The sequence below is a fragment of the Paraburkholderia caledonica NBRC 102488 genome (assembly GCF_000685095.1).
GTDB classification, from domain to species: domain Bacteria; phylum Pseudomonadota; class Gammaproteobacteria; order Burkholderiales; family Burkholderiaceae; genus Paraburkholderia; species Paraburkholderia caledonica.
In genome coordinates this window covers 1-114072 of the sequence record NZ_BAYE01000010.1, presented here as the reverse complement: position 1 = coordinate 114072, position 114072 = coordinate 1, and the positions used below count along the sequence as shown (strand labels likewise).

Here is a 114072-nt window from a genome sequence, read left to right as displayed (position 1 = left end):
CGTGGTGTGTGTGTGCATCACGCAATGCGCGTCGGGCACGCCTTCGTGGATCGCCGCGTGCACGACGAAGCCGGCCGGATTGACCGGATAACGCGAGTCGTCCAGCACGCGGCCCTGCGCGTCGATCTTCACGAGATTGCTCGCCGTGACTTCGCTGTAGTGCAAGCCGAACGGATTGATCAGGAACTGCCGCTCGCCGCCGCTCACGCTTTCCGGCACACGCAATGTGATGTGGTTGTAGATCATCTCGGTCCACCCGAGCATGTCGAAAATTCTGTAGCACGCAGCCAGCTGAACGCGCGACTGCCATTCGTCGGGGTGCATTCCGATGCTCTTCGGCGCACTCGCCGCTGGCATCTCAAGTGTCGTCATCGATGTCTCCATGGTTATGTGCTGGCTGCAAATAGTGCGTATCCGCCGTTATGCGCCGCCGTTATGCGCCGGACACGACGGCGGCAATGGACGACGCGACGTAATCCGCATTGCGCGCATTCAAGCCCGCTACGCACATGCGCCCTGAGCGCAAAACGTACACCGCGTGTTCGTTGCGCAAACGCTCGACCTGGCTTGCGGTCAAGCCCGTGTAGGTGAACATGCCGCGTTGCGCGACGTAACGCGCACGCATCACTTCATCGACGCGGCCGGCGAGCCCCGCGTGGATCGTGCCGCGCATCGCAAGAATGCGTTCGCGCATGGTGGCGAGTTCCGCTTCCCACGAAGCGCGCAACGACACATCGGACAGCACGTTGGCGACGAGGCGCGCGCCGTGCGTCGGCGGATTGCTGTAGTTCGCCCGCACGGCCGACATCAGCTGCCCGAGCACGCGGCTCGCTTCGTCGGCGTTCTTGCAGACAACGCTCAGTGCGCCGCACCGCTCGCCGTACAGCGAAAAATTCTTCGAGAACGAATTGGCTGCGATCAGCGGTACGCCGGCCTCGGCCAGCATACGAACACAAGCGGCGTCTTCTTCGAGGCCCGCGCCAAAGCCCTGGTAAGCCATATCGACAAACGCGATCAGCTTGCGACGCTGCAGGACCGGCACGAGTTCGGTCCATTGCTCGACGCTGAGATCGACGCCGGTGGGGTTGTGGCAGCACGCATGCAGCAACACGACGCTGCGCTCGGGCAAACGGCCGATGGTGTCGATCATATCGGCGAAACGCAGGCCGCCCGTCTGTTCGTCGTAATACGGATAGGTGTTGACCGTTAGACCCGCGCCCTCGAATACGACGCGGTGATTCTCCCAGCTCGGGTCGCTGATCCACATTTGCGAACCCGGAAAATAGCGTCGCAGGAAATCGGCACCGACTTTGAGCGCGCCGGAGCCGCCTATGGTCTGCAACGTCGCGATGCGGCCTGCGGCGCGTGCTTCGCTGTCTTCGCCGAACACCAGCGCCTGTGCGGTCTCGCGATAGAGCGGCAAGCCCGCCATGGGCAGATAGGAACGCGGGCCGATTGCGTCGAGCAACGCGGTTTCCGCGCGGCGCACCGCGTCCATGACGGGCAGCTTGCCGGCGTCGTCGAAATAGATGCCGATGCTTAGATTGACTTTGTTCTGGCGTGGATCGAGCTGGAAGTCTTCGTTGAGACTCAGAATCGGATCGCCGGGATAGGCGGGGATATGTTCGAACATGGCATTTCCTTGAAAGGAGCCCTGACGTGTTGTGCCGACATTGCGTCGACGGCCGGGCGAGACTGAAAGTCTAAGCGTCTTTACGTGCTCCCGTCGATTGGGACAAGTGTCGACTAACGCGCCCTGATCCACAATCAACGGATTTTTCACGATTCGTAAGTTTTTCTTTAGAATTGGGGCAATGGCACTTACCCGCATCACCATCCGTCAATTCGAGGCGTTTCTCGCCATTGTCGATCTTCAAAGCATCGGTGCGGCGGGGCAGCGGCTCGGCCTCACTTCGTCGGCAGTCAGTCAGCTGCTCGCCGAGCTTGAAACGGAACTGGGCTTTCGCCTGTTCGACCGGACCACGCGGCGTGTGAATCTGTCGAGCGCGGGTCAAGACTTCCTCGCGTCGGCGGAGTCGGTGTTGCGTCACGTGCGCGCCGCCGCCCAATCCGCCGACGATATCCGCAACCGTGCTGCCGGCATTGTCCGGATCGGCGCGCCGCTGGTGCTGGCGTCCACTGCGTTGCCGGAGGCGATCGCCGAATACGCGCGCGACAAGCCGAAGGTGGTCGTGCGCATTTGCGACACGGTGGTCGAGCAACTCGTCGAGCGTGTGGAGAGCGCGGACGTGGATCTCGCGGTCGGCCCCGACAGGCCAAGCGGTGCACGCGTGCGCCGCGACTCCGCGTTCGCAAGTCCGTGGGTGATGTGGTGCGCGCCGTCGCATCCGCTCGGCACGCGGCGGCGTGTGCAATGGCAGCAGCTGCGCGATATCCCTATCGTCGCTACAGGCCGCGATCACGAACGCGCAGTCGATCAAATGCTCGCAAACCTGCCGGTCGAGGCGCGCATCGTTCCAGTCGATGTGGTGGACAACGTCACGACCGCTTTCGGCATCGCTTCGCGCGGACTCGCCGTGACGCTCGCGCCGGCCTACGTCGCACCGCTTGCGCGCACTTTCCGGCTGATCATGAAGCGGATCGTCGAGCCGGAGACCATCCGCGAGGTTTGCGTGTATCGCTCGACCGAACGCGCGCTGTCACCGCCCGCGGCCGGCTTTGCTGATTTCCTGTTGCCGTGGCTCAAGCGCTGGGATCGCGAGACGCAGGCCGATGCGCGCGCTAGACGCGGTTGAAAAAGCGTGACTACGGCGCGGCGAGATAACAATTTCAGCCACGTTGTGGAGCCACGCACAGCGCGAACAGTTGCCTCTGACTGGAAATGCCGAGCCGCGCGTACGCGCGCTTCTGATAAGTGATAACGCTCGTGGGCTTGACGCCCATTTGCGCGGCGATTTCGACCGCTGTCGCGCCTTCGAGCGTGCCGCGAAGCACGTCGAGCTCACGTGGCGTAAGCGCGGGACAGATTCGTCTGATGCGTGCAAGCATGGCCGCTGCCGGGCCTTCCTGATGCTGCCCATGAAGCGCGTAATGGCCTTTCGCTGCATGCGCGAACAGATGCGCGAGGCTCTCGACCCGTTCCAGCTCGCCCGCGCTGAACGTGCCGTACGCGCGGTCACGGTATAGATTGATGGACAGCCACACGCTTTCCACGGGTTGCATGAGCAGCGACAAGCGGTCCGATACGTTGGGCTGCAAGTAGCACGCTGCGCGATACGCTTCGTTCGGGATTTCTTCGCTTTGCTGCTGATGCAGAACTAGCGCGTCGTTCGATCGCGCACCGCGCGCGTTTCCGATGATCGCCCTATTGCCGTCCAGTGCATAAAAGTGCGTCGCATACCGGTCAGCAACGTCACGCAGAAAACGTCCGCCCCGATGATCGGCGGCGGAAATAGTGCGCGGCCGCGCGTCGAATTCGTACGCAAACACGGTGCACTGCGAAACCGGCAGCATGTCGCCCACCGTTTTGAGCATGCTGGCGGCGAGCGAGTCGGCGTTGTTGTGCGAAATCGACATGACGAGCTCGGCCGCACGCGCGGCACTGATCTGTTCGCTTCGATGCGGCGGGGAAATGCGCCATGAACGCATGATGGCTTCGTGCTCGCGCGGCGTGGATTGTGTTCCGCCAAGCGTAGCACAGCGCGGCGCTGGTATCGACGACAGCATCCGGAGCGCCGTTGCCGCCTACGCGCTGCTTTATCTTCGCGCTTATTTCCCCGAAAACGAGCCGCGCTGCAACGTTACCATTCGCGGGAGTTCAATCGTGAAGACCGTGCCGTCCGCTTCGTCAGACTTCACGCTGACACCACCGCCGTGCATCCGCGCAATTTCCTGCACGATATGCAAACCGAGCCCGAGGCCCTCGCGTGAGCGGGAGCCGCTATTGTTCGGGCCGAATGCCTTGAACAGATGCGGGAAAACTTCAGGCGGAATGACGCCGCGGTTGGCCACCTTCAGGCGCACGCAGTCGGCGGATTCGCCGTCCACCTCGACGCTGACGTCGCCGCCGGCCGCGCCGTGATGCAGCGCGTTGCTCACCAGGTTCGACACTGCCTGCCAGACGAGATCCGTATCCCACGCGCCCGCCGTATTGCCGCGGCTCGCGAACACGATACGCTTGCCGTTCTCGCGCGACGTAAACTCGTCGATTACCGATCTGCATAGCGTCGCGAGTTCGATCGAACGAGGTTGCAACGGCAGGCGTCCGCCTTGCAGACGCGCGAGATTCAGCAACTGCTCGACCATGCGCGCCATGCGCAGCGAACTGTTTTTGACGCGCGCGGCAACCGTTGCCGATTGCGGATCGGCGGCGGTGCGCATCAGATATTCCGCAGACGCGAGCACGGCGCCGAGCGGCGTACGCAAATCATGGCTAAGCACCGCCATCAGCATCTCATTCGCTTCGAGCATCTGACGCGTGGTCACGAGCTGCGCGGCGAGCTGGCGCTTCTGCTGTTCGAGCTGAACGAACACGTCCACCTTCGATTGCAGAATGCGCGGGTCGAAGGGCTTGTAGAGAAAATCTACCGCGCCTGCTTCATAGCCGCGAAACGTGCGCGACGCGTCGTGCGCGGTTGCCGTCAGAAAGATGATCGGCACATGCGTCGTGCGAGGACTGCCGCGCATCAGCGCCGCCAGTTCGAAACCGTTCATGCCGGGCATGTTGACGTCGAGAATCGCGAGCGCGACTTCGTGCTTGAGCAGCAGATCGAGCGCGGCGGTGCCGGAATCGGCCACGAGCACGGCGACGTCTGGCCGTGTCAGCAACGCCTTGAGCGCAGTAATGTTGTGAGCGATGTCGTCGACAATCAGAATGTTCACGGGTGGGTTCGACATGGCATCGGGTCAGAGAGAGGCCGGCAAAGCTGCAAGCTGCCGGGCCATTGTTTCGGGAGAGAAGATGTAATCGGCCGCACCGCGTTCAATTGCGGTACGCGGCATTTCCGGCGAACTGGCGGTGTCCGGCGCCTGCACCCACGTATGGCCGCCAAATGCGCGCACTCGCTGCAAACCACGCGCGCCGTCGTCGTTGGCGCCCGAGAGCAGCATGGCCAGCAATTGATCGCGATAGACGGTCGCCGCGGACTCGAACAACACGTCGATGGAAGGCCGGGAGAAGCGCACTGCTGCATCCGTTGAAAGTGCAATCGTCCGGTCCACTTCCACCAGCATGTGGTAACCGGGCGGCGCGACATGCACGCGGCCCGGCATGATCTGTTCGCCCGCGTCGGGCTCGACCACGGGAAGCAGGCAGCGGTGCGTCAACGCGTGAACGAGATAGCTCGGCGGGTCGGGCGGCAGATGCATGACGACCATCACGGCGGGCGCAAAGCTCGCTGGCAGCGCGGCAAGCAGCAGGTTGAGGACTTCCATGCCGCCTGCCGAGCCGCCGATCAGAACGAGCTCGCAGGTGCGCCCTTTTCGCGCGCCTCGCGGGGCGTCTTCGGCTGACTGGATCGTTGTGCGTGGGATCACGGTGGTTTCAGCGTTTCTGGTAAATACGCTCCCCCGGACGAAATTCGTCGAAGGCTTCATAATGGCGGGAAAAACGCAGCGTCTCCTTGCTGCCCAGGCCGAGAAAACCGCGCCGTACCAGCGCATTCTCGAAGAGCCCCAACGCGCGGTCCTGCAAACCGCGATCGAAATAGATCAGCACGTTCCGGCACGACACGAGATGCGCTTCGAGAAAGACCTCGTCGGTCGAGAGGCTATGGTCGGCGAACACCACGCGGCCTTTAAGCGAACCGGCAAAGCGCGCACCGCTATAGGCCGCGTGATAATAGTCCGACAGCGAGCGTTTGCCGCCGGCCGCGAGGTAGTTCTGGGTGAAGCCCTGAATGCGATCCAGCGCGTAGATCCCGGCTTCGGCGCGCGCGAGCGCGTCCGGGCTGATATCGGTCGCGTAAAACAGCGTGCGCTCGGTCAAGCCCTCTTCGTCGAAGAGAATTTTTAGCGACCATAACTCCTCGCCCGTGCTGCAACCGGCCACCCACACCTTGATGGACGGATACGTGCGAAGACGCGGCAACACATGCTCGCGCAGTGCGAGAAAATACGCAGGATCGCGAAACATATCGCTGACCTGTACAGTGAGGTATTGGAACAGCCGCGAAAACTGATCGCTATCGCGCATGATGCGGTCCTGCAATTGGGACAGCGTGCTGAGTCCAAATTCATCCAGTGCCTGAGACAGACGGCGACGCAGCGACGACATCGCATAGTGACGGAAATCGTGCTGGTATTTGAGGTAGATAGCCTCCAGCAGCAATTTCAACTCTATGTCGAAATCGCTCATGCGTTGCCGTGCGTCTAGTTCGAACTGGCTCATTGCTTTTTCCGTGTCTGGACCGTTGTCTCAGCCTGTCTCGGCCTGTCAGCCGCTAGCGTTGGCGCAGCCAGACACGGCAGAGCGCAACGAGCTTGTCCACGTCGATTGGCTTGGACACGTAATCGTCGGCGCCAGCTTCGAGACAACGCAGGCGATCGTTCGCCATCGCCTTTGCCGTCAACGCGATAATCGGCAGATGCGCAAAGCGCGGATTGCGCCGAATCTCGCCCATTGCCGTTAAACCGTCCATCTCCGGCATCATGATGTCCATCAGTATGAGATGCACTTCGGGGCCGTTTTCCAGCGCTTCGAGCGCTTCGCGGCCATTACGCGCAATCTGCAATTTCGCACCGAGTGGTTCGATTACATGCGAGAGCGCGAAGATATTGCGCACGTCGTCTTCTGCAAGCAGGATCGTGCGGCCCTCGAAGGCGTTGTCGCGTTGCCGCACGGTGCGCAACATGCGCTGCTGTTCCGGCGCGAGCGACGACTCCACGCTGTGCAGGAACAGCGTCACTTCGTCGAGCAGGCGCTCCGGCGACTTTGCACCTTTGATAATGATCGATTTCGAATAGCGGCGCAGGCGGTGTTCGTCTTCATCGGAGAGCATGCGCCCCGTGTAGACGATCACCGGCAATGACGCATGCTCGGCATTTCCGGCCAGGCGCTCCAGCAGATCGTAGCCGGTGCCGTCGGGCAGCGCGAGATCGGTTACCACGCAATCGAACGAGAAATTTTCGATGTGTTCCAACGCTTCGGCCAACGTGGCGACCGCCACGATCTCCGTGTTTTCGCTTTGCAGCAACGCGCGGATGCTTTCGCGCATCGCTGCGTCGTCTTCGATCACCAGTACGCGCTTAAGATGCTGCTGCAAGCGCGCTTCGAGCCGGCGGATCGCGGCTTCCATCGTGGAGCGCGCGGTCGGCTTGAGCGTATAGCCGATTGCGCCGAGATGCAGAGCCTTGTCCGCGTGGTCGGTGGCGGACACGATGTGAATTGGAATATGACGCGTGAGCGGATCGTTCTTCAGCCATTCGAGCACGGTGAGGCCCGAACGATCCGGCAAGCCCACGTCGAGCAGCACCGCCGCCGGACGCATGTCGCGCACGAGAGCGAGACCGCTCGCCGCGCTGCTCGCATGCACGAAGTCGAAGTCGAGTTCATGCACGAGATCGCGAAGGATTTCGGCGAACGCGAGGTCGTCTTCCACCGCGACAATCAGACGGCCGGCACGCGTGCGGTTGTTGCGGTCGTCGGCAATCGAAGCCGCGGCCGTATCCGGCGCGCTCACCGCGTCGCCCGCATTGCCCGCATAGGCCACGCTTGCTCCGTTGTGACGCGCTTCCGTCATCAATCCGTTGGCCGGAGTGATGACTGTCGACGCAGCGCCGTTCCATGAAGTGGGAGAAAGCAGCGGCTCGCCCCGCGTGTCACCGGCGGTCTCAGCGTTGCCTGCCGCCCGAGCCTGCGCCGTGGCGGTTGCCGTAGCCGTACCGGCCGCGGCGGCTGTGTTCTCGCCGTCGTCCGCTAGCGCTGCACGCGCGTCGAGCGGCAACCACAGCGTGAAGACGCTACCCTTGCCCACTTCGCTGACAACGGTGATCCGGCCGCCCATCAGTCGCGCAAATTCCCGCGAAATGGACAGGCCGAGTCCGCTGCCGCCGTACTGACGACTGGTGGATCCGTCAGCCTGCTGGAACGCTTCGAAAATCATCTCCAGCTTGTCGGCCGCGATGCCGATGCCGGAATCGCGCACATCGATACGCAGCATGTCGCCGTCCGCAGGCGCGACCGATAGCGCAACCTCGCCGCGCTGCGTGAACTTCACCGCGTTGGACAGCAGATTGCGCAGTATCTGCGTGACACGCTGGCCGTCGCCGATGAACGTATCCGGCACCCCAGGCGAGCGGTCGAACGCGAGGCTCAGGTGCTTCGCATCCGCCATCGGCTTGAACATCTCTTCAAGCGATTGCAGCGTTGCGTCGAGCGACACGGTTTCGAGTTCGACAGTCACCTGACCCGCCTCGACCTTCGACAGATCGAGAATGTCGTTGATCAGCACCAGCAGGTCGCTGTTGGATGCGTGGATGGTTTCCGCATAGCGCACCTGCTCCTCGGTCAGATTGCCGCTGCGGTTCTGTTGCAGCAGCTTCGCGAGAATCAGCGAACTGTTCAGCGGCGTGCGCAACTCGTGCGACATGTTGGCGAGGAACTCGGACTTGTAGCGGCTCGATTGCTCGAGGCGCTCGGCGTTCGCCGCAAGGTTGCCCTGCGCGCGCAGCAGATCGGCTTTCTGCCGCTCGAGGCGCTGCGCATACTCCTCGAGTTGCACGTTCGTCTGTTCGAGCTCGGCCTGCTGCGCTTCCAGGCGCGTTTGCGATTCGAGCAGCGCGCGGCCGCGCTCTTCGAGCCCTTCGTTCGAAACACGCAACTCCTCCTGCTGAACCTGAAGCTCCTCATTCAACTGCTGCGTTTCGATCAGCGCATCTTGCAGGCGCTCGCGATAAAGCGCCGCTTCGATGAAATCGCCCATGCTGTCGCTCACGAGTTCGATGAACTCTTCGTCACGCGGCGCGAGTGCGCGGATAAAGCCCAGTTCCACGACGCCGTTGACTTCGCCTTCGCTCCTGATCGGCATGATGATCAGGTTTTTCGGCGCAGCTTTTCCGGTTGCAGAAACCACTTGGACGTAGTTTTCCGGCACCTCGCGCATCACGACCATACGGCGCGAGAGTGCGACCTCGCCGACCAGCGTGTCGGCGTCGCTGAGATCGCGCCCGGTGGCCTGCTCGCTCTCGCGGCTGAAGCCGTAAGTCGCGATGCGGCGCAGTGTGCCGTGCCGCTTGTCGCGCACATAAACGGCGCCGACGGCAGCCTCCATGTACTGCGCAAGGCAGTCGAGCATCGCGCGGCCGACGAGGTGCGGCGTGGCCGCGCCAACCACTCTCTCGGCCAGCATGCGCTGACCGGAGCGCAACCACGCCTGTTTTTCCAGCGCTTCCGTCTGTTCGGCTTGCTGGCGTATCGCTCTGTCGTAGGTCCCCGCCAGGTTGAGCAGTTCGCGCCGGCCCATCCATGCAAGCAGACCATTCACGCCGATGCTGAAGATCAGGAACACGCTGACCAATATTCCGGAGACGCGTCGCGACGCCTCGCCGCGCTCCTGTCGCAAGCGCAATTCGACTTCGAGAAAATCGCCGAACTCCTTCCGGGTCTCGTCGAATTCCATCTTGCCGCGGCCGCTCGCCACGGCACTCGTGACGTCCTGCATTCTGCGGCGCGCATCGATCATGCTTTCGGCGAAGCGAGTCCAGCGGTCCTGGATTGCCTGAATCTGCCTGAGCTTCTCGACTTGCGGCGGATTGTCGGCAACTAGGCGCTGCAGGTCTTCCATTTGCGCCTTGAACTGCGGTCCGCCGTTTTCGTACTGCGCGAGAAAACTTTCGTCTCCGGTGATCAGAAAGCCGCGCATCGACGATTCGCGATCGACTGCGAGTCGCAACATTTCGTTGGCCTTGCCGACCACGCGCTCGGAATGCTCGGCCCAATTCGTGGTGGAAACCAGGTACCCGATCAGACCGACGAACACGGCTATCGTGATCAGGCCGACAAAGAGAGGTAAGGCGATGTTGCGGCGGACAATGCCGCGAAAGTAACGTTCGTCGACAACCTGGGATGCGGTCATTTTTTCTATATTCAGCAAAACGGATCATTGCGATCCGGAATATTTTTCGGGTTTTCCGCGTGGCGTTTTCGGGTTCTTACACAGCCGCATAATCATACAGGACGGGCTTTGCATTTTGCGTGCGCCACCGCGCTCCGCCTTGCTGGACAAGGCCGAGCAGATACACGCAACTTTGCCGGGGCGCGCGCGGTCAATGATGCGAACAATGTCCGCATCTTTGACCTATTCATGCTTCGACGTCTTTTCTCCTGCCGATGACAGTTCACGCTTTCGCCGCTGTTGCCCGTCTCTATGTGCGTCGCGCGCTGGGCGCCCTGCATGTCGGCTGGTCTGGTGCCACGCGTGTGAACGCGCATGTCGCCGCACTCGCCGCCGCACTCGCGCTGCATGCGTCGCTCGCGGCCGCGGTCCCGGCTGCCGATGCAGCGCCGCGAGCAAGCGGCATCACGCGTGTCGCACTGCATGTGGAGCCCCCCGTGCAGGCGTCGCCGGTGGTGCCGGTGCCGCCCTCCGAGCAATATCCCGACCTCTATCGGGACGTGCAACTGGCTCACCTCTATCCCGACAGCAAGACCTTCGCCGACATGGTGCCGCTCGCGCCGCCTGCACAGATTGCCGCGGCGTACGAAACCGCCAGGCAGCAACCGGGTTTCAACCTCGGCGACTTCGTGAAGCGCAATTTCACGCTGCCCGTTCGTATGTCGAAGAGCTATGTGTCCGATCCGAACGAGGACGTGGTGAGTCATATCGATACGCTGTGGAACGTGCTGCGCCGTGAGCCGGATGCCGCGGCGAGTCCATGGTCGTCGCTGCTGCCGCTGCCCGATGCCTACATCGTGCCGGGCGACCGCTTCGACGAGATTTACTACTGGGACTCGTACTTCATCATGCTGGGTCTGGAAGCAAGCGGACACCATGCGTGGGTCGTCGACGAACTGAAGAACTTTGCGACGCTGATCAATCGCTACGGCCACATACCGAACGGCAATCGCACTTACTACCTGAGCCGCTCACAACCGCCGTTCTTCGCGCAGATGGTGCGGCTCGTGGCCGAGAAAGACGGCGACGCGGTCTACGCGCAATATCTGCCGGAACTGCAACGCGAATACGCTTACTGGATGGACGGCAGCGAGGGGCTGCCCGCCGGTCACGCAAACCGGCATGTGGTGCGCCTCGCGGACGGCTCGCTCCTCAACCGCTATTGGGACGAACGCGCGGCGCCGCGCGACGAGTCGTATCGTGAAGACATTGCGACCTCGCAGCAAACGCCGCAACGCAACGCGGACGATCTGTGGCGCAATCTCCGCGCAGGCGGTGAAACGGGTTGGGATTTCAGTTCGCGCTGGTTCGCCGACGGCAAGACGCTTGCCACGGTCGACGTGACGTCGCTCGCGCCGATCGATCTGAATTGCCTGATCGTCGATCTCGAACGCGCACTCGCGAAGGCGTACCGCGTGCGCGGCGACGTCACGCATGCGGAGAACATGTCGCAACGCGCCGCCACACGAGCCGACACGATTCGACGCGTACTGTGGGACCCGCAATTGCAGGCATTCGGCGACTACGACTTCGTACATCGCACGCTCACGCACAGGCTTACCGCGGCCACTGTTTATCCGTTGTACACGGGGGTTGCGAGCCGTCAGCAGGCGAAGGCCGTCGCCGCGACCTTGCAGCGCGAGCTGCTGCGCCCCGGCGGCCTTGCAACCACCAAGGTCGCCACCGGTCAGCAATGGGACGCGCCGAATGGCTGGGCGCCGTTGCAGTACCTCGCGGTAATCGGGCTGCGTCGTTATAGCGAACCGGCGCTGGCGCAAACCATCGCGACGCGCTGGATCAGAACCAACGTCTCGTACTATCAGCACACGGGTAAGCTCGTCGAAAAATACGATGTGGATGCAGCGTCGCCCGGCGTGTCCGCGGGCGGCGGCGAGTATCCGTTGCAGGACGGCTTCGGCTGGACAAACGGCGTCTTGCGCACATTGCTCGCGCTGTATCCGCAAGCCGCGGGCACTTCACGCCCAAGCGATATTCCAGCGGGTCCGGCGGGCGTATCGGCTGCGGCAGCGTCCGCCGCTGCTGCGTCCAAAAACACGCACCGGCTGCAGGGCACGCGCGTGAATCCGTAACCGTGACGGTTGCGCAACCGCCACGGTTGCGCTTCGCTCAGAACCGGTAGTTGATCGAAACGTCCGCCACGCCGTTGGCCTTGCGGTGCGTGATCGGACTATTCCCGGCACTGCCGACGAGTTGCTGGAACGCGCCGTCGGCAGTAGCGAACCAGTGCTTGTCGAATAGCCATACAGCGCTAACGCCGAAGCCGACCGACTTGAAACCCGCACTCGCGTGGTACTGCGAGTAGTTGGAATGGGCGGCCTGGTTCTGGTTCACGCCGAACCAGCTGTTCATATAGGTGGAGTCCGCGAGCGTCACATTGGGGCCGGCAAACCAGAAGAATTTCTTCGAACTGCCCGGCATCGGCATATACGCACCGAGATCGCCGATCCACCCGTTTGACCCGCCGAAATAGCGGCGCACGGCTGCGCGCAGCACGAGCGGAAAGTCTCTCGATACGACATATTCGCCCGAGAGCTTCAAACCCGGCGCGGGATTGATGTTGCCGAGACCATTCAGTTCCTGCGGATCGTCGTGAGCGCGACGACCGAGGTCGTATACCGCTGCGAGGCTTGCGCGCCAGTTCTCGCCTTGTGCGAAGTTCACCCCGAAACCTTCGCCGCTCGACAGGAAGAACAGGTCTTTATAGCGGACGTCGATGCTCGGCCCCGCCATCAGGTGATACCGGTCCGAGCCTTCATAGCGCGGCTGGAAAGACGTAGCAGCGCCAACGCGCACCTGCCAGTCGGGAATGTTCGGCTGCCACATCTTTTGCAGCGGAATACCGACCGAGTATTGCCACTCGCCCAACGGCGAAGGCGTCTGCGCAGACGCGACCCCCGGTAGCGCGGCAAAGCCGCCAATAGTCATGGCCACCATGGAAGTAGCCGCGATGCCTGTTTGTTTATTGCGGACCTTGCCGATCCGCTTTCTACGGCTGTTCAACACCAATGCCTCCAATCTCGCGTATCGCGAAGAGGGTTTATCTTTCCCGGCCCGGCTCACCAGCGCAGCGCAAGAGCCCGGCCGACCGCCGCGTTGCAACGCGCAGCATGTAAGTTTTTCAGCAACCGACACGCATTGCACGGCAAAACACGCACATTGAAGATCTGCCGATAGGAGGAACAAGCTTCCTGCCAAGGTATTCGTCATAACAGACCATGCGAAAGTTTTGCCGACCGACGAGCTAGTGCAAGATGTGGGCCCAGACCATCGAAGCATGCCTCCATTGCCTTGCAGATGGTGTTTGGCGGGTCAAGGTTGATGGCTGCCGACCGCGAGCGCCGATAGTCAGCGGAAAGCTATCAGATGAAAAAGCGCCGCCTCAGCGGCGGCGCTCCTGCACACGAAAACAGTCACGACCTCAGCGTTGCCGGAGTTTCTATTGCGCTGCCTGAACCAGCACCGGCGTGTCGCGATACAGATTGGGGAACATACGTTTCAGATTGGCCACCTTCGGCATGTCGTATAGCGCGATGTAACCCGAGTTCGGATGCTGCGTCAGGTAGTTCTGGTGATAGAACTCTGCGGGGTAGAAACCTTTGAACGGCTCCGCCTTCGTCACGATGGGCGCTGCAAATGCATGCGCCTTCTGTAGTTGCGCAATGTAGCCCTGTGCGACGCGCCGCTGCATATCGTTCAGCGGAAACACCGCTGAGCGATATTGCGTGCCGCTGTCGGGCCCCTGGCGATCAAGTTGCGTCGGGTCGTGAATCACTGAGAAATACACCTGCAACAACTGGCCGTAGGTCACCTGGGCGGGGTCGAACGTGACCTGCACGGATTCTGCGTGCCCGGTCGCGCCGCCGCTGACCGTTTCATAGTTGGCGGTGTCGCGCTGGCCGCCCGAATAGCCCGACACGGCCTGCTTCACGCCCCGCACATGCTGGAATACGCCCTGCACGCCCCAGAAGCAGCCGCCTGCGAACACGGCGGTTTCTTCGTGAACCGTGGCCGCGGCGACCGGCTCATCGAGCGCGGGGGGCGCGATCGCCACCGCGCCCTCGGATGAAAACGCCATTCGTTGCGCAAGCAGCAGCGCGAGTGCACCGAAGCCAACAGAGAGTGAAAGCCTGGCCGCGCGCGAGCGGACGCTCTTGCGGTCGATATGTTTGTCCATGTTCATGATGTCCTGTCCTGATTCCGCCTTCGCAAAGGCACGCGGTTCACTCTTGCCGGCGCGGATTGCGTATGACCCGAGTGTCCACAGTGTTAGTCGCACATGCGGCGCGTTAATGACAGCATGCACCCGGACAGCATGCGCCCGTTTGCGGCTTCGTGCCCGATGACCACGGGCGTCAGAGCGGGAAGCGGGTGGTCGACAGGATCTCTTTGAGCACCATAAACGAGCGAATCTGCCGCACGCCCGGCAAATACAGCAGTTGTTCGGCGTGAAGACGGTTGAAGCTGTCGCTGTCACGCGTGCGAATCGTCATGAAGTAATCGAATTCGCCGGTCACGACGTGGCACTCCATGCAACCGGCCACCTTCTGCGCGGCTTTCTCGAACTCGGCGAACGATTCGGGCGTTGAGCGATCGAGCACCACGCCGATGATGACGAGCATGCCGGCGCCCGCTGCCTTCGGGTCGATCAACGCGACAACGCCGCGAATCAATCCCGATTCCTTGAGCCGCTCGACTCGCCGCAAGCAGGCCGGCGCGCTCAGTTTCACCTTCGCAGCCAGCGCGACGTTCGAGATCGACGCGTCCGTTTGCAATTGACGCAGGATCGCCCGGTCGATGCGATCGAGCGATTGCAGCGGATCGGCTTCGGCGCTTGCCGTGGCGCGGGTTGCGGCAAGGCCGCGAACTTTAGTTTTGTTCATCTCGTTCCATGCACAATTTCGATAGGCCTATCTCATTGTCGCATTACCAAAATTTGGCGTGAGCGATTTTCTTCGCAAGCTCATTTCCCGGCGTTTTTTCTACCATATGTTGAACGCGGCTGCCACTCACCGCGCCGAACCAACCGACACCGGAGATACCATGAACTTGCAACGATTTCCCCGCTATCCGCTCACCTTCGGGCCAACACCCATCCAGCCGCTCAAGCGGCTGAGCGATCATCTGGGCGGCAAGGTGCATCTCTATGCCAAGCGCGAGGACTGCAACAGCGGCTTCGCGTTCGGCGGCAACAAGACGCGCAAGCTCGAATACCTGATTCCCGAAGCACTCGCGCAAGGCTGCGATACGCTCGTGTCGATCGGCGGCATCCAGTCGAACCAGACGCGCCAGGTCGCGGCGGTTGCCGCGCATCTCGGCATGAAGTGCGTACTCGTGCAGGAAAACTGGGTCAACTATTCGGACGCCGTGTACGACCGCGTCGGCAACATTCAGATGTCGCGCATTCTGGGCGCGGACGTCCGCCTCGTGCCGGACGGCTTCGACATTGGCTTTCGTAAGAGCTGGGAAGACGCGCTCGAAAGCGTGCGCGCCGCGGGCGGCAAGCCATACGCGATTCCGGCAGGCTGCTCCGACCATCCGCTGGGCGGTCTCGGCTTTGTCGGTTTCGCCGAAGAAGTGCGCCAGCAGGAAGCGGAACTCGGCTTCAAGTTCGACTACATCGTGGTGTGCTCGGTGACGGGCAGCACGCAGGCAGGCATGGTGGTGGGTTTCGCCGCCGACGGCCGCGCAGATCGCGTGATCGGCATCGACGCGTCCGCGAAACCGGCGCAGACCCGCGAGCAGATCACGCGAATCGCGAGTCGCACCGCAGAGAAAGTGGGCCTCGGACGAGATATCATGGCTAAGGACGTCGTGCTCGACGAACGCTTCGGCGGCCCCGAATACGGCCTGCCGAACGACGGCACGCTACAGGCGATCCGCCTGTGCGCCCGCCTGGAAGGCGTGCTCACCGATCCGGTGTACGAAGGCAAGTCGATGCACGGAATGATCGACATGGTGCGCAACGGCGAATTTCCCGAGGGCTCGCGCGTGCTCTATGCGCACCTCGGCGGCGTGCCTGCCCTGAACGGCTATAGCTTTATCTTCCGCGACGGCTGATCATCGCAAGACCGTGCAGCGGCCCGTATCCGTTTTCCAACGTGGGGCCGTTGTCGCCGATCACTACGCTGCAAGACGCTTTTTCAGATGTTTGTGCAGAAAGTCGACGAAAGCCCGAATGGTCAGCGAGCTTTGCCGATGCTGCGGGTAGACCGCATAGACACCTGTCGCGCTCGACAGGAAGTCATCGAGCACGGTGACGAGCTGGCCGCTTCGCAGCGCGTCAGCGACAATAAAATCAGGAAGCCGAACTATTCCGAGGCCGGCCACCGCTGCATCGCGGATCAGGTCGCCATTGTTGGCGCGCAGCGGCCCGTGTACTTCAAAGCCCTTCAACACGCCGTCTACTGCAAAATCCCACGTCACCACGCCGCCGTGCCCGTACAGCAGGCATGAATGGCGCGCGAGGTCGGCAGGCCTGGCGGGCGCGCCGCGACGGCGCACATAGCCTGGGCTGCAACACGCGACGAGGTTCACATCCACCAGTTTTTGCGCGATGAGCGTGGAGTCAGGCAGCACGCCGATTCGCACAGCCATGTCGAAGCCCTCGCCGACGACGTCGACGGTGCGGTCGCTCAACTCCATGTCGAAGCGCACGTCGCCATGCTCGCGCAGGAAGTCGGCGACGAGCGGCGACAGATGCATCATGCCGAACGACATTGGCGCGCTCACCCTGAGCAGCCCACGCGGCCCGGCTCGCTGCAGCGACATGGCCTGCTCCGCTTCCTCCACCTCGCCCAAGATGCGTTTGGCGCGCTCGTAGAACTCCTGCCCCAGTTCCGTCACGGCCAGCTTGCGCGTGTTGCGGACGAGGAGCGGCACGCCGAGCGCTTCTTCGAGCGCCATGACCCGGCGGCTGACGAACTGCTTCGATAGCGAGAGGCGCTTGGCGGCAGCGGTGAAATTATGAGCGTCGACCGCAGCGACGAAGATCCGCATGTCATCGAGTTGCATTGCCATTGTCCACTGATATGAGACGGTGTTTCTGATTTTAACCTGATTAAAGCCTTTCAAGTTGACCTAAACTGTCGTTCATGGATCGCGGACAAGCAGTTACCCGGATCGCCCGCAACGAAAGTTGCATGGACCCAGAACATGCGCGTCGCGCAACCTCTGGTCGACAGGAGAAAGAGATGCTTGAAATCAGACACGCCAATCAACGCGGCCGCGCGGAACACGGCTGGCTCAGCTCGCGTCATACGTTTTCGTTCGCGAACTATCACGATCCGAAGCAAAACGGCTTCTCCGATCTGCTCGTGATCAACGACGACCGTGTCGCGCCGGCTCAAGGCTTCGGCAAGCACCCGCATCGCGATATGGAAATTTTCTCGTACGTGCTGGAAGGCGCGCTCGAGCATAAGGACACCATGGGAACCGGTTCCGTGATCGTGCCCGGCGACGCCCAGTTGATGAGCGCAGGAACCGGCGTGGCGCACAGCGAATACAACCATTCGAAGAGCGAGCCGGTGCACTTTCTGCAGATCTGGATAGCGCCGGCGCAAAAGGGAACCGAGCCACGCTATCAGCAACAGCACTTCGGCGCGGACGACAAGCGCGGTGTGCTGCGCCTCGTTCTGTCGCCGGACGGCGCGAACGGTTCGCTGGTGTTGCAACAGGACGCACGCGTCTATGCCGGACTCTTCGACGGCGACGAAACGGCGGCGCTGCAACTGGCGAGCAACCGTTATGCATACGTGCATGTGGCGCGCGGCAGCGTGACGGTGAACGGCGTGAAACTCGGCGAAGGCGACGGCGCCCGTGTGCGCGGTGAAGAAGCACTGACCTTCGCCCAAGGCCGCGACGCAGAAGTCCTGGTGTTCGACCTGCGCGATAACGAAGTGTCGGACTTGTGGGCCTAAGCCGTTCGTCTTCACAGGCTTACGCTTGAGCAAGAGCCGCCCGGTTTCATAACCGGGCGGCTTTTTTTGCTCCTTGACGCTGGCTGTCAGCGCAACCTGGCGGGATGTCCAATACACATCCGCGTCCACAAAAGAAAACGGCGGCCCGCGGGCCGCCGTCGTTCATTACCAGCTCAGTCTTATCGTCAAACCGCAGCTTCTGCTTCGACTTCGCTAACGGTTTCCGTTTCCTCGCTGTTACGGATCAGGTGGTCGAACGCGGAGAGCGATGCTTTCGCGCCCTCGCCGACTGCAATCACGATCTGCTTGAACGGCACCGTGGTCACGTCGCCGGCCGCGAACACGCCCGGCACCGACGTCGCACCGCGTGCGTCGACGACAATCTCGCCGTGCTTCGACAACTCCACCGTGCCCTTCAGCCATTCGGTGTTCGGCACCAGACCGATCTGCACGAATACGCCTTCCAGTTCGACGTTCTTCACTTCGCCCGAACGCAGGTCCTTGTAGACGAGACCGTTGACCTTCTTGCCGTCGCCGGTGATTTCGGTAGTCTGCGCCTGCGTGACGATGGTCACGTTAGCGAGGCTGCGCAACTTGCGCTGCAGCACTTCGTCGGCACGCAGCGTCGCGCCGAATTCGAACAGCGTGACTTCACGCACGATACCCGCGAGGTCGATTGCCGCTTCCACGCCCGAGTTGCCGCCGCCGATCACCGCGACGCGCTTGCCCTTGAAGAGCGGACCGTCGCAGTGCGGGCAATACGCCACGCCGTGATTGCGGTACTCGCGCTCGCCCGGCACGTTGATTTCGCGCCAGCGGGCGCCCGTGGCGAGAATGATCGTTTTGGCCTTCAGCACCGCGCCGTTTGCGAGGCGCACTTCGTTGATGCGGCCGGGAATCAGCGCTTCGGCGCGCTGCACGTCCATGATGTCGACTTCATACGTTTTCACGTGCTGTTCGAGCGCTGTGGCGAACTTCGGCCCTTCGGTTTCCGTGACGGAGACGAAGTTCTCGATCGCCAGTGTGTCGAGTACCTGACCGCCGAAGCGTTCCGCGACAACGCCGGTCGCAATTCCCTTGCGCGCCGAATAAATCGCGGCAGCCGCGCCGGCGGGACCGCCGCCGACGATCAGCGTGTCGAACACCGGCTTAGTTTCAAGTTCCTTCGCGGCACGAGCACCGGCGTTGGTATCGAGCTTTGCGAGAATTTCCTTCACGCCGCTACGACCCTGGCCAAACACTTCGCCATTGAGAAACATGGTCGGCACAGCCATGATCTGGCGTGCGTCGACTTCGTTCTGGAACAGCGCGCCGTCGATCGCCACGTGACGAATGCGCGGGTTGATGAGCGCCATGACGTTCAGCGCCTGCACGACTTCCGGGCAGTTCTGGCACGACAGCGAGAAATACGTTTCGAACTGGTAGTCGCCGTCGAGACTGCGGATCTGTTCGATCACCGCGTCGTCGAGTTTGACCGGATGGCCGCCGACCTGCAGCAATGCGAGGACGAGCGACGTGAATTCATGCCCCATCGGAATGCCCGCAAAGCGGATGCCGATGTCCTTGCCGGGCTCCCCGATCGAAAACGACGGCTTGCGTTCGCTGTCGTCGCGACGTTCGATCACGGTGACACGTTCCGACAACGTCGCGATATCGTTCAGCAATGCCAGCAGCTCTTGCGATTTCGCGCTGTCGTCGAGCGAGGCGACGATCTCGATAGGCCTGCTAACCTTTCCGAGGTACGTTTTCAACTGAGTCTTGAGATTGGCATCAAGCATGGCTATTCGATTCCGTGACGATGGGGTGTTGGGTTCCCGGCCGCGCTTGTGTCCGATAGGACACAGGCCAGCCGGGGACGCGCGAACCGCTGTATCAAGCGGCCCGCACGCCGATGCGCCGCTAAGGCGCTAGTACTGCCTGAGGCTTTGAAGCCGCCGAACCTTAGATCTTGCCGATCAGGTCGAGCGACGGGGTCAGCGTTTCAGCGCCCGGCGTCCACTTGGCGGGGCAGACTTCACCCGGATGTGCTGCGATGTATTGCGCAGCTTGCACCTTGCGCAGCAGTTCGCCAGCGTCACGGCCGATGCCGTTGTCGTGGACTTCGCACAGCTTGATCTCGCCTTCCGGGTTGATCACGAACGTGCCGCGCAGCGCCAGACCTTCTTCTTCGATCAGCACGTCGAAATTGCGCGAGATCGCGAGGGTCGGGTCAGCGATCATCGGGTACTTGATCTTCTGGATCGTGTCCGACGTGTCGTGCCATGCCTTGTGCGTGAAGTGGGTGTCGGTCGACACGCTGTAGATTTCAACGCCGAGCTTCTGGAAATCGGCGTAGCGATCGGCCAGGTCACCCAGTTCGGTCGGGCAAACGAACGTGAAGTCGGCCGGATAGAAAACGAAAACCGACCACTTGCCCTTCAGGCTTTCTTCAGTGACGGTCACGAAATCGCCATTGTGATAAGCCTGTGCCTTGAACGGTTTGACTTGACTATTGATGATCGGCATTTACTGAGTCCTCTTTCGGAGTGGTTGGAAAGTGGAGTCAGTATGTCAGACAGCGCTTAATAGGTAAAGTGGATTGTTTTAATTATATTGATAGATTTCCACTATCTGATCCGGCCCCGTCGGCTATCGGGCGCCATCCGTCTTCAGCAGCCGCCAGAGCGTAGTGCGGCCGATGCCCAGCGCCCGGCTTGCCGCTGCACGGTTGCCGCCGCAGCGTGCCAGTGCTTCCAATGCGTCGCCGCGGCTCGGCGCGACGCGGGCAGCGCCAGGCGTGGCGGCGTCCGCGGAGGTTCTGGTAAGCCTTCCGTTCCCGCCTGCATGCCCCATACGGGTGAATTCGGGAAACAGCGCCAGCAGCTCGGGCTGAACGTTGCCGTCAGGATCGATGCGCTGATCGCTCGCTGTATCGCCGAGATAGATCGCTGCGCGCGCCAGCAGATTTTCCAGTTCCCGCACGTTGCCTGGCCACGCGTAGCGCTCGAAGAGCGGCGTCAGAAATTGCAGAACCCGGTCGCTTGCCGTTTCAGACAATCCATATTGGAGCGCACTGCGGCTTAACAAGTGCCGCGCCAGCAAAGCAACATCGGCACGCCGCTCACGCAGCGGCGGCAATTCTATCTGAAGCAGATTCAGACGAAAATACAGATCCGCGCGAAACCCGCCCTCGTCGACGAGCGCGTGCAGGTCGCGGTGCGTGGCGGCTATCACCCGCACGTCGATCGGCGTCGCGCGGCCCGAGCCGAGCTTCATCACCTCGCGTTCCTGGAGCACGCGCAGCAGCCGGCTTTGCAGCGCGGGCGGCATTTCGCCGATTTCATCGAGAAAAATAGTTCCGGTGTGGGCCATTTCAAAGAGTCCCGGCTTGCCGCCGCGCCGCGCGCCGGTAAACGCGCCTTCCTCGTGACCGAACAGTTCGCTTTCGATCAGCCCCTCGGGAAGCGCCGCGCAATTGAACGCGACGAACGGATTGCCGCGCCGCGGGCTCGCGTTATGGATGCCCTGCGCGACCAGTTCCTTGCCGGTGCCGCTCTCGCCGGTCAATAAGACGGTGACGTCGTGCGCCGCGCCGGCGCGCGCGAGCCGGCGCACGCGTTCGAGCGCCGCCGATTCGCCGATCAGATCGTCCAGCCGATGCCGCGCAACCAGATGCCTCGGCCGCTGACTGGTGCGCAGCGACCGGTCGATCCGCTGCGCGACCAGCGCGTCCTGCACCGTCACGACAACGCCCGAGCGCGCGCCCTGCTCGACAATCGGCACACAATTGACGATCAGCGAACGCTCGCCGATCTGCTCGATGCGCTCATCGAGCGGGCCGTCGCCTTGCAGCGCCTTGCGCAGCCACGGGCCGACCGTCCGCGCGAGTTGCGCCGAAAGGTCCTGGTCGCGGTGGAGGCCCAGTAGCTCGAGCATTGCGGGGTTGACGGCTTCGAGCTGGCCTGCGTCGTCGAATGCGGCCACGCCGTCGCGCAGATGCGCGACGATCGTGTTCAGGCGCACGCGCTTGGACTCCTTCTGCCGGCTCACGCGCGCGAGTTCGACCGAGCGCTCGAATGCTTCTTCGACGGCGCCAAGCGAGTACAGGAACACGCTCTCCAAACCTTCCTGCTGCGCGAGATCGCAAGCCATGCCCGGCCCGATGATCACGCGGCAGCCTTCGGCGGCGAGATCCCTCACTGCGGTTCTGACTTCATCGACCGAGCGGTACGCGCGCTGTTTCAGGCCGACGCTCAGCCAGCCGCTGAGATCGGCCAGTTCATGCGAGATCGTTTCGTGCAGCACGAGCCCGATCGGCCCGCTGGGCCAAAGGGTGGTGGCGCGGGTGATCGCGCTCAATACGTCGAAGCCGTTCACCTTCACCATGACGACCGGCACACTCAGGTGATCGCGCAGATACGCGCCGTTCGAGCCCGCCGCGAGGACGACGTCGACGGAGCCCGCGTCGACGTACGCCTGTAGCGCGGTGACAGCCGAGCCATAGCCTTCGCGAATCGAGAAAAATCTCGCGCGGCCGGCGTAGCGCGGCGCAATCGTCTCACAAAGCGATTCGAGGCGGCTGATACTTACCAGTGCAATACCCGGGCGGCCCGAATCTGCGTTGACAAGAGACGGCGAAAAGGTCGACATGGGAAACGCTCCAGAAAAGGCCGTTGAAACGTTCCATCAATCGTTTCAGGAAACGTTTCACGGAACGGCCTTCCATTCTGCCACGAACCCCCGACTACTAGCCGCGCTTCCCTAAGCGATTGATTTCACTAGGTTAGGTCTCAGCGCCGACGTATTGGCATAGTTTCTGCACTTTGAGCCCACCCTTACTCAGCATTCCTCCGGAGACAACCGTCATGACAACTTCCGCCGCGCGCCGCGCCGCCTTTCGCGCCAAGGTCAACGAACGCCAGGGCCTGCTCGTGCCAGGCGCCTTCAACGCGATGAGCGCTCGTGTTATCGAGGACGCCGGTTTCGAGGCGATCTACATCACCGGCGCGGGCGTCACCAACATGTCGCTCGGCTTGCCCGATCTCGGCTTCATTGGTCTTGCCGAGGTCGCCGAGCACACCGCGCGCATTCGCGATGCGGTTGCGCTACCGCTGATCGTCGACGCCGACACCGGCTTTGGCAACGCGCTGAACGTACGCCAGACCGTGCGCGTGCTCGAACGCAGCGGGGCCGACGTGATCCAGTTCGAAGATCAGGTTATGCCGAAGAAGTGCGGACACTTTTCCGGCAAGGAAGTGATCGGCGCCAGCGAAATGGCAGGCAAGATCCGCGCGGCGGTCGACGCCCGCGAGGACGGAAACCTGCAGATCATGGCGCGCACCGACGCCGCGGCAGTCCACGGTATCGAAGACGCGATCGAGCGCGGTCATCGCTTCATCGAGGCGGGCGCCGACATTCTCTTCATCGAAGCGACGGAGTCGCTGGCGGACATCGAGCGTTTGCCGTCGCTGTTCGACAAGCCGCAGTTGATCAACATCGTGATCGGCGGCAAGACACCGGTGCAATCGCGTGAAGCGCTCGCGAAGCTCGGCTACGGCATCGTGCTGTATGCGAACGCCGCCTTGCAAGGTGCGGTGCTCGGCATGCAACGCGCGCTCGGCAGCCTGAAGAGCAACGGCCGCCTCGACGAGGACGCGGCGCTCGTCGCTCCGTTCAGCGAGCGCCAGCGGCTCGTGAACAAGCCGTTGTATGACCGGCTGGATCGCGAATACGCGGCGAAGGACTGAACCGCGGGTCGCATCGAAACGTGTTTGCTGACGGCCGGGCACGGCACGCGACGTGCTCGGCATGAGCCATGCGTAAGTCAGCACGAATCAGCGCGCTTTTTGGACCGGACGCTTTGTTCTGTGCCACGCATCACCTATGCGGCGCGCGTGATTGCGATAGGATTCAGAGCCGGCGATATATCACCGCGGCACGCGTCCAAGTGCCGATCATTCTGCTAGCAGCATGACCGACGCGTTCCCCCGGCCCCGCTCCTGTCGCTCGTCCGCTTTGCAGGGACGGCGGAAACACGTATCCGAGAGATAGTCAAAAACATGAAGTGCATAGCATTGCGTATTTCGCGTGGAATTCGCCCGTGCATTCGCGGCCTTAGCGACGTACACACGCGCGCGCTGTCGGGGGCCGTGCAATGAACGGGAGCAGCACGCCTCTGAAGCATGCCGGCTGGTTGCCGTATATCGTCGCGGCGACGTTTTTCATGGAATATCTCGACACCACGGTGATCGCGACTGCGCTGCCGCAGATGGCGCACTCGTTCGGCGTCGGGCCCAACAGCATCAGTCTCGGCATGACGGCCTACATGCTGGCGCTGGCGATTTTCATCCCGGCGAGCGGCTGGGTCGCCGACCGCTGCGGCTCGCGCACCGTGTTTTTCAGCGCCATCGGCGTGTTTACGGTCGCCTCGGTGCTGTGCGGGCTGTCGCAGAACGTCGCGGAATTCACCGCCGCGCGTTTGTTGCAAGGCATCGGAGGCGCGATGATGGTGCCGGTCGGCCGGCTGATTGTGGTTCGCAGCACCGAAAAAAGCCGCATGATGCAGGCCATTTCAACGATAACGTGGCCCGCAATCGCCGCGCCGGTGATCGGCCCGCCCGTCGGCGGCTTCATCACCACTTATGCGTCGTGGCGCTGGATTTTCCTGCTCAATGTGCCGTTCGGTCTCGCGGCAATGGCCGTGGCGCTCGCGCTAGTGCCCAACCTGCGCGGCAGCGAACGCAAGCCGCTCGACGTCGTCGGTTTGCTGCTGAGCGGCACCGCGCTCACCGCGATTCTGTACGGCGCGGAACTGGCGAGCCAGCCCGCCGAGAACCCGTGGATCGGCGGAGCGGTCATCGTCCTGGGCTTGGTGGTGGGCGCAGTCGCGTTCCAGCATGCCAAGCGGCATCCGCATCCGTTGATCGACGTTTCCACGCTGAAAATCCCCACGTTTTCGGTGACGGTGATAACGGGCTCCTTCACGCGCATTGGCATCGGCGCCGTACCTTATCTGATGCCGCTGCTGTTCCAGGTCGGCTTCGGCCTGTCGGCGTTCAAGTCCGGGCTGCTGCTGCTCGCCAGCGCGCTGGGCAATCTCGGCATGAAGGCGCTGACCACGCGAATCCTGCAGCGTTTCGGCTTTCGCATGGTGTCGATCGTCGATGTGACGGTAGCCGGCATCTTCATCATCGCGTGCGGGTTGCTGACGCCGGACGTTCCGCTTGCGCTCGTGCTGATCATTGTGTTCGTGTATGGCGTAGCGCGCTCGATGCAGTTTTCGACACTCGCCACACTCGCCTACGCCGACGTCGCGCAGCCGCAAATGAGCGCGGCCAGCACGCTATGGAGCGCGGCGGCTCAAATGACGATAGGCCTCGGCATCGCGTTCGGCGCGGTTTCACTGCGGGCTGCGGCGTTCTTCAACGGCGAAACGACGGGCCGCGTGTTCACGCTCGACGATTTCCGCCTCGCGTTTTTGCTTGCGGGCGTCTTGACGCTCGTGTCAGTGATCGGCTACATGGGTCTTTCACGCGATGCGGGCCAGAGCATCGGCGGTGGTTCGCGCGGCGCAGAAGGCCCCGCCAAGGGTTAACAGATTTGAGGAGGCGGTGTGGCGACCCCTAATGAACTGAGCGAACTGAAAATTTCCAGCGACAAGGACGAACTCGACGTCGCAATGGTGCACGCGTTTCTGTCGCAGGAAACGCCGTGGGCGAAGGGCATGCCACGCGAAACGCTCGAACGCGCCATTGCCGGGTCGCTGTGTTTTGGCGGCTATGTCGGGGGCAAGCAGGTCGCCTTTGCGCGCGTGGTCACGGATCACGCGACGTTCGCGTACCTGTGCGATGTGTTCGTGCTGCCCGAGTATCGCGGCAACGGATACGCACACGCGTTGCTCACGCAACTCTTCGCGAGCGAGTCGCTGCAGGGCTTGAGGAGAATCATGCTGGCAACGACAGACGCGCACCATGTCTATCGGCCACACGGGTTCAAGGCTTTGTCTAACCCGGCGCTGTTCATGGAAGTACACGACCCGGATGTCTACGGCAGCACCTGAGCACGAAGTTCAAATGCGCCAACGCGCGCCCTGCTGTGGAAATCAGACGTACGCGCGCTCACGAACCCACTTGGTCATGATCCACTTTTCGCCAGCAACCACTGGTGCGCCGCCGTGCAAGGTCAGCGGATCGAGTTGGCGCTGGCCGTTCATGTAGCGGAAATACACGGCACCGCCCCGGTTCGCCGCCACAGACAAGCCCGCTTCAGGGAAAATCGTTTCGCCGCCTTCAGGCACGTCGTTCAGATAGATGACGAGCGTCGCCACGCGCTGGCCGCCGCGCGCCGTATGGACCGCACTGCCCGGTTGATCGGGCGGGAAATAGTCGTAATGCGGCCGGTATTCGCCGGTAGGGCCATAGTGCAGAACCTGCAGACCTTCGCCGTTCTCGACCGGCCAGTTCATCAGGCTCGCAATGCGCTGTTCCAACCGTTCGATCAACGGGTCTTCGCCGCGTTGATACCAGATGCCCTCACTCGTCCGGTTGCGGATCACGTCTTCCTGTCCGGTCGCGGGATTGACGGTGGTCGATCGTTTCAACCGATGCCGCGAGCGCTCGATCATCTCGCTGCACTCCTGCGCGGCCAGCACGTTCGCGAACACGATCACCTGCGGCCGCTCGCAGCGCGCCAACACCTGCACGTCCCGGTCATGGGCGTGGATCGTATTACCCTGCGCGACCGGCGCGTCGTCGTACCGGTATGTGTGTGGCGCCTTTTGCGGCAACGCCGCCTCGGTGCCGCCCGCCGCTGGGGCCGCTGCCGTGGCCGCGCTCGCTACGTTCGCAGCACTCGATCCGAAGGCGGCGCGCACCGCTTCGCCGGCTGCCTCGGCGGCAAAACCCGCTTGCGTCATGGCCTCGATCATCGAGTCCATCGTGCAGCCACGCGCTGCGTTCGTGCGCAGCCATTCATGCCACGCGGCATCCACTACCGGCATACGTGTCCCCGCTGATCGATGAAACAAGGATACTGCATCGGCCTCAATCCACGCGTTCAGGTGTTATGGTCCTGGCGCCGATAGAGCGCGAGCCCTCTTCTCGCCCGCGAACGTATCGAGCGATGCACGAGCGGCGACCATCCGAGCAGCGCGCCCCGTGCGCCCAACGCCTGACGCATCCACGCCCATAAATCGAAACTGTCGCGATGCTCGACGATCAGCCCATCGCGGAATGCAAAGCGTGCATCGATCTGGTTGACCACCGGCCGGCCCGTCTGGCTAAACACGTAGCCTGCGGTCCAATGCGCGCGGCCGCTATGTTCATCGGCTTCGATGCTGTCGAACGTCAGCGAAAAATCCTGCGCGCGCGTGACGAGCATGCGCCACATGTCGCGCACTTCGTCGCCGTGCAGCTCACCGAACGCGGGGTCGCTGAAGACGACATCGTCGGCGTAGCAGGCGATCATGGTGTCGGCGTCGCGCCGCTGGAACGCGGTGTAGAAGCGCTCGATCAGTTGAATATTGGAGTGGTTCATTGTTCTGGTATTTGCGTTGCCCGTATTGAAGCGCGTGTTGAAGCCGCGTTGAAGCCGTGTCACAGCCAGCGATAACCGCTAACCGCGATTCGCCGGATTGTATCGAATCCTTGCCGGTGCGGGCCTGTGTGCACAGCCGCTATGCTTCGTGCGCATGCGCGCGAGCGCGGATTTCCGACAGCGATACGTCGACCAGCAGCTTGCCCGAATCGAACACGGTGATCATCGCATCTTCCCAATCGGCTTCGCCTGCCGCCGCGTTCACCGCTGGCGCGAGCGGCAGCGTCGCCGTGCGGTAGTCGCCCGTTCGACGGCTGCGCAACAGTGTGAGGCGTCCTTTCATCGAGCGTTTGCTCGTGTCCGTGACCGGATCTTTCGATACGTCGTGCCATGCGTCGCCGAGGCGGATCGCCGAGCACTTCATCGCAAATCGCTGAGTGTCGCGATTGATCTGCTGCAACAGCGCGCCGCCCATGCCGAACACGATGTTGTCCGCCGCGAAGCCCGCATGGTCCATTGCGGCGAGAATGGCCTCGAGCGAGTCGGGATTCACGCCGTCGCCCTGAATCACCCGCACGTTGTTGAGCACGCGGCGCCCCTTGGTGTTCAGCACCGATCCAAACGACGCCTCCAGCGCATGCAGGGTCTGCAACACGATAGATTGCGGATCGCCCGAATCCGGCCTGATTACAAGCGTGCCGCCGGAATCGAGCACGGCCTGCTTCAGATCGGTGCCCCAAACCTTCAGCGCGGCGTACAGGTCGTAGGAGTCCGATACCACCGAAACGATTGCGCCCGGCCTTGAGAACTTCGCGATCATGTTCCGATACGCGTCGGTCTCGCGCTCGCGGCCCCATGAGGTGACCGTGCTGTGCTCGGCGGCCGGCACCGAGAAAGCGGCCATGCTCTCGTTGTAGTAGTGATTCGCCGCGACCACGCCGAGCACCGTGTCGGAGCCCATGAAGCTCACGAGATGCGCGGCACCGCCAATTGCCGCCGACTCCGCGCTCGACACGCCGCGCGCACCGAAATCGTGCAGCTTGAACGGCAGTTGCGTGAGGTCGTCGCTCGTCTTTGCCAGATAGGCGTGAATCGTCTTGCGCAGATGCCAGCTTTGGGTCGCTACCGTGACCGGATACCAGACGCGCAGCAGCATGGTTTCCAGATATGAGGCGAGCCAGAATACCAGCGGATCGTCGCACTCGACGGTGACGAGCACGTTATGCGTTGGCACCACCGAGCCCTCGGGCACCGCGCGAATCCGCACCGGCAAATACCCGTTGTGATGCTCGACGATATGGCGCCAGCCGGCTTCGTTGAACGGCTCGCCATGCGCGCTGAAAAACGCCTTCGCCTGTTCGATCATCGCCGCTGTGATGGGCCGGCACAGATACTCCTTGATCAGCATCTGCAAGCCGAAAAAGAGCGTGCAATCGTAGCGCCCGCCGCGCGATTCGATGTACGAGAACATCGCCGACGCTCCTGGCGGATACTGCAGATAGTGCGATGCCTTGTACGAATCCGTGTTGAGAATCGGATTCGAGAGGATCGAAGAAATGCCGCTAAAACCGCTGGATTCGTTGGCCATGGAGGACGCCGCGCCCGGCTCGCTGACTGTGGCAGTCTTTACATGATGCCACGAAGCGCGAAGCGGCCAGCGCGCGGGCGCAGCGCTTTGAATGTTCCGTTCTCGTTCGGGATGCTCGCGCAAGCCGCACTCAACTCCTTCAGCTCACCAGCAACGCTCAGTCCGATTCGTCGTATTCCCGCTGACTGATGTCCGCATCGCGATCGGCGTTCCTCTCGCGCGAAACCGGCATCTCGTATGCATCGCGCAATTCCGGGCGCTGGATCTCTGCCTGCGCCTTGCGCTTCATCGCGTCGGCGATTACGAGCGTGAGCAGATCCGCCGGCGGCGCGGCAAACAGTCCGCGCGGCGCGCCAACGTGCGCCCGGTAACGAAGACGGATAACTTCGGCAGTACGTGCCGTGGCTGGATGGTCGTGGCGTGCCCTGCACACCGGGACCATAACGTGCGTTTTCATGACATCCCCCGTTCGGTGACATGCTGAAGGCTGCATGCAGCCTTCCAGGTCCGCCGTGCTCACGCAACACACGCGAACACGGCGCCCGGTCCACCTCGCTTGTGCGCTTCTCTATGGAAGCTCTGGCCTTCTCCCCGTTTCGTCGCGCCGGTTGGTCCAGACCGTGCGCTGCCCTTTCCCCGTTTGCATGTCGCTCGCGCAAACGTTGCCGCGCGAGGTACCTGTCGTTATGTCTGCACCACCTGCACCTCCACAGACGAAAAAATCGACGAGGTCAGAGATTTGCGTCGCCGGGTGGCGAACGACCGTTTTGCATCGGTCATTCGCCCCGTGTTATGTGACGTCCGCTTGTCCATGACCCCGCCGCAGCCTCGCAGAACGCATTGGCTTTCCCCGGCCGCGTCCACGAGTCGTTGTGCCGCCGGTCGTTTTTTTGACTTCCCCTCTCCCTCACCGACCGGCAGCAACAGATTCGCTGTGACTGGCTTATTGCAATGGCCATGCCATGCGCGTCGAAGTGCCGTCGCACAAGGCATTTGCGAGCATGCGCGGCTAATGCCGTTTTTTTCGCCGCCGTGCCATATCTCCGATGATTCGTATACGAGACGCTCGGCAAGACCGCGACCGCGCGAAAACCGTCAATTGAGCTCATGGAATACGCGCTTCATATAAGCGTCGAAGCCGGGTACACCGCGCCCCTTCGCGGTTTGCGTTCAAGTTCTGAACGAATCTGCCGACATAGCAGCAGATAGAATCGGTCCAGATTCCGTGGAAAACGCACTGTCGATTCTGTTGCATACCTGAAACATCGAAAATCGCGTAACGGAACTGCGCGTTCAAGGTTCGTCCACGCGTTTTGTACTCCACCGCGCATAACGGGGCTTGACGTGTGCTGTCCGAACGGCTTCCAGTGATGCGCGCAGTAGGCCGGCAATCGGGCAACTGTCCGGCCGCAATTGCGCCACTATCGGCCGGAATCGAATAAACACCCGTCAGGAGGGCAAACTGCCGGCTTCCTGATTTGTTTGTATAGCATTCCAAAGCGGTTTCGCTTATGTTTAAGTCACGCGCCGTTTAGAGCGCGATCAAAAAAGCCAAGGAGATAAGAAACGGTACAAGTGATTCGGGGATGAAATACTCCGGCCGGTGCAACGTTAAACGTTCACCTGTCTGCCACCAATAGGCGGCACCTCGCAGTTCGCGCTGCGCTGCTTGCCCCGCTATGACCTTACAGTCGATCGGCCGTCGCCCCATTAGCGCAGTAGCGCCCGCGACGGCTCAGAGCTTCGTGCCCGGTTTTGCAACCAGGCTGCTGGCTCGGTTATTCCGCAGGCCCGGTCAGGCTTGCGATCCTTGACAACGTCGAACAGCAGTCTTGAAGGCAGCACCGAATCGGGGGTAATGAATATGACTTTCGCATCTGCGGACACCGAACGCACCGTTCTTTACGTGTCGAACTCGCCCGATAAGAAGCTCGCCGACTTCCTCGCCGCATCCGCATGGCACGCCGTACACGCAAAAACCACCGCGAGCGCGGAACGCATGATCGAGCGCGACAATATCAAGGTCGGCCTCATTGAACTGCCGCAGGACTGCACGTCGCAGCAACTGTCTGCCCTCGCCTCGTGCATGCGCCGGCCAGAAACGAACTGGGTCGCTCAAATCGCGCCGGGTCAGGCGAATGACGAGCTGATCAGCCGTTTCATCCTCGATTACTGCTTCGACTTCGTCACAAGGCCGTGGCTCAATGAGCGGCTCGTCTTCGCGCTGGGTCATGCGCACGGGCTGTCGGCGCTGCGACAAGCGCATGTAACGCCGGAACCGTCGCTCGGTCGGCATGGCATGGTCGGCGTGTGCGAGGCTATGCAGCAGTTGTACCGGCGCATCGACAAATGCGGCACGACAGAAGCGCCGGTGTTCGTCGCCGGCGAGTCGGGCACGGGCAAGGAGTTGACCGCGCGCGCGATCCACGAACGCTCGCCGCGCGCCGGCCGGCCGTTCGTCGCCATCAATTGCGCGGCGATTCCGCCGAGCCTGTTGCAAGCGGAACTGTTCGGCCACGAGCGCGGCGCCTTTACCGGCGCCCTTCAACGCAAGATCGGGCGAATCGAAAGCGCGCACGAAGGCACGCTCTTTCTCGATGAAATCGGCGACATGCCGCACGAATGCCAGGCCGTGTTGCTGCGCTTTCTGCAGGAAGGCACGATCGAGCGGCTCGGCGGCAATGGGCCGATCCACGTGAATGTGCGGGTCATCTCGGCAACGCACGTCGACCTCGACAAGGCGGTCGAAGAAGGCCGTTTCCGGTCCGACCTGTATCACCGGCTGTGCGTGCTGCGCCTCGTCGAGCCACCGTTGCGCGAGCGCGGCGGCGACATCAAGCTGCTCGCGAACTATGCGCTGAGCATGTACAAGCAGGACGGCGCGCGCAAGCTGCGCGGACTGTCCAGCGGCGCGATCGTCGCGATGTCGAACTATGCGTGGCCGGGCAACGTGCGCGAACTGATCAACTGCGTGCGCCGCGCCGTCGTGATGAGCGAGGGCCGCTTCATCAACGCGAGCGACCTGGGCTTGCCCGAGACGGATAATGGGCCGGCCGTCACGCTCGCGGAAATTCGCAGCAAAGCCGAGAAAGACGCGATCGAACATGCGCTGCAGCGGCATGGCTACAAGTTGTCGGAGGCGGCAGCCGAGCTCGGCATTTCCCGCGCCACGCTGTACCGGCTGATGCACGCGGATCGGCTGCATGCGGAGCCGTCAGGTGGACGCACGTCGAACGCGGACCTCGACGGCGACGCAGACGGCGAACGCGAGCGGCGCATGCCTGTCCCCATGTCGGCGGCTTCTGCCTAGTTCTGGCGGGGTTTTTGGCCGAATCCCAGCGTTCCGGCGATCGGCTGCTGCAACTCTGTCGCTGGCAGCAGCACGCCCGCAGCGACCTCGCCGTCCATCCGGGCAGTCAGGCTCCCACTCGTCGATGCCGCGCGGCGCCGCGGCACGCATTGTTTTGATTCCCTCCGCGTAGACTCAGGCAAGCAATTTGCTTTCGCCAATTGCCCAGGCCGGCTCACGCCCGCCAGCGCCGTCTTCCTTTACAACGCGGCCGCAGTCAAAGGAACTTGTGCGACAAAAGCCGTGTCGGTTAAGGCGTCGATCAAACCGCCAGACCGACCGATGTATCGCACGCCATCGGCACCCGCAGCCCGTCTTACACCCTATGCGCAAATTACTACACGCCTGCTTCCTCGTTTTCTTCCTTCTCGGCGCCCCGGCCGTCTTCGCGGCGGTGACCACTGCCACTCCCGCCTCGGGCGCTACTGTCAGCCTGACCCCTGAACAGGCGCGCCAAGCGCTCTCAGTGCTCAACGATCCCAAGCGCCGCGCGCAGGTGGCGGATACCCTGCAGGCCATCGCCGCCGCCGGCGCGCTGAGCACACCGGCCTCCGCCGCGCCGGCCGCCTCGGCGCCGGCTGCGGCAAGCGGCGCCGCCGCTCTCGTGCCGAACGCGTTCAAATCGAACGGACTCGCATCCCAACTGGCTCGTCAGGGCGCGCACTGGGCCGTCAATCTGGGTACGTCGCTGCGCAACTCCATTACGGCGCTCCTCGACGTCGCTTCGGTGCGCGCGTGGTGGAACTGGCAGTCGACAAGTCCGCAGGCGCGCTCGATTCTCGCGCACGTTGCGTGGTCGCTGCTGGCCGCACTGCTGCCCGCGCTCGTGCTCGAATGGCTCGCGCGCCGCCTGTTGCGTCGCGCGTATCTTGCGCTCGCCGCGCGCCGCGAACGTGGCGACGCCGTAGACGCACCGCGCACCGACTTGCCGGTCGACGTCGAACCGCAACCCGCCGACGCTGCGAATGCCGCGCCGCCGCTGCCTGCCCCGCCGGTCGCCGAGGTACGGGCCGAAGCGCAGGCTAGAGCGGAGGCAAAAACAGAACCCGCGGCAAGCGCGGCGACGTCACCTGCAACCGGGCAGCCTGCCGTCACGTCTGCGCAGTCGACCAGGTCCGCGAACGGCAAAGTCACTGAAGCCAAGGGCAAGCAGAACGCCACGCATCACTGGACGCTCCTGCAGCGCCTGCCGCGCGCGCTATTGATCACGGTTCTGCGTCTGCTGCCGCTTGCGGTATTCGTCGGCGCGGCGAGCGCGCTCATGTCGATCTTCACCGACGACGGCACGCCGCAAGACCGCGCCCTCGATTCGCTCGTCGATATCTACGTGCTGTGCCGCGTGATCGTGATCATCAGCGGCTTTTTCCTCCAGCCCACGGCACCGCGTCTGCGGCTGCTGCGCATGAGCGATGCATGGGCCGCGTTCGTACACCGCTGGGTGATTCGCATTGTCAGCGTCGTCGGCGTGGGTTCCGCGATTGCGGAGATCGCGCACTCGCTCGGCCTGAGCGAGGCGGCGCATCTCGCGTTGATGAAGGTCGTGGCGCTCGCCGGCCACGCAATGATCTCGATCCTGATTCTGCAATGCGCGAAACCGGTCGGCGAACTCATTCGCCAGCGCATGGTCGCGCGCAAGTCGCTCGAAATGGTCGGCAATGCGCTCGCCGATGCATGGGCGTGGCTCTCGGTCTTCGTCGTGATGGCACTGTGGTTCATCTGGGCGCTCGACGTGCAGAACGGCTATCACGCGCTGCTGCATCTCGGCGGCATGTCGCTCGCGGTGCTGGTGGGCGCGCGGGTGCTCGCCATCGTCGTCTTCGGCGGCCTCGCGCGGCTCTTCAACGGACACGAAGACGCCGCCGGCAAGTCGCTCGTGCATCAGCATGCGTTCCGCTATTACCCGCTGCTGCGGCGAGTGGTCTCGTGGATCATCGGCATCGTCACCGCGCTCGCGTTGCTCCAGGTGTGGGGCGTCGATGTGGGCGAGTTGTTCCGCGACGGCAGTGTCGGCCACCGCCTTGCGTCGGCCATCGTGACGATCGGCGTCGCGGCGGTGATCGCGCTCATCGTGTGGGAAAGCGTGAATGTGTCGGTCGAGCAGCGGCTCGATCGCTGGACCACGAGCGGCGACCTCGTGCGCGCCGCACGTCTGCGCACGCTGCTGCCCATGCTGCGCACGGGGCTTTTCTGCGTGATCGCACTGGTGGTCGTGCTCACGGGCCTGAGCGAACTGGGCGTGAACATCGGGCCGCTACTTGCAGGCGCGAGTATCTTCGGCGTGGCGCTCGGCTTTGGCTCGCAAAAGCTCGTGCAGGATTTCATCACGGGCATCTTCCTGCTGATGGAAAACGCGATGCAAGTCGGCGACTGGGTGACGCTCGCGGGCGTGTCCGGCACCGTCGAGTATCTGTCGATCCGCACAGTGCGGCTGCGCGGCAGCGACGGTTCGCTTTTCACCGTGCCGTTCAGTTCGGTATCGACAGTGAACAACACGAATCGCGGCATCGGCAATGCAGCGGTTCGCGTGAATATCGTATTCGGCCAGGACGTGGATCTCGCGATCGACACGCTCAAGGAAATCGGCGCCGCGCTGCGCGAAGAGGAGAAATTCAAGGACGGCATTCTGTCCGACTTCAGCTTCTGGGGCGTGGACGCCGTGGACGGCTCGGCCGTTACGCTGGCCGGACAGATGCAGTGCCGCGATTCGGCGCGCTGGGGTGTGCAGCGCGAATTCAACCGGCGCATTCTCGACCAGTTCCGCGAGCGCGGCATCGAAATCGCGAACCCGCAGCGCAATCTGCTGACGTGGGACCCTGACAGCGTCGCGCCCCGCGTCGAAGCGGGCGAACCTCCGAAACAGCAGCCTGAGCAAGCGCCTTCGAGCGGCCCGTCCGCCGGCGGTGCATCGCCTGACGGCGCTTCGAAGGGCGACGCGCCAGTGGAAGACCAGATCCCCGTCGACTCGAAGCCTGCAGGCGGACCCGGCACACCGGCGAATCCGGGAGCGACGTCGCCGCACGAATAAGGTACGGGCTGTGTGCGTCGATCGGATTACCGGACCTGCCACCACCGAGGCAACAGGCGGCGCACCTCGGGCCGCCTGTACCGATCGTCGATCAGATGCACGACGCCCTCGTCGAGCTCGGTGCGGATCACACGCCCCGCCGCCTGCACCACCTTTTGCAGACCGGGGTACAGGTACATGTATTCGTAGCCATTGCCAAAACGCGCGTCCATCGTGCGCCGCATCTGTTCGTTGACCTCGTTCATTTGCGGCAGGCCCAACGTTGCGATAAAAGCGCCGATCAGCTGTTGCCCGACCAGATCGACACCTTCCGAGAACGCGCCGCCGAGCACCGCAAATCCGATACCGTGGTTCGCGCTTCGAAACCGCGCGAGAAACGCGTCGCGGGCCGCTTCGTCCATGCCCGGCTCCTGCGCCCAGACCGGCAATCCGGGATGACGCTCGCGCATCAGCGCGACCACCTGTTGCAGGTAATCGAAACTGCTCAGGAAACCCAGGTAATTACCGGGCTGCGCGACGTACTGCTTTGCAATCAGATCCACGATGGGATCGAGCGACCGTTCGCGGTCGCGCCAGCGCGTCGACACGTTGCCGGCGACATGCACCTGTAACTGCTCCGCGCGAAACGGCCCTTCAACATCGAGCCATTGCGTCTCCTGTGCAAGACCCAACGTATCGCGGTAGAAATGATGCGGACTAAGCGTGCCCGAAAACATCACGGTTGTGCGCGCCGCTGCATATCGCGGCGCGAGAAACGGCGCAGGAATCACATTGCGCACGCAGAGCGTGCAACTGGTCTTGTCGCGCGGCGCGTGGCGGTCGGTTGTCAGCGTGATATCGAAAATAGAATGCTCGCCGAACTGCTCCGCGAGAGCGACGAAATGCATCGCGTCGAAGAAAAAACGCAGCGACGTCTCGTCGATTGAGAGCGGCGCTTCCGCGAGCTGATCCGTCACCGCGCCAATCAGATTTTGCGCGGCCGAGAGCAGTTTGCCAGGCACGTCTGCATAGACCTGATACGACGCAGTTTGCGCCCGCTTGACCGCATTCCATTCGCGCTGCAACCGTTCAAGTGGCTTGCGCAAGGCGGGCGGCGCCGTCTTGCGCGCGAGCCGCAACGCCGTCTGATCGAGCGACGCCGTGTACATGCGGCGCGCACGGTCGAGCAGGTTATGCGCCTCGTCCACCAGCACGCCGATGCGCCACTGGTTGATCTGCGTGAGCGCGTAGAGCATTGCGCTGCTGTCGTAGTAGTAGTTGTAGTCGCCCACCACCACGTCGGCCCAGCGCGCAAGTTCCTGGCCCAGATAATATGGGCAGACGTCATGCGCAAGCGCCGCTTCGCGCACCGCGGCGCGATCGAGCCTTTCGCCCGCGAGCGCCGTGCTGCGTGCCGCATCAAGCCGGTCATAAAAGCCGCGCGCGAGCGGACAGGACTCGCCGTTGCACGCTTTGTCGGGATGCTCACAGGCTTTGTCGCGCGCCACCAGTTCAAGCGTTCTCAGCGGTAAAGATCCGGCGCTCCGGCGAAGCGTTTCGATCGCGTCGAGCGCGAGCGCACGGCCAGGCGTTTTCGCGGTCAGAAAAAACACACGATCGATCTGATCCGTCGCGCACGCCTTCAACAACGGAAAGATCGTGGCGAGTGTCTTACCGATGCCGGTTGGCGCCTGCGCCATCAGCGGCTTACCGTCGCGCGCCGCACGGTAGACCGACACCGCCAGTTCGCGCTGCCCGCAGCGAAACTGCGCATGCGGAAACTGCAGCGCGTTGAGCGCCGTGTCGCGCGCGACACGATGCGCCTCCTCCTGCACCGACCAATCCAGAAACCGCTCGCATTGCTCGATGAAAAAAATCTCCAACTCGCGCGCGGTGTGCGTTTGCGTGAGCAACGTTTCCTTCTGACTGCCGATGTCGAAGTAAACCAGCCCGACGGTCAAGTCCGTGAATCCGCGTGCGCGGCACAGCAAATGTCCGTACACCAGCGCCTGCGCCCAATGCAACGCGCGATGATTGTCAGGCATGCGATCGAGATCGCCTCGATGCGTCTTCACTTCTTCCAGGCGGTGCGCCACCGGATCGTAGCCGTCCGCCCGGCCCCGCACGGTGAGATTGCGATGCGTACCGGTCAGCGTGATTTCGGTTTCATAGCCGCTTGCGCGGCGGCCTGCGACCGTGATGTGCCCCGCCATGCCTTCCAGCGAAGTTGGCGCGGGCGTGAACCGCAGATCGAGGTCGCCGCGTCGCGCAGTGAACTCGCACATGGCTCGCACGGCGACGACGTAACTCATGCGGTGCGCTCCGCGATCAGCGTGGCGTGCGCCTGCGCGCCGACGGCTGGATCGGCGATCGCATGGTCAAGCGCTTCGTCGGTCCAACGCACGTCGACCACGCGTACCGGCATGCCGTGCTGCGCGCAGTAAGCTAGCCAGCGAATCTGGTTGTCCTGCAAGCGGTCGCCGGGCCCTTTCACTTCGATCAATTCATAACGCCGCTCGGCGGGCCAGAAGCGGATCAGATCGGGCAGACCCGAGCGATTGCCGCGAATATCCAGCAGCAAACGCTCGAACCACAATTTCAGATGCGCGGCGGGCAAGCAGTCGAGCGCCGTCGTGACAAGCTCCGGCGTAAGCATTCCCCAGAACACGAACGGCGATTGCACGCCGGCTTTGCCGTGCAGATGCCGCGCAATCGTCTCGCGATACGCGCCGCTATCCAGTTGAGCAAGGCACGCAGCGAACTGTTCGGCTCGACGCGCATAAAAGTCCGGCGCGTGAAGATCAGCGGGGCCGCGTTGAAACGGATGGAAAAACGCACCGGGCAGCGCCACGAATACCGGTTCCCAGCAAAGCAGTCCGAACAGCGAGTTGATCAATGCATTCTCGACGTAATGCACCGGCGCCGACTCGCATGTCAGATGATCGCGCACGACGTATTCAACGGGCTGCGGCGCTTGCGGCCTGGGCAACGTCAGCGTACTGCGTTCGGCCGCTCGCGCAGTGGTCGCGCGCACCGTCGGCTCGCCAAGTTTGCGACGCAGGCGCGGCAGCATGCGCGCAATGCGCTGCGCCTCTTCCTCGCTTTCGGGCGACCCTGCAGCACGTAACGCGAGCGAGAGCGCAGCTTCGAAACGCTCGGCTCGTTCAAGCGCGCGTACACGCCGGTGACGCGCGCCGGGCCACGCGCAAACCTCGTACACGGCGAGCGCGGTGGGCCACATCTGTCGCCGCTCACAATGCTGGCCGATGCGAAAGAGGAGCTTGTCGCGTCGCAATTCGAGCCACGAGTTGCACGTTTCCACGCTTTGAACCCGAGCCACAAGGTCATTGAGCGCAGCGTTTTCTACTTCCAGATCGATCAGCGTGCCGGACGTTGCTATCGAGTCCAGTTCGTCGCGACATGCGTGCAACGCGAGGTAAACATCGACATCTGCGCGCTGCTGGAACGCTCGCGACGCCGGCCCGAAAGCTACCTTCTCGTAGCGGAATACGCCGAGATCGGCGAGCACGAATTCTGACCAGTCCTGTTGCAGATTGCCAAAGAACATCAGACGCAGACGGTCGCACAGCGGCGCAATGTCTACGCGAAACACGCAATCGGTCGTTTGGGGGTGCCATGCGGACAACGGGCGCGCGATGCAGCTATCGGTGTCATGCTTGTCCAACTCGTCCCGCTCGGGATAGAACGGGCGTAATGCTTCCAGCAGATCGGGCTTGCGCAGACTCCGTGCGCCCGGAATCAGCGAAAGCGCCTCCGCAAAGATGTCCAGCAATTCGGCGCGCGTGGTGAGGGCGAACAGGTCGTCGAGTGCCAGGTGCGGCGCGGGATTTAGCCAGCCGAGCGCTGCGACGGGCGCAGCAGCTTGCACGGGGCAGCCGATTTCGTCGTAGGCCAGGCGACTGGCACGAAACAATGTGCCTTTGCGCATGAGCATCCGGACCAGCAATGCGCGCGACACCTGCGGTAAGCGCGCGAATGTGCCGAGAAAAGCGCGCTCGCACTCATCGAGCAGATCGTCGTAGCGTTGCGCGAGCCAGGCGAGCGCACGCTCGAAATTCAGCAGATAGTAAGGGACGCCGGCGAGGGAATCCGGCGGAGCATCGGTTGCCACGGAGTTTGCATGACCTGTACGTTTATACAGTAATGATAGCAAACTCCACCGCCCGACTACTCAGCGGCCAGCCACACCACCGTCAGCGATCGCACACCCTGCGCGCCGCGAATCAGAACGCCCTCTATGTCCGCGGTCGCCGAGGGTCCCGTGACGAGTGCCGCGTAACGGGCATCGCGAAAGTCGTCGCGGCGATAAACGTCCTGCAGGCCGTCGACGAGTTGCGCCGGATCGAGCAGAACCACGAGATGCTGCACGATATAGCCCAACGCATTGACCACGTACTCGCGTTCGCTGAACCACACCGAGCCGGTCTCCGCCACACCAAAACGCGCACGCACCACGCCGACGTCGATATCCTGCAACGACGAAGGTTCGGTGTCGGCCGTGAGCAGGCGCGTGCCGGCCACTTCGGCAGTGGCGGAAGCGATCGACACGGTTGCGCCGAATCGCTCGCGGATCAGACTCGCAACTTCCGACGCGGCGCCCGCTTCGACGCAGGTGCCGCCCATCGTTTGCAATGCCGACGCGAAGCGTGCGCGCAGATCGCCACCAACCGCGTTAAACAACGGCACGTCGGGGCGCGGGCGCGCCGCCGGTTGTGCCTGCCGCACTTTCGCGATGAAGGCCTCACGCGTTGCCATCGCCACCTCCGCGATTTTGCTTGTACCACGCGTGAAAGGTCTGCTTCGGCGCCTCGGGCAATTCGCGTTGTCTGCCCCAGATATTCAGCGGGTTATAGAGTACGAAGTTCGGTAGCCGCCGCAATGCGCCGCTCATCGAAGCTACGGTTGCCCGATACAGCGTCGGGCTCGCGAGCAGCCGCCCTGCCATCTTCAATACTTCCTGCTTCACGAACGGCACTTCGTGGCGCTCGGCGATCACCGTGCGCCATTTATAGATCTGCTCGTGGATATTGATCTTCACCGGACACACGTTCGTGCAACTGCCGTTGAGCGTGGACGCGAACGGCAGCGCGCTATAACGTTTCAGGTCGAAAGTTGGGTTGATGATCGCGCCGATCGGCCCCGAGTAAGTACCGCCATACGACAGACCGCCGCTGCGCCGATACACGGGACACGTGTTCATGCAGGCTCCGCAGCGGATGCATTTGAGCGAGTACCAGAAGTCGTCCATCGCGAGCCGTTCCGAGCGGCCATGATCGACGAGGATGAAATGCATCTCCGTGCCCGGACGCGGCGCGCGGAAATGCGAGGTGTATTGCGTGATCGGCGAACCAAGCGCACTGCGCGAGAGCATGCGAATGAACACACCGAGATCCGAGACCTTTGGAATCAGCTTCTCGATACCGATCGATGCGATATGCAGCGGCGGCACGTTTGCCGAAAGATCGGCGTTGCCTTCGTTCGTGCAAACCACAATCGTGCCCGTTTCCGCGACCGCGAAATTGCAGCCGGTCATGCCGGCCGTTTTCTCACGTACGAAATACGGCCGCGTATTCATGCGCTGACTTTCCGCGAGGTAATGAATGTCGCTATTGTGCGGATCAGTGCCGATGGTTCGGCCAAACAGTTCGGCCACATCGGCGCGCAGCTTGTGGACCGCCGGCACCACCATGTGGCTCGGGTCCTGATGATCGAGTTGCTGGATGCGTTCACCCAGATCCGTTTCCATTACCGTGATGCCGCGCGGTTCGAGATACTCGCGCATCTTGCACTCGTCGGTGAGCATCGACTTGCTTTTGACGAGCGTGGTCATGCCGCGCTCGGACATGATCTTGTGTACGAGCGCGTTGTGCTCTTCGGCCGTCGCGGCCCAGTGGACCACGACACCGTTCGCCTCGGCCGAGGCCGCGAACTGTTCGAGGTACTCCGACAAATGCGACAGCGTATGTTCCTTGATACCGGATGCCAGTTCGCGCAGCGTCTCCCACTCGGCAATGCCGTGCGCCTGTGCGTCGCGTTTCTCGCGCAAATCCCACAGGCGCTTGTCGTGAAACGCCACATGCTCCGTCTTTTTGATGAACTCGCCTGCTGCTTTCGCGTGGTCGATCCGGCTCATGCGCGCGCCCCGTTCAACACTTGTGCAATATGGATGAAGCGTGCGTCCGCCTTCATGCGTTCCGCACAGCCTTGCTGATGCATCAGGCACGACATGTCGCCCGACACAATGTATTGGGCACCCGCATTCAGATGATCGCGGACCTTGTCCTGCCCCATGCGCACCGACACCGGCTCTTCTGTCACCGAGAACGTGCCGCCGAAACCGCAACATTCGTCGGGGCGAGACGGCTTGACGAACTCGATACCCTTCACGCCCTCAAGCAACGCGCGCGGCTTGGAAAATGGCTGGCCCGCCACTTCCGAGATCGATGCCTCCTTGAGATGCCGCAACGCGCTGCAACTATTGTGCAGGCCGACGCGATACGGAAACTCGGCCCACGGAAACTCACGCGCGCCCACTACGTCGTGCAGAAACTCGACGAGTTCATAAGCACTCGCCCGCACCTTTTTGACTTCATCCGTCTGATCGATCGCGGTGAGATGCTCGCGCACGTGGTGAATGCAGCTCGCCGATGGTCCGACGATGTAGTCGTAGCCCGCAAAGTTGCGCGCGAACACCCGCTCCGCGCCAGCCGCGTCTGCATGGGCGCCGCTGTTTCCCATGGGCTGGCCACAACACGTCTGCTCCTGCGGATAATCGACCTGGATGCCGAAGCGTTCGAGCAATTCGAGCGTGGCAATGCCGACCTCGGGATAAAACGCGTCGATGAAGCAAGGGATAAAGAGGGCGACTTTCATAAGCTCATTACAGGGGATGGGGCACGCGGACTCGGGGCGCGTAAGATCGCTGCCAGTCAGACTGGTATGGTTGGTCTGACCAAAATATAAGGAAGTCGCCGGAGCGTGTCAATCGTTAGATGGCCACGCGAAACGCGACGCCTAAAGCTTCGCAGCGTCTTCCTGATAGATCTCGCGCACGAAGGCCAGATGCCGTTCGGCCGCCTTGCGCGCCTTTTGCGCGTCGCGCGCGACGACGGCGTCGTAGATGGCCTGATGCTGGCTCATCAACTGCTTTTCCATCGCCTCGTCGTAATCGATCAGCCGATGGTATTGACGCATGCCTTCGCGAATCAGCGTGTGAATGCCATGCATGACATGGGCGAGCGCGATGTTGTGCGTAGAGTCGGCAATCGCCAAATGAAAAGCGGCATCCAGCTCCGCCAGATTAACGCGATCTTGCGACTGCGAAGCCGCCTTCAGTGCATCGAACGCAGTCTTGATCTTGCGAAGATCGGCGGCGGTCGCGCGCTCCGCAGCATATACAGTCGAAATCGATTCGAGCCCCTGGCGCAACTCGAGAATGTCGGCACTGGTACGCGGATTTTGCAAAAGCAGTTCGGCGAGCGGCTTCGAAATGATCGGCGCCGTCAGATCGACCACCGTAAAGCCGCCCCGCCCCGACGTGGCGATATAGCCATCCGATTCCAGCCTGATCAGCGCTTCGCGCAACGAAGGCCGCGACACCGCCAGCTGCGTCGCCAGATCGCGCTCAGCGGGCAGCCGGTCGCCCGGCATCAGCGTGCCGTCGGAGATCAATTGCTTGATCTGGTCTGCGACGACGTCGGAGAGCCGTTTGCGCGTGAAAGACTGGATCGGGCGAAAGTGCATAGGCTACGGCTGGCAAAGCCGGTTGTTCAGGATGGTTCGTTAGCGGCAGTACACGACGCGACAGAGCTAAAACGTGAGCGAATGAATTATACCGTTGGGCGCTCTGCGCGATTTTCGCTGCGGGAGCGCGTATTCACGGGCTCGGTTGCAACGGCAACGCCGCGACGAACGCCGCAATCCGCTCGCACGCCTCGGCAAGCCGCGCTTCGTCGACGACAAAGCCCAACCGGACGAAACCGTTCGCGGTCTCGCCAAAAGCACTCGCGTCGAGCACCGACACGCCTTGCGCGCGAAACAGCTGCCATGTGAAATCGACGGTATCGAGGCCGGTGCCGCTCACGTCGACCATCATGAACATGCCGGCTTCGGGCAGCAGGCAGCGCAATCGCGGGACCCGGCTCAAACGCTCGAACACGACGTCGCGACGGCGCCTGTAGATGTCGCGCATCTGCGCGACGACGCGTGACTTCTCCTGTAACGCGGTCAATGCGGCCTGCTGGATGAAGCCCGGCAAGCCATACAGCATGGCAAGCGCGAGGCGCCCCATGTGTTCGATCAGTTGCGTGGGTCCGATCGCCCAGCCTACGCGCCACCCCGCCATTGCATGCGATTTGGACAGGCTGCCGAGCGTGACCGTGCGCTCCGCCATGCCGGGCAGCGACATGATGCTCACATGTTCGCGCTCGAACGTGAGATCGGCGTAGACCTCGTCGGACAGCACCCACAGGTCGTGCTCGCACGCGAGCCGCGCAATGCGCTCGAGGTCCGCGCGCGGCATCACGACACCTGTTGGATTGCACGGCGTGGCGAAGAAAATCGCCTTGGTACGCGGTGTCACGGCTCGTTCGAGCGCGTCGCAATCCAGATGAAATGCACGCGCAGGATCGACCGGCACCGGCACGAGCGTCGCACCTGCGGCGCGCACGCAAGCTTCGTAGGTGAGGTACATCGGCTCGGGCACGATAACCTCGTCGCCTGCTTCGAGCAGACAAAGCGACGTGGCAAACACGCCGTTTTGCGCGCCCGCCGTGAGGTTCACATTCGTCGCGCCGACCGTGCAACCGGTCATGCGCGCCTGCTCTTCGGCAATCGCCGCACGCAGCGGATCGCGCCCGGACACCGCGCTGTAATGCGTATCGCCGCCGCGCAACGCTTCGATGGCACGCTCGACAATCGGTGCGGGCGTAGCAAAATCGGGGTCTCCCACACTCAGCACGATGACGTCATCGCCATTCGCCGCAGCCTGCTGCGCCACGCGATGAATCTCCCACGCCGACGTGCGTCTGCCTTGCAAACCCTCGACCCGACTCGAATACTTCATCGCGCTCACCCGTTTCTGATTGACCCGCCAATGTAATGGGGCGTGCGCAAAACGTCCAGATACGAAAAAGCGCCACGCGGGCACAGCCTCGCGTGGCGCTTGGTATCAGGGCCCCGCTTGCAGGGGCCGGGCAAGTTCAGACCTGGCGGCGCAACTCCGCCGGCGGCACCTTCATCAGATGCCGGTACTTGGCGACCGTGCGGCGCGCGACGAGCACGCCCTGATCCGCGAGCATCTTTGCCAGCGTCACATCGGAGAGCGGGTCGCGGGTGTTTTCGGCAGCAATCATTTCTTTCAGCAACGCCCGCACCGCGGCGGCGGAACAAGTGCCGCCGCTTTCGGTACCAAGCTCGCGCGGGAAGAAATGCTTGAATTCGAAAATGCCGCGTGGCGTCGCCATATATTTGTTGCCGGTCGCGCGCGAGATGGTCGATTCGTGCAGGCCGAGTTCGTCGGCGACATCGCGCAACACCATCGGCTTGAGCGCGATTTCACCGTACTGGAAAAACGCCTTCTGATGCGCGACGATGCATTCGGCGACGCGTTGAATCGTGTCGAAGCGCTGCTGCGCATTTCTGATCAACCAGCGCGCTTCCTGAAGCTGCTGGGCGAGCGGCGAACGGCTGGCCCCCGCCGATTGCGCAAACAGCTCGGCATACATGCGGTGAATGCGTGCGCGCGGCTGCACGGCAGGATTGATCGTCACTACCCACTTGTTGCGCACCTGGCGCACGATCACATCGGGCACGACGTAGTTGTCCTCGGTGCGGCCGTAGCAGTTGCCCGGCTTCGGATCGAGCTTGCGCACGAGTGCGCAGGCCACACGCAGTTCTTCCGCAGTACAGCCAATCTGCTTTTGCAGTTCCGCCTGTTCACGACGCGCGAGCCGTTCGAGATGATGTTCGACGATCTGCCGCGCGACATCGCGCCCCGGCGTGTCCGCGGGTAACGCATTGACCTGCAGCAACAGACACTCGGACAGCGAACGCGCGCCGAGGCCGGGCCGGTCGAGCGACTGCACGAGGCGCAGCGCGACCAGCAGTTCTTCCTCTGTCAACTCGGGTTCGAGATCGACGCTGTCGGCGAGATCCGCCAGGTCCTGGCGCAGATAACCGTCGTCGTCGAGCGCCTCGATGATGAAGCGCGCAACGGCGCGATCGCGGTCGTCCAGACGATAAAGACGCAGTGCGTCGTGCAGTTGCTCGCGCAAAGTGGGTTGCGAGCGTGCCCATTCGGCGGGATCGCTGCCGTCGGAGTCGCCGTTCTGGCGGGCCGAACTGCGGCTGCTGTAATCGCCCGAAAAGTCGCCGGGCATATCGTCGGGGCCGCCGCTGTCGAGGCTCTCGCTGGTAGCGGCTTCAGCGGGCAACGAGTCGGGCTCGGCGGCCGCGACTGCATCGGTTGCCGGCAACACGCCCTGCTCTTCGCCGGACGTGGCTGTTGCAAGCGCAACGTCCTCCGTATCCGACGAGTCATATTCGAGGAAAGGGTTCGTATCGAGCGCAGTTCGCAATTCCTGCTGGAACTCCAGAGACGATAGCTGCAACAGACGCACCGACTGCTGCAAACGCGGCGTAAGTGCAAGAGACTGCCTTGTGCGAAGTTCAATTGAAGGCATCGTGTTCAAGTCCCGTTGAAAGCTGAAGTAAAAGGAGTGTCCTCACTAGAGCAACACGCGTACCAGCTTTTGCAACGCACTGTTTTATTTGGGCTTTATTTTTCCAGGCCCGCGAATTGCAACGCCGCGCGGAGCCTTTTTTACAAGCGACCCGGCAAATTCCGCATCCGCTGCGCACGAGTCGGCGCGCGCATGAACGCAATGCGCGAGCGCTATTCATCAGTGGAAAAGCGCCCGCTGGCGCGGGCTTCGCAACATCTGTGGTCCTCAGTCACGAGGTGCGGGCACACACTTTGCGGAAACGAGGATGTGGACGGACGGCTCTCTTCGCATCCGGCGCGAACGCGCAACGACTGTGAAGACCCGCCCGGTGTCGATAACGGGCCCTGACGGAACCGTAGCGGCAACGACCCCACGCGAGTCATCGGCGGCTTCGGCCGCGATCGAACGCAGGCAACAAGACCGCAATTTCATCAACACCCGAAGGAGAAAACCATGAAGACCATCCAATTCCTGAAGACTGCCGGCAGCATCGCGTGCGTTGCCTTCGCACTGAACGCCACCGCACAAACGAGCGCCTCGGCTCCATCGGCTTCGTCTGAATCCATCGGCCAGCACGTCGACGACAGCACGATCACCACGAAGGTCAAGGCCGAACTGCTCGGCGCGAAGAACGTGAAGTCCACGCATATCCATGTGAAGACCCGCAAGGGCGTTGTGTCGCTGACGGGTACGGTGCCTTCGGCCGAGGACAAGACTGCGGCCCAAGACGTCGTGCAAGGCGTGAAGGGCGTGAGTAGCGTGAAGAATCACCTGAAGATCGCCGCAGAATAATCTCGATGAGCCCGGCGTTCTGCGCCGGGCGCAGCGCCCCGAGAAGCCCTGAGAAGTCCCGCGAAAAAAGGCCGTCCGCATTGTGCGGACGGCCTTTCTGCATTAGAGGCCGGCCTGACGGCCGGCTACCCGATTAGCTCTTTGCCGCGTACTGATCGCGCAGATCGCGGACCCGGTCGTGATTCTGCAGCACGCCTTGATACTGACGCTCGACAATCGCGCGCACGTCGGCGGGCAGTTCTTTTTCCAGCGCGTCGTGATAGTTTTTCTTGGCGACGTCCTCGCCCTTTTCCACCTCGACAAGGATCTGATGGTCGCTGCGGTCCGTCACCGCTGACTTCACATCGACCCATCCCCGGTGCAGGGCGCCGCTCACACTGCCGCCCGTTTCCGGCTTACCGCCCAGGCGCTGAACCACGTCCTGCAGCTCACGTGCGCCGCGCGCGCAATCTTCGGCGCGCGTGAGAAACATCGTCTTCAACTGTGTGTCACGCGCATCTTCGGCCGCCTTGCGAAAGCCCTTTTCACCATCCTTCGATGTTTCGATGAGATCGTTGAGCACGGAAACAACATTCGTAGTCATTCAATACCTCCAGGGTTTCGTTAATCGCGGAATCCGTTGCCGGCACGCCCGCATGTATCGCGGTGCGCGTGCCGCCTGCGTTGCCGACGCCTGCGCAAGGCAACGGGGTTCATTGTTTGACACGCATGGCGCGTGCCCGAAAGTTCACAGGACGCATTGCGCCCGCACGCTGCGTTTGCGCGCTCATCTTTCTTGCAGACGTGGGTAATTGTTGCGCGGCGCGAACTCTCTTGGGCAGCGCGGAAGCCTTTCCCAGCGGGACTTTCGCCGGTGGCACAGGCGTTGCTCTTTATCGCTTCGCCCGAGCAATACCATGCAACGCACAAGTCAGAAAGCTGCATGACGTATCGACGAATTGAAAAGAATGGGCAGGCAACAACGACAGGGAGAACACCATGAAGATTCGCAGCGCAGAATGGCTGGTCGCCGTCGCCATCGTCTCGTCGGCCAGCGTATTGCAGATTCGCGAGCACATGCAGCCGCACGATAGCGCTGCGGCGAGCACGCGCGCTAGCGCGGAAGGCGCGCCTTCGACCTGCGAAGGTTCTCGCAAAGGTGTCATGCCGGCCTCATGCGAGCCCACGCGCGACCAACGTCCTGCTGACCATGCCCCCTCGCGGCAACGCGGCGCCGCGCGTATCTGGGTATAAGTTCCTCACGCTCAGCGCGCCTTGTGTTTGCCGTGCGCCAAGGAAAATGGCCCGACGTCTGTCGGGCCCTTTTCGATTGCCTTCTCGCTTGCTGCCGTTCGGCGCTGTCGCCGCTGTCGCCGCTGTATTAAGCGCGCTTTTCGTTGTACTCGTTGAGCGGCACGGGCTTCTTCAGCGGATCGAAGTCGGCCCAGCGGCCTTGTTGCCAACGACCCGTCGCGCGTTCGATCGACACGCCGCCTGCTTCTCGCAGCAATCGGGCGGCGTCGAACTGATTGTCCGGCGACACGTGCACGGCGACCAGCACGCCTGAATCGCGCGCCTCTTCATGGAACGGCGTGCGATGCCCAGCTTCGCTACTATCGCGCGTGCGCCACATCGCACCGGCCAGCGAGCCGATATAAGCGCCGACGCCCGCAGCTATCGCCGAAACGAGCAGCGGCGCGGAAAACGCCGCGAAGATGCCCACGCCAACAATAGCGCCCGCCACCGCGCCGATCGTCACGCCGAGGCCCGCGCCCTTCGGCGCGCCTTTTGCACCCGCATCGGTGTGGGTGTCGCCGCCAATGGGAAAACGCGCATGCTGGCCGCGTGGATTGACGAAGAACAGCGTGACGTCTTCCTCGACGAAGCCTGCATTGAAAAGTTTTTGCGCCGCTTCTTCCGCGGCTGGGAAAGTCGTGAAGCGTGCTGCGACGATGAGTGACATGAGGCCTCCTTGCATCGTGATTGCGTTTTGACGGACGACGCTCGCGACTACTCGCGGTGCGTGATCAGAAGAAGCGGCGGCGCTACACCGCCGCGCCGCGGTCGGGCTCCATGCCTTCCACTCTGAACAATCCGCTATGCAAGACTACCCCCTCCCCGTCGTTCTGGTCGAGCGCCTCGGCGCACACCGAACGGATCCGGTTGCGGCCCTTGTCGAAGGCCTCCATCAACTCGCTTTCGAGCGGCGAACCGGCGCCGAAGTGATCTTCCAGCGCCTCGACCGTGATGGCGCAGACAACCGGTTCACCGTCCACGCGCGCCATGAAGCGAACCATCAGGTTGGCGCCGTCGAAGGTCGGTTTGTCGTCGGAAAAAGTGATCTGCATAAGGGAATCCTCATAGGCAGGCCGCGGCAGGATCGCGTTCATGATGACGCGCCCTTCATTGCGCCGGCGAGCTGCTGCGCCATCTCCAGATGGTGCTTGATGATCGGCAGCGCGCGCGCGGCCGCAGCCTTCAGTTGCGAGTCGGTGCCGCTCTGGCTCTCCTGCTGGAACAGATCGACTGCCCGCTGATGCGCCTCGAGGCCGATCTGCTCGACATACGCCTCGTCGAACTTCTGACCTTTGAGCGTTTGCAGCTTGCCAACGAGCGCGGAGTCGGCCGACGGCGTGGTGGCAAACCCCTTCTTCGCTGCGAGCGCACCCATGCTGCGCGAGAGCTTGGTATGGTCGGTGATCATCTGCTGTGCGAATTTCTTCACGCGCGGATCGCTGGAGTTCTTCAACGCGATCTTGCTTGCCGCGATTTCGGTGGCGTCGGACTGTGAAGCGTCCTGGATGAACTGCTGGTCGGCGGGCGAGAGCTTCGTGCCGCCGACGGGCGCATCGCTCGCGGGAGCGTCGCTTGCCTGCGCATACACGACGCAGGCCGGCGCCGTGCCAAGAGCAAGCGCCACAGTCATCGCTTGTAGGGAATACCGTAGTTTCATGCGTTTTCTCCCTTGTTCACGGAGTCAGCGGCGCGTCTCATCGCCCACTAGCGCCGCTCATGCAGCCTTGCGTTTCGACAGTTGCCCGATCAACGCTTTGTTGAAAGCGGGAATGTCGTCCGGCTTGCGGCTCGAAATCAGATTGCTGTCTTCGACCACTTCCTGATCAACCCATGTGCCGCCCGCGTTGCGGATGTCGTCCTGCAGACTCGGCCAGCTCGTCACCGTGCGCCCCTTGATGATGCCGGCCGATACGGGCAGCCACGTGCCGTGGCAGATCACCGCGATCGGCTTCTTCGCGTTGTCGGCCGCTTTCACAAATGCCTGGGCCTGCGGCAACACGCGAATCGCGTCACCGTTCACCACGCCGCCGGGCAAGACCACCGCGTCATAGTCGTCTGCGACCGCTTTGTCGAAAGTCGAATCGACCTCGACCTCGACCGTGTCGCCTTTATCGACGTGCTTGAAGCCCTGGATCTTGCCGGGCTTCGCTGAGATCACGTGCACGGTCGCGCCGGCCTCTGCCAGCGCGCGCTTCGGGTCGACCAGTTCTGCCTGTTCGAAACCGTCCACCGCCAGGATCGCTACCTTTAGACCGTCGAGGCTGTTTGCCATGTTTCTCTCCTTTGTTCGAATGCCGGGGCCGCGCATGTAATGCGCCAAACCCCTTTCATTATTTGATTAACAATGCGGCAGCAAGGCTCGTGCCTGCTTCCCTGGAACCCGCTACCGCGTCATCGCTGCGGCCTGGACGCCCGCTGCGACGGGCCTCGAAGCCTGGATGCCTCGGCGAAGCGGGGGGCGCAACGCGATTACAGACCGCTCGGGTCGTCGTCGAGACCGTCGTCGTCTTCGTCGGCTGTCGGCGGCGTCAGAATGCGATCAGGTTCGATGTCGCTATCCGGGTCCAGCGTCGAATCGCCGTCCGCCGCCGCGCGCTCGCCGGTGCCCGCCCGGTCGGTGTCGCTGCCCATTTCCGAGTCGCCCAATTCGAGCGCGTGGTTGTCGAGTTCCGTCTCGACGTCGAACTCATGGCGCTTCGCGCCCGCGACGTCGCTGCCGCTATCGGATGAATCGCTCGGTCCCAACGCCCCCGTCGTGCCTGACGTTTGTTTGACGACCTGTTGCGGCTCTTCATCGGGGTTCAGCGTGCTGCTCATGGCGCTCTCCTTTATCGGGTTGATACGTATGACGTTCTTCGCAAGGACTGTTCCGCCCGCTCACCCGCGCGCGCAGTGCCGGGCACCGGCTTTGCTTCGGGCCATCACTGGCGCAACGCGCTTCACGCTTGAAAGTTCTACCTGCAAAGAAAGCCATGGCAAACAGCACAACCACAAGCACAACGAGCACAACGAGCACGATGCAAAACGGTCATGCATCGGCCGACGACAGTGTGAAGCAGCCCGCGACAGCCGCCATGCCGCCCGGCTTGCGCCATGCCGACGACAGCAAGCCTGGCTACACGCGCAAGCGTGAGAAAGACGGCTTCGCGTATTTCGACGTGCAAGGAAAGCGCATTGAAGACGAAGCCGAGATTCAGCGCATCAACTCGCTCGCGATTCCGCCCGCGTACGAAGACGTATGGATCTGTCCAGACCCGCGCGGACATATTCAGGCGACTGGCCGCGACGTGCGCGGGCGCAAGCAATACCGTTATCACCCGCGTTGGCGCGAAACGCGCGACGCCGACAAATACGAACGCATGGCCGAGTTCGGGCGAGCTCTGCCGCGAATCCGCGCGCGCGTCGCCCGCGACCTCGAACTGCCCGGCATGCCGTGCGACAAAGTGATCGCGGCGGTCGTGCGGCTGCTCGATACCACGCTGGTTCGTATCGGCAGCGTCGAATACGCGCGCGAAAACCAGTCATATGGATTGACGACACTGCGTAAGAAACACGTGAAGGTGGAAGCGGGACAGTTGCGCTTCAAGTTTCGCGGCAAGAGCGGCATCGAACACGACGTGACGGTGGACGACCAGCGCGTGAAGCGCATCGTGCGGCGCTGCGCGGATCTGCCGGGTCACGACCTGTTTCAGTATCTCGACGACGACGGCACACGCCGCACCGTCGGTTCAGCCGACATCAACGATTATCTGCGCCGCGCGAGCGGCGCGGACTTCACCGCGAAGGACTATCGGACATGGGCCGGCAGCGTCTACGCGCTCGCGGCGCTGCGGCGCCTCGTGTGCGGCAGCGCTGCCGAAGCGCGGCGACATATCGTGGCGACCGTCAAGGAAGTCGCGGGCTTGCTGCGCAACACGCCGGCCGTTTGCCGGCGTTGCTACATCCATCCCGCAGTGATTAGCGCATTCGAAAGCGACCAGTTGCAAACCTTGCCGCCGGGTCAGTCGCGCCGGGGTCTGAAAGTCGACGAGGTCGCGTTTGCCGCATTGCTTGCGCATGCCGAGAAGCGCGCCGCCAGGCTCGCGCGTCAGGCGGGAGCAAAAGGCCGCAAGCTGCGCGAAACCGACACCGCCGAGAGCATCAACGGCTCCATTACGACGTTGCTCAAGAAGTCGCGCACCATTCGCAACCAAGCGAACAAGGCGGCGGCGAAAGCCGGTGCGAAAGACAGCGTCAAATCGAGCGCAAAAACCGGCGCGCGAACTGCCCGCCGAGCCGCGAACGCGGACGCCCGTTCCGCGCCGCGCGCCGAGAAGGCGGCCGCAAGTTAACGCCGCTCACACGCCGCTCACAGCAAGCAGGAACTGCAACGGCGCGCGCAGCATTTACCCGGACCTTCACTCCGGTCGAGGAACGCGCGTTGCTGCAGTGATCGTCACCTTAACCTGCAAAGGAGGCACATCATGGTCATGCAAAGTCAGACGCAAGGCACGCAAGGCGCAAGTATCGTCGGTAAAGGCAGCGCGACGGCAGAAGGCCCGGGCCCGGACGTGATGGCGGCAGATACGCTGGACGGCAACAAAGTGCTCAGCAGCGACGGCGAGGACATCGGCAAGATCAAAGACATCATGCTGGATGTGCGCTCGGGACGAGTCGCGTACGCGGTACTGTCGAGCGGCGGCTTCCTCGGCATCGGCGACAAGCTGCTCGCTATTCCATGGCGCGCGCTCACGCTGGACACCGAGCAGAAGTGCTTCGTGCTGGACATGACGGCGGAACGCGTGAAAAGCGCCCCGGGTTTCGACAAGGATCACTGGCCGTCGATGGCGGATGAGACATGGGCTACCTCTGTTCACCAGTACTACGGCAGGGAGCCCTATTGGGGCCGCGACCAGTTCGATATGCGCGATGACGTTGGCGTGGGCAATATCCCGGCCGGTTCGTCGGATGCGCCCGAAGCCGGTGGAGTCAAGCTGTAATCGGCGAGCCGCGGCGAGTGCGCGAAGCAGTTTGCCGTTCGCAGTTCGCGCACCGTCCTCACTGCGCCGGCACGCCGCCATCGCGGCGGCCGGCGCGTTTGACTTAACCGCGTCGAGTTCGATGACGCAGACGACCCCGGGAATCGCGCGCAATCCTGCAAGCAGGGCCGCGACAAAGACTGTAAAAGGAGGCGGCTCGAATGGCGGCCCGAAAAACCACCAGTAAATCGACCAGCAAATCGCGGCGCTCGCCGGCACGCGGCAAGTCGGGGCGGCCGCCTCGTCAGCGCCATGCGCAAGCGCATGCCGCTGAGCAGAAGAAAGCATCGCGCGCAGGCGGCAAGAGTTCACACAGGTGGTCGCATCATGTGATGGAAACGAGTGACGCGATGGACCTCGAGCACGACATCTTCAAGACAGGCAACGCCGAAGAAATTGCGAAATCGCTGAAACAGTCGTCGACAAAAAGCGGCCGCCGCAAAGGCACGCCGTTTCAATCGGCGATGTCGATGCTCAATTTCTACATCAACCGAGCAGGCAAGAACCTGCCGAAAACCCGCCGCGCAACGCTGGAGCAAGCCAAGCGCAAGTTGCGCGAAGCATTCGGGCGCGCGCCCTGAGATTCATACGCGGCTTTCGTCCAATTACCCCGGCCGGTCATGCGCCGTTCGCATGTCGGCCCTAACCGGATGCTCATGCACGAAACTTTGTGGTTCCTCATCGTCGGCGCCGTGCTCGTTTTCATGGGTGTGGCCGCGACGACCCTCCGCCGCCTGCCCGTCAGCGCGGCCATGTTCTATGTTGCGCTCGGCTACGCGGTCGGGCCGCCCGGCTTCGATCTGCTGCATCTCGACATGGTCGCCGACGCGCATCTGCTGCGCACCGTCACCGAAATCGCGCTGCTGGTGTCGCTGTTCGCCATCGGACTGCGCTTGCGCGTGGGCGTGTTCGACAGACTGTGGATGGTGCCGCTGCGCCTCGGCTTCCTCGCGATGCTGGCGACCGTGCCGCTTCTCACGCTCTTCTGCGTCTACGTCCTGAATCTCGGCTGGGGGCCGGCCATCCTGCTGGCCGCTATTCTCGCGCCGACCGACCCGGTGCTGGCTCATGACGTCCAGGTGCACGACCCCGGCGATCACGATTTGCTGCGCTTCGCGCTCTCCGGCGAAGGCGGCCTGAACGACGGCATAGCGTTGCCGTTTGCGATGGTGGGTCTCGCCGTCTGCGCAGTGCAAGGAGCCGACGCTGGCGACGTGCTGAACCTGGAGTTTGCCGGCAGTGTCGTGTGGGGTGTATTGGGCGCACTCGCGATAGGCGGTGTACTCGGCTGGGTCACGACGCACGCGGTCGCCTGGCTGCGCACGCGCCATGCGCACGCGCTCGGCCTGGAAGGCTTCTTTGCGCTCGGGCTGATCGGCTTGTCGTTCGGCGCCGCGCAATTTGCCCAAACTTACGGCTTTCTCGCCGTGTTCGCGGCTGGTGTGTCGATGCGTCGCGTCGAATATGGGGCGAGCGGCGGGGCCTCGCCTCGCGAGACAATCGGCACGGTCGATTCGAAGAATGTCGAAGCCACTGCGTCCGATCCAGAGAAAGCCCACGCGTTCATGACCGAGTCCGTATTGGGATTCACGATCGAGCTCGAACGCATTGCTGAAGTCATCATCATGGCCATGGTCGGCAACGTGCTCGCGATGCTGAACGTGCCGCTTCTCACATGGCAGGCGTTTGCGCTTATCGTCGCGCTATTCGTTTTTGTGCGCCCCGCGTCCGTCGAGTTGTCCTTGCTCGGCTCCGACGCCATGCCGACGCAAAGGCGCCTGATGAGCTGGTTCGGCATTCGCGGCGTGGGCTCGTTCTACTATCTGGCTTATTCGCTGGAACACGGCCCGGCCGCGTCTATTACGCCGCTCGTGCCGCTCGCGCTCGCCGTGGTCACGGCTTCGGTGGTCATCCACGGGGTATCGGCGACGCCGCTCATGAACCGCTATCGGCGCCTGCGTCATAGCGAAAGCTAGAATACGGGGCCCGTTCGCTGCGTTTGCAGCATTTGCAGCGTCCGGCTCCCTTGCTGCTTTCGCAGCTTCCGAACCCCGCGATTCAATGACTCCTCACGACGATCCAGCACAAACGACGCGCGCAAGCGCCGCCGAATCGCTTTTCGCGTTCCTTAAATCGCTGCCGTTCGCGGAGCGGCTCACCGAAGGCAGCCTGATGGCGTTCCAGGCCGTGGCGGGCGCGAGCCTCGCGTTCGAAATCGGCCAGGCGCTGCATACCGAGCAGGCTTTCTGGGCCGCGATTACCGCCATTGCAGTGAGCCAGCACAGCTATGTCGACACCCGCAAGCTGTCGCGCGACCAGTTCATCGGCGCAATGGTCGGCGGCTTATGCGGCCTTGCCGGCGCGACGCTCGGCCACGGCTATTTTGCGGCCTACGCGGCGACGGTAGCAGTGGCCATCGTGCTGTGCTGGATCGTGAACGTCGGCAGCGCGGCGCGGCTTGGCGGGATCACGGCCACCATCATGCTGCTGGTACCTGGCATTGGCCCGGCGTGGGACAAAGCCTTGTTGCGCCTCGGCGAAGTCACGCTCGGCACGGTGTGCGCGCTGCTGGTCGCGTGGCTGATGGCGCGTGCGGAGAAGCGCTGGTTCAGCACGCCCGGCAAGGCGCGCTGAGCGGCATCGCCGGTTCATGAAGACACGTCCGACGCGCTTTGCTGTGGCTGGCGCCGGTAGCGTCCCGGCGTTACGCCGACGCTTTGCTGAAACGCCTTGCCGAACGCGGCTTCAGACTGATAACCCACCGCCTCGCCGATTTCAGCCGCGCTGCGCTGCGTGCGGCGCAGCAGGTCGCAAGCGATTGTCATGCGAATCTGCGTGAGGAAATCCATCACGGTCATACCGGCGCGTTCGTTGAAACGCCGTGCGTAAGTGGCGCGCGACATCGCGGCAAGCTCGCCCAGTTCAGCAATGGTCCACGCGCGCTGCGGCGCGCTCAACATGCCTTGCACTGACGCCGATAGACGCGGGTCGGCCAGCAGCGACAGCATGCCGGGAGTCGAATCGGCCTGCTCGCCGTGCACGCGTAACGCCATTCCAAAGAGCGCCTGACTCAGCGCGGTGACGATGGCGAGCGCACCGGGCCGGCGTTGGCCCGCCTCGTCGCGCATCAGCCCGATCACCGTCTGCAATGGTGCGAGCGTGCGGACGCCGCCGAGCGACACATGGAACGGATCGGGCAGCGCATTTAGCAGCAACGCTGACGAACCCGGCGTGTAGGCGAAGCGGCCGCAGAGCAGGTCGAGGTCGGCGGCGTTCGCCGCGGTGTGCTCTGCGCCGCCGCGGGCAGCGTCCGCGTGGGCGTCGGTCATGACATCAGCGTTAACTTCTTTGCCGCTCACGGACTTGCCGTCCAGACCTTCGCGCTCCACGGCTTTGCCAATGCCGCGGCCGTCGTTTCGCTTGACCGGCAACAGGCCGTCGTGACTCATGACCAGCGGAGCGCTGACGGCGCTCAACTCGACATCTCTCACGCGATGTGCCGCGCCGCGTGGAAACAGCATGAAGTCGCCGGTCTGCAGGCGCACTTGCGCGCCGTCCGCCATCTCGATCACGCACGAGCCTGCCAGCACGAGATGGAACGGCGCAGTGCCCGGCTCCATCGGCGCGTGGTCGACATCGAATGCGCCGGTGAGCAGGCATCGCAAATCCAGACTGGCCTGCGGCCGCGCAAGGTCGAGTAATCGGCTGAGCGTATCCATGAGACGTCCGCGCTAAATGTTGAGCCAGTCGAGTATTCAGGATGTCGCCGTCCCGCGCAATACTTTGTCCATGGCGCCGGCAACCGCCGACGCCCCACAGACGAAGGAGCATTGCCATGTTGAACTGGACCGAATACCGCAAGCAGCTGTTTGGCCGCATCGGCGAAATCGGCAAGCTGTCGCCGGACACCGTCAGGGGCTATCAGACGTTGTCGAACGCCGGTCAGAAGAACGACCTGCTGGGCGCGAAGACGCGCGAACTGATCTCGCTCGCGGTGGCCGTGAGTTTGCGCTGTGACGGCTGTATCACGGTGCATACCGCCGAAGCGTTGAAGCAAGGCGCCACCCGCGAGGAGATAGCCGAAGCGCTCGGCGTAGCGGTCGCGATGAACGCCGGCGCGACGATGGTCTACTCGGCCCGCACGATGGACGCGGTCGCGGCGTACTCCGCCGAAGCATCGGCTTAACGCGCCGGGCGTTTCTGGTCGCCTCAGACCACCAGACGGCGCGCCTCCTCGAGCTGGTTGCGGCGCGCTTCGCCCTGGCGCGCCAGCATCCAGCCGGGGTACTCGGCAGGCAGCGCGCTCACCTGATCGAGCCTTGCGAGCTCGTCCGCGGTGAGCGCGACGCCGGTCGCCGCGATGTTGTCGTCCAGCTGCTCCACCTTCTTCGCGCCGACGATCACCGACGTCACCACCCGTTGATGCAGCAGCCACGCAAGGGCGATCTGCGCGACCGACACGCGCTTTGCCTCGGCAATCTCCCGCATCGCGTCGATGCAGTCGTACGCACGATCGCGGTTGACGGGCGGAAAGTCGAATGTCGTGCGGCGGCTGCCCGCTTCGCCCTGCTGCTCACGCCCGTATTTGCCGCTCAGCAGCCCACCCGCGAGCGGACTCCACACCATCAGTCCGAGCCCTTCGCTTTGCAGCATCGGCACGAGTTCGCGTTCCAGGTCGCGGCCCGCGACCGTGTAGTACGCCTGCAGCGTTTCGAAGCGCGCGGTTCCCAGACGCTCCGCAATGCCGAGCGCCTTAACGATCTGCCACGCCGCCCAGTTCGACACGCCGACATAGCGCACGTGACCGTGCTGCACGAGCGTATCGAGCGCGCGCACCGTTTCTTCGATCGGCGTGGCCGGGTCGAAACCGTGGATCTGATACAGGTCGACGTGATCGAGCTGCAGGCGCTTCAAACTGGCCTTCATGCCGTCGATGATGTGATAGCGCGACGCGCCGCGCGCGTTCGGAAACTCGCCGGTCGGGCCGAAAACCTTGGTCGCCACGACAACCTTGTCGCGCGGCACCTTGAGGTTTTTCAGCGCCTGCCCGGTGATCTGCTCGGACAGGCCTTCGGCGTAGACGTCGGCCGTGTCGATGAAATTGATGCCCGCATCGAGCGCCCGGCCGACGAGCCGCTCCGCGTCGGCCTGCTGCAAATCGCCGATCTGCTTCCACATGCCTTCGCCGCCGCCGAAGGTCATCGTGCCCAGACAAAGTTCTGAAACAAAAACCCCGGTACGGCCAAGCTGGTTGTATCGCATTGTCGAAACTCCATCGTGGATGTGTGCACAGGTGAGCCGTAAAGGGTACTGCAATTGGCGCCGTCGAGCAGGCGGGGACTGCCGTCGCTTTCGGAACGCCGACACCCACCGGCAACCGCTGAGGCCATTTGGCAAACGCCGCCCAAACCTGCCAGACTGGCCCCTGATTCCGCGACTTCGATTCGCGCCGGCAACGGGCCCGGGCAATGCCGTCGTCTGCATGCCGTCGTCTGGATATCGGGCGTCGCGTCCCCATCTAACCACGCATGACCCTAGTGACCACCTCAGTGACCACACCAGTGAGCACTTCAGTGAGCAGCACGACCGCCAACCCAGCCACCGCAGCCGACGCGCCTCGCGCGCTCCCGGCCGCGCTGGTGGATCGCGCCGCCGCGCACAATGCGCTCGCGGGCTTTCATCCGGCGGTTGCCGGCTGGTTCCTGAAGTCCTTTCCCGCGCCGACCGACGCGCAGGCCGCTGCCTGGCCGCAGATTCGCCAGGGCCGCTCGACCCTGGTCGCCGCACCCACGGGCTCCGGCAAAACGCTCACGGCCTTCCTCTCCGCACTAGACGACCTGGTCCAGCAAGGTCTCGCGAACAACGGCGCGTTGCCCGACGAAACGCTGGTGGTCTACGTTTCGCCGCTCAAGGCGTTGTCGAACGACATCCGCCTGAATCTGCAAGTGCCGTTACAGGGCATTGCCGCCGAACTCGACGCGCGCGGCCTGCCGCCGCTCGACATCCGCACCGCCGTGCGCACCGGCGACACCACGCAGCAGGAACGCAATGCGCTCAAAAAGCGCGCGCCGCATATTCTCGTCACCACGCCGGAATCGCTTTACGTGCTGCTCGGCTCCGACTCCGGCCGGCGCATGCTGTGCACGGTGCGTACCGTGATCGTCGACGAAATTCATGCGCTCGCCGGCAGCAAGCGCGGCAGCCACCTCGCGCTCAGTCTCGAACGGCTCGACGCGCTGTGCGGGCGACGCCTGCCGCGCATCGGCCTCTCCGCGACGCAAAAGCCGGTGAGCGCAGTAGCACGACTTCTCGTAGGCGGCGCGCCGGTCGACAGCGACATACCCGCCGACTGCGCGATCATCGACGTAGGCCATATCCGCGAACGCGACCTGGCGCTGGAAATTCCGCCGGTGCCGCTCGAAGCGGTGATGCCGAACGAAGTCTGGGAGCGCGTTTATGACCGTCTCGCGGAACTCGTCGCGCTGCACAGCACGACGCTGATCTTCGTGAACACGCGGCGCATGGCCGAGCGCGCCGCGCGTCATCTGACCGAGCGGCTCGGCAAGGACGCGGTCGCCGCGCATCACGGCAGCCTTGCTAAAGAACATCGCTTCGACGCCGAACAGCGGCTCAAGCGCGGTGAACTGCGGGTGCTGATCGCGACCGCTTCGCTCGAACTGGGTATCGATATCGGCGACGTCGATCTGGTCTGCCAGATGGGTTCGCCGCGCGCCATCGCACCGTTCCTGCAACGCGTGGGGCGTTCGGGCCACCATGTCGGCGGCATGCCGAAAGGCAGACTCTTCCCCACTTCGCGCGACGATCTGATCGAATGCGCCGCGCTGCTCGATTGCGTGCGGCGCGGCGAACTCGACGCGCTGCGCATTCCGCGTGCGCCGCTGGATGTACTCGCGCAACAGATCGTCGCTGAAGTGTCGAGCACCGAATGGAGCGAGGACGCGCTATTCGACCTGATACGCCGCGCCGCGCCGTACGCGGAACTCTCGCGGGCGCAGTACGACGCAGTGCTGCGCATGCTTGCAGAGGGCTACACGAGCCGCAACGGACCGCGCGCCGCGTACATCCATCGCGACGTGGTGAGCGGCACGCTGCGCGGCCGGCGCGGCGGCAAGCTCGTGGCGGTCACCTCGGGCGGCACGATTCCCGAGAACGCCGACTACGCGGTGGTGCTGGAACCGCAGGCGGTCAATATCGGCACGGTCAACGAAGACTTCGCGGTCGAAAGTCTCGCCGGCGACGTGTTCCAGCTGGGCAACGCTTCGTACCGGATTCTGCGCATCGAAAGCGGCCGTGTGCGTGTCGAGGACGCACAAGGGCAGCCGCCCAACATCCCGTTCTGGCTCGGCGAAGCGCCTGGCCGCAGCGACGAACTGTCGTTCGGCGTAGCGCGCCTGCGCGAGCAGATCGCGCGTCTGCTCGCATCCGACGACGACGCGGCGACGCCGCTCGCGAACGCACAGGCGAGCGACGCCGCTTCGAAGGCGATGGCTTCGGAACAGGCGCCGGGCGCAACCGCTGAAGCACCGAACGCCATGCCCGCGCGGCTCGAACGCGCGATCGACTGGCTCATCGTCGAACTCGGTCTCGACGAAGCGGCCGCGCGCCAGATCGTCGACTATCTCGCGCGGGCGCGCGCCGCCCTCGGTGTTCTGCCAACGCAAGACACGCTGGTGATGGAGCGCTTCTTCGACGAATCAGGCGGCACGCAGCTCGTCGTTCATGCGCCGTTCGGCAGCCGCGTGAATCGCGCGTGGGGCCTCGCGCTGCGCAAGCGCTTTTGCCGCCAGTTCAATTTCGAACTGCAGGCCGCGGCCACCGAGGACGCGATCGTGCTGTCCTTGACCGGCAGCCATTCGTTCGTGCTCGACGAAGTGTGGCGCTACCTCCATTCGAATAGTGCCGAGCGTCTGCTGATTCAGGCCCTGCTCGACGCGCCGCTCTTCGGCGTGCGCTGGCGCTGGAACGCGACGACCGCGCTCGGTTTGCCGCGCTATACCGGCGGCCGCAAAACGGCGCCGCAACTGCAGCGCATGCGCAGCGAAGATCTGCTGACGAGCGTTTTTCCCGAACAGGCCGCGTGTCTTGAGAACGTGGTCGGCGAGCGCGAACTGCCGCATCATCCGTTAGTCAATCAGACCGTCGACGACTGCCTGCACGACGCAATGGACAGCGAGCGCTGGCTCGCGCTGCTGCGCCGTATGGAAAGCGGCGACGTGCGGCTTGTTGCACGCGATCTGCCGGCGCCCTCGCCGCTTGCCGCAGAAATACTCAACGCAAAACCCTACGCGTACCTCGACGACGCCCCCATCGAAGAGCGCCGAACGCAGGCCGTGCTCAATCGCCGCTGGACCGATCCGGCGAGCGCCGACGACCTGGGCGCGCTCGACGCCGACGCGATCGCGAGCGTGCGCGACGAAGCATGGCCGCAGGCACGCAGCATCGACGAAATGCACGAAGCGCTGACAGGTCTTGCGTGCATTACCGAGGCTGAGGCGCAGCACAACGAGGGCTGGCCGGAATGGCTCGCGTCGCTCGCTCAATCGGGCCGAGCGACGCGCCTCGAGATCGCCGCCGACGCGGCACTGTGGCTCCCCGCAGAACGGCTGACGTGTTTCGACGCGCTCTATCGCAGCGGGAACAGCGGCAAGACGAACAGTGGGGCGCGCTTCACGCCGCCGCTCACCGCGCCGAAAGGCTACACCGACGAATGGAGCGCCGACGACGCGCTGCTCGACGTACTGCGCGCCCGGCTGACCGGTTTCGGCCCGCTGCCCGCCGACGCGATTGCAGACGCGCTGAAGCTGCCGCGGACACCGGTCGAACAGGCGCTCGGCCGTCTCGAGGCGGAAGGCTATGTGATGCGCGGACGATTCACGCCGAACACATCGGAAGAGGAATGGTGTGAGCGCCACCTTCTTGCGCGCATTCACCGTTACACCGTCAAGCGGTTGCGCCGCGAGATCGAGCCCGTGGAACGGCACGACTTCATGCGCTTCCTGTTCGAATGGCAGCACCTGACGCCCGACACGCGCAGCGAGGGGCGCGACGCGCTCGCCGCCGTTCTGGAACAGATGGAAGGCTTCGAGGCCGCAGCAAGCGCCTGGGAAGAAGACATTCTGCCCGCGCGCGTGAAGGCCTATTCGAATACTTCGCTCGACGAACTGTGCCGCGCGGGCAAGATCGTCTGGACGCGCTTGACGGAGCGCTCGCGCAGCGCGGCCGGCCCGGTGCGCAGCACGCCTATCGTGCTGCTGCCCCGCCCGCAGGTACGTGCGTGGAGCGCGCTGATCGACTCCGAGCGGCAGCCGGAGCTATCGGCGCGCGCTCAATCTGTGTATGACGCGCTATCGCAACACGGCGCGATGTTCTTCGACGAACTGCTGCACGAACTTCGCGTATTGCGGATCGAACTGGAGAACGCGCTGGGCGAACTGGTGGCGGCCGGTCTCGTCAACTCCGACAGTTTCGCGGGCCTGCGCGCGCTGCTCAAACCGGCAGCGAAGCGCAACGCGTATTCGGGCAGCCGGCGCGCAAGATCGAGTGCGGGATTGGGCGCGCTGATCGGCGGAATGGACGACGCGGGACGCTGGGCGCTCGTCAACCGGCACCCTTCCGGTGCCACGAATGACGAACTCGCCACGCAACCGGACCGGCCGCAGCAGCAACGGCGCCGTCAGTTGCCAGCCGACACGCTCGAACATGTCGCGATGACGTTGCTGCGGCGCTACGGCGTCGTGTTCTGGCGCGTGCTCGAACGCGAAGCCGACTGGCTGCCGCCATGGCGCGATCTGCTGCGCGTCTATCAGCGGCTCGAAGCGCGCGGCGTGATCCGCGGCGGACGCTTCGTCAATGGACTCGCTGGCGAACAGTTCGCGTTGCCCGAAGCAATCCCGTTGTTGCGCGAGGTTCGACGGCATGCGAACGATGGTGCTTTTGTGTGCGTCGGCGGCACCGATCCGCTCAATCTGGTGGGCACCCTGCTGGTCGGGGAACGCGTTCCGGCCGTCGCCGGCAATCGTGTGCTATACCGCGACGGCGTCGTTATCGCGACGCTCGCAGCGGGCGCGTTCTGGTTCGACCCGTCGGTCGAGGCGAGCCCGACAGAGCGCGAGCGCGCGCGCAGTTGGCTCACCCGCCGGTTCTGACGCTCCACATCCGTAAAGACTGCCTGGCGGAGCATCTTTACCCGCGCTTTTTTACCGACGCGAGCTGTCCGGCCAAACCACGAACCTTTCATGTTTATGGCCCGGATTTCAGCCGCTTCGCTACAATGGGCCGTCTTTAAGTATGATGAGACTGTCTGCCGTCATCCGCCATCAGGCCGAAACGGCACACCGCCCGGGGATCCCATGAATGACGACCATCACGAGCAGGTGCTTTTTGCGCAGTTCGGCACAAGCAGCCCTTGCTGGCGTCTGTCGAGCGACAGCAACGCGCTCGAACTGACACCAGTCACTGGCGATATGCCAGCCAATGTTGCCATTCCGCTCAATCCTCAGCAGGCATCGCAAATTCGTTGCCTCACTGGCATTACGTCTCACCTGGTTCTCGACGTGCGGCTCTTCGGCGAGCCTCTGCGTTTGCACCTCGTCGGCAGAAAGATCAACAGCGGCAGTTGGGCCGGCACCGCGTCGGCTTATGACGACACCGAATCTGTCGCGCGAGATCTGATGCATGGCTTGTCGTTCGCCGAGCAGGTCGTGTCCGAAGTGAATTCGGTTGTCGTGATCGTCGACCGGCACGGGCGAATCCAGCGCTTTAACCGGCTGGCCGAAGAACTCACGGGTGTCAAGGAAGAGAACATTGTCGGGCGCAATGTGTGGGCGCTTTTCATGTCATCGGAAGACGGCGCGGCGTCGAGCCAGAACATTGCGGGCTTCTTCAATCGCGGCGTGTCGTACGAAGTCGAACGGCGCATCAAGACACTCCACGGCGAACGGCTCTTTCTCTTTCGCAACAAGTTCGTGCAAAGCGGCAGCGGCGTAGATGAGCAGTACCTGATCTGCTCGGGCACGGACATCACCGAGGAACGCCTTGCACAGGAGCGTCTCACGCAACTTGCCAACACGGATTCGCTCACCGGCCTGCCCAATCGCAATGCGATTCAGGACAAGATCCGCACTGCGATCGAGGAGACGGCGCCGGGCGAATCGGTGGGCGTGCTTTTTCTCGATCTGGATAACTTCAAGAAGGTCAACGATCACTACGGGCACGTGTTCGGCGACCGTCTGATCCGCGACGTGTCGGCCGCGATCGGCATGTGCCTGAACGAAGGCGATACACTCGCGCGGCTCGGCGGCGACGAGTTCATCGTGCTCGCGGCAACAGGCACGGCGCATGAACTGGAGGCGACCGCGCAGCGCATCCTCGAACGCATGCGCACGCCGTTCAGCCTCGGCCTCGTCGAAGTCTATACGGGCTGCTCGATCGGCATTGCACGTTATCCGGAACACGGCGACAACCTGGAGTCGCTGATCCGCTCGGCCGATACGGCCATGTACGTCGCGAAAGACGAAGGCAAACGCACGCACCGTGTGTTTTCGCCGGAGATGAACCGCAAGGTCGCCGAGTACATGTGGCTCGACACGAACCTGCGGCGCGGCCTCGAAGATGGCCAGCTGACGCTGCACTATCAACCCAAGCTGCTGCTTTCGACCGGCGCGGTGCAGGGCGTGGAAGCGCTGGTACGCTGGAATTCGCCGGAACGCGGGCAGATCATGCCGGCAGAGTTCATTCGTTATGCCGAAGAGTCCGGCTTGATCGGCGTGCTCGGCCGCTGGGTCATGCAAACGGCTGCGAAACAGGCGGCCAAATGGCAAGCGGACGGCTACAACCTGCGCATCGCGATCAATGTGTCGGCGCGGCAACTGGTGGATACGGCGGTAGTACGCCACTTCACCGAAGCGCTTCAGCAGGCGAAGCTCGAACCATGTCTCGTCGACGTGGAACTCACCGAGAGCTGCCTGATCGAGGACGAAGCCGCAGCCATCGACCTGATCAAGCAGTTCCGTCAACTGGGCGCGCAAGTGCATCTGGACGACTTCGGCACCGGCTATTCGTCGCTATCGCAGTTGGGCCGCATTCCGCTCGATGTAATCAAGCTCGATCGCAGCTTCGTGCGTTCAATCAACGCCGACACAAAAGCGCAAGCACTGGTCCGCTCCATGGTGGTGGTTGCGCAGGAACTCGATTTCAAGGTCGTCGCCGAAGGAATCGAAACCGAGTCCGAAGAGACATTCATGAAAGGGCTGGGTGTCGAATACGTGCAGGGTTATCTGTACGCTCACCCAATGCCGGCCGCCGACTTCGAGCGCTGGTTGCAGGACAGGCAGAAGCTCAGGCTGATCGCCTGAGCTTGCGGCCTGCGTGTCGCAACGGGCGCACTTCGGCCGCGGGTGGATCGAGTCAGCCGAAATTGGCCGCGCTGGCAGCGGTCTGCCGCAAGTTGGCCGTGCGGCGGTTTTGCAGCGTCACGAGCCGCTCCATGAAGGCCAGGTCCTTCTCTTCGATCATGAAGGCGGCGTCCACCCAATCTTCGGTGATTTCCATCAATTCGGCCCGCGGCAATTGGAGCACGCGCTGACGCGCCCGCAACATCGCGCGGATGCCGTTCATCTTCGGCTTGAGCGTGTCGATGAACGTGCGGGTCGCGACATACGCGTCGCCCGGTTCGAACAACTGGTCGACGAGACCCTTCTCCCGATGCCATTCCGCCGTGTGCGGTTCGCCCACGCCGATCAGTTCCTCGGCGAGACGCATGCCGGCCTTGCGCGCGACGAGCGAATAGCCGCCCATGCCGGGGAACAGATTGAAGGCGATCTCGGGAAAGCCCATGCGCGCGTCCGATTGCGCGAGCAGGAAGTGGTGTGCAAGCGCGGCCTCGAAGCCGCCGCCTAGCGCCGTGCCCTCAACCATCGCAATAGAGATCGCGCCGGTATCGAAGCCGCGCGCCGCCGCATGCACGCAATCGACGCACGCACGTGCGTATGCAATCAGCGCCTGACGCTTGCCCGAGCGAATTGCATCGGCGAAGAAATCCAGGTCGCCGCCCACGTTGTAAATGTTGGGGATCAGCGAGCCGGTCACCCAGAAGTCGATGGGCAAGCCGGACTCTCGGGCAGCCTGCGCGAGCCCGAGAATGTCGTGGACCAGATCCAGATTGAAACACGGACGCGGCTGCGCGCGCAGCATCATCCACATGACATTGCGGCCTTCTTCGTAGTAAGCCGAGACTTGCGATAGATTGCCGGCTTCGAGGAACGGGCGGCAGGCGTGGTGGTTATGCAGATTCATTTTGAACGGTCCTTTAGGGTTAAACACTGATATTGCAATGCGAGCCTAAAGCAGACCGGATTCGGATGGGAGCGGGATAACCAACAGATCAATGCAACGAAATCTCGAAGCCTTGCGCGACGGGCGTCACAGCGGCACGTGAAAGCCGCCCGGCGTGCGCCGCACCGCAAACGCTTGCGCGGCGAAGATGCGCGACATTGCACGACATTGAGTGCAGGCGCCCAATGCAATTAGCGGACGAGCGATGCCGGAATTCGCCTGCGAATTCGGAAGGAAAAGCAAGGCACGCCGATTAGGCGACGCAGTCGAAAATGCCGCTTGCGAATATTTTTTTATTCGTGGTCCAACAGACGGAATATCTATATTGCATAAGCGGCAATTTGCCCATTATCCAGGCGATGCTATTTGAGCAACGCCGACCAGCGTGCGACCTGGTCGGCGTGCATGCCGACAGCGAGCGCAGCCGTGCAGATTTGCGTCCATGTGGCGGCATCGACCGGGATGCCTTGGGCTTCGCGCTCCGCGCGCGTCACGCGCTCGGGCTCGCCAGGCTCGTAGATATGATCGACGCCCGCAGCGAGCGGTGAGGCTTTCACCCACGCGATAAACGCGTCGGCTTCTGCTTGCGCATCAGGGGCGTCGAACGCCGCCGGGTCGATGATGACCGACAGCATGCAATTGATGATTGCGTTCGTGGTGCCGAGCGTGTCCGCGTGCGTGGTGAAGCCGCCCGCCAGCGCGCCGCTGAATATCTCGCACATGGCGGCAAGTCCGAAACCCTTATGGCCGCCGAACGGCGTCAGCGAACCGAACGGCTCCTCGTGCATCACTTTGGGATCGGCCGTCGGCACGCCTTCATGGTCGATCAACGCGCCCGGCGGCACCTGCTTGCCCTGGTTGTAAGCGACGCGCGTCTTGCCGTACGCAACCGTGCTCGTCGCGAAGTCGAGCACGAGCGGCGGCTTGCCGGGCCGCGGATAAGCCGCGCAAAACGGGTTAGTGCCGATGCGGCGGTCCGCGCCGCCAAACGGTGCGACGAGCGGGTCGCCCGCCACATTGACGAAGTGGAACGACACGAGCCCCGCTCGCGCGCATTGCTCGGCCCAATGACCGATGCGGCCGATATGATGCGCATCGCGCAGCCCGACTGCGCAGATGCCAATGCGCTGGGCTCGCGCGATACCCTCTTCCATCGCCTCGAACGCGACTACCTGCCCGAAGCCTTTGTGGCCTTCGACCGTGAGTACGGCACCCGCGTCTTTTACGACGTCGGCATGCAGGTTCAGTTGCAGCTGCCCGTCGGCAAGCGACGCCACGTAGCGCGGAATCATGCCGACGCCGTGCGAGTCGTGCCCGGTCAGGTTCGCTCCAACCAGATGATCCGCGACCAGTTCGGCTTCGCGTGGCGCGCTGCCCGCCTGCTCCCAGATCGCCCGGACGAAGGCGTGTAGTTGATCGGCCGCAATGCGGGGCGTGGTGGATCCAGCGAGCTCTTTGTCGGTCATTCGAATCGGGGCGCTAGTTAGTAATGGCAACGCAATAATCGCAATGCAAGCGGAACGGGAGACGCAACAGGCCGGCAAAAAAGGTCAGGGCGCGGCGGCGATCACCTGCGCAACCGCGGCTGTGAGCTTCTTGCCGTACGGCACATGCAAGAATTCGTTTGGCCCGTGCGCATTCGACTTCGGTCCGAGCACGCCGCATACCATGAACTGCGACTTCGGAAAGCCTGCCTTCAGCACGTTCATCAGCGGGATGGTGCCGCCCTGCCCCATGTACGCGACGTCGGCGCCGTAATGTTCGCGCGATGCATTGTTGAGCGCGGTCGCGAGCCAAGGCGCGAGGTCGGGCGCGCTCCAGCCGCTCGCCGCTCCGGCGTCCGGCTTGAACGTCACCTTCGCGTTGTACGGCGGATCGAGTTCCAGCAGCGCCTTGAGTTCTGCAACGGCCTTTTCCGCTTCGATCAGCGGCGGCAGGCGCAGCGACAGCTTGAACGCGGTGCGCGGGCGCAGCACGTTGCCGGCGTCGGCGAGTGCGGGCAAGCCTGCGGCACCTGTCACCGACAATGACGGACGCCACGTCGAGTTGAGCAACGCCTCCTTCGGATCGGTCGTGGTGGGCAGCACCTGGCGACCGTCCTGACCGCATGCCCACGGTAGCTTCTTCCACACGTCGTCGCCGAGAATTTGCGCGGTGGCTTCGGCTTCGCGCAGACGGTCGGCGGGAATCGGGCTGTGAAACCCCTTGGGCAGCAGCGTTCCGTTAGCGGAGTCTTCCAGACGGTCGAACAACTGCCGCATGATGCGGAAGCTCGACGGCGCAATACCGCCGTAGCCGCCCGAGTGAATGCCTTCGTCCAGCACCTGCACTTCCAGGTCGCCGGCGACGAGCCCGCGCAACGACGTGGTGAGCCACAGCTGATCGTAATTGCCCGCCCCCGAATCGAGGCAGACGACGAGACCGACGTTGCCGAGCCGTTCGCGCAATGCGTCGACGTAAGGCAGCAGATCGTAACTACCCGACTCTTCGCAGGTTTCGATCAGCCCGACGCAGCGCGGCCGCTCGACACCTTGCGCGTCCAACGCAGCGAGCGCGGTGATGCTCGCGTAGATCGCATAGCCGTCGTCGGCGCCGCCGCGGCCGTAGAGCTTGTCGTTTTCGAGCTTCGGCGTCCACGGGCCGAGGTCCTTGCGCCAGCCGTCGAATTCCGGCTGCTTGTCGAGGTGGCCGTACAGCACGATGGTTTCGTCGCTACCTGAACGTGTTGCCGGCGTCTCGAAGAAAATCACCGGCGTGCGGCCCGGCAGCCGGACGATCTCGAGTTTCAGCCCGCGTACCGGCTGCTGCTCGACCCATTTCGCGGCGTCGGTAATCACGCGTTCCAGGTAACCGTGCTTGACCCACTCGGGATCGAATGCCGGGCTCTTGGCCGGCACCGCAATGTAGTCGGTCAACGCAGGCACGATCTCGTCGTTCCATTTGCGGTCCACGAATTCGCGGAGCGTGTCGGGGTTCAGGCGTTCAGCCTGCTGGGTCGTATCGTCGGAGATCATGATGGCTGTCCGTAACAGGGTTCGGTTTCGTTCGAGCGAAACGAACATGATAGTCCTGAAGCCCGCGGTGCTGAAGTCCTCGTCGCACGTCGGTGTGGTGTATCGAGTGCTGTCGGACTGCTGGACGGCGGCGTGCGCGACTGGCGTCTGCATCGCGAGGCTTTCATTCAGGCTGCACGCGTCAGACAATCGCGCGACAATTAGTGAATGAACTGCGTGTGCGGGCTCGCGCAGTAAGCGGAGCGTTGACCCTTGGTCGCCGCGAGGCGAGCCGTATTTCGGGAGGCGACATATGAATGACAAGGTCGTCGTTCAGATCATCGCCGTGATGATCGCGCCGGCGCTGTATTTCCTGCCGGCGATTCTGGCCGACCGGCGCAAACGCGTCGACGTGCTGACGCTCGCGCTATTCAACGCGTGCCTTGGGTGGACCGTTCTTGGATGGCTGCTCGCGCTTTACTGGTCGTTGCAGCCGAACCCGCCGAAGAACCTTGCGGGCGACGTGGAGGAAAAACGCAAGCTGGTGCGCATGCGCGCGTTTTCGTCCGCGCTGTTGCTGCACGTGCAACGGCGCAGCACAACGCGGAATGGTTCACAGGACTAAGCCCGGGAAAGCGGCAGCAGGAGCAGAACCAGAAACAGAAACAGCAGCCGTTATGCCGCGCGGCCGATCCGGTTCCACTGCACGGAACCGGCTGGAATGGAACGCGGCTCCGCGCGCACGCTGGAGGGCGCGAATACTTCGCGGCGCAGTTCGCCGTGGTCGTCGAACCACTCGCAGATCAGCCAGTCGCCGGGATTGAGCGCCACCGGACCCGCATACGTAACAGTCATGCGCGGGCCGCCGTCTTTCAACGTGACCACGTCGCCGATTGAGAACCGGGCGGGAGGCGGTGTAAGCGTGTCAATGGTAGCGGTCAGCATATCAATCCTCTACGGAACCGTTAGCAGTATTCAAGTCATTGCGCCGTCTATCGACTAAGACCTATTGAGGGATACCTCTAAACGCGTTCAGATTAACAATCGAAATTAAATACGGCAAGTGCTTTTTATTGATACCGATTTCATAAAACGCGGAAAGACAATTTGACGCACTGCAATTCCGGGTTAAACCGGAGCGACCTCAGTGCCGCGTCCCAGCCTTGACGGTGCGGCAACGCACAGACCGCAAGACTTACTGCTCCAGCTTTGGCATCGGGTAGAAAATGCATGGGCGAAAATGCTTCATTACTGAAACAATTTTGAATGTTGGGCGGTAGCCGTCCATTTGCCCCGCGGCGCCGAATTACCTGTGAACTACTCAATCACCGGTAAATGCAATCGAAACTAAAATGAATTTCGTGTGAAAAGCATAATGATTTTCCGCGGAGACACAGCTATGAAAACGATTACCTGCGCGGCAATTTTCAAGCGGCTGCGGCGGCCCGCCGCAATGCGGTTTGCTGGTGCCGCACGAGCAGCACGCTCAAGCCGATGCAGACGAACATCAGCACGGCGTTGATCGCGAGACTCAACTGGAACGCGCGGGCGTAGCGGGCAGGCGCCGCCTCAGCGCCCGCCGCACCCACTGCGCCGAAGAACGCGCCGCTGATCGCGGCCGTGCCGAACGCCGAGCCGATCTGCAATGTCGACGAAATCACGGCCGACGCGAGCCCTGCCTTTTCGGGCGCGACCTCTAGCAGCACGATGCGCATGATCGACGGCAGCAGCAAACCCTGAGCGACTCCCGCGCATACCAGGCCCGCGTAGAACGGCAGGTTCGGCGCGGCCCCCGCGCCAGCGGCGAAGCCGGTGACCGTGAAGCCTAGCGTCATCATCGAAAATGCGAGCGTGAGGACATGTGCGCCGATGCGCTTGACCACCGCGGGCGAAGCGAGCGGTCCAATCGCGAAGCCGATGGCGAACGGCATGATCGCGACATCCGACGCGAGCGGCGTCCAGTGCAAGCCCGTTTGCATACACGAACGAATAGGCCGACACGACGAGTTGCAACTGCGCGTCGCTCGCGTTCAGGCCGATGCGGATCGACGGCAGCGAGAGGTTGACGATGAAGTAATCGAGCGGCGCAAGGAAAGCGCCGACGAACAGCACTGCAAGCGCGAGCCCTTGACGTTCGGAACGCGGCGCCGACTGTTCGCCGGCCGGCGCCCTTCTGACTTAAGTCAGCGGCATCCTCTAAACCGAAAGCCTGCCCATTCCGTCAAGCAAACTATCCGCCTGAATGTTGTTCCGGCCTTCCGTCTTCGCACGATATAGCAGTTTATCCGCAGCAGCGATGATGGCTTCTTCTGTGACATCTGCGTCACCGGATGTGAGATCCACCGCCAGTACCCCGAAGCTCGCCGTGACTGCAACGCTGTGTCCGCCCACTTCGATCGGCGATTGCGCGCACGAAAGTCTCAAGCGCTCGGCAAGACGCACCGCGTCCGGCTTGTCCATTTCAGGCAGCAACAGCAAGAACTCCTCGCCGCCGTAGCGAACGACGCAATCGACCTGCCGACGAACACACTTGTGGAGAACCGCAGCGCAATTCTGTAAAACAGCGTCTCCGCACAGGTGGCCGAACGTGTCGTTGATAGATTTGAAGTGGTCGATGTCGCACAGGATGACGGCGAACGAAAGCCTGCGGCGCTGTGCCCGCTTGAGTTCAGTGGGAAGAAGAACGTCATGCAAATGACGCCGGTTATAGCAGCCGGTCAGATGGTCCTTCATTGCCTGATCAGTCAACAGCGCTCTTACGCGGTATTCATCGCGCCACAGTCGATGGTAACGGCGCGCAGCCACCAGCCCGAAGCTGTTTGTCAGCAGGAGCAACATCGACATGGTCAGCATGTCAGAGAACCTGAGCGTGGACTTGCTCGAAACAACGATGATGAAGAGCGCCGTCGCTGAAAAGGCAATGGTTTGCGAGACGATCAATCGGTTCGGGATGAAGACATAGACTACGATTAGCATGATGCTGAAGGACATCGCATGCCAGGGAATCTCGCCGGGCCGATGCTGCACGATGAGCATGAATGCAACCATCCCAACGATTTCAGCCGCAGTTGCGGCGAGTTGAAGCGCGGCACTCGATGCGGGCCGCGTGCGCGCCAGATACAGCCCAGTCATCGCGGTGATCGCAACGAACGTCCGGGCGAAAAACAGCAGCAGCGTCTCGCTCGTATAACCGAGAACACTGGCATCCGTCAGAGCGAACGCCAGGTAGAAGAAGGAACAGAAAACAAGAGTCGTGCGCAACGTTGCCTGATTGCGGGGCAAGTGATGAGCCTGGAAATTCCGTTCGACGTCTTTGTTTCGAAACTCCACTCGCAGCGGGTGAATATCGAATTCAGCCGGTAATGGAGCAATGATATTTTTCATGTCTTTTTTACTTACCGATGGCGCGATAGCACTTTAAGACATTTTTCCGATCGCTGTCGCGCAGAATCGGAAAGCATTGCCCACTCGCGACAGAGCCTGGACAGAGCGGCATTCCGCTTGTGTCCCAGGTGCCGGCCGCATGACCCCGTCGCAAAGGATCGAACCGCTGGCAGTCGGCGGTGCTGCCGTTACTACTGAGGATCGCGTTCGCGGTACCCGGACGGTGCATGAACGATCCGACATGGTTCGATACGGCAAGCGACCGGAAGCGCTCGCTCCCCGTCCGAACGCGCCGTTGTTTCCGTTGAACCCGATCTCCAGCTGCAACGCGGCTTTCCAGTCGCCGCCCGAGGCCTTGAACACGTCCGGCCTTCGCCTGTTCGATCAGCGCTTCATGGTCATCCAACAGGCCATGGGAGCGCCGATAGGCCGAGGAGAAGCGGCGGCGTTAGCACTGCGTGACCTCGCCGATGACATGAAGGCGACGGAATTCGTGGCTGATTCGCTCGCGCCTGTGAATGCCCCTTGTCGCCGCCTACTGCCTGGCGCATCAGACCGTAGGCGACCCGAAACAATCCCCGATCGACTCCTACACTGACCGGCGCACGCGGCATTCGGATAGCACTCAGCTTGGCAGCCCGCTTCAGGCAATCCATCCACCGTCGACAGTGAGGCTCTCACCGGTCGTGTAACCTGCTTCGGGGCTGGCTAGATAAGCTACGGCCGCCGCGATTTCTGCCGGTTTGCCGAAACGGCCCACGCTTGCGAGCTTCGTCATGGTTGCGTGGTCTTCCGTGCCGGGCTGCGGAGCAAGTTCTGTGTCGATCGGGCCGGGCTGGACCGCGTTCACGGTCACGCCGTATTTGCCGACTTCGCGAGATAACCCGCGAGTGAAGCCTCTGAGAGCAAACTTCGACGCTATGTAGAGCGTCACGCCAGGTAGCGGCGCGGCTTCGCCAAAGGCCGAGCCCACGTTGATAATGCGTCCCCAGCCCGCCGCTACCATTCGTGCCGCCGCGTCTTTTGCCAGTTCGATCGGCGCACGAACATTCAGGTTGAAGTGCGTGTCGTACGACGTTTCGGAAGACTCGAGAAACGGTCCATACTCGACCGTACCTGCGTTGTTGACAAGGATGTCGAGCCGCCCCTCAAAGCGGCCGCCGAACGCACCGTTCAACGAATCGATCAGGGTTTTGACGCCTTCCGGCTTCGACAGGTTGGCGCTCACAGCTTCAGCCTCGCCGCCGGCATCCCGGATCTCGTTGACGACAGCTTCGGCCCGCGCCTGACTTGACGCATAGTGAACGATCACCGATGCGCCGTCATGCGCAAGACGTGCCGCAATAGCTGCGCCGATTCCACGCGAAGCGCCCGTAACGAGGGCGAGTTTGCCTTTCAGAGCTTGGGTCATGGTTTTCCTCAACAGACAGGTTTGGAAGCAGTCCTCTCGCCTGGACGGCCAGAGGTACTGCTGCATGAGAGCCAATGATTGCGTGCATTGGTTGATGCGTATCCTCCGCTCGCGCGACCTCACTCGGAAGTAGCGGGCGGGGAATAGCTCCTATTCCTGCTGCGAGGGGAAAGACCGTGAGCGCCGACGCCTCAATATGAAGTGGCCAGGCGCTGCGGTGCTCGCTGGATTTGCGCTCGTTGAGAATGTGCTCGACAAACGCGACGAAGGTACACGCCTTCGTGGTCGTCACGATGTAGTTCTCGTCAATCGTCGTCGACACGGTCAGACGACACACCTAATCTACGACTGCCTTAACGAATCCGGCAATAATTTGCGCGACCTCTTCTGGAGCTTCCAGAGGCGACAAATGCCCGGTTGCGGGGATGACCTGCATGACCGCATGAGGAATGCGGGGAAGCAGTTCAGCCTGCAATGTTGCGATGCTATCCACCTGGTCAAGCTCGCCCGAAATGACAACCGTCGGCACGTTGATCGACCCTACTTCTTTTGTAATGTCTTCGCTCATGGCGATGTTGGGCCATGCCGCCTTCGCCTGCGGCGCGCCTCTCAAGCTATCGTCAATCACCTGTGCCCGGAGTTCCTCATCAATCTTCCTGGACGTGAGCACATGATCGATTACGAACTCGACTGACTCACGAGATTGATACGCGCCTGCCAAAGTTGCACGCGCCTCTTCCGTAACCGAGGTCGGAGACGGAGGTGACGGCGCGACAAGGACGAGACCTATCAGCCCGGCTGGCCGTCTCGACGCGATGAGTTGCGCCACCTTGCCGCCCATCGAATGTCCGACCAATACATAACGCTGCAGACCTAACGCTGCAATCACCCCCTCGGCGTCGTCGGCAAGGTCTGCGATCCGGTAACCGCTTGCTGGTGCATAGGAACGACCCCAGCCGCGGTGATCAGGAGCGACGACACGGTACTGATCCGACAACTCGTCAACAACCCGATCCCATGTCCGCGATGAACCGCCGTAGTAGTGCAGGAAAACCAGCGCCACGTTGCCCCTGCCACGCAGCGACACATGAATCCGCGTGCCGTTCGTTTCGATTTCCATGTTCGAACCTCTTTCTGTTTCGGATGTACAAATCGTAGATTCAAACCTGCCGCTTGATAATTCCCTGTTCCGTACGTACAGTCGATAACCTGCTTATCGAATTGGAACGGCGAATGGACCGATTCACAAGTCTTGGTATTTTCGTTGCCGCCGTAGAGGACGGCAGCTTTGCCGCAGCCGCGAGACGCTTCGGACTATCGGCAGCAATGGCGGGAAAACATATCAGTGCGCTGGAAACGGAACTGAACGCGCGGCTGTTTCATCGCACAACGCGCCGCCTGAGTCTTACCGGTACGGGGCAGACATACTACGAACGCTGTAAGCGCATTCTCGAGTCTTTCGACGAAGCAAACCGCGAGGCAAGTGACTCACAAGTCACTGCGCGAGGCGTGCTGCGCGTTGCGGCTCCCGTCACTTTTGGCGCGATGCATTTGGGTGCGGTTGTCGGACGCTACCTGGGCGATCATCCCGAAGTCAATGTGGAAATACAGCTTGAAGATCGTTATATCGATCTCATCGATGCTGGCGTTGACGTGGCGATCCGTATTGGACGCCTGCGCGACGAGGGTCTCGTGGTGCGCCGTCTGGCGCCTTGCAAAATGGTCGTGTGTGCTTCGCCTGCCTACCTGGAACGACACGGGACGCCGCGGACACCCGATGATCTGCGTCGCGCGCAGCGCCTTGCATTCAGCGAAGCTGTGTCGACAGGTGACTGGACTTTGTTCGACGCGAAGAAACGCGCGCATGTGATCGATGGGCCCTGCAGAATGGCTGCCAACAACACTCAAATGCTGCTCGCCACCGCAGTTGCAGGAACTGGAATTGCATATGGCCCCACGTTTGTGTTTGGCGAGCATATTCGCCGGGGCGAGCTGGTCGCGCTTCTGCCCAAATATCATGCTGCTGAACTTGCAATCCAGGCCGTGTACCCGAGCGCGCGGCGCATACCGGAGAAAGTGCGCCGCTTTGTCGATTATCTGGCAGAAGCGTTCGGCGATGAGCCATCCTGGGACCAGCGATAAAGGAATTAGCCTACGGCGAATTTCTCGAAAGGATCCGGTCACAGAAGGAAACCGTATCGTTATCGGCCCGCGCGGCGCAACGCATCCGCCTGCCGGGTCAAAAAAATCGCCCCACTCCTTAGACGATCACGCGAACGCGATCGTTAGCTAGCCCGACAAAATTCCGGGAGCAATAAGGGTTCTGGCTGCTTGCGCGGCCCTTTTTAGCGTCCAACACTGGGCCATCAATCCGGCTCGCCAGATAACTATCCGATATATCGGACAACCTAGTGCCTCGACGGTAAGCGTCGCGAACGCGAGGCCACGCTGGGAGCGGTTCTCAGACCAACCCCTCGATCAGGATCTGAACATGAAGCTCGCCACCAAGGGCGCCAAGGCCGCCTTGCTGTTTGCCGCAACCGCTGTGAGCGGACTGCTCGTGCTCTCCGCCTGTACGAAAGTGGCGACGCCTGAGCAGGGTCCAGCGGCAGCGGCGCCTGCATCGACGCTTCAAGCCGTGCTTCAGCGCGGCACGCTGCGCGTCGGCGACTGCCTCACGTTCGCGCCGTTCGGCTTCTACGACAAAGACGGCAATGCGGACGGCTATGACGTCGACCTCGCCAAGGAACTGGCGAAGCAAATGGGCGTGAAGCTCGAAGTCGTGAACACCACTAGCGCGAACCGCATCCCGAACCTGCAGACCGCCAAGGTCGATGTCGTGTTCTGCAACTTCACGCGCAACCTCGAACGCGCGAAGGTCGTCGAATTCACGTCGCCGTACGTCGTCGCGAGCGAAGCGATGCTCGTGAAGAAGAGCAGCGGCATCCAGTCGGCGAAGGACATGAACGGGCGCACCATCGCCACGGTGAAAGGCTCGACCAACGGCGACGAAGTCCGCTCGATGGGCATCCCCGTCAAGATTCAGGAATATGACAGTTCGCAGGCGGCCATTCTCGCCGTCAAGCAGGGCCAGGCCGACGCGATGATCGAGGACAACAACTTCCTTGCGTATCAGGCGAAGCTCGATCCGGAACTGACCGTGACGAACGAAGCACTCGTGCCGCTCGAGTACAACGCATTCGGCGTGAAAGCTGGCGACCAGGCGTGGCTCAACTATCTGAACCTGTTCCTGTTCAACATCAATGCATCGAAGCTGAATGCGCAGTTGTACAAGAAGTGGTTCGGCGTCGATCCGAGATATCCGCTCAATCCGCAGTTCTGAAGCGGAGGCGCAGATGAGCTATCAATGGCTGACTCTATGGGGCTACGTCCCCGAGTTTCTCAAGGCCGGCTGGCTGACCTTGCAGGTCACGTTGCTGTCGTTCGTGCTGGCGCTCGCGCTCGGTCTGATCGCGGCGCTTGCCAGCATGTCGCCGTCAGTGATCGTGCGGTTCATCGCGCGGGCTTACGTCGAAGCCATTCGCAATACGCCGGTGCTGCTGCAGATTTTCATCGTGTTCTTCGGCTTGCCGTCGATGGGCATTGCGCTCGATGCATATTGGGCCGGTGTCATCGCGCTGGGCGTGAACGTGGGCGCGTATCTGTCGGAAGTGTTTCGCGCGGGCATGCAATCGGTGCCGCGCGGACAGATTGAAGCAGCCGGCATTCTTGGGCTGGAACGCGGGCAGATTTTCAAGGAGATCGTGATGCCGCAGGCAGCGCGTGCGGTGTATCCGGCCATCGTCAATTATCTGATTCAGTTGTTGCTCGGCACTTCGCTGTTGTCGGCAATTGCGTTGCCCGAACTCACCGGCACCGCCACCGTCATCAATTCGCGCACGCTCTTGTACGTCCAGACGTTTGCGGTCGTGCTCGTCGCGTATCTGGTGCTGAGCAATGTACTGTCGTGGATTTCCAGTCAACTCGGCGCACGCATGTTTCATCCGCCGCTCATCGTGAGGCCGGGTGCGCGTTGGACCGGATTCACGCTGCGTCGTGCGAATCGTGCATGAGGGATTGAGTCATGTCACTCGAACTGCTGAAAAACAGTCTGTCAATTTTGCTGCAAGGTCTCGTGACGACGCTGCTCCTATCGGTCGCGGCGATCGTCGGGAGCACGCTCATCGGCCTGCTCGCTGCGGTATTGCGTTCGTTCGGGCCGTGGGGCACGGACCGGATCGCGAAGCTCTATACGGAGTTGTTTCGCGGTACGCCCGTACTCATCACGCTGATGTTCATCTACTTCGGCGTCTCGTACTTCGGTTATGCAATCGATGTCTTTGCAGCGGGCGTGATCGGCTTGAGCGTGTATCAGGGCGCGTATATTGCGGAAGTCTTTCGCGCGGGCATCGAGTCAGTGCCGAAGGGACAGTGGGAAGTCTCGCAGATCCTAGGCCTATCGCGCACACAGACCTTCGCCTCGGTCGTGTTACCGCAGACCGGACGCATCGTGTTGCCGCCGCTCGTCGGACAGTATTTGTCCCTCATCAAGGATACGTCAATCGTCAGCATGATCGGCATGTCCGAACTGATGCACGGTGGCCAGGCGATCGTGGATCGCGTCGGCAAGCCGGTCGAGATCTACGGACTCGTCGCGCTGATCTATTTCGTCGTGTGCTTCCCGCTTTCGCAATGGGTGCGCCATCATGACCGCCGGAGACTTACGTGAGCGATTCCATCCAGAACAAGCCCGTCATTTCGCTGTCGGGCGTGAGCAAGTCATTCGGCGCGACGCGCGTTCTCAACGACATCAATCTCGACGTGCGCGCAGGCGAAGTACTCGTGCTGATCGGCGCATCCGGTTCGGGCAAGAGCACGGTGCTGCGCATCATGGCCGGCCTGGAGACGACGGACTCCGGCGAAGTGTGGGTCAACGAAGTGCCCCTGCACGATCCGAAGCGTGCGCGCGAAATTCGCGGCCACGTCGGCATGGTGTTTCAGCAGTTCAACTTGTTCCCGCATAAGACCGCGCTCGGCAATGTCACGCTTGCGCTGATCAAGGCGCGCGGCATGTCGCCCGCCGATGCCCGCAAACGCGCAATGGATTCGCTCGACCGCGTGGGTCTCGCGGATCGCGCATCGCATTATCCGAGCCAGTTGTCGGGCGGACAGCAGCAGCGCGTCGCGATTGCGCGGGCGCTGGCGGTCGAACCCGGCATCATGTTCTTCGATGAAGCCACATCCGCGCTCGATCCCGAACTCGTCGGCGAAGTGACGGAAGTGATGCGCGGCCTCGCGCGCGACGGCATGACGATGGTCGTCGTTACCCATGAAATGGGCTTTGCGCGCAAGACGGCGGATCGCGTCCTGTTCATGGACAAGGGCGTAATTGCAGAGCAAGGCGATCCGGAGCAAATCTTCGTCAACCCGTCGAACGAACGCACGCGGCAGTTTCTCAGCCGTGTGCTCGATCATTGAAGAGTGAACGAATGGCAGTAACGGAATCGTCGCGCGCGCGAGGCGTGGACCGTGTCATCGATATCTTCAGGAAGCTGCATCACGCGCAGCGGCCCATGACGATGCGCGAGCTAATCGAAGCGACCGGCTCGCCGCGTTCAAGCATCTACGAACTCGTCGCCATTCTCACCGAAGTGGGCTGGCTCGAAACATCGGCGGATGGCAATGTATTCTTCGGGCGCGAGATGCATTACTACGGCTCGGACTACGCGACGCACAACGACCTCATCAGCCGCGCGCATCAGTCTATTCTCGCGCTCGTTCGCAAGTACGACGAGACCACGCAGTTGTGCATGCTCGAAGGGAACAAGTACTCGGTCGTGTTATCGGAGAACAGTGCGCGGCCGTTCAACATCAGCTCGGATATCGGCGTGCGCGTGCCGATTCCGTGGACCGCGACCGGACGCCTTCTGCTCGGTCACATGAACGCCGAGGCCATCCGCACCCTCATTCCTGCAGATGACTTCGTGCTCGACAACGGCGTGTGCATCGATTTCGATGAATTCATGCGCGATGTGCAGAACGCGAAAGCGCTCGGCTATTGCTGCACGGAAGGCCTGTCCAACGCGTTCCGGCTTTGCATGGCCGCGCCCGTTCGCGACCGCGCGGGCATACCGATCGCGGCGCTGTGCTTCATGACGGGCCGCGACACAGACCCCGAACGCCGTCAGTCGATGCTGGACGATCTGCTTCAGTCGGCGCAAGCGCTTTCGCATCGCTGACATGGATATACGGCTTCAGCGTAGTCGATCCAAAAAACGCGACCCACTGCTGCCCCGATGCCCGCTCCAAGGGAAATCCCTGCCCTAATGTTCCCATTGAGTGGGAATATGATTTTTGAAAATCGAGAATGGTCTGGCATTCTGCGGTCTTGATAGGTCGTGGGCGGCGTGATCGTGAATGTTGAACAGGGTGTGACAGGGGCTGAGCGGGTGTTGCTGGTGCTGGCCGCGCTCGCGAGTCATGGCAAGGCGATGTCGGTTAAGGATCTGCTAGCCGTAACCGGGCTTGCGCAAAGCACACTGTACCGTCAGATCGCGCTGCTCAAGCGCTGGGGTTTCGTCGCCGAAAACGCCGGGTACTACGCGCCCGGCCCGATCAGTTTGCAACTCGCGCTTGGCTTCGATGTGAATTCACTGCTCGTCGAAGCGAGCCGCAGTGAGATGCAGCAGCTCGCGCGCGCGTCGCAGGAAAGCATTGGGCTGGTGGTCGCGGTCAGGCATCAGGTGATGTGTCTTGAGATGGTCGACAGCCAGCATTCGTTGCGCTGCTCGTTCGAGAAAGGCCGTGCCGTGCCTCTCAAGGCGGGCGCCTCGGCGAAATGCCTGTTGGCATTCATGGCCACCAGGGCGCGCGCCGAAGTGCTCGACATCGTGTTCGACAACGACCCCGTCGGCCGGGCCACGATCGAAGCAGAACTTCAACAGATTCGAGCCCAGGGTTACGCCATTAGCGACAGCGAAGTCGACCCGGGCGTGTGGGGCGTCAGCGCCCCGCTCTTCCATCACAGTGGACGCGGCACCGGTAGCGGCGCGTCGATCACGTTGATGGCGCCATCGACGCGCGCCATCGGACGAGAAAGCCAATTCATCGACGGGACGCTACGTACGGCCCGCGCCATTTCCGAGCATATGCAAACCGACTAACAGGACGAAGCGTTTTCAATTGCGTTCTTCGATTCGGGTCTCGACTTAACCGCATGACTTGATAAAACCACAAGGAGCCTACTCCATGAAGCTGCAACGACTGTTGTCCCTCGCATGCATCACGTTCGCCGTGACGGTTGGCGGATTTTCCGGCGCGGCGTCAGCACAAACGCCGGATGTACTGAATGTCGCCACCGACGCCACTTTCCCGCCGATGGAGTACACCGAGAACGGCGCGCGCACGGGCTTCGACGTCGACCTCATGAATGCGCTCGCGAAAGCGATGGGCAAACGCGTGCAATGGACCGACATTGACTTCAAAGGGCTGATTCCAGGTCTGATCGCGCATCGTTTCGACGCTGCGATTTCCGGCATCTACATTACCGACGAGCGCGCGAAAGTGGTCGACTTCACCGATTCGTACTACGCGGGGGGTCTGGCCGTGCTGGTCAAAAGCGATTCACCGATCAAGACAGTGACCGATCTGAACGGCAAGAAAGTTTCAGTGCAGGTGGGCACGAAGTCGGTGAATTTCCTGCGCGATAACTTCCCGCAGATCAATCGCGTCGAGGTCGAGAAAAACCAGGAAATGTTCGACCTGGTGGGCATCGGCCGTGCCGACGCTGCTGTGACGGGTAAGCCAGCTGCGTATCAAGTTGCGAAAACGCGCGCCGGCTTCCGCGTACTCGACAAAACGCTGACAACCGAAGCCTACGGCATCGCCGTGCGCAAGGACGAGCCGCAGTTGAAGGCCGCCTTCAACACCGCGCTCGCCAAGATCAAGGCTGACGGCACGTACGCGGCGATCGTCAAGAAGTGGTTCGGCGCGAGTGCGCAATAAGCGGCTGGACAAACCAAATGGAACTTGACTTCTCGCCGGTGATTGCCGGTTGGCCGGACATCATGCACGGCGCGTTAGTGACGGTCGAAGTGACCGCCGCGTCGCTCGCGCTCAGTTGCGTGCTTGGTCTGTTGATCGGCATCGGCCGGCTGACGCCGCAGCGGCGCATCGTGTACGGTTTCTGCACCGCGTACCTGACGTTCTTTCGCGGCACGCCGTTGCTCGTGCAACTCTTCCTGCTGTTTTTCGGCCTCCCGCAATTCGGCATTCTGCTGCCGGCGTTTTTGTGCGGCATGCTGGGGCTCGGTCTGTATTCGGCGGCTTACGTATCGGAGATCGTGCGCGGCGCGATTCAGTCAGTCGATCGCGGGCAAATGGAAGCGGCGCGTTCGATCGGCATGTCGTCCGGGCAGGCGATGCGCGCGATCATTCTGCCGCAGGCGATCGTGCGGATGATCCCGCCGCTCGGCAACGAATTCATTGCGTTGATCAAGAACTCGGCGCTGGTGTCGCTGCTGACAATCGACGATCTGATGCATGAAGGCCAGAAGATCATCAGTGTGTCCTATCGTTCGCTAGAGGTGTATCTCGCCATCGCGCTGGTGTATCTGGTGTTGACACAGGCGACCAATTACGCGCTGCATCGCGTCGAACGCCGCTTGCGTGCTGGAGGAATGGTGCAATGAATACCGTGGCCAAGGTCAATGAGCCTATCGTCAGCATTCGCGGGCTGACCAAATCGTTCGGCTCGCATACCGTGCTCAACGGCATCGATTTCGATATCCATCCGCAGCAGGTCGTGGTGGTGATCGGACCGAGCGGCTCGGGCAAGAGTACATTTCTACGCTGCTGTAACGGACTCGAACAGGCAGAACGCGGCACGATCGACATTTGCGGGCATCGGCTAGTCGACCAGGGCGAGATGCTCAAGGAGCGTTCGCTGAATGCGCTGCGCACCGAAGTCGGCATGGTATTTCAGTCGTTCAATCTGTTTCCGCACCTGTCGGTGCTGCATAACATTACCGTGGGTCCGCGCATGTTGCGTGGCGCCAGCAAGGCGCAGGCCGAAGCGGCTGCGATCGCGTTGCTGGAGAAAGTCGGGCTTGCGCACAAGGCGGATGTGATGCCGGCGAGTCTGTCGGGCGGTCAGAAACAACGGGTTGCGATAGCTCGCGCGCTAGCGATGCAGCCACGGGTCATGCTGTTCGACGAGCCGACGTCTGCCCTCGATCCCGAACTGGTCGGCGAAGTGCTGCAAGTGATGAAGTTGCTCGCGAGCGAAGGCATGACGATGGTGGTCGTCACGCACGAAATGGGCTTCGCGAAGGACGTGGCCGACGTGGTGGTCGTGATGGACGGCGGTGTGATCGTCGAAGCAGGGCCGCCGGCTGAGATTTTCTCTGCGCCATCGCAGCCGCGCACACGCGCATTCCTGCAGGCGGTGTTGTCACGCGCATGAGAGTCCCGTTTGATGGCAAGGTGTGGGCAGGCCGTTCCGACGACGGCGAGCCCGGCGACACGCGGCGTGTTTTCAATCAGGTGACGCCGTTCGGTAGCGCGCTGCAGGTGCAGCGCGATGCGCCGGTGATCGTGGGCTTCAGCTCTGATGAAGGGGTGCGCCGCAATCAAGGCCGGATCGGCGCAGCGCATGCGCCCAAGGAATTGCGCCGTGTGCTGGCAGGCTTGCCGGCCAAAGCGGCGATGGCGGCGCTTGCCGACGCAGGCGATGTGGTGTGCGACGACGGCAACCTCGAAGCCGCGCAGGCGGAACTGGCCCACGTGGTTAGCGAGGTGCTCGCGGGCGGCGGACGCCCGTTGGTGTTCGGCGGCGGTCATGAGGTCGCGTGGGGCACGTATAGCGGTTTACGGCTGCATCAGCAGCGTGAAGCCGAGAATCAAGCCACGCCACTCATATCGCGCAAGCTGCTGATCATCAACTTCGACGCTCACTTCGATCTGCGTCAGAAGCGTCCTGCGAATTCCGGCACGCCGTTCGATCAGATCGCGCTTGACTGTGTGGAACGAGGGGTGTCGTTCAACTATGTGTGCTTCGGCATCAGCGATCTCGGCAATACGGCGTCGCTATTCGCGCATGCGGAGCGACTCGGCGTGCACTACGTGTTAGACGTCGATATGCAGGAAACGCAACTGCCGCAGCGTCTGAATGAGCTTCAGAAGTTGCTGGACGCGGCGGATGACGTATATCTGACGATCGATCTCGACGTCTTGCCGGCCGCCACGGCGCCGGGTGTGTCGGCACCCGCTGCGCTGGGCGTACCGCTATCGGTGGTTGAAGCGATGGTGCTGCGCGTGCGGGCTTCGGGCAAGCTCCGCGCGTCGGATATCGCAGAGTACAACCCGACGCTCGATCAGGACAGACGCACCGCGAGAGCAGCCGCCCGACTCGCGTACCGATTGCTGTAAATCACGTCAACATGGTCACCGAATCATGTGAGTAAAAAAACGGCTCGCCGGACTCCTGAACTGGACCGACTAAGTTCTATGTGATCGGCAGCACACAGTTCGCGAGCGGAACCGATTCGACCGGCAGTGCGGCGGGTGCAACGCTCAATGCCCTGACAGCGGTCGGCCGTGCACCGCTGCAGATTGAGCTTGCGGTCAGCAAGGTTCCATTTAGCGCACGCCGCCAACACAATCACTTTGACGAGCGAGAAATTCCGACAACCTACCGAGCCCCGCTTCGAGTACGCTGCGGTTGTTGGCGTAGCCAAGCCGCACGTAGCCTTCCATGTCGAGCGCACTGCCCGGTGTCAGCATTACGCCCGTCTGCTCGATCAACGCGGTGCAAAACTCGCGTGACGACATGGGCAGGTCATACTTCAGAAGTGCAGTTGTTCCGGACTTCGGTTTTAGATAACTGATGGCGGGTTCTTTTGCGATCCACGCATCCACGATAGCAAGGTTCGTCCGCACGATGTCCTGGTTGCGGGCAAGAATGGCCGCGCGATTCTCCAACGCGATCGAGGCGAAATGATCGTCGATCATCCCCACACTAATGGTGTTGTAGTCCCGATGTATCGCTACCGCGCGGATAAGATCCTTCGGCCCGGCGATCCAGCCGAGACGCAGTCCGGCGAGCGAATACGTCTTCGACATACTGCCCGTGCTGATGCCGCGCTCGTAGAGGTCGGCCATCGACGCCGTATAGCCGCTGCCCTGCTGATCCGTGCCGCGATAGACCTCATCGCACAAAACATAGGCTCCGCACGAGCGCGCAATGTTGCCCACCTCCGTTAGAAATTTTTCGTCCATCAACGAACCGGTGGGATTGTTAGGATTGTTGATTGCGATCAGCCGTGTCCTGTCATTCACCAGACTGCGCAGTTCCGCGAGATCAGGAAGGAAACCGCTTTCTTCGCGCAGCTTCAGGATGCGCACATCGGCACCATAGCTTTCCGGAATCGAGTAGTGCTGCTGATAAGTGGGCAGCACTGAAATCACGGTGTCTCCCTGTTCGACCAGCGTCTCGTACACCAACGCGTTTCCGCCAATCGCGCCATGCGTCACGATCACATTCTCGGGTGACTGATGGCCGTACATTGTCGAAATTGCTTCGCGCAAGCGCGCCGAACCTTCTATCGCGCCATAGGTGAGCTTCAGCGAGCGCAACTCGTCCAGGATGCTGTCCTGCTTGCGCGCAAGCGTGAGCAACTGGTCGACCGTCAGCGACTCGACGCACGTCTCCGCAAGGTTATAGGTGCATTTCGTTTCATACTCGTCCATCCAACGCTCAACGCCGAAATCCTTGATCTTCATCTCACACTCCCAGGACATACATCGAATAGCCGTTTTCACCCGAAAGCCGTAAAACGACGGACATCTCGCCACGCCGCCCATCGCGGAGAAGCGTTTTCATAGCGCTAACGACCGAACCGTTCGACACGGAACGGATGCGGATCTGCAAACGTCGGCGCCCCGGTCATCATTTCCGCTAGCAATCGCCCAGTCGCGGGGCCGAGCGTCAGCCCGTGGTGGTTGTGTCCGAAGGCAAACCAGAGCCCGGTGTGACGCGGTGCGCGTCCAATCACAGGGCGCATGTCGGGAGTGCAAGGCCGCAGGCCGAGCCATGGACTGTCATCGAGCCGTTCGCCGAGACCGAAGCTCGGCCGTGCAAAACGTTCCGCCCTTCCAAGCTGGATGCCCGTCGGTTCCGCGTCGCGCCGCGCGATCTCCACTCCGGTGGTCAGCCGCAAACGCCCTTCCATAGGCGCGACCACATAGCCCTGCTCGGCGTCGACGAACGGCATTGAGAGCATGGGCCGGGTCGGGCGGTAATGCATGTGATAGCCGCGCTTCACGCGAAGGGGGATGCGATAGCCAAGCGGCGCGAAAACGCAGTCAGACCACGGACCGAGCGCCACCACGGCTTCCTTTGCGCCGATTCGCCCGAACGTTGTCTGGACCGTCCATGCGCCCGCTTGTCCGCTTAGCGTGGCAGCATCGCCAGCGAGCACCACTCCGCCGCCAGCTTCGAAAAGGCGTGCGTAGCCCTTTGTCAGCGCGCCAGGATTAACGACGCTCATGGGGTCCTGCCAATGCAACGCGCCACAAAATCCGCCCACCGCGCCCGGTTCCCGCGCGGCGAGCGTCGCACCATCGAGTACCGAAACGCGCAGACCGTAGCTACCGGCCGTGGCCTCGGCCGCCGCCGCTTCGCGCGCCAATCTTGCTGGCGTGCGATAGGCGTCTATCCAGCCCGTAGCGCGCACGAGATGTTGAAGCTCTGCACGTTTGATCAAACGCTCATGTTCCGTGACGCTTCGCTCAATCAACGGCAACATGTCCCGCGCGGCAGCCATCAATCGCTCGGCGGAAGATTCCCACCAGAAACGCGCAAGCCACGTTGCGAAATGGGGCACCGCACGGTAGTCCCAGTACAGGTCGGTCGAACGATTTTTTGCAAAGCGCATTAACGTTTTCAGGTCCCGCGGGAAACCGTACGGAACCACGGCGGCCCTCTCAATCAGCCCCGCGTTGCCGAAGCTGGTCTCTTCGCCAGGAGCGCGCCGGTCCACAAGTGCCACGCGGCGGCCGCGGTCCTGAAGATGTAGCGCGCACGACACGCCTACTATCCCCCCGCCCAGCACGATGACGTCGAAATCCATAGAGTTGCTTTAGTGTCCCTGACGGCGCACGGCGAAAGATTCGTGCGCCTGGCAGCGGGCTGCGCGATGACCTTCCGCCGGCTCGCCGATGCGTTATCTGGCGATGATGTCCTGGTTGAAGTACTTCTGCGAAAGACTGCTCAACGTACCGTCTTTCTTCAACGCATCAAGCGCGGCATCGACTTTCGCGGCCAACACCTTGTCGCCCTTGCGAAGGCCCCAGCCGGTGCCTTCTCCCAAAGTCGCAGGATCGCTCAGCGGCTTGCCGACGATCGCATACTCGTGGCCCGCGGGCTTTGCGAGGAATCCATCCTGGACCGTTTGTGCTTCCTGAACCGCGGCGTCGAGGCGTCCGGCAACGAGATCGGCGTAGACCTGATCCTGGTCCGCATACGGAACGACGGTCACGCCGGCAGGCGCCCAATGACGCTTCAGGAAGTCTTCCTGTGAGGAGGCCTGCAGCACGCCAACACGTTTGCCCTGCAGACTCTTCACGTCCGGCAGCAGACCGGAGGCGCGTCGGGCCACCATCACGATCGGCACTACGTAGATTGGCTTCGTGAATTCAATCGACTGCTTGCGCTTCTCAGTGATGTTCATCGCGGAATTGATCACATCGAATTTTCGTGCTTGCAACGCCGGGATCAGCCCGTCGAACGCATTCTCGACCCACACACATTTCATGCCCAGCTTTGCACAAACTGCGTTGCCCACATCAACGTCGAAGCCTTGCAGCTGTCCAGTGGGGGACTTGCTTTCAAACGGCGGGTAGGCCGCCTCTATGCCAAAGCGCAGAGTTTCCTGGCTCTGGGTGGTAACGGTGCTCAGAGAAGCTGCGGTGGCAGCGACAAGGAGAAGTGAGAGCTGGAGCTTCCGGAACATGAGAGGTCCCCTGTGTGGTCGGGCGGCGACGATTGACTGCATGGACGACGGCCGATAGGCCTGGTTTGAGACATCGGATGAAGCGGCACCATCGTCGCCTCACACCTGCTCTGGAATGACAGTCTATTCTGGACAAATATAAAATCAAGTGTTTTATAAAATAAAAGTCCAGTCTGGACGTTCTGGCTTAGAATGCCTCCATCGCCGACCCCGGCAACATTGCGGAGCGCAAGTCAATGAGCATGTCAGATAGAGGGTTACCCCTGATCGTCGATCAACACGCAGTGCTGGAAGCACTGCCTTATCTCGACGTGCGCAACGTGCTTGCACGCATGTTTCGCGCGCTCGGAACTGACATGGCCGTGCAACCGGAGCAGACGCTGACTCCGTTTCCGCAAGGCGCCGGTGACTTCATTACCTACCTGGGCGTGATGGCGGATGCGAAGGTGTTCGGTGCAAAGCTCTCGCCGTACATCGTCACGCAGGCGAAGCCGGTCATCACCGCATGGACGGCCCTGATGTCCATGGAAACGGGACAACCGCTGATATGGTGTGACTCGGGCCTGCTGACGGTGGAGCGCACAGCCGGCGCAACGGCACTGGCCGTCGAGCAGCTTGCCAGCGGCACGGCGAACCGCCTTGCGATCATTGGTTCGGGCGCGATAGGGCAGGCTCACTTGCGCCATCTCGCACCGGTTAGGCCATGGGAGTCGATACGGATCTTTTCGCCGGAGCTTGCCGGAGACACAGCGAAGTGTGCGCAGCTGGCGGCGCTCGATCACAGGGTCTCCATTTGTGACGGAATTCAGGAGTGTGTCGCTACCGCTGACGTGATTGCGCTGTGCACCTCCTCCGGCACACCGGTTCTGCACGAAAGCATGCTGGACAAGCCAGCGCTTATCACGTCTATCAGTACCAACGTGGCGAACGCTCACGAAGTCCCACCCGCCTGGCTTGCCAGCATGGACGTCTACTGCGACTACCGCGACACCACACCTTCGAGCGCGGGCGAGATGAAACTGGCCGCTGAACACCATGGCTGGCGCGCCGAATCGATTGTGGGTGATCTCGCTGAACTGATGTGTGGCAAGGCCGCCAAGCCATCGTACCGAAAGCATGCGTTCTTCCGCTCGATTGGTTTGGGCCTTGAAGACGTCGCCATTGCCTATGAACTCTTTACGTACCTGAATAAGCGAGCTCGCGTGTAAGCGGCTGCCAAATGAAGACGAGGAAGGCGCCTGCTCTCTGGAATGATGGGCGCGCCCATCGTGGCAAAATGCGGACTCTGTGCCCGTGCGAATCTTGAGAAAATTGCGAGCAGTCACCCAAATGCGAAAACCTAAGACAACGGCCAGTCGTCGGCTACTCCTCGATCGATACAGTCGCGTTGCCGATGGCATTGCCCTACTGTTCTTTCCATATGTCGAGATCGTCATTCATGACCTTGCTAGCCAGACGGTCGCCTACATCGCCAATAACCTTTCAAAGCGCGAACTGGGCGACGACTCCGCACTGGAAGAAATCGATCACTCAGCGGACTCCGGTACTGTCGGTCCCTACGAGAAAACCAATTGGGACGGACGGCGGATGCGCTGCGTGAGCACCGTCCTGTTCGACGACGCCGGAACTGCTGTTGGCATGATGTGCGTGAACTACAACATCTCTGTGTTCGAAGACGTCAAGAGTGTTATCGATCGCGTGATTTCCGGCGCCGGCGTGGTTAAACAGCCCGAAGAGCTATTCAAGGACGACTGGCAGGAACGCATCAACACTTTCCTTCACGCATGGCTTCAGGAGCGTCAGCTGGCACTCAATTCCCTAACTCGAGATCATCGCCGCGAGATCGTTGAAGCGCTGTGGGCGGAAGGCGCATTCAAAGGTAAAAGCGCGGCTAACTACGTCGCGAACGTGCTGGGGATGGGACGCGCTACCGTCTACCAACATATCAGGGACTTACGAGGCGCGGCGGCTTGAAGCGACAACGAAGCGCGGCGGCTCGCGCCGCCGCCCGGCTGCTATACGCCCCACCTCAGCGCCGGCGTATGCACCGCGCTGTCCCAGTGCTTCGTCATCTGTTCATCGAGCATGCAAAGCGTGATTGAAGCGCCAGCCATCTCGAGTGACGTAGTCAGCGACCCAACCTGCACACGGGCAATTTTCAGATCCCGCTTTTCGAGCCACGCGCGCGTCGAGTTGAAGAGCAGATAAAGCTCGCCAAGCGGCGTGCCGCCAAGGCCGTTCACCAGCACCAGCAGGCCCGCGCCGGCAGCCGGCTTCAGATCGTCGACTATCGCGGTGAGCAACTCCGCTGCGATCGTATCGGCGGACGCAAATTTCGCACGCCGCCTGCCCGGCTCACCATGTATGCCGACACCGACTTCGATTTCATCGTCGCCGATCTTGAAGGTCAGCGTGCCGGCTGCCGGCACCGTGCAACTGGAGAACGCAACGCCCATCGAAGCCGTGCGTTTGTTGATGCGATCGCCAAACGCCTTGCATTCGTCGAGGCTCGCGCCGCTTTCCGCGAGGCTGCCCACCAGCTTCTCGACGATGACCGCGCCCGCAACACCCCGGCGCCCGGTCGTATAGCTGGAGTTTTCCACCGCGACGTCGTCGTTGATCAGCACCATCGCGTTGGGCACCTCGGACATCTCCGAGGCCATTTCGAAGTTCATCAGGTCACCCGAATAGTTCTTCACGATGAACAGCACGCCCGCGCCTGTGTCGACGGCCTTGGCGGCGGCCATCATCTGGTCGGGTGTCGGCGACGTGAAAATCTGGCCTGGGCACGCGGCGTCGAGCATGCCGTGGCCGACAAATCCCGAATGCAGCGGTTCGTGCCCGGAGCCGCCACCCGAGATAAGCGCGACCTTCCCCGGCTTCAGGTCCTTGCGCCGCACGAACACCGGTTCGCGATTAAGCACGACCAGGTCGCCATGCGCCGCGGCGAATCCCGCCAGGCTCTCGGCGAGAAAGTCGTCCACATGATTGATGAATTTTTTCATCGTCATGCTCCTTGTCCGTTGTGTTGCGCGAGCCGCGCGCAAACCGAGGCAATCATGATCTGGCTGGAGCGCGCGCCCGGATCGATATGCCCGCGCGAGCGCTCCCCGAGAAACGATGCACGTCCCTTGGTTGCCAGCATGTCGCGCGTTGCCAGCATGTTTTCCTCGGCGACTCGCGGCAAGGTGTCGAGCACCGTTCGCGCCGCTGCATTTTCTGTCGCCAACTGCTCGAAGCGCTGCGCGACCGGTATCAACACGTCCATCATCGTCTTGCTGCCGACGCCGGTCTTGCCTCGTTGCCCAACGGCCTCGACCCCCGCCGCAAAGATGCGGGCGACGCCAGCCACATCCATCGCATCGTTCGCGGACGCTTTCGCCATCCCGCTAAGCAATGAGAAGAACAATGGACCCGACGATCCGCCCACCGTGGACAGCACCTTGGACGCCGCGATCTCTAGCGCGGGGCCGAGCGGTTGCGCCGCGATCTCCGCGCGCACCGAAAGGAGCGCCTCCATGCCGCGCAGCAGATTGAAGATGTGATCTCCATCGCCGATCTGCTGGTCGAGCGACGCAATCTCGTCGGTGTGCTCCTTCAACGCCGCATACGCGGCGTCGATGCACGCCATGACCGTTTCGCCGTTCATGTCGGGATCCTCCTGCCGTCGGCATGGAAATATAAAAGGCTGCGTGGAGGCAATGACACGCCGACCCGTTGCCCCGGTGAGAAACTGCGCTCGGTGACGGTCGTGGCGACCACGGCGGTTCCGGCGCGATCCAGAATCAGCAGATGACGCAGCGGCGAATATTCGAGCACCGTGAGATCGAGTGCATCCTGTGCGCCGCTCGCGTGACCTTTAGCCGGGTCATGCAGCACGATGTCTTCGGGACGAATCCCGACTGTCGCTGTGCCCGCCGGCATGTGAGCCGAGTCGAACAGTGTGGGCGGCAGCAGGTTGATCGGCGGAGAGCCGAGCCGTTGCGCGGCGCTCAGCGAGACCGGATTGCCATACACCTCGCGCGGCGTTCCGAGTTGCACGAGACGCCCATGATCGAGAATACCGATGCGATCCGCGAGCGTGGTCGCTTCGACCTGATCGTGCGTGACATAGACGATGGTCGCACCGATCGTACGATGCAGGCGCTTCAGTTCGATGCGCAACTCTTCACGCAGCTTCGCATCGAGCGACGACAACGGCTCGTCCATCAAAAACGCCTTTGGCTGCCGCACGAGCGCGCGCCCAATCGCCACACGCTGCATCTCACCGCCGGACAAATGTGTGGCCATGTTGTCGAGTTTCGCTTCCATGTGCAGCATTTCCGCGACCGCGTGAACCCGCGCGCGCACATCCGCCTCGCTGCTGCGCCGTCTCGGCGAGCGCAGCGGAAACGCCAGGTTGCCGAACACCGTCAGGTGCGGATAAAGCGAGTACTGCTGGAAGATAAAAGCGACATCGCGATCGGACGGGTGCATGCCCGTCGCAATCACCCCGTCGATCAGCACGTCGCCCGCGTCGGGCCGCTCGAGCCCGGCGATCAGACGCAGCGTCGTGGTCTTGCCCGCGCCGCTCGGTCCGAGCAGCACCACGAACTCGCCGTCGGCCACGTCGATCGAAATATCGTCCACCGCCGCAATGTCGCCGAAGCGTTTGGACACGTTGCGCAACTGGATTTCAGCCATGAGCTTCTCCGTGTGCAGGAATCGTGCGAGCGGCGCCCGGCAGCAACCGGCCGCTCTGCGCGTCGTACAGCAGTGTGCGGTCCTTGCGAAACGACAAACCGACCGGCGTTCCGGCCGGCAAGCCATCGTCTTTGCCGACTCGCACCCGCACGACGCCCAGCGCGGTTTCCACCACCAGCACCTGATGCGAACCGAGGTATTCATCGGCAATGACCTTGCCGCGCAGCGGGCCGTGCTGCTCGATCGTCACATGCTCGGGACGAATGCCCAGCAGCACGCGTTCAGCGCCGGCCTCCGACCGCGGCACCGACACTGCTGCGCCGTGCAGCAGGACTTGTTCGTCGCCCGCATCCACGCCGCCATCTGCCGCGAGGAAATTCATGGGCGGACTGCCGATAAAATTGCCGACGAACACCGTCGCCGGAAAGTGATAGATCTCGTGAGGCGGTCCGGCTTGCAGTAACTCGCCCTTGTTCATCACGACAATGTCGTCGGCCATCGCCATCGCTTCGCTCTGATCGTGCGTGACATAAACGGTCGTCGCGCCCAGTGCGTTATGTAGCTTTCGCAACTCGAGACACATCAGTTCGCGGAAATCCGCATCGAGCGTCCCGAGTGGCTCGTCCATCAGGAACGCTTTCGGCTGCCGAACGATCGCCCGCCCCAGCGCCACGCGCTGCCGGTCGCCGCCGGACAGGCCTCCCGTCTTGCGATCGAGAATGTTCTCGATGCGCAGCATGTGGGCGGCGGCATCCACACGCGCCGCAATCTCCTTGCGCGACACATGCTCGTTCCTGAGCGGAAAAGCGATGTTGTTACGCACGGTCATATGCGGATAAAGCGCGAACATCTGGAACACGAATGCGATGTCGCGCTGACGTGCGCGCAATTGCGTTACGTCGTCCCCGTCTATCAGGATCTGGCCGGAGGTGGGCAACTCCAGGCCCGCTATCATGCGCAGCGTCGTAGTTTTGCCGCAGCCCGACGGACCCAGCAACACGACGAAGCGCCCCGCGCCAATAGTCAAACTGGTGTCGCGCACAGCCACAAAGTCGTCGAAACGCTTGTGAAGGTTGGCAAGAACGATCGTCGACATGGCGTCAGTCCGGGAAATGACTGGTCACGACAAACGCCAGGGCACCGACCAGGATCACGGGAAACGACCACGTGAACAGTGTCAGCGAAAACGGCTGCACCAGCATCGCCGTGCCGAGACCGATCAGTGCGGTCGACACTGCCTCGCTGTAGCCACGGCGCAGATAATGTCTTTGTGGCAGTACGGACTCTCGTTTCATTTGCGCACCGCTCCGAAGGTGATGCCGCGCAGCAGATGCTTGCGCAACACGACAGTGAAGATGAGGATAGGCACCACGAAAAGCGTCGTCGCGGCCGCAACGGCCGGCCAGTCCTGACCGCCCTCGCCAATAATGAACGGAATGAACGGCGGCATGGTTTGAGCATCGCCGCTCGTGAGCAGCGACGCGAATGCGTACTCGTTCCACGCGAAAATCAGGCAGAAAATGGCGGTCGCGGCAATGCCCGTGATGGCCTGCGGCAGCACTACCTTGACGAACGCCTGTAGCCGCGTGTAGCCGTCCACGAGCGCGGCCTCTTCGTACTCGCGCGGTATCTCGTCCATGAAGCCCTTCAGAAGCCAGACCGCCAGCGATACATTGACCGCTGTATAGAGCACGATCATGCCGACGTAGCTGTCGCTCAGGCCGAGCGCCCGATACATCAGGTAAATCGGAATGGCGACCGCGATCGGCGGCATCATGCGCGTCGACAGAATGAAGAACAGCAGGTCGTCGGCAAGCGGCACCTTGAAACGGGAGAACGCATAGGCCGCCAATGTGCCGAGAAATACCGCGAGAAAGGTCGAGCCAAAACCGATCACGAGCGAATTGACGAAGCGCGGCAATACTTTGGACGGGCCGGCAATCACCATGTTTCGCTTGCGTACATCGCGCTCATACCAGGTCTGCGCGGGCGGAAGACTCGCAATGAACTCCGGCGTTTGCCGCGAACGGATCGTGAACAGATTCACATAGCCTTCCATCGACGGTTGAAACAACACGACAGGTGGATAGGCAATGGCATCTTCCTGCGTCTTGAAGCTGGTCAGGCAAATCCACAGAATCGGCAAGATCGCGATCAATGCGTAAGTGATGACAATCGCAGCGGCGAAGCGCTTGCCGCGTGGCGAAGAAGCCACCACCGAATGTTGAGCGGTAGTCGGTCTCATCGCTGTTTCACCCGGTTGAGCGCCTTGACGTAGATATTCGCCGCACCGAATACCGTCACGAACAGAATGATTGCCAGTGCGGACGAGTAGCCTGTCTGCCATTTCTCGAAAGCAGCGCGCTTCAGCGTGATCGATACGGTTTCGGTCACCGAACCGGGTCCGCCCGAAGTCAGCAGGTTCACCATGTCGAACATCTTGAAGTTCTCGATGCCGCGAAACAGCACGGCCAGCATCAGGAACGGCAACGTCATCGGCAGCGTGATCGACCAGAACTGCCGCCACGGTGTGGCGCGATCCACCTCGGCGGCTTCGTAGATATAGTCGGGAATCGAGCGCAGGCCCGCGAGGCAGATAAGCATGACGTACGGCGTCCACATCCACGTATCGACCATCACGATGGTCCACGGCGCGAGCGACACGTCGCCGATCATCTGAAACGAGCCCGGCGCAATGCCGGTGAAGAAGCCGACGATATCGTTGAACAGCCCCGTTTGCGGTTGCAGCAGAAACGTCCAGAAGTTTCCGACCACCGCCGGCGACAGCATCATCGGCAGCAGGATCAACGTGGTCCAGAAGCTGTGACCGCGGAATTGCCGGTTGATGAGCAACGCGAGGCCGAAACCCAATAGCACTTCGAGGCCGACCGACCAGAACACGAAGCGCGCCGTTACCTGCATTGCGTACCAGATGTCTTCGTCGGTGAGAATGTCGACGTAGTTGTCGATTCCGACGAAGCGCGCCGGCACGCTCGGCATATTCGATTTGAAGTTCGTGAACGACAGACGCAATGCCCAGATCAACGGAAAGATGTTGATCGCGAGCAGCAGCAGAATTGTTGGAAGAATGAACAGCCACGCAATGGTTCTGTCGGACAATCCAGTCAGACGCGTGTGCGCGCGCGCCGCCGCCGGCGACTTCATTCCCGCCGACGAAAAAGGCTTGTTTGCCAGCATGCCTCGCTCCTTTAAAGGCGTCGGCGGCATCCGTGCAGGCGCCGCCGGTCCCGTCCTCGATACGCGCTAGTTCTTGCCTTCCGCCTTGAAGACCTTGTTCCAGTCTTTGACGAGCAAGTCCAGCGCTTCCTTGGCCGTGCCCTTGTCGGCCACCACGTAGTCATGCACCCGCTTTTGCATGTCGAGCAGGAGTTCCGCATAGGTGGGCTCGGCCCAGAAGTCTTTGACGATCGACATCGACTTCAGGAACGCCGGCGCAAAGGGTGCGCTCTTAGGAAAGTCGGGCGCATCGACCACTGATTTGGCCGCCGAATAACCCCCAAGCTGCCACCACTTTTTCTGGACGTCTGGTTGCGCGAACCACTTGATGTACTCGAGCGCATCGTCTTTATGATCCGAATAAGCGACGACAGAAATGCCCTGTCCTCCAAGCTGCGTGTACTGCTTCGTTTCGCGCGGGTTGACGAAGAAACCGATCTTGTCGCCGCCCACATTCGGGTCTTTGTAGAGTCCGGGGAAGAATGCAAACCAGTTCATTTGCATGGCCACCTGGCCGGACTTGAAGGCATCCAGCCCTTCCTGCATGTACGCGTTGGTCATGCCCGGCGCCGTGCAGCACTTGTAAAGCGCCTTGTAGTACTCCAATCCCTTGACCGCGCCGGGTGAGTTGACGAAGCCGTCGAGGTGGTACGGCTTCTTGGGGTCCTGATACTCGAAGCCGAAGTTGTAAAGCGCGTTGGTCACGCCCATTGTGATCCCTTCAGAACCGCGCTCCGTGAAGATATAGACACCGTAGACCGTCTTGCCGTCTATCTTGCGGCCCTGAAAGAACTCCGCGGTTTGCTTGAGTTCGTCCAGTGTGGTGGGCGGTTCGAGTTCGCGTTTATATTTCTGCTTGAATTCGGCGCGCAATTCAGGGCGAGCGAACCAGTCCTTTCGATACGTCCAGCCCACTGCGTCCGCCATGGCCGGCAACGCCCAGTAGTTAGGCGTGTTCTTCGGCCACTCCGCGTAACCCACTACAGTCGCCGGCACGAAGTCGTTCATCGAAATCTTGTTCTTCGCAAAGAAATCGTTGAGCTTCACATAGTGCCCGTTGACTGCCGCGCCGCCAATCCATTGGCTGTCGCCGATGATCAGGTCACATAGTTTGCCATGCGAATTAAGCTCGTTGATGAAGCGATCCGCGTAGCTCGTCCACGGCACGAACTCGAACTTCATTTTGATGCCGGTTTTCGTGGTGAAATCTTTCGACAATTCGACGAGTGCATTGGCCGGGTCCCATGCTGCCCAGCATAGCGTCAACTGCTTGTCCTGTGCCTGCGCGCCCGGTGCCATGCCGAGTCCAAACGCAATGATGCCCGCCGCTATTACCCTTGCTGACGTAAGACGTAACATTTGTCTTCTCCTTGTCTTTCCCGGGTCTCCAACCTGCTGTGGAACAGCGCCCATGCGCCGGGTGCTGTATTTGAGCTCAGCGGATTCGAACTGCAATCCGCGTGTCGCGAGCTTCAGGCATGCGCATTCTCACGAAGATAGATTCTGGTTTCCGGCGTTGGAATGGCGAGCGCGCCACGCACGTCGTTAAGACAGTTGATTGCCACGAGGCCCGACCAGTGGACGATGCCGCGCACGTCCTGATCGAGGATCACGTCGATAGCACGTTCTGATAACTGCGTGCGCGTCGCCGCGGTGCATTGATGGCCGATCAGCACGAGGCGAGCCTTGTCACCGGATTCCTGCAACGCTTTTGCGATGCCCGAGATGCCGCCGCCCGTTGCATAAACGCCGACCAGATCCGGGTGACGCGCAATGAGACCTTGCGCGGCGAGGCCCGCGCCGTCGTCGTCTTCAGTGAAGTCTGGTTCGGCGATCCAGCGCAGATTGCGGAAGTCTTCTTCGAGCACCTGTGAAAACCCGGTGCGCCGTTCGAGCTGATCGTGCAGGCGCGATGACCCCGACAGGACCGCCACCGTGCCGAGGCGCGCACCGAGAAAGCGGCCCATCAATGCACCCGCCATGCGTCCTGCGATCCTGTTATCGACTCCGACATATGCTGCACGGCGACTAGCGGGCAAATCGGAGAACACCGTGACCACGGGCACGCCTGCATCGCTCGTGTCTTCGATAAGACGTTCGACCGCTGGATAGTCGAGCGGCACGAGTACTAGCGCGTCGTAGTCGATGACCTGCTGCGCGAAAGCAATGGTGTCGCGATGAGATGAGAAGTCGCATCGGTAGAACGACGGAATGATCCGATGCTCGCGAAAGAAGCTTGCGGACAGTGCGATGTCACGCTCGACGTGATCGAGAAAGCGCGAATTGACCTGAGGGAGAACGAAGGCGACGCGATAGGAATTGATCTTCGCGGGACGACCACGACTCGCGCGGTCGTCCCGCAGCGCCAGGAGTGCCAGATGCACGCGCTCTGCCGTTTCGGGACGCACGGCCTGGTCGTCGCGCAACACACGATCGACCGTGGCAACGCTCACGCCCGCGCGACGCGCAATCATCATACGTGTAGCCGGCATGTGTCTCCTCCGCTGCCGAGCCCAAACTGCTTTGTTTAATCAAGGTAGTTTTTCCCGCGCGAAATGCAAGTTTTTTCGCAGCAGTAAACGCATCATTTTTGACAGCACCAATGCGCTGCGTCTGCGCATGAGTGTCATGCGTGACGTGCGTAGTACGAGGAATTGAATTGGGCTTTACCGCGCACGAAGGCGCGGTAAAGCAGCAGATTGCAATGAAGCGGCAGTCAAGCCGAAAGACCCAACACCGTCAGGACGAATCGAAGACCGAAAAAGCACGCCGACGAGCACAGTGGCAACGCAATCATCACCGAACCGTGCCGGAGACCGATCAGGCAAGCGATCGACCAGAGGCGCGAGGCGGATCCGAGCAGGACGGCGGCGCTGCGCTCGACGCCGTTCATGATCGTTCCACCACCACTTCGAGGTACTCGCTAGGCAGCACGAGCGTCGCGTCACCGGACCGATTGCGGCTCTTTATCAAGGTCATCAGATCGCCCAGAAGCGCCGCTTGCCGCTCGCCGTCGAGTGCGCCAAATGCCTTGTTCACCGGTCCATAAAACGTGCGGAACACTTCCACGAAATGTTCGGGGGAGCGGTAACGGAACGTGAAATGGCGGCTGTTCGCGACGATCTTCCGGGTCTTGCCTTCGAACAGTGTTTCCAGCCGCGCCTTCGTGCCCCACAGCGCAGGCGATGCCACGCCCACGGGTGGCGGAATGTGCACGCCGATTGTCTTGAACACTTGTCCGATGAAGCTATCCGGTGTCCAGTTCGCGAGGCCGATGCGGCCGCCCGGCTTGCACACACGAGCCAGTTCAGCCGCTGCCTTCGCCTGATCCGGAGCGAACATCACACCGAACGTCGACATGACGATGTCAAACGAGGCGTCCGGGAACGGCAGCGCTTCCGCGTCAGCTTCCTGAAACTTGACGGCAAGACCTTCTGCTTGCGCGCGGGCACGACCGGCGTCCAGCAGTGAGGCGACATAGTCAGTGGAAGTGACATCGCACCAGCGGCGCGCGGCCGCCAACGTTGCATTGCCATTGCCTGCTGCAACGTCGAGCACGCTCGAACCGGCGCGCAGGTCAAGCGCTTCGCACAGAGTTTCTCCGACGATCTGCAGCGTCGTGCCGACGACAGCATAATTGCCGGTCGACCACGCGGCCTGTTGACGAACCTTGACGGCAGCGAAGTCTGCGACGGGCGAAAAAGAAGAATCGACTGCGGACATAAACGACTCCTGAGAACCAAGGGCAGCGATGAGTCAATGCTCGAAGTTGCTGCCATTCAGATGACGCCGCGAACTTGCACTGCGAGAAGGCCCGCGCGACGATCGGGCGAATCGAACCTGAACTGCGAGATGCAATGACTATTCGGCGACGCTGATACCCGAGCCGCCCATTTCACCCGGCAGATCTTTCTGCTTGGGCAGACCGTCTTTCATTCGAAGCCGCGACTCCGTGTAATGAACGTGCACGCCGGGTTCATATGGGAAGTCGGCGATGACCGCGGCGTACACGTCGATCAGTTCGAGCCCGGGATGCTCGGTAAAGAGATGTCCACCACATGACTTGCACCACTTGCGGTAGCTATGCGGCGTCTTGTTGTAAGTGCCGATATCATCAGCGCCGCGAGTAACGTTCAGCGCCTCCGGCTTCCACAGCGTGAACGCATTGACGGGCGCCGCCGACCAGCTACGGCACGACTCGCAATGGCAATAGCCCATACCGGCGGGCTCCCCGGTTACGGTGAATTGCACTGCGCCGCAAAAGCATTGACCGCGATAAGTCTCTGTGTAACTCATGTCGTTCTCCTGATGGTGTAAGTCGACGCTCTACCGTTCGTTGTTGCGGATTCGCGTGAGTGCTAGTATCGGGACGCAAGCCATATCGGTGAATGACCGGTCGTCCAGATGTTTTGCGCAGGACGCCGAAACTGATGGACAACACCATGGATGCTCTTTCCGACGTACTTCGCCTCGTGCATCTAAGTGGAGCGGTGTATCTAAGCGCAGACTTCACTGCACCCTGGTGTGTTTTCGGCGAGGCGACCCGGGAGTTGTGTGTGTCGTTTCTGCCGCGCGCGGAACGCATCGTCTCCTATCACCTCATCACCGAGGGGAGCTGTCGCGCACGACTCGTCGACGACCCCTCCTCCGCTATCTGCGTCGATGCCGGAGAACTTCTCGTGGTACCGCAGGGGGAAGCGCATTTAATGGGCAGTTCGCTCGAACTCGAACCGGCGCCCTCTCACCAGATGCTGTCGCAGTATCTGGAAACTACCCCGGGCGACGTGATCAGGTTGAGTTACGGTGGGGGCGGTGCGAAAACGCGGCTCATTTGCGGCTTCCTCGCCTGCGACGATACGCTGACCAATCCGGTGCTGTCGGCATTGCCCCGTATGTTCAAGATCGACATGCGCAACGACGCGAGATCCGCGTGGCTGGAGTCATCGTTGAAACTCGCGGCTGTAGAAGCAGCCGAATGGCGCGTAGGCAGCGCGATCGTACTCGGACGTTTGTCCGAACTGCTTTTCGTGGAAGCGGTACGGCGTTGTGTCGATGCGCTGCCTGCAGACCGCAAAGGATGGCTGGCCGGCGTCAGCGATCGTTTCGTGGGACGATCGCTCGCGTTGATGCATGCGCAACCGGCGTATGGTTGGACGGTCGATGAACTTGCCCGCAAAGCGGGCCTCTCGCGTTCGGCGCTTGCACAGCGCTTTACTCAATTGCTTGGCCAGCCACCGATGCAATATCTGGCGCGCTGGCGTCTGCAAATTGCGGCACAGGCGTTACGTGACGGAGCGCAGTCGCTTACGGCTATTGCGGAGCGGGTCGGCTATGAGTCGGAGGCGGCGTTCAATCGCGCATTCAAGCGGGAATTCGGCCTGCCGCCCGCCAGTTGGCGACGCAGCCACTTGACGACGGACGGCCACGATTCGATGTCCGACTCGGCCGATGCAAGTTTTCTCTCAGGCGAATGTTCGGCCGACGTCGGCGGCAAAGCCGGCGTCAGCGGAATCTCGCCTCTATAAGGCGGTTCTGGGCACGGCGGAAAAAGATCATACGGCCAATTTCGAACGACTCATGAAGCACATGCAGAGCGAATGGCGTCGTGAGAATGGCCAGTTCTTTCCGCCGTTCAGGCGACCTTGCGGCGCAGCCGGCGTGCATAGAGCCACAACGCCGAAACCAGATAATAGATTGCGCCCACCGCGGCGTATCCCGCTATGCGTGAGATGGCCGGGGGCATCGCCACACCGGCCTGCACGATGAAGTAAGCACCTGCCAGCGCCGATTGTGCGCCGCTCAGAACCATGGCCCATTGCGCGGGAGAGCGCTTCCAGCGGCGCAGCGCAGTTCCGAGTTGCAAGAGCCCTGACAGTATCGCCCACGCTCCGAAGACGCCAAGCACCCAGCTCATACTGGTTCTCAACGCCAGAATTACTGCAATCGCCGTGATGACGCTGATGGCAATGTTGATTGCCTGGGTGCGGCCTTCCGCCATCCCGCCGCTGCGCGACATGTCGAAGTAATTGGCCAGCGCGTCCCATGCGGGATAAGCAAAAAGTAGAGCCGCTGTCGCCTCCGGTGAGCGTTGCCCGATCGAAAAAGCAAGCGCGACCCAGACCGCTGAAAACGCGGTCCGCATAAAGTAGTAACGCGTTAACCAGTGTTCTTCGCGACCGCTATTGGCATTGATGGGTTGTTCATTCATTGCAATTCCTTTTCTGATCTCCGCTACCGTGACGCCTCGTCAGCGGCTTTCATAGGTAACGCTCGTGACGGCCCAACTCACATCGGGGGTGCCACCCCGTCCTTCTCCACGACGATCTGCAGCCCTTTGTAGGCGGCACCTGCGCCGTGGCTCGCCACGACGAACACCCGCTTGCCCGAGGTCAGTTCGTCGCGTGTAGCGGGAATGAGCGTGACGACCGGTGCGTTGGCGGGCACGGTGACGGTGTTGTTGCCGCCCTTGTACGAAAGCTTGAGGTCCCGACCGCTGGTACCCTGCACGACCGTATCGACGTTCGCGTTCGTCATCGAGCTATTCGCGCCCAGGTCCCATGCATAGTGACCTTCGGCAGTTCCTCGCGCGGCCTCGGGAAATACGAGGACTTCCTTCGCCACGAGCTTGCCGTCGGCGCCTGGCATTGCGGCGGCCCCTACGTAAGTACCGGGCTTGATATCCGAAAGCTGTACGGCTTTCACGGCATTCAGGCCGGTCGAATCGTCTACTGCGATGCTGACCGTTTCGCCGCTGCGCCGGTGCACCTGCAGCATGCCGGCTGAATACGACTGGATGGTGCCCCTGATCCGTTCGGGCTTGTCCGCCGAGGGTTGAGCGAACGAGGCGTTAGCGAGCGTGAGGGCGATCGCCGAAACGACGAGTTGAAATCGGAAGGACATGAATACTCCGTGTGTAGTCGGGTCTGGTCGGTGGTAACAATCGCACGACAGCATCGCATTTCGCACTCTTCGGCGGCATCGGTCAGATGACCGACCCTTGCCCAAACGCGGGATCGCATATAGTTACCAGTCGTTCCCAAAAGTGATTGTTCATATGACCCAAACGATCGACGACGTTGCTGGTCACACTCCGCTGCGCGTGTTTGATTCCGTAAAGGCGCTCGCCTTTATCGGCGATCTGAGCATGGGCCAGCCAACCGACCATTCGCTGCGCACGGGGTGGCTCGCAGCGCGCCTCGCCGAGGCCGCGGGCATCGACGCGACGGCATGCGACACCGTCCGCGAGGCGTCGATGCTGCGCTGGTCAGGGTGCACGGCGAACGCCGCAGGCTTCGCCGACGTTTTCGGCGACGACATCACAAGCCGCGTCGCGATGCTCGAAGGTCGCGTCGACTGGATCGAGCCGCTCGAGGCGCTAGGCGGCGTCGCCGCGGTGCTCACGCCGCTCGCGCAAATTCACTGCGAGGTGTCGGGTGAAATCGCGCGCATGCTGGGCCTCGCACCCGCAACCGAAACTGCGTTGCGGCACATCTTCGAAACGTGGGACGGCAACGGGCTCCCCGCGCGTCTGGAGGGAGCAGCGGTGCCGGTTTCGGTGTACGTAATCGCGCTCGCCGGCGATCTGGAGGTCTTCGCCCGCACGTATGGTATGGAGCGGGCGCTCGGGCTGCTTGCACAACGTGCCGACGCCCGCTATCCGGCGCGTCTCGTCGACACCGTCGCGCGCCATGCGCCCTCCTGGCTGACGGAATTGGATCTGCTGTCCGCTGCCGATCTCGACGCCGCGTTGACGACGTCGCGAATGCAACAGGCGACGTCGGCCGAATTGATCGCCGACGTGATCGACCTGAAGCTGCCGTGGATGACTGGCTTCTCGCGCGCAGTGGCCGCGACGGCAGCGGCAGGTTGTGCACGGCTCACGCCGGACGAAGCGGCGCACCGGCGCGTCTATCGCGCGGGTTTGATTCACGGTATTGGCCGCGCGGCGGTCCCAAACAATGTCTGGAACATGGCCAGAGGCCTGCCGCCAAGCGCCTGGGAAAAAGTGCGCCTCGTCCCTTACTGGACCTGGCGCGCGGGCCAGCAGGCCTGGGCTCTCGGCGAAGCGGCCGAACTTGCGTCGCATGCGTACGAACGCCTGGACGGCTCCGGCTATTTTCGTGCGGCGCGCAATGCGGCGTTATCGCTCGAGGCGCGGATACTGGCGGCGTCGGTGGTGTGGGTCGCGTTGCGCTCGGCGCGCCCGTGGCGTGCGGCATTCTCTGCCGACGCAGCGGCGAAGCAACTGCGCGACGAAGCGGCAAGCGGCCGGCTGGATGGCCACGCGGTGGAGGCAGTGCTTGGTGACGGCGCGGCCGTCACCAGACGCGCCACCAGCAGCACGCCTCAAGGCACACGTCTCTCTGCCCGGGAGATCGACGTGCTGCGCGCCATTTCGCGGGGCGCGAGCAACAAGGAAGTCGCGCAGGAGTTAGCGCTCAGCCCGAGTACGGTGCGCACGCACGTGGAGAGTGTGTTTCGCAAGCTCGAATGCTCAACCCGTGCGGTAGCCACGCTCAGGGCATCGGCAATGGGCTTGCTGTGATCGCTCGACTCTTGCAGCGGCTCGACACTCAACCTGGAGCCGCGGCTAGCACGATGTCCGGGGCGCCTCCCGCCTGAACCATGATGTAGACGACATCGTCTTCCGTCTCGTTCTTGACGTGATGAACGACACCTGGATCGACGTTGAAGAAATCACGAACTTTTGTACTCTTGACCAGCCCGCCGATTTTCGTCTCCACAGTCAACACTCCACGGACTACGAGAAAGCGATCACTGACGTTGCTGTGGTGATGCCATTGTGTCTCGCCGCCCGCGCGGACAGTCGTTTTAGCGACGGTGTAGCCGTTCTCCCGTAGCAAGGTTTGATATGCGACGTTGCTATTGGCAAGAGGAATGTCCTTATCGTCCATCCTGATGATTCCGTGAAGAGTTAGAAGAGAAGGCGAGCGCGGCGACAACGGCAAAAGGATCTCATGTCAGCAATCGCGACGGTACCGGTCAAACGACCGATAACTTCTGCATTGCCGTTGCGCTGACTGTCGATCAGGGACAGCAGCCCGCCTAGCGCGGCGTCGGCCACTTTTCTTCGGCCTTGGCGAAAAGCTGGTTGAGTTCGTTGCCGCTCGCCGCGTCTTTCGTGTAACCGAAGGTGCCGTGATCGCGTATCTCATGCGCGGCGCGCAGGAACGCGCCAAGGGCCGCGCGCGCCAGCGAGCCGCCGACACTCACGCGCCGCACGCCCATCGCGCGCAATTCGTCGACGCTGAGCAGAACGCCCTGCAAGCCCATCAACACGTTGACGGGACGCTTCAGTGCGCCGACCACGGCGGCGATTTCCTCGCGCGTCCTGAGGCCTGGCGCGTACAGCACGTCCGCGCCGACGTCCTGGTAGGCCTGCAAGCGGCGAATCGTGTCGTCGAGATCCGGACGGCCAGCGAGGTAGTTCTCCGCGCGCGCGGTCAGCGTGAAAGAAAACGACTGTGCGCGGGCCGCTTCGACGGCGGCGCGCACGCGTTCGACAGCGGCCTCGAATGGGTAGATAGGCTTGTCGGCGCGACCGGTCGCGTCTTCGATCGAGCCGCCTACCACGCCCGCCCGCGCCGCCTGGCGGATAGTTTCCGCGCAGTCTTCCGGCGCATCGCCAAAACCGTTTTCCAGATCGGCGCTGACCGGCAAATCGGTCGCGGCCACGACTTCAGCGAGGTGAATCATCATCTGCGCGCGGCCCACGGCGTTATCCGGCAAGCCGCGCGAAAACGCGTAGCCTGCGCTGCTGGTCGCGAGCGCCTTGAAGCCGGCCAGCGCGAGAAGGCGCGCCGAACCGATGTCCCACGGGTTTGGAATGACGAACGCGTCCTGGGCTGCATGCAGCGCCTGGAATTGCGCTGCTTTTTCGGCTTGGGTTGTCATCGCGATGCCATTGGAGAAGCGCCGCGCCGGCGCAAGATGCCGGCACTGCGGCGTGGGTTGCGCGGAAGTCTCGATGCGCGGCGAACAATGCAGGGCAGCATTGCGCGCCGCCGGTTGCCGGTGCCCGGCTCAGGTTTCGAGCTTCGCGTCCATTGTGATGGCGGCGTTCAGCACCTTCGACACGGGACAACCCGCCTTGGCGTCCGCGGTGGCCTTGTCGAACGCAGCCTTGTCGCCGCCAGGAATTTTCACCGCTACATCCAGATGCACGGCGGTGATCGTGAAGCCGCCACCGTCTTTGTCGAGCGTGACCGTTGCAGTGGTGCCGATGCGTTCCGGCGAGATGCCCGCCTTACCTAATTCCGCCGAGAGCGCCATCGAAAAGCAGCCCGCGTGCGCAGCCGCGATCAACTCTTCCGGATTCGTGCCGATGCCGTCCGCGAAACGCGTGGAAAACGAATACTGAGTCTCCTTGAGGACGCCGCTGTCGGTGGAAATGGAGCCCTTGCCGTCCTGCAGACCGCCTTGCCAGACTGCTGATGCCTTGCGCTTCATCGTTCTCTCCTGTTGTGCCCTGCTTCACGCGCTGCACGACTGATCGCAATGCCCGCCGCAACGGTCCCGCCCGGATGTTCCGCGGCTTTGGCATGGGTCGCGAGTGCGGCGCTGCGTGACAGGCGCGGACGTGGACCGACCTTCATCATAGGCGCTTCCGTGTGCCAATGCCGTGACGGTGACATACGCCGCCGCGCCGCGGCCGTTGCAGGCTACTCGGCGAACGGCAGGCTTTGCTGGCCGACGGCGCGCATGCCGAACACGTTCAGCGTCATCGCGACGAGCGCGTAGTAGCCGAGCAGCCCAACGAGGTTGATCACCACCGTGTGCCCGAAACGCTCGACCGCCTTTGCATAGGTCGCGTCCGCCACGCGCTTGGTGTCGTACAACTCGCTCGCGAAGTCGTGAATCAGCGCGTCGTCCGGGTTCGCGAAATCGGGCCGCCGGCCTGCGCGGATCGCCTCGGCGTCCGCTTCGCCAACGCCCGCTTCGACCGCGATCGGATAGTGGATGTACCACTCCGCCTGAGCTTGCCAGCGAGCCGCCGTCATGAGAATGGCGAGCTCCGAAAGGCGCAACGGCAAGCCGGTCCGATAGCGGCAGAACGCGCCGAGACGCTGCGCCTGCTGCGCGAGTTCAGGGCTATGAATCCAGCCGAGAAACGGTCCGTTCAGATTGCCGCGCGGACCGGACAAAATCTCGTCGAGAACGGCCTTCTGTTCGGGCGTCGCAGCGCCGACATCGAAAGGGGGCAAACGCTCGGTCATTGTCGGTCTCGCAAGTTGAGGTGAATGGTTCAGATGGTCAACGGCTGATAGCCGCATGAGCTTACGGCGCGGCCCGAGCAGCGGCCAACGCGGCAACCAGCGCAGCATCGATCGCATCGGCCAGCCGGCTGACGATCTCGTCGATATCGCTCGCGGTGCAGATAAACGGCGGCGCGAGCAACACATGATCGCCGATCCTGCCGTCTACCGTGCCGCCCATCGGATAGACCATCAAGCCGCGCGCGAACGCCTCGCGCCGTATTGCGGCATGCACTTTCAGGTCCGCGTCGAAAGGCGTCTTGCTGCCCCGCTCCCTGACCAGTTCAACGCCGACGAAGAGCCCGCGGCCACGCACATCGCCGATATGCGGATGTCGTGCATAAGTCTCGCGCAACAGGCCACGCAGTTGTTCGCCGCGGGCCAGCACGTTGGGGAGCAGGTTTTCTTCGGCGATCACGCGCTGCACTTCGAGCGCTGCCGCGCACGCGCTTGCGTGCCCGATATATGTGTGGCCATGCTGAAAGAAACCCGACCCGCCGACGATGGTCCGATAAATCCGGTCGCTTACGAGCGTCGCGCCGATTGGCTGATAGCCCGCGCCCAGTCCCTTGGCGATGGTCAGGATGTCCGGCGCGACGCCGTCCTCTTCACATGCGTACAGATAGCCTGTGCGGCCCATGCCCGACATGATTTCGTCGAGAATCAGCAGCACGCCATGGCGATCGCACACCGCGCGAATCTTGCGAAAGTATTCGCGCACCGGCGGCACGGCGCCCGCGGTCGCTCCGACCACCGTTTCGGCTACGAAAGCCGCAACCGTATCCGGGCCGAGTTCGATGATCTTCTGCTCCAGTTCGTCGGCAAGACGCTGCGCAAATTCGGTCTCGCTTTCGTCGGCGCGCTGTTCGCGATATGCATAACACGGGCTCACGTGATGCGCTTCGATCAGCATCGGCAGGAAGGGCTCGCGCCGCCACGCGTTGCCGCCGATTGCCAGCGCACCGAGCGTGTTGCCATGGTAGCTCTGCCGCCGGGCAATGAAGTGACGCCGCCGCGGTTCGCCCTTCTCCACGAAATATTGACGCGCTAATTTAAGCGCGGCCTCTATCGCCTCCGAACCGCCCGACACGAAATACACGTGTTCAAGGCCCTGCGGCGCGCTCGCGACGAGCCGGTCGGCGAGTTCCTCGGCGGGCTGAGTCGTGAAGAACGAAGTGTGCGCGTACGGCAACTGTTGCGCCTGCCGTTTAATGGCGTCGATCACGCGCTGATTGCTATGTCCGAGGCACGACACGGCGGCCCCGCCCGAAGCGTCGATATAACGTTTGCCCGTCGAGTCGATGATCTCGATGCCGTCACCGGCAACGGCAACCGGCAACGACTGCTTCGGCGAACGATGAAATACGGTGGACATGTCTCTCACTTGTAGTGGACGGCGGCGGCCGATCAAGCTGCGGGGGATGCTCGCCGCTAGCCGATACAACTCCAGCTGTGCGAATCCTGCGGCGTGCGCGCAATCAACAGCCGATACACATTTATACCGTTCAACAACATTTGTTGTCAAACGGTGCGTGATCGCACCACTGGCGATTTCACAAAGGGTTCACATCAAGGCACGTACACGCCTTTCGCATGCAGCGACTGCTCGGCGATGCTCAACTGTTCGACGGCGTCCGCACCTTCCAGTGCAAGAAGATGCGCAACGAGCGATTCTGCGATCGCCGTGGCCGCGACTAGCGATGGGAAGAAAGACGGGCTTTCGTGCGCGAAAATCAGCACTTTGTCCGCGTTCAGTGCAATCGGCGAAACGGCGCTGTCGGTAATGGCTATGAGCTTGCTGCCTTTTTCGAGCGCAGCTTCCGCGACGCGCGCGGCTTCGACCGAATACGGCGCGAAGCTGATGACAATGGTGGCGCTATCGCGCTCCACCGTGCGAAGTTGCATTTCGAGCGTGCCGGCCTCGCCGTTGAGCAGCGACACCGACGAGCGGAAGAACCGGTAGCCGTATACGAGCCCGAACGCGACCGGATAGCAGGATCGGAAACCCGCCACATGAACGTGCGGAGCGCGCCGCAGCAAGCGCGCTGCCTCCACGATCACGCGGCCGTTGTGTGCCGCGGTGACTTCGAGGTTGTGTTGCTGTGCGACGAGAAGATCGTTGGCCAGCGCGTCCTTCGATTTGACTAGCGAGCGAGCCCGACTCGTGAGCGGTTCGGGCCGCGTGCGGACTCGCGCGACGAACAGGTTGCGCAGTTCGTTCCAGCCGGGAAAGCCGAGTTGCTGTGACAGGCGCACGAGCGACGCCGGTTGCACTTGCGCACGCTCGGCGACCTTGCGCATCGACGAGACCGCGACTTCGTCCGGATGGTCAAGCAGGAATGCCGCGCCCATCTGGAATTGCGGACTCAGTTCGGAAAAGCGCGCCCGGATCAGGGCGGCGAGCTGGTCGAAACTGTCTGGCATGCGATGGCCCGGAGCGGAGTTGAGAAAGTGGGATGCGTGACAACAAATGTTACCACTGGGGTGGGCCGGTTTTTTCGTGGTGCTTGATGCTGGTGGCTCGCAAACAATACCTGTGCTGTCGCAACTCAACTTGTCCTGGCAAAACTTCGCAAATCAAACTGGCCCATGGCTCGCCAGACCGGACCAAGATTCGAAATTCAAACTGGTCTGAGAGCCGTGGCCCGTTGATTCCAAAGCACGTCATTAGCCAAAGACCGCTCTATTTAAAACGGAACAGCCAACACCGATTTCAGGGGCTGGCACAAGATTCAATCGAATCACACTATTTATGCAAAATGAATAGAAAGAGAGAGGGAATTCATTGGGCGTCCAACAGGACATCCACAAAGGCTCCGCTTTTGCCTCCAACGCTAGAGTCCGTCCGTTCGCTGTCGCTTCGAAATCACCTCGCGCTCGCCGCATTGTGCGCGGGCGAGGGAAACGGGCACCTGCTCAGCGACCTCTTACATGTGTTGTACATGTCCTGTTATCTTCGGGAGGCTGGCTTCGGAACCGCCGACGGCGCACTGTTTCGAGACGCTGCCGCGGCACTTGAGCGCAGCGCAGCCCGGGCAACAACGAGCGACGTCGTTGTCGTCCCAACGTAAGCCCCCATCGAGACGGTGGCTACGGACTGCTGCCTACAGTAAGCCCCTCCATCTTCGGGCGACAACTCGATGCACTCAGGCCTAGGCCATTCGGCATGTGCGGCGGCTGCACCGTTATGACCGACTGCTTGCCCAGCACGTGGAGCGACGGGCGCAGCAACCACATCTCGCCGGCACAGGCGTGCTGCAGAACCAAGTCACCCGGCGCACAAAAGGGCCATCCCCCGCCCCGACGGCGCTGGAACCGGTATCCCCGTGCGGCCGCAATACTGCCTCAGACCTTGCATGACCGTTCCAAGGGTTCTATGGAGGAACTTGGACGGCATAGACAATCCTAGGCAACATGCGCTCATTTTTGGTCTAGGCGCACGCGGTGGACGATGGCAAAGCGCCAGTTGCGGTGGCGCCGCGCCTTGTTTGAAGATGACTCTAACCATTCCACTGAAGGCGAGCGCCGGTCCTTTCCTCTTGTGCCGGACGCTGCCAGTCTGTTTCTAGCTCCCACCGAAAAAGATGTCGCATTGTGGGGTCGTGCCGCAGGGTCTTGCACGTTTCACGCCGCCTTGCGCTTTCGTATCGGGCATGCCGCCGTATGCCTGGGTCGCCGCACTCGGGGCGACACGGATATGCTGCTTGGGCTCAAGGGAGCCCTCAACTTGACGGCGCGCGTGAGCGCGGCGGACAGCTTCTCGAAGATGCTGAGCCTTTCTACCCCTCGCTCCGATATCCCGCAATGCCCGTCGCCCGTCGCTGCAAGCGGTGACTCGCGCCTCACGAGCGAAGGCGCTCCGCGGTCGAAGGACCCTTTTCTGCCACTCTATGCGCATCGCTAGAACCGGCGGCTCACACTAGGACATCCGGCCCCCGACAAGCGACCATCGCAGTGAACTCAGGCGACCGCCTCCTTCTAGCGACTCCGAGTGGCAAGTTCAACCGCGGACTGGCGGGAAAGACGCGCATGCCGCGACAGCGGAACGGGAGTAGGTTGAAAGGGAATCGCGAGGGGCTCCGTGCACGAAGGGCTCCGCCGTTTGATGATGCCGACGTAGCGAATTCGCAGCGAGTTCCACAGCATTCGCCTATAAAACCAGAAAGGCTAGACCTGCGACTATGCTAGGCATGAGCGCCGCGCCGAGCAGTTTCATCGGGCTGACTGCGCCTCCTGAAAAGCGGTTTCCAAGTATCGCGAGGCCGGCCGGGTTCGGAGCATTTGCAATCACCGTCAATCCCCCGCCCGTCACCGCTCCTGCCACGAGCAGGTACTTTGCGCTGTCTGATAAGCCAGGTATGAGCGACCCGAGATACGTGATGGCAGCATTGTCCATAACTGCCGTCAGGCCTGTTGCGCCGAAATACAGTGTCAACGCATCCATGGAACGCACTATCGGCTGAAGCCACCATTGCTGTAGGCCGCCGAGCACAACCAGGCCGCCAAGGAAGAAAGCAACCAGAAGGCTTTCGCGCAGCATGAGGGGCGACTGGTGGCGCTCGTAAGCGTGCGTGTAGCCCAGGAAAAAAAGGAACGCCCCGATGAACACGACTGCGTGATGCGAGTTGATGACGACCAGCGCGAGAAACGCGAGATGAACTAGCGTGACGCCAACCGGAACGCGTTGGGACGGCGAGGTTGTACCATCCTCGCTCCCTTGGGACGTCGGCACGCTCCCGGCAATCAGGGTGACGAAAGCCGTAGCATTGAAAACAACTGCAAGCGCGGCTTTCCATCCGAAAGTGGCTGCCATAAATCCGGTGCTCCAACCCCAGGCACTCGCGACCATCAACACCGGCGGTGCTGCATACGCCGTCATGACCCCACCGATGGACACATTCACGAAAAGCAACGCCAGGCCGAAATACTTCACCCGCTCGGAACTTCGCGCGGAGAACAGCGTGTCGCGCAGCAATAGCGCGGCGAGTGTCATCGCCGCAGGTTCAGTGATGATGGAGCCCAAGAGGGGAACGGCGGACAGAGAGAACCAGATAACGGCAACCTCGGTGCGCACAGGCAGAAACCGCGCAAGCCGCATCACAATGGTCGTTACCAGTACGAGAATAGGTCGACTCGCGGCGACCACCATAATGACAAAGACGAACAGCGCCTCCGTAAACTCGCGATGCTCCAGGTACTCGATGGTCACGTGTGGCCCGACGAGCGCCCACATCACGAGACAAAGAATCAGCGCCCAGAATCCGAAGACGACCTCCACCTCCGCGAGGAAGTGGAAGACACCCGCATGCCGCGGAAAACGGTGCGAGAGATTCTCAATGCGTGCTACGGCGAACGTATGAATGAGCGCAAGGGCAAAGATAACGGCGGCAGAAATTTCAACAGAATGGGGCATTGAACAGGGTGCTGGAGACGCTTTCGTGTTGACGAGTCCGTCATAATATTACACACGCCTTACGCACCAATAGATTCGGCGACGACGACGTTGCATTCGCGGCACCTGCCCGGGCAAGGATGAGACGCCGGACGAAGGCCAACTGACCGATGCTGCAATCGCAATAGCCTGGAGCATTCGACATTACCATGCGCTACGCCACCTATTCCCAGCGCGCCCGCGCCTTGTTCATTGATTCGCTTTGGTGGACCTTCATCGTGCTCTTTGTGCCTCTCGGACCGTCGACTCAAGACCTGCTGCTGGCGCCTGACGCCTTTGCTTCGACCCTTGTCTTATGGCTAATGGTAGGCCAGTGTGTCCCGATTCTCGTGACTGGCATTCTTTGGGCCGTATGGGGCACGTCTCCCGGTAAGCGCGTCTTGCGATTGCGAATCGTGGATGCGGATACCGGTCAGCCAATGACGGTCAGGCAAGCTTTCTTGCGCACAGCGGGCTACGTTCTTACTTTTGCGACGTGCGGAGCGGGTTTTCTATGGGTTCCGTTCAATCCGCGAAGGCAGGCGCTGCATGACCGGATAGCAAACACTGTCGTCATTAACGAATAGCTACAGTGGCAGACTAATGAGCGCCGGTTGCAACGTTCAAGGGCGTCACGCGGCGAGATTGCCTTGCCAATGGAACACCCGGTTCCTGCCAAGGCGCTTGGCTTCATACAGTGCTGCATCGGCTGCGCGAAGCAGCTCGGCTGTGTCAATCGTTTCGAGCTCGGTCGGGTGCACAATACCGATACTGACCGTGACTTCGCCGAACGGGCTGGAATCGTGACTGATAGAAAGCGCCTCGATTCCGCCGCGAATTCGTTCCGCCGTTCGGGTCGCCAGGGCAAGCGAGCACTCCTTGAGAACGACGACGAACTCTTCGCCGCCGTAACGAGCCGGGAGGTCAACCTTTCTGATTCCGGTTTGTATGTGCTTCGCCACCGTCCGCAAACATTCATCGCCTCGTTGATGGGGCGC

104 protein-coding genes and 1 pseudogene (1 of these 105 only partly in view) are annotated in these 114072 nt (G+C 62.1%); 38 read left to right on the top strand and 67 right to left on the bottom strand.

Annotation, left to right across the window (positions count from 1 at the left end; genetic code table 11):
- Positions 1-372: the 5' end (the start) of a class II aldolase/adducin family protein gene (locus tag BCA01S_RS20685; protein ID WP_027778544.1), read on the bottom strand. The gene continues 420 nt to the left of window position 1, outside the view; the window shows 372 of its 792 coding nt (coding positions 1-372); it begins with the start codon at positions 370-372; its stop codon lies beyond the left edge, outside the window.
- A gap of 61 nt (positions 373-433) precedes the next feature.
- Positions 434-1633, bottom strand: coding sequence for an amino acid aminotransferase (locus tag BCA01S_RS20680; RefSeq protein WP_027778543.1), 1200 nt, complete (start codon positions 1631-1633; stop codon positions 434-436).
- A gap of 181 nt (positions 1634-1814) precedes the next feature.
- On the opposite strand from BCA01S_RS20680, the gene BCA01S_RS20675 reads away from it, so the two are divergent.
- Entirely contained in the window at positions 1815-2756 is a 942-nt protein-coding gene (locus BCA01S_RS20675) for a LysR family transcriptional regulator (protein WP_027778542.1), read from the top strand.
- Between the two features lie 34 nt (positions 2757-2790).
- Here BCA01S_RS20675 and BCA01S_RS20670 read toward each other — a convergent pair whose 3' ends face one another.
- The 5 genes from BCA01S_RS20670 to BCA01S_RS20650 form a co-directional block, all read right to left on the bottom strand.
- The gene (locus tag BCA01S_RS20670) at positions 2791-3609 is read right to left on the bottom strand and encodes a helix-turn-helix transcriptional regulator (protein WP_027778541.1); all 819 of its coding nucleotides are present in this window, start codon (positions 3607-3609) and stop codon (positions 2791-2793) included.
- Between the two features lie 120 nt (positions 3610-3729).
- The gene (locus BCA01S_RS20665) at positions 3730-4857 is read right to left on the bottom strand and encodes a hybrid sensor histidine kinase/response regulator (protein ID WP_027778540.1); all 1128 of its coding nucleotides are present in this window, start codon (positions 4855-4857) and stop codon (positions 3730-3732) included.
- A gap of 9 nt (positions 4858-4866) precedes the next feature.
- Positions 4867-5493: a chemotaxis protein CheB gene (locus BCA01S_RS20660; RefSeq protein ID WP_027778539.1), complete on the bottom strand. Its 627-nt coding sequence runs from the start codon at positions 5491-5493 to the stop codon at positions 4867-4869.
- Positions 5494-5503: 10 nt separating this feature from the next.
- Entirely contained in the window at positions 5504-6349 is an 846-nt protein-coding gene (locus BCA01S_RS20655) for a CheR family methyltransferase (protein WP_027778538.1), read from the bottom strand.
- Positions 6350-6401: 52 nt separating this feature from the next.
- Positions 6402-10034, bottom strand: a complete 3633-nt coding sequence (locus tag BCA01S_RS20650; protein ID WP_027778537.1) for a response regulator — start codon at positions 10032-10034, stop codon at positions 6402-6404.
- 254 nt (positions 10035-10288) lie between these two features.
- Between BCA01S_RS20650 and treF the strand changes: the two genes are divergently transcribed.
- Entirely contained in the window at positions 10289-12163 is a 1875-nt protein-coding gene (gene treF, locus BCA01S_RS20645) for an alpha,alpha-trehalase TreF (RefSeq protein ID WP_244146030.1), read from the top strand.
- Between the two features lie 37 nt (positions 12164-12200).
- Here the strand turns inward: treF and BCA01S_RS20640 are convergent, their stop codons facing one another.
- A complete protein-coding gene (locus BCA01S_RS20640) occupies positions 12201-13097 on the bottom strand; it encodes a MipA/OmpV family protein (protein ID WP_027778535.1) in 897 nt (298 codons plus the stop codon).
- On the opposite strand from BCA01S_RS20640, the gene BCA01S_RS38565 reads away from it, so the two are divergent.
- Positions 13018-13254, top strand: a complete 237-nt coding sequence (locus tag BCA01S_RS38565; RefSeq protein WP_169740537.1) for a hypothetical protein — start codon at positions 13018-13020, stop codon at positions 13252-13254. The genes BCA01S_RS20640 and BCA01S_RS38565 overlap by 80 nt on opposite strands.
- A gap of 276 nt (positions 13255-13530) precedes the next feature.
- Here BCA01S_RS38565 and msrA read toward each other — a convergent pair whose 3' ends face one another.
- A complete protein-coding gene (msrA, locus tag BCA01S_RS20635; RefSeq protein ID WP_027778534.1) occupies positions 13531-14274 on the bottom strand; it encodes a peptide-methionine (S)-S-oxide reductase MsrA in 744 nt (247 codons plus the stop codon).
- Between the two features lie 172 nt (positions 14275-14446).
- Positions 14447-14974, bottom strand: a complete 528-nt coding sequence (locus BCA01S_RS20630; protein ID WP_027778533.1) for an Lrp/AsnC family transcriptional regulator — start codon at positions 14972-14974, stop codon at positions 14447-14449.
- Positions 14975-15134: 160 nt separating this feature from the next.
- Here BCA01S_RS20630 and BCA01S_RS20625 point away from each other — a divergent pair, with 160 nt between their 5' ends.
- Positions 15135-16151 carry a 1-aminocyclopropane-1-carboxylate deaminase gene (locus tag BCA01S_RS20625; RefSeq protein ID WP_027778532.1) on the top strand — a complete coding sequence of 339 codons (1017 nt, stop codon included), beginning with the start codon at positions 15135-15137 and terminating at the stop codon, positions 16149-16151.
- A gap of 63 nt (positions 16152-16214) precedes the next feature.
- On the opposite strand, the gene BCA01S_RS20620 is transcribed toward BCA01S_RS20625, so the two are convergent.
- Positions 16215-17105: a LysR family transcriptional regulator gene (locus BCA01S_RS20620; protein WP_027778531.1), complete on the bottom strand. Its 891-nt coding sequence runs from the start codon at positions 17103-17105 to the stop codon at positions 16215-16217.
- A 179-nt stretch (positions 17106-17284) separates the two neighbouring features.
- On the opposite strand from BCA01S_RS20620, the gene BCA01S_RS20615 reads away from it, so the two are divergent.
- Positions 17285-18010, top strand: coding sequence for a pirin family protein (locus BCA01S_RS20615; RefSeq protein ID WP_027778530.1), 726 nt, complete (start codon positions 17285-17287; stop codon positions 18008-18010).
- 185 nt (positions 18011-18195) lie between these two features.
- Here BCA01S_RS20615 and ahpF read toward each other — a convergent pair whose 3' ends face one another.
- The 3 genes from ahpF to prpR all read right to left on the bottom strand — a co-directional run bounded on the left by ahpF (position 18196) and on the right by prpR (position 22639).
- Complete coding sequence (gene ahpF, locus BCA01S_RS20610; RefSeq protein WP_027778529.1) at positions 18196-19788, bottom strand: alkyl hydroperoxide reductase subunit F; 1593 nt, start codon at positions 19786-19788, stop codon at positions 18196-18198.
- 163 nt (positions 19789-19951) lie between these two features.
- Positions 19952-20515, bottom strand: a complete 564-nt coding sequence (gene ahpC, locus BCA01S_RS20605; RefSeq protein WP_020067922.1) for an alkyl hydroperoxide reductase subunit C — start codon at positions 20513-20515, stop codon at positions 19952-19954.
- Between the two features lie 123 nt (positions 20516-20638).
- A complete protein-coding gene (gene prpR, locus BCA01S_RS20600) occupies positions 20639-22639 on the bottom strand; it encodes a propionate catabolism operon regulatory protein PrpR (RefSeq protein WP_027778528.1) in 2001 nt (666 codons plus the stop codon).
- A 215-nt stretch (positions 22640-22854) separates the two neighbouring features.
- Here prpR and BCA01S_RS20595 point away from each other — a divergent pair, with 215 nt between their 5' ends.
- The 3 genes from BCA01S_RS20595 (at position 22855) to BCA01S_RS20585 (ending at position 26048) form a co-directional block, all read left to right on the top strand.
- A complete protein-coding gene (locus tag BCA01S_RS20595) occupies positions 22855-23736 on the top strand; it encodes an isocitrate lyase/PEP mutase family protein (RefSeq protein ID WP_027778527.1) in 882 nt (293 codons plus the stop codon).
- A gap of 407 nt (positions 23737-24143) precedes the next feature.
- A complete protein-coding gene (locus tag BCA01S_RS20590; RefSeq protein ID WP_027778526.1) occupies positions 24144-25583 on the top strand; it encodes an MFS transporter in 1440 nt (479 codons plus the stop codon).
- Positions 25584-25667: 84 nt separating this feature from the next.
- Positions 25668-26048 (top strand): GNAT family N-acetyltransferase, encoded by a 381-nt coding sequence (locus tag BCA01S_RS20585; RefSeq protein ID WP_042319052.1) that lies wholly within the window; start codon positions 25668-25670, stop codon positions 26046-26048.
- Between the two features lie 42 nt (positions 26049-26090).
- On the opposite strand, the gene BCA01S_RS20580 is transcribed toward BCA01S_RS20585, so the two are convergent.
- The 4 genes from BCA01S_RS20580 to BCA01S_RS20565 form a co-directional block, all read right to left on the bottom strand.
- Entirely contained in the window at positions 26091-26987 is an 897-nt protein-coding gene (locus BCA01S_RS20580) for a 2OG-Fe(II) oxygenase (protein WP_027778524.1), read from the bottom strand.
- 56 nt (positions 26988-27043) lie between these two features.
- Positions 27044-27523 carry a nuclear transport factor 2 family protein gene (locus tag BCA01S_RS20575; protein WP_027778523.1) on the bottom strand — a complete coding sequence of 160 codons (480 nt, stop codon included), beginning with the start codon at positions 27521-27523 and terminating at the stop codon, positions 27044-27046.
- A gap of 139 nt (positions 27524-27662) precedes the next feature.
- The gene (locus tag BCA01S_RS20570) at positions 27663-29111 is read right to left on the bottom strand and encodes a nicotinate phosphoribosyltransferase (protein WP_027778522.1); all 1449 of its coding nucleotides are present in this window, start codon (positions 29109-29111) and stop codon (positions 27663-27665) included.
- 157 nt (positions 29112-29268) lie between these two features.
- Positions 29269-29568: a hypothetical protein gene (locus BCA01S_RS20565; RefSeq protein ID WP_027778521.1), complete on the bottom strand. Its 300-nt coding sequence runs from the start codon at positions 29566-29568 to the stop codon at positions 29269-29271.
- Between the two features lie 1401 nt (positions 29569-30969).
- Here BCA01S_RS20565 and BCA01S_RS20560 point away from each other — a divergent pair.
- Together BCA01S_RS20560 and BCA01S_RS20550 are read left to right on the top strand one after the other, a co-directional pair.
- Positions 30970-32421 carry a sigma-54-dependent transcriptional regulator gene (locus BCA01S_RS20560; protein WP_027778520.1) on the top strand — a complete coding sequence of 484 codons (1452 nt, stop codon included), beginning with the start codon at positions 30970-30972 and terminating at the stop codon, positions 32419-32421.
- Between the two features lie 364 nt (positions 32422-32785).
- The gene (locus BCA01S_RS20550; protein ID WP_027778519.1) at positions 32786-35485 is read left to right on the top strand and encodes a mechanosensitive ion channel family protein; all 2700 of its coding nucleotides are present in this window, start codon (positions 32786-32788) and stop codon (positions 35483-35485) included.
- A 26-nt stretch (positions 35486-35511) separates the two neighbouring features.
- Here BCA01S_RS20550 and BCA01S_RS20545 read toward each other — a convergent pair whose 3' ends face one another.
- The 8 genes from BCA01S_RS20545 to BCA01S_RS20510 form a co-directional block, all read right to left on the bottom strand.
- Positions 35512-37776 (bottom strand): ATP-dependent DNA helicase, encoded by a 2265-nt coding sequence (locus BCA01S_RS20545; protein WP_027778518.1) that lies wholly within the window; start codon positions 37774-37776, stop codon positions 35512-35514.
- Positions 37773-39596 carry a VRR-NUC domain-containing protein gene (locus BCA01S_RS20540; RefSeq protein WP_027778517.1) on the bottom strand — a complete coding sequence of 608 codons (1824 nt, stop codon included), beginning with the start codon at positions 39594-39596 and terminating at the stop codon, positions 37773-37775. The genes BCA01S_RS20545 and BCA01S_RS20540 overlap by 4 nt, the downstream gene beginning before the upstream one ends.
- A 56-nt stretch (positions 39597-39652) precedes the next feature.
- Positions 39653-40240 carry a LutC/YkgG family protein gene (locus tag BCA01S_RS20535; protein ID WP_027778516.1) on the bottom strand — a complete coding sequence of 196 codons (588 nt, stop codon included), beginning with the start codon at positions 40238-40240 and terminating at the stop codon, positions 39653-39655.
- Positions 40227-41618: a lactate utilization protein B gene (locus tag BCA01S_RS20530; protein WP_027778515.1), complete on the bottom strand. Its 1392-nt coding sequence runs from the start codon at positions 41616-41618 to the stop codon at positions 40227-40229. Before BCA01S_RS20530 ends, BCA01S_RS20535 begins: the two co-directional genes overlap by 14 nt.
- Positions 41615-42358 (bottom strand): (Fe-S)-binding protein, encoded by a 744-nt coding sequence (locus tag BCA01S_RS20525; protein ID WP_027778514.1) that lies wholly within the window; start codon positions 42356-42358, stop codon positions 41615-41617. Before BCA01S_RS20525 ends, BCA01S_RS20530 begins: the two co-directional genes overlap by 4 nt.
- Before the next feature lie 141 nt (positions 42359-42499).
- Complete coding sequence (locus BCA01S_RS20520; protein WP_020067938.1) at positions 42500-43228, bottom strand: FadR/GntR family transcriptional regulator; 729 nt, start codon at positions 43226-43228, stop codon at positions 42500-42502.
- Positions 43229-43361: 133 nt separating this feature from the next.
- On the bottom strand, positions 43362-44549 hold the full coding sequence (locus BCA01S_RS20515) for a pyridoxal phosphate-dependent aminotransferase (protein WP_027778513.1): 1188 nt from the start codon (positions 44547-44549) through the stop codon (positions 43362-43364).
- Between the two features lie 136 nt (positions 44550-44685).
- Complete coding sequence (locus tag BCA01S_RS20510) at positions 44686-46167, bottom strand: RNA polymerase factor sigma-54 (protein ID WP_027778512.1); 1482 nt, start codon at positions 46165-46167, stop codon at positions 44686-44688.
- Between the two features lie 495 nt (positions 46168-46662).
- Between BCA01S_RS20510 and BCA01S_RS20505 the strand changes: the two genes are divergently transcribed.
- Positions 46663-47001, top strand: a complete 339-nt coding sequence (locus BCA01S_RS20505; protein WP_027778511.1) for a BON domain-containing protein — start codon at positions 46663-46665, stop codon at positions 46999-47001.
- 133 nt (positions 47002-47134) lie between these two features.
- Here BCA01S_RS20505 and BCA01S_RS20500 read toward each other — a convergent pair whose 3' ends face one another.
- On the bottom strand, positions 47135-47584 hold the full coding sequence (locus BCA01S_RS20500; RefSeq protein WP_020067942.1) for a ferritin-like domain-containing protein: 450 nt from the start codon (positions 47582-47584) through the stop codon (positions 47135-47137).
- A 395-nt stretch (positions 47585-47979) separates the two neighbouring features.
- On the opposite strand from BCA01S_RS20500, the gene BCA01S_RS20495 reads away from it, so the two are divergent.
- Positions 47980-48234, top strand: a complete 255-nt coding sequence (locus tag BCA01S_RS20495; protein WP_027778510.1) for a hypothetical protein — start codon at positions 47980-47982, stop codon at positions 48232-48234.
- Positions 48235-48361: 127 nt separating this feature from the next.
- Here BCA01S_RS20495 and BCA01S_RS20490 read toward each other — a convergent pair whose 3' ends face one another.
- The 5 genes from BCA01S_RS20490 to BCA01S_RS20470 form a co-directional block, all read right to left on the bottom strand.
- Complete coding sequence (locus tag BCA01S_RS20490; protein ID WP_027778509.1) at positions 48362-48943, bottom strand: membrane protein; 582 nt, start codon at positions 48941-48943, stop codon at positions 48362-48364.
- Between the two features lie 82 nt (positions 48944-49025).
- Positions 49026-49370 carry a DUF1488 family protein gene (locus BCA01S_RS20485; protein WP_027778508.1) on the bottom strand — a complete coding sequence of 115 codons (345 nt, stop codon included), beginning with the start codon at positions 49368-49370 and terminating at the stop codon, positions 49026-49028.
- Positions 49367-49933: a DUF4142 domain-containing protein gene (locus BCA01S_RS20480; RefSeq protein WP_027778507.1), complete on the bottom strand. Its 567-nt coding sequence runs from the start codon at positions 49931-49933 to the stop codon at positions 49367-49369. The genes BCA01S_RS20485 and BCA01S_RS20480 overlap by 4 nt, the downstream gene beginning before the upstream one ends.
- A gap of 57 nt (positions 49934-49990) precedes the next feature.
- Complete coding sequence (locus BCA01S_RS20475) at positions 49991-50548, bottom strand: type 1 glutamine amidotransferase domain-containing protein (protein ID WP_027778506.1); 558 nt, start codon at positions 50546-50548, stop codon at positions 49991-49993.
- A gap of 197 nt (positions 50549-50745) precedes the next feature.
- Positions 50746-51093, bottom strand: a complete 348-nt coding sequence (locus BCA01S_RS20470; protein WP_027778505.1) for a hypothetical protein — start codon at positions 51091-51093, stop codon at positions 50746-50748.
- Between the two features lie 200 nt (positions 51094-51293).
- Here BCA01S_RS20470 and BCA01S_RS20465 point away from each other — a divergent pair, with 200 nt between their 5' ends.
- The 5 genes from BCA01S_RS20465 (at position 51294) to BCA01S_RS20445 (ending at position 55928) form a co-directional block, all read left to right on the top strand.
- Complete coding sequence (locus tag BCA01S_RS20465) at positions 51294-52607, top strand: DNA topoisomerase IB (protein WP_244146029.1); 1314 nt, start codon at positions 51294-51296, stop codon at positions 52605-52607.
- Between the two features lie 132 nt (positions 52608-52739).
- On the top strand, positions 52740-53255 hold the full coding sequence (locus BCA01S_RS20460) for a PRC-barrel domain-containing protein (RefSeq protein ID WP_027778503.1): 516 nt from the start codon (positions 52740-52742) through the stop codon (positions 53253-53255).
- Positions 53256-53455: 200 nt separating this feature from the next.
- Positions 53456-53875 carry a DUF3175 domain-containing protein gene (locus BCA01S_RS20455; protein WP_027778502.1) on the top strand — a complete coding sequence of 140 codons (420 nt, stop codon included), beginning with the start codon at positions 53456-53458 and terminating at the stop codon, positions 53873-53875.
- A 75-nt stretch (positions 53876-53950) separates the two neighbouring features.
- Positions 53951-55270, top strand: a complete 1320-nt coding sequence (locus BCA01S_RS20450) for a cation:proton antiporter (protein WP_027778501.1) — start codon at positions 53951-53953, stop codon at positions 55268-55270.
- A gap of 85 nt (positions 55271-55355) precedes the next feature.
- A complete protein-coding gene (locus tag BCA01S_RS20445; RefSeq protein ID WP_020067954.1) occupies positions 55356-55928 on the top strand; it encodes an FUSC family protein in 573 nt (190 codons plus the stop codon).
- A gap of 14 nt (positions 55929-55942) precedes the next feature.
- On the opposite strand, the gene BCA01S_RS20440 is transcribed toward BCA01S_RS20445, so the two are convergent.
- Entirely contained in the window at positions 55943-57013 is a 1071-nt protein-coding gene (locus BCA01S_RS20440; protein ID WP_027778500.1) for an AraC family transcriptional regulator, read from the bottom strand.
- A 116-nt stretch (positions 57014-57129) separates the two neighbouring features.
- Here BCA01S_RS20440 and BCA01S_RS20435 point away from each other — a divergent pair, with 116 nt between their 5' ends.
- Positions 57130-57480 (top strand): carboxymuconolactone decarboxylase family protein, encoded by a 351-nt coding sequence (locus BCA01S_RS20435; RefSeq protein ID WP_027778499.1) that lies wholly within the window; start codon positions 57130-57132, stop codon positions 57478-57480.
- A gap of 23 nt (positions 57481-57503) precedes the next feature.
- Here the strand turns inward: BCA01S_RS20435 and BCA01S_RS20430 are convergent, their stop codons facing one another.
- Positions 57504-58556 (bottom strand): aldo/keto reductase, encoded by a 1053-nt coding sequence (locus tag BCA01S_RS20430; protein WP_027778498.1) that lies wholly within the window; start codon positions 58554-58556, stop codon positions 57504-57506.
- Positions 58557-58822: 266 nt separating this feature from the next.
- On the opposite strand from BCA01S_RS20430, the gene BCA01S_RS20425 reads away from it, so the two are divergent.
- Both BCA01S_RS20425 and pdeR read left to right on the top strand, forming a co-directional pair.
- Positions 58823-63460 (top strand): DEAD/DEAH box helicase, encoded by a 4638-nt coding sequence (locus BCA01S_RS20425; RefSeq protein ID WP_042319025.1) that lies wholly within the window; start codon positions 58823-58825, stop codon positions 63458-63460.
- A 204-nt stretch (positions 63461-63664) separates the two neighbouring features.
- A complete protein-coding gene (gene pdeR / locus BCA01S_RS20420; RefSeq protein ID WP_027778496.1) occupies positions 63665-65668 on the top strand; it encodes a cyclic di-GMP phosphodiesterase in 2004 nt (667 codons plus the stop codon).
- A gap of 52 nt (positions 65669-65720) precedes the next feature.
- Here the strand turns inward: pdeR and BCA01S_RS20415 are convergent, their stop codons facing one another.
- The 3 genes from BCA01S_RS20415 to BCA01S_RS20400 all read right to left on the bottom strand — a co-directional run bounded on the left by BCA01S_RS20415 (position 65721) and on the right by BCA01S_RS20400 (position 69661).
- Positions 65721-66608, bottom strand: a complete 888-nt coding sequence (locus tag BCA01S_RS20415; RefSeq protein ID WP_027778495.1) for a crotonase/enoyl-CoA hydratase family protein — start codon at positions 66606-66608, stop codon at positions 65721-65723.
- Positions 66609-67009: 401 nt separating this feature from the next.
- A complete protein-coding gene (locus tag BCA01S_RS20405) occupies positions 67010-68113 on the bottom strand; it encodes a malate/lactate/ureidoglycolate dehydrogenase (protein ID WP_027778494.1) in 1104 nt (367 codons plus the stop codon).
- Positions 68114-68197: 84 nt separating this feature from the next.
- Positions 68198-69661 carry a M20 family metallopeptidase gene (locus BCA01S_RS20400; RefSeq protein ID WP_027778493.1) on the bottom strand — a complete coding sequence of 488 codons (1464 nt, stop codon included), beginning with the start codon at positions 69659-69661 and terminating at the stop codon, positions 68198-68200.
- 292 nt (positions 69662-69953) lie between these two features.
- Here BCA01S_RS20400 and BCA01S_RS20395 point away from each other — a divergent pair, with 292 nt between their 5' ends.
- On the top strand, positions 69954-70265 hold the full coding sequence (locus BCA01S_RS20395) for a superinfection immunity protein (RefSeq protein ID WP_027778492.1): 312 nt from the start codon (positions 69954-69956) through the stop codon (positions 70263-70265).
- Positions 70266-70315: 50 nt separating this feature from the next.
- Here the strand turns inward: BCA01S_RS20395 and BCA01S_RS20390 are convergent, their stop codons facing one another.
- The 3 genes and pseudogenes from BCA01S_RS20390 to BCA01S_RS35045 all read right to left on the bottom strand — a co-directional run bounded on the left by BCA01S_RS20390 (position 70316) and on the right by BCA01S_RS35045 (position 73024).
- Positions 70316-70585, bottom strand: a complete 270-nt coding sequence (locus BCA01S_RS20390; RefSeq protein WP_020067965.1) for a YodC family protein — start codon at positions 70583-70585, stop codon at positions 70316-70318.
- A gap of 482 nt (positions 70586-71067) precedes the next feature.
- Positions 71068-71619, bottom strand: a pseudogene (locus BCA01S_RS20385) (MFS transporter); the annotation flags it as partial.
- Positions 71620-71836: 217 nt separating this feature from the next.
- On the bottom strand, positions 71837-73024 hold the full coding sequence (locus tag BCA01S_RS35045; protein WP_042319022.1) for a GGDEF domain-containing protein: 1188 nt from the start codon (positions 73022-73024) through the stop codon (positions 71837-71839).
- 139 nt (positions 73025-73163) lie between these two features.
- Here BCA01S_RS35045 and BCA01S_RS39535 point away from each other — a divergent pair, with 139 nt between their 5' ends.
- Positions 73164-73622, top strand: coding sequence for a hypothetical protein (locus BCA01S_RS39535; RefSeq protein WP_174447071.1), 459 nt, complete (start codon positions 73164-73166; stop codon positions 73620-73622).
- Positions 73623-73667: 45 nt separating this feature from the next.
- Here the strand turns inward: BCA01S_RS39535 and BCA01S_RS20370 are convergent, their stop codons facing one another.
- On the bottom strand, positions 73668-74435 hold the full coding sequence (locus tag BCA01S_RS20370; protein WP_042319020.1) for an SDR family NAD(P)-dependent oxidoreductase: 768 nt from the start codon (positions 74433-74435) through the stop codon (positions 73668-73670).
- 337 nt (positions 74436-74772) lie between these two features.
- On the bottom strand, positions 74773-75555 hold the full coding sequence (locus BCA01S_RS20365; protein ID WP_027778488.1) for an alpha/beta fold hydrolase: 783 nt from the start codon (positions 75553-75555) through the stop codon (positions 74773-74775).
- Positions 75556-75668: 113 nt separating this feature from the next.
- On the opposite strand from BCA01S_RS20365, the gene BCA01S_RS20360 reads away from it, so the two are divergent.
- From BCA01S_RS20360 to hutG, 11 genes are all read left to right on the top strand, one after another.
- Positions 75669-76577 (top strand): LysR family transcriptional regulator, encoded by a 909-nt coding sequence (locus tag BCA01S_RS20360; protein WP_027778487.1) that lies wholly within the window; start codon positions 75669-75671, stop codon positions 76575-76577.
- Between the two features lie 349 nt (positions 76578-76926).
- Positions 76927-77778 (top strand): ABC transporter substrate-binding protein, encoded by an 852-nt coding sequence (locus tag BCA01S_RS20355; protein WP_027778486.1) that lies wholly within the window; start codon positions 76927-76929, stop codon positions 77776-77778.
- A 13-nt stretch (positions 77779-77791) separates the two neighbouring features.
- The gene (locus BCA01S_RS20350; RefSeq protein WP_027778485.1) at positions 77792-78508 is read left to right on the top strand and encodes an amino acid ABC transporter permease; all 717 of its coding nucleotides are present in this window, start codon (positions 77792-77794) and stop codon (positions 78506-78508) included.
- Positions 78509-78519: 11 nt separating this feature from the next.
- The gene (locus tag BCA01S_RS20345; protein ID WP_027778484.1) at positions 78520-79164 is read left to right on the top strand and encodes an amino acid ABC transporter permease; all 645 of its coding nucleotides are present in this window, start codon (positions 78520-78522) and stop codon (positions 79162-79164) included.
- The gene (locus BCA01S_RS20340) at positions 79161-79913 is read left to right on the top strand and encodes an amino acid ABC transporter ATP-binding protein (protein WP_027778483.1); all 753 of its coding nucleotides are present in this window, start codon (positions 79161-79163) and stop codon (positions 79911-79913) included. The genes BCA01S_RS20345 and BCA01S_RS20340 overlap by 4 nt, the downstream gene beginning before the upstream one ends.
- A gap of 11 nt (positions 79914-79924) precedes the next feature.
- Positions 79925-80674 (top strand): IclR family transcriptional regulator, encoded by a 750-nt coding sequence (locus BCA01S_RS20335; protein WP_027778482.1) that lies wholly within the window; start codon positions 79925-79927, stop codon positions 80672-80674.
- 174 nt (positions 80675-80848) lie between these two features.
- The gene (locus BCA01S_RS20330) at positions 80849-81598 is read left to right on the top strand and encodes an IclR family transcriptional regulator (RefSeq protein ID WP_027778481.1); all 750 of its coding nucleotides are present in this window, start codon (positions 80849-80851) and stop codon (positions 81596-81598) included.
- An 85-nt stretch (positions 81599-81683) separates the two neighbouring features.
- On the top strand, positions 81684-82439 hold the full coding sequence (locus BCA01S_RS20325) for a transporter substrate-binding domain-containing protein (protein ID WP_027778480.1): 756 nt from the start codon (positions 81684-81686) through the stop codon (positions 82437-82439).
- Positions 82440-82456: 17 nt separating this feature from the next.
- On the top strand, positions 82457-83125 hold the full coding sequence (locus tag BCA01S_RS20320; protein WP_027778479.1) for an amino acid ABC transporter permease: 669 nt from the start codon (positions 82457-82459) through the stop codon (positions 83123-83125).
- Positions 83122-83898, top strand: a complete 777-nt coding sequence (locus BCA01S_RS20315; protein ID WP_027778478.1) for an amino acid ABC transporter ATP-binding protein — start codon at positions 83122-83124, stop codon at positions 83896-83898. Before BCA01S_RS20320 ends, BCA01S_RS20315 begins: the two co-directional genes overlap by 4 nt.
- Positions 83895-84863 carry a formimidoylglutamase gene (gene hutG, locus BCA01S_RS20310; protein ID WP_027778477.1) on the top strand — a complete coding sequence of 323 codons (969 nt, stop codon included), beginning with the start codon at positions 83895-83897 and terminating at the stop codon, positions 84861-84863. Before BCA01S_RS20315 ends, hutG begins: the two co-directional genes overlap by 4 nt.
- 210 nt (positions 84864-85073) lie before the next feature.
- On the opposite strand, the gene BCA01S_RS20305 is transcribed toward hutG, so the two are convergent.
- The 3 genes from BCA01S_RS20305 to BCA01S_RS20295 all read right to left on the bottom strand — a co-directional run bounded on the left by BCA01S_RS20305 (position 85074) and on the right by BCA01S_RS20295 (position 88447).
- A complete protein-coding gene (locus BCA01S_RS20305; protein ID WP_027778476.1) occupies positions 85074-86216 on the bottom strand; it encodes an aminotransferase in 1143 nt (380 codons plus the stop codon).
- 104 nt (positions 86217-86320) lie between these two features.
- Entirely contained in the window at positions 86321-87565 is a 1245-nt protein-coding gene (locus tag BCA01S_RS20300) for an NAD(P)/FAD-dependent oxidoreductase (protein WP_027778475.1), read from the bottom strand.
- A gap of 93 nt (positions 87566-87658) precedes the next feature.
- Positions 87659-88447, bottom strand: coding sequence for an ABC transporter substrate-binding protein (locus tag BCA01S_RS20295; RefSeq protein ID WP_027778474.1), 789 nt, complete (start codon positions 88445-88447; stop codon positions 87659-87661).
- A gap of 236 nt (positions 88448-88683) precedes the next feature.
- Between BCA01S_RS20295 and BCA01S_RS20290 the strand changes: the two genes are divergently transcribed.
- Both BCA01S_RS20290 and BCA01S_RS20285 read left to right on the top strand, forming a co-directional pair.
- Entirely contained in the window at positions 88684-89655 is a 972-nt protein-coding gene (locus BCA01S_RS20290) for an ornithine cyclodeaminase family protein (RefSeq protein ID WP_027778473.1), read from the top strand.
- A 121-nt stretch (positions 89656-89776) separates the two neighbouring features.
- Entirely contained in the window at positions 89777-90421 is a 645-nt protein-coding gene (locus tag BCA01S_RS20285) for a helix-turn-helix transcriptional regulator (RefSeq protein WP_020070866.1), read from the top strand.
- A 41-nt stretch (positions 90422-90462) separates the two neighbouring features.
- On the opposite strand, the gene dhaK is transcribed toward BCA01S_RS20285, so the two are convergent.
- The 12 genes from dhaK to BCA01S_RS20225 all read right to left on the bottom strand — a co-directional run bounded on the left by dhaK (position 90463) and on the right by BCA01S_RS20225 (position 100663).
- Positions 90463-91452: a dihydroxyacetone kinase subunit DhaK gene (gene dhaK / locus BCA01S_RS20280; RefSeq protein ID WP_027778472.1), complete on the bottom strand. Its 990-nt coding sequence runs from the start codon at positions 91450-91452 to the stop codon at positions 90463-90465.
- 2 nt (positions 91453-91454) lie between these two features.
- Positions 91455-92096, bottom strand: coding sequence for a dihydroxyacetone kinase subunit DhaL (dhaL, locus tag BCA01S_RS20275; protein ID WP_027778471.1), 642 nt, complete (start codon positions 92094-92096; stop codon positions 91455-91457).
- Positions 92093-93130, bottom strand: a complete 1038-nt coding sequence (locus BCA01S_RS20270) for an ABC transporter ATP-binding protein (RefSeq protein WP_027778470.1) — start codon at positions 93128-93130, stop codon at positions 92093-92095. The genes dhaL and BCA01S_RS20270 overlap by 4 nt, the downstream gene beginning before the upstream one ends.
- Positions 93123-94226, bottom strand: a complete 1104-nt coding sequence (locus BCA01S_RS20265; RefSeq protein WP_027778469.1) for an ABC transporter ATP-binding protein — start codon at positions 94224-94226, stop codon at positions 93123-93125. The genes BCA01S_RS20270 and BCA01S_RS20265 overlap by 8 nt, the downstream gene beginning before the upstream one ends.
- 4 nt (positions 94227-94230) lie before the next feature.
- Positions 94231-94425 carry a hypothetical protein gene (locus tag BCA01S_RS20260; protein ID WP_027778468.1) on the bottom strand — a complete coding sequence of 65 codons (195 nt, stop codon included), beginning with the start codon at positions 94423-94425 and terminating at the stop codon, positions 94231-94233.
- On the bottom strand, positions 94422-95375 hold the full coding sequence (locus BCA01S_RS20255; protein ID WP_027778467.1) for a carbohydrate ABC transporter permease: 954 nt from the start codon (positions 95373-95375) through the stop codon (positions 94422-94424). Before BCA01S_RS20255 ends, BCA01S_RS20260 begins: the two co-directional genes overlap by 4 nt.
- A complete protein-coding gene (locus BCA01S_RS20250) occupies positions 95372-96328 on the bottom strand; it encodes a carbohydrate ABC transporter permease (RefSeq protein ID WP_027778466.1) in 957 nt (318 codons plus the stop codon). Before BCA01S_RS20250 ends, BCA01S_RS20255 begins: the two co-directional genes overlap by 4 nt.
- Positions 96329-96394: 66 nt before the next feature.
- Positions 96395-97726: an ABC transporter substrate-binding protein gene (locus tag BCA01S_RS20245; protein WP_027778465.1), complete on the bottom strand. Its 1332-nt coding sequence runs from the start codon at positions 97724-97726 to the stop codon at positions 96395-96397.
- A 113-nt stretch (positions 97727-97839) separates the two neighbouring features.
- Positions 97840-98859: a LacI family DNA-binding transcriptional regulator gene (locus BCA01S_RS20240; protein ID WP_027778464.1), complete on the bottom strand. Its 1020-nt coding sequence runs from the start codon at positions 98857-98859 to the stop codon at positions 97840-97842.
- Positions 98860-99083: 224 nt separating this feature from the next.
- Positions 99084-99260 (bottom strand): hypothetical protein, encoded by a 177-nt coding sequence (locus BCA01S_RS38030; protein WP_156955070.1) that lies wholly within the window; start codon positions 99258-99260, stop codon positions 99084-99086.
- Positions 99257-100090 (bottom strand): class I SAM-dependent methyltransferase, encoded by an 834-nt coding sequence (locus BCA01S_RS20230; RefSeq protein WP_027778463.1) that lies wholly within the window; start codon positions 100088-100090, stop codon positions 99257-99259. Before BCA01S_RS20230 ends, BCA01S_RS38030 begins: the two co-directional genes overlap by 4 nt.
- A gap of 138 nt (positions 100091-100228) precedes the next feature.
- The gene (locus BCA01S_RS20225; RefSeq protein WP_027778462.1) at positions 100229-100663 is read right to left on the bottom strand and encodes a GFA family protein; all 435 of its coding nucleotides are present in this window, start codon (positions 100661-100663) and stop codon (positions 100229-100231) included.
- A 146-nt stretch (positions 100664-100809) separates the two neighbouring features.
- On the opposite strand from BCA01S_RS20225, the gene BCA01S_RS20220 reads away from it, so the two are divergent.
- Positions 100810-101892 (top strand): AraC family transcriptional regulator, encoded by a 1083-nt coding sequence (locus tag BCA01S_RS20220; RefSeq protein WP_244146028.1) that lies wholly within the window; start codon positions 100810-100812, stop codon positions 101890-101892.
- Positions 101893-101999: 107 nt separating this feature from the next.
- On the opposite strand, the gene BCA01S_RS20215 is transcribed toward BCA01S_RS20220, so the two are convergent.
- Complete coding sequence (locus BCA01S_RS20215) at positions 102000-102575, bottom strand: DUF308 domain-containing protein (protein WP_042319009.1); 576 nt, start codon at positions 102573-102575, stop codon at positions 102000-102002.
- 77 nt (positions 102576-102652) lie between these two features.
- Positions 102653-103267, bottom strand: a complete 615-nt coding sequence (locus BCA01S_RS20210) for a hypothetical protein (protein ID WP_027778459.1) — start codon at positions 103265-103267, stop codon at positions 102653-102655.
- Between the two features lie 154 nt (positions 103268-103421).
- Between BCA01S_RS20210 and BCA01S_RS20205 the strand changes: the two genes are divergently transcribed.
- Positions 103422-104912: an HD domain-containing phosphohydrolase gene (locus BCA01S_RS20205; RefSeq protein ID WP_042319007.1), complete on the top strand. Its 1491-nt coding sequence runs from the start codon at positions 103422-103424 to the stop codon at positions 104910-104912.
- A gap of 28 nt (positions 104913-104940) precedes the next feature.
- Here the strand turns inward: BCA01S_RS20205 and BCA01S_RS20200 are convergent, their stop codons facing one another.
- The 7 genes from BCA01S_RS20200 to BCA01S_RS20160 all read right to left on the bottom strand — a co-directional run bounded on the left by BCA01S_RS20200 (position 104941) and on the right by BCA01S_RS20160 (position 113056).
- The gene (locus BCA01S_RS20200) at positions 104941-105282 is read right to left on the bottom strand and encodes a cupin domain-containing protein (protein ID WP_027778457.1); all 342 of its coding nucleotides are present in this window, start codon (positions 105280-105282) and stop codon (positions 104941-104943) included.
- A gap of 151 nt (positions 105283-105433) precedes the next feature.
- Positions 105434-106282, bottom strand: a complete 849-nt coding sequence (locus tag BCA01S_RS20190; RefSeq protein ID WP_027778456.1) for an isocitrate lyase/PEP mutase family protein — start codon at positions 106280-106282, stop codon at positions 105434-105436.
- 129 nt (positions 106283-106411) lie between these two features.
- The gene (locus tag BCA01S_RS20185; RefSeq protein ID WP_027778455.1) at positions 106412-106837 is read right to left on the bottom strand and encodes an OsmC family protein; all 426 of its coding nucleotides are present in this window, start codon (positions 106835-106837) and stop codon (positions 106412-106414) included.
- Positions 106838-107049: 212 nt separating this feature from the next.
- Positions 107050-107604 (bottom strand): carboxymuconolactone decarboxylase family protein, encoded by a 555-nt coding sequence (locus tag BCA01S_RS20180; protein ID WP_027778454.1) that lies wholly within the window; start codon positions 107602-107604, stop codon positions 107050-107052.
- Positions 107605-107665: 61 nt separating this feature from the next.
- Positions 107666-109018: an aspartate aminotransferase family protein gene (locus tag BCA01S_RS20175; RefSeq protein ID WP_027778453.1), complete on the bottom strand. Its 1353-nt coding sequence runs from the start codon at positions 109016-109018 to the stop codon at positions 107666-107668.
- A 194-nt stretch (positions 109019-109212) separates the two neighbouring features.
- On the bottom strand, positions 109213-110067 hold the full coding sequence (locus tag BCA01S_RS20170) for a MurR/RpiR family transcriptional regulator (RefSeq protein WP_020070886.1): 855 nt from the start codon (positions 110065-110067) through the stop codon (positions 109213-109215).
- Between the two features lie 1726 nt (positions 110068-111793).
- Positions 111794-113056 (bottom strand): putative Na+/H+ antiporter, encoded by a 1263-nt coding sequence (locus BCA01S_RS20160; protein WP_027778451.1) that lies wholly within the window; start codon positions 113054-113056, stop codon positions 111794-111796.
- A 188-nt stretch (positions 113057-113244) separates the two neighbouring features.
- On the opposite strand from BCA01S_RS20160, the gene BCA01S_RS20155 reads away from it, so the two are divergent.
- Positions 113245-113661, top strand: coding sequence for an RDD family protein (locus BCA01S_RS20155; protein WP_027778450.1), 417 nt, complete (start codon positions 113245-113247; stop codon positions 113659-113661).
- 45 nt (positions 113662-113706) lie between these two features.
- Here BCA01S_RS20155 and BCA01S_RS35040 read toward each other — a convergent pair.
- The coding region (locus BCA01S_RS35040) for a diguanylate cyclase (protein ID WP_042319004.1) at positions 113707-114072 on the bottom strand (366 nt) is incomplete at its 5' end.

Excerpts from the sequence above, each read along its gene's own strand:
- BCA01S_RS20680 (WP_027778543.1), bottom strand. The coding sequence starts at position 1,633 with ATGTTCGAACATATCCCCGCCTATCCCGGCGATCCGATTCTGAGTCTC.
- BCA01S_RS20675 (WP_027778542.1), top strand. The coding sequence starts at position 1,815 with ATGGCACTTACCCGCATCACCATCCGTCAATTCGAGGCGTTTCTCGCC.
- BCA01S_RS20670 (WP_027778541.1), bottom strand. The coding sequence starts at position 3,609 with ATGCGTTCATGGCGCATTTCCCCGCCGCATCGAAGCGAACAGATCAGT.
- BCA01S_RS20665 (WP_027778540.1), bottom strand. The coding sequence starts at position 4,857 with ATGTCGAACCCACCCGTGAACATTCTGATTGTCGACGACATCGCTCAC.
- BCA01S_RS20655 (WP_027778538.1), bottom strand. The coding sequence starts at position 6,349 with ATGAGCCAGTTCGAACTAGACGCACGGCAACGCATGAGCGATTTCGAC.
- BCA01S_RS20650 (WP_027778537.1), bottom strand. The coding sequence starts at position 10,034 with ATGACCGCATCCCAGGTTGTCGACGAACGTTACTTTCGCGGCATTGTC.
- treF (WP_244146030.1), top strand. The coding sequence starts at position 10,289 with ATGACAGTTCACGCTTTCGCCGCTGTTGCCCGTCTCTATGTGCGTCGC.
- BCA01S_RS38565 (WP_169740537.1), top strand. The coding sequence starts at position 13,018 with ATGGCCACCATGGAAGTAGCCGCGATGCCTGTTTGTTTATTGCGGACC.
- msrA (WP_027778534.1), bottom strand. The coding sequence starts at position 14,274 with ATGAACATGGACAAACATATCGACCGCAAGAGCGTCCGCTCGCGCGCG.
- BCA01S_RS20630 (WP_027778533.1), bottom strand. The coding sequence starts at position 14,974 with ATGAACAAAACTAAAGTTCGCGGCCTTGCCGCAACCCGCGCCACGGCA.
- BCA01S_RS20625 (WP_027778532.1), top strand. The coding sequence starts at position 15,135 with ATGAACTTGCAACGATTTCCCCGCTATCCGCTCACCTTCGGGCCAACA.
- BCA01S_RS20620 (WP_027778531.1), bottom strand. The coding sequence starts at position 17,105 with ATGCAACTCGATGACATGCGGATCTTCGTCGCTGCGGTCGACGCTCAT.
- BCA01S_RS20615 (WP_027778530.1), top strand. The coding sequence starts at position 17,285 with ATGCTTGAAATCAGACACGCCAATCAACGCGGCCGCGCGGAACACGGC.
- ahpF (WP_027778529.1), bottom strand. The coding sequence starts at position 19,788 with ATGCTTGATGCCAATCTCAAGACTCAGTTGAAAACGTACCTCGGAAAG.
- ahpC (WP_020067922.1), bottom strand. The coding sequence starts at position 20,515 with ATGCCGATCATCAATAGTCAAGTCAAACCGTTCAAGGCACAGGCTTAT.
- prpR (WP_027778528.1), bottom strand. The coding sequence starts at position 22,639 with ATGTCGACCTTTTCGCCGTCTCTTGTCAACGCAGATTCGGGCCGCCCG.
- BCA01S_RS20595 (WP_027778527.1), top strand. The coding sequence starts at position 22,855 with ATGACAACTTCCGCCGCGCGCCGCGCCGCCTTTCGCGCCAAGGTCAAC.
- BCA01S_RS20590 (WP_027778526.1), top strand. The coding sequence starts at position 24,144 with ATGAACGGGAGCAGCACGCCTCTGAAGCATGCCGGCTGGTTGCCGTAT.
- BCA01S_RS20585 (WP_042319052.1), top strand. The coding sequence starts at position 25,668 with ATGGTGCACGCGTTTCTGTCGCAGGAAACGCCGTGGGCGAAGGGCATG.
- BCA01S_RS20580 (WP_027778524.1), bottom strand. The coding sequence starts at position 26,987 with ATGCCGGTAGTGGATGCCGCGTGGCATGAATGGCTGCGCACGAACGCA.
- BCA01S_RS20575 (WP_027778523.1), bottom strand. The coding sequence starts at position 27,523 with ATGAACCACTCCAATATTCAACTGATCGAGCGCTTCTACACCGCGTTC.
- BCA01S_RS20570 (WP_027778522.1), bottom strand. The coding sequence starts at position 29,111 with ATGGCCAACGAATCCAGCGGTTTTAGCGGCATTTCTTCGATCCTCTCG.
- BCA01S_RS20565 (WP_027778521.1), bottom strand. The coding sequence starts at position 29,568 with ATGAAAACGCACGTTATGGTCCCGGTGTGCAGGGCACGCCACGACCAT.
- BCA01S_RS20560 (WP_027778520.1), top strand. The coding sequence starts at position 30,970 with ATGAATATGACTTTCGCATCTGCGGACACCGAACGCACCGTTCTTTAC.
- BCA01S_RS20550 (WP_027778519.1), top strand. The coding sequence starts at position 32,786 with ATGCGCAAATTACTACACGCCTGCTTCCTCGTTTTCTTCCTTCTCGGC.
- BCA01S_RS20545 (WP_027778518.1), bottom strand. The coding sequence starts at position 37,776 with ATGAGTTACGTCGTCGCCGTGCGAGCCATGTGCGAGTTCACTGCGCGA.
- BCA01S_RS20535 (WP_027778516.1), bottom strand. The coding sequence starts at position 40,240 with ATGGCAACGCGTGAGGCCTTCATCGCGAAAGTGCGGCAGGCACAACCG.
- BCA01S_RS20530 (WP_027778515.1), bottom strand. The coding sequence starts at position 41,618 with ATGAGCCGGATCGACCACGCGAAAGCAGCAGGCGAGTTCATCAAAAAG.
- BCA01S_RS20525 (WP_027778514.1), bottom strand. The coding sequence starts at position 42,358 with ATGAAAGTCGCCCTCTTTATCCCTTGCTTCATCGACGCGTTTTATCCC.
- BCA01S_RS20520 (WP_020067938.1), bottom strand. The coding sequence starts at position 43,228 with ATGCACTTTCGCCCGATCCAGTCTTTCACGCGCAAACGGCTCTCCGAC.
- BCA01S_RS20515 (WP_027778513.1), bottom strand. The coding sequence starts at position 44,549 with ATGAAGTATTCGAGTCGGGTCGAGGGTTTGCAAGGCAGACGCACGTCG.
- BCA01S_RS20510 (WP_027778512.1), bottom strand. The coding sequence starts at position 46,167 with ATGCCTTCAATTGAACTTCGCACAAGGCAGTCTCTTGCACTTACGCCG.
- BCA01S_RS20505 (WP_027778511.1), top strand. The coding sequence starts at position 46,663 with ATGAAGACCATCCAATTCCTGAAGACTGCCGGCAGCATCGCGTGCGTT.
- BCA01S_RS20500 (WP_020067942.1), bottom strand. The coding sequence starts at position 47,584 with ATGACTACGAATGTTGTTTCCGTGCTCAACGATCTCATCGAAACATCG.
- BCA01S_RS20495 (WP_027778510.1), top strand. The coding sequence starts at position 47,980 with ATGAAGATTCGCAGCGCAGAATGGCTGGTCGCCGTCGCCATCGTCTCG.
- BCA01S_RS20490 (WP_027778509.1), bottom strand. The coding sequence starts at position 48,943 with ATGTCACTCATCGTCGCAGCACGCTTCACGACTTTCCCAGCCGCGGAA.
- BCA01S_RS20485 (WP_027778508.1), bottom strand. The coding sequence starts at position 49,370 with ATGAACGCGATCCTGCCGCGGCCTGCCTATGAGGATTCCCTTATGCAG.
- BCA01S_RS20480 (WP_027778507.1), bottom strand. The coding sequence starts at position 49,933 with ATGAAACTACGGTATTCCCTACAAGCGATGACTGTGGCGCTTGCTCTT.
- BCA01S_RS20475 (WP_027778506.1), bottom strand. The coding sequence starts at position 50,548 with ATGGCAAACAGCCTCGACGGTCTAAAGGTAGCGATCCTGGCGGTGGAC.
- BCA01S_RS20470 (WP_027778505.1), bottom strand. The coding sequence starts at position 51,093 with ATGAGCAGCACGCTGAACCCCGATGAAGAGCCGCAACAGGTCGTCAAA.
- BCA01S_RS20465 (WP_244146029.1), top strand. The coding sequence starts at position 51,294 with ATGCAAAACGGTCATGCATCGGCCGACGACAGTGTGAAGCAGCCCGCG.
- BCA01S_RS20460 (WP_027778503.1), top strand. The coding sequence starts at position 52,740 with ATGGTCATGCAAAGTCAGACGCAAGGCACGCAAGGCGCAAGTATCGTC.
- BCA01S_RS20455 (WP_027778502.1), top strand. The coding sequence starts at position 53,456 with ATGGCGGCCCGAAAAACCACCAGTAAATCGACCAGCAAATCGCGGCGC.
- BCA01S_RS20450 (WP_027778501.1), top strand. The coding sequence starts at position 53,951 with ATGCACGAAACTTTGTGGTTCCTCATCGTCGGCGCCGTGCTCGTTTTC.
- BCA01S_RS20445 (WP_020067954.1), top strand. The coding sequence starts at position 55,356 with ATGACTCCTCACGACGATCCAGCACAAACGACGCGCGCAAGCGCCGCC.
- BCA01S_RS20440 (WP_027778500.1), bottom strand. The coding sequence starts at position 57,013 with ATGGATACGCTCAGCCGATTACTCGACCTTGCGCGGCCGCAGGCCAGT.
- BCA01S_RS20435 (WP_027778499.1), top strand. The coding sequence starts at position 57,130 with ATGTTGAACTGGACCGAATACCGCAAGCAGCTGTTTGGCCGCATCGGC.
- BCA01S_RS20430 (WP_027778498.1), bottom strand. The coding sequence starts at position 58,556 with ATGCGATACAACCAGCTTGGCCGTACCGGGGTTTTTGTTTCAGAACTT.
- BCA01S_RS20425 (WP_042319025.1), top strand. The coding sequence starts at position 58,823 with ATGACCCTAGTGACCACCTCAGTGACCACACCAGTGAGCACTTCAGTG.
- pdeR (WP_027778496.1), top strand. The coding sequence starts at position 63,665 with ATGAATGACGACCATCACGAGCAGGTGCTTTTTGCGCAGTTCGGCACA.
- BCA01S_RS20415 (WP_027778495.1), bottom strand. The coding sequence starts at position 66,608 with ATGAATCTGCATAACCACCACGCCTGCCGCCCGTTCCTCGAAGCCGGC.
- BCA01S_RS20405 (WP_027778494.1), bottom strand. The coding sequence starts at position 68,113 with ATGACCGACAAAGAGCTCGCTGGATCCACCACGCCCCGCATTGCGGCC.
- BCA01S_RS20400 (WP_027778493.1), bottom strand. The coding sequence starts at position 69,661 with ATGATCTCCGACGATACGACCCAGCAGGCTGAACGCCTGAACCCCGAC.
- BCA01S_RS20395 (WP_027778492.1), top strand. The coding sequence starts at position 69,954 with ATGAATGACAAGGTCGTCGTTCAGATCATCGCCGTGATGATCGCGCCG.
- BCA01S_RS20390 (WP_020067965.1), bottom strand. The coding sequence starts at position 70,585 with ATGCTGACCGCTACCATTGACACGCTTACACCGCCTCCCGCCCGGTTC.
- BCA01S_RS35045 (WP_042319022.1), bottom strand. The coding sequence starts at position 73,024 with ATGAAAAATATCATTGCTCCATTACCGGCTGAATTCGATATTCACCCG.
- BCA01S_RS39535 (WP_174447071.1), top strand. The coding sequence starts at position 73,164 with ATGACCCCGTCGCAAAGGATCGAACCGCTGGCAGTCGGCGGTGCTGCC.
- BCA01S_RS20370 (WP_042319020.1), bottom strand. The coding sequence starts at position 74,435 with ATGACCCAAGCTCTGAAAGGCAAACTCGCCCTCGTTACGGGCGCTTCG.
- BCA01S_RS20365 (WP_027778488.1), bottom strand. The coding sequence starts at position 75,555 with ATGGAAATCGAAACGAACGGCACGCGGATTCATGTGTCGCTGCGTGGC.
- BCA01S_RS20360 (WP_027778487.1), top strand. The coding sequence starts at position 75,669 with ATGGACCGATTCACAAGTCTTGGTATTTTCGTTGCCGCCGTAGAGGAC.
- BCA01S_RS20355 (WP_027778486.1), top strand. The coding sequence starts at position 76,927 with ATGAAGCTCGCCACCAAGGGCGCCAAGGCCGCCTTGCTGTTTGCCGCA.
- BCA01S_RS20350 (WP_027778485.1), top strand. The coding sequence starts at position 77,792 with ATGAGCTATCAATGGCTGACTCTATGGGGCTACGTCCCCGAGTTTCTC.
- BCA01S_RS20345 (WP_027778484.1), top strand. The coding sequence starts at position 78,520 with ATGTCACTCGAACTGCTGAAAAACAGTCTGTCAATTTTGCTGCAAGGT.
- BCA01S_RS20335 (WP_027778482.1), top strand. The coding sequence starts at position 79,925 with ATGGCAGTAACGGAATCGTCGCGCGCGCGAGGCGTGGACCGTGTCATC.
- BCA01S_RS20325 (WP_027778480.1), top strand. The coding sequence starts at position 81,684 with ATGAAGCTGCAACGACTGTTGTCCCTCGCATGCATCACGTTCGCCGTG.
- BCA01S_RS20320 (WP_027778479.1), top strand. The coding sequence starts at position 82,457 with ATGGAACTTGACTTCTCGCCGGTGATTGCCGGTTGGCCGGACATCATG.
- BCA01S_RS20315 (WP_027778478.1), top strand. The coding sequence starts at position 83,122 with ATGAATACCGTGGCCAAGGTCAATGAGCCTATCGTCAGCATTCGCGGG.
- hutG (WP_027778477.1), top strand. The coding sequence starts at position 83,895 with ATGAGAGTCCCGTTTGATGGCAAGGTGTGGGCAGGCCGTTCCGACGAC.
- BCA01S_RS20305 (WP_027778476.1), bottom strand. The coding sequence starts at position 86,216 with ATGAAGATCAAGGATTTCGGCGTTGAGCGTTGGATGGACGAGTATGAA.
- BCA01S_RS20300 (WP_027778475.1), bottom strand. The coding sequence starts at position 87,565 with ATGGATTTCGACGTCATCGTGCTGGGCGGGGGGATAGTAGGCGTGTCG.
- BCA01S_RS20295 (WP_027778474.1), bottom strand. The coding sequence starts at position 88,447 with ATGTTCCGGAAGCTCCAGCTCTCACTTCTCCTTGTCGCTGCCACCGCA.
- BCA01S_RS20290 (WP_027778473.1), top strand. The coding sequence starts at position 88,684 with ATGAGCATGTCAGATAGAGGGTTACCCCTGATCGTCGATCAACACGCA.
- BCA01S_RS20285 (WP_020070866.1), top strand. The coding sequence starts at position 89,777 with ATGCGAAAACCTAAGACAACGGCCAGTCGTCGGCTACTCCTCGATCGA.
- dhaK (WP_027778472.1), bottom strand. The coding sequence starts at position 91,452 with ATGAAAAAATTCATCAATCATGTGGACGACTTTCTCGCCGAGAGCCTG.
- dhaL (WP_027778471.1), bottom strand. The coding sequence starts at position 92,096 with ATGAACGGCGAAACGGTCATGGCGTGCATCGACGCCGCGTATGCGGCG.
- BCA01S_RS20270 (WP_027778470.1), bottom strand. The coding sequence starts at position 93,130 with ATGGCTGAAATCCAGTTGCGCAACGTGTCCAAACGCTTCGGCGACATT.
- BCA01S_RS20265 (WP_027778469.1), bottom strand. The coding sequence starts at position 94,226 with ATGTCGACGATCGTTCTTGCCAACCTTCACAAGCGTTTCGACGACTTT.
- BCA01S_RS20260 (WP_027778468.1), bottom strand. The coding sequence starts at position 94,425 with ATGAAACGAGAGTCCGTACTGCCACAAAGACATTATCTGCGCCGTGGC.
- BCA01S_RS20255 (WP_027778467.1), bottom strand. The coding sequence starts at position 95,375 with ATGAGACCGACTACCGCTCAACATTCGGTGGTGGCTTCTTCGCCACGC.
- BCA01S_RS20250 (WP_027778466.1), bottom strand. The coding sequence starts at position 96,328 with ATGCTGGCAAACAAGCCTTTTTCGTCGGCGGGAATGAAGTCGCCGGCG.
- BCA01S_RS20245 (WP_027778465.1), bottom strand. The coding sequence starts at position 97,726 with ATGTTACGTCTTACGTCAGCAAGGGTAATAGCGGCGGGCATCATTGCG.
- BCA01S_RS20240 (WP_027778464.1), bottom strand. The coding sequence starts at position 98,859 with ATGCCGGCTACACGTATGATGATTGCGCGTCGCGCGGGCGTGAGCGTT.
- BCA01S_RS38030 (WP_156955070.1), bottom strand. The coding sequence starts at position 99,260 with ATGAACGGCGTCGAGCGCAGCGCCGCCGTCCTGCTCGGATCCGCCTCG.
- BCA01S_RS20230 (WP_027778463.1), bottom strand. The coding sequence starts at position 100,090 with ATGTCCGCAGTCGATTCTTCTTTTTCGCCCGTCGCAGACTTCGCTGCC.
- BCA01S_RS20225 (WP_027778462.1), bottom strand. The coding sequence starts at position 100,663 with ATGAGTTACACAGAGACTTATCGCGGTCAATGCTTTTGCGGCGCAGTG.
- BCA01S_RS20220 (WP_244146028.1), top strand. The coding sequence starts at position 100,810 with ATGGATGCTCTTTCCGACGTACTTCGCCTCGTGCATCTAAGTGGAGCG.
- BCA01S_RS20215 (WP_042319009.1), bottom strand. The coding sequence starts at position 102,575 with ATGAATGAACAACCCATCAATGCCAATAGCGGTCGCGAAGAACACTGG.
- BCA01S_RS20210 (WP_027778459.1), bottom strand. The coding sequence starts at position 103,267 with ATGTCCTTCCGATTTCAACTCGTCGTTTCGGCGATCGCCCTCACGCTC.
- BCA01S_RS20205 (WP_042319007.1), top strand. The coding sequence starts at position 103,422 with ATGACCCAAACGATCGACGACGTTGCTGGTCACACTCCGCTGCGCGTG.
- BCA01S_RS20200 (WP_027778457.1), bottom strand. The coding sequence starts at position 105,282 with ATGGACGATAAGGACATTCCTCTTGCCAATAGCAACGTCGCATATCAA.
- BCA01S_RS20190 (WP_027778456.1), bottom strand. The coding sequence starts at position 106,282 with ATGACAACCCAAGCCGAAAAAGCAGCGCAATTCCAGGCGCTGCATGCA.
- BCA01S_RS20185 (WP_027778455.1), bottom strand. The coding sequence starts at position 106,837 with ATGAAGCGCAAGGCATCAGCAGTCTGGCAAGGCGGTCTGCAGGACGGC.
- BCA01S_RS20180 (WP_027778454.1), bottom strand. The coding sequence starts at position 107,604 with ATGACCGAGCGTTTGCCCCCTTTCGATGTCGGCGCTGCGACGCCCGAA.
- BCA01S_RS20175 (WP_027778453.1), bottom strand. The coding sequence starts at position 109,018 with ATGTCCACCGTATTTCATCGTTCGCCGAAGCAGTCGTTGCCGGTTGCC.
- BCA01S_RS20170 (WP_020070886.1), bottom strand. The coding sequence starts at position 110,067 with ATGCCAGACAGTTTCGACCAGCTCGCCGCCCTGATCCGGGCGCGCTTT.
- BCA01S_RS20160 (WP_027778451.1), bottom strand. The coding sequence starts at position 113,056 with ATGCCCCATTCTGTTGAAATTTCTGCCGCCGTTATCTTTGCCCTTGCG.
- BCA01S_RS20155 (WP_027778450.1), top strand. The coding sequence starts at position 113,245 with ATGCGCTACGCCACCTATTCCCAGCGCGCCCGCGCCTTGTTCATTGAT.